Raw genomic sequence first — 97,792 nt, 5'->3', positions numbered from 1 at the left:
CGACAGCGTGATGCTGAAGGTGCCGTCATCGGCAACGGTGCCGGTGCCAAGCACAACGCCATCGACATCGGTGATCTCGACGGTCCCCCCGGCCTCGGCGCTGCCATTGACGGTGCTGCCGTTGGCGGTCTCGCCATCGGTCTCGGACAGAATCGGCGCATCCGGCGCAGTGGTATCAACCGTCAGCGTGAACTCGCCAGACGGCGCGCTCACGTTGCCGGCTTCATCAGTCGCGGTGACGCTGAAGACGTGCTCGCCATCGGCGAATTCAGTGCCTGGTGTGAAGGTCCAGGTGCCATTGCTATCGGCGGTGGACGTGCCGATCACTTCGCCATTATGCGTGACGGTGACGGTGCTACCGATCTCGGCGCTGCCGGTCAGCGTCGGGGTCGCGTCATTGGTGCTGTCACCAGAGGCGAGGGTGTCTGTGACGGCTTCCACGTCGTCGGTGGCAGAGGCGATGGTCGGCGTGTTCGGTGCGGTGACGTCGGCATCTTCCGGCACCAGCAGGGTGTCGGAGGCCGGGCTCTCATTGCCTGCAGCATCAGTGACGGTAGCCGTCAGCTCGGTGCCAGCATCCTGCTTCGGAGACAGCGTGATGCTGAAGGTGCCGTCATCCGCGACGGTGCCAGAGCCCAGTCGATCGCCATCACCGTTGGTGATCTCGACGGTCCCGCCGGCTTCGGCGCTGCCATTGACCGTACTGCCATTGGCGGTTTCACCATCGGTTTCAGTCAGGACCGGTGCCTCCGGCGCGATGGTGTCGATGGTGAGAGTGAAGTCGGCAGACGATGCACTTTCATTGCCCGCGGCATCAGTGGCGGTAACGCTGAAGATGTGTTCGTCATCGGCGAAATCAGTCGCCGGCGTGAAGCTCCAGGTGCCATTGGCATCGGCGGTGACTGTCGCGATTTCCTCACCGTTGTGGGTAATCGTGACGGTGCTGCCGGCTTCGGCGCTGCCGGTCAGGGTCGGGGTGGCGTCGTTGGTGCTGTCGCCATCGGCGAGGGTGCTGGTGCCATCAGGCACGTCGTCGATCGCGGAGGCGATGGTCGGCGTGTTCGGCGCGGTGGCATCGATACCGGTATCCACGACGGTCGGTGCTGAATCACTGCTGATATTGCCCGCGGCATCAGTGGCGGTCGCCGTCAGCGTCCCGCCATCTTCCTGTGCCTGATCCAGGACAATGCTGAAGGAGCCGTCATCCTCGGCAATGCCGCTACCGACGTCCTGACCATCGCTGTTGGTGATGACGACATCGCTGCCAGCCTCGGCCGTGCCGGAGACAGTGGTGCCATCGGACTCGATCAGCGTCGGTGCACCCGGTGCGGTGGTATCGACGGTCAGCGTGAACTCGCTAGACGCCGCACTTTCGTTGCCCGCGGCATCGGTGGCGGTGACGCTGAAGGTCTGATCGCCCTCGGTCAGCGCGGTCGTCGGGGTGTAGGTCCAGCTGCCATTGGTATCTGCCGTGACAGTAGCGATCACTTCACCGTTGTGGGTGATCGTGACGGTGCTGCCGGCTTCGGCGCTGCCGGTCAGGGTTGGCGTCGCATCATTGGTGCTGTCGCCATCGGCGAGGGTGCCGGTTACGGCTTCCACGTCGTCGGTGGCAGAGGCGATGGTCGGCGTGTTCGGTGCGGTGACGTCGGCATCTTCCGGCACCAGCAGGGTGTCGGAGACAGCACTTTCGTTGCCAGCGGCATCGGTAGCAGTGGCGCTCAGTTCGGTGCCTGGCTCCTGCAGCGGATCCAGCTCAACGACAAAGTTGCCATCGGCATCAGCCGTCGCGGTGCCCACGATCTCACCGGATGCATTGATGACTTCGATAGTGGCACCGGGCTCGCTGATGCCGCTGAGGACCATGCCATTGGTGTCGCTCAGAAGAGGAGCATCGGGCGCTGTCGTGTCCGCATCAGAGGAAGCGCTATCGCTAGAAGTGGCTGCGGCAACCCCAACGCCGGCGGCTACTGCAACACCGCCTGCCACCAGTCCGGCAGTACTGATGCCGGCGCCAGCCCCTGCGCCGGTGGCTGCTTCCGCCCCGGCGCCGACAGAGCTTGCTCCCGCAGCCGCTGTGGCGAGGGCAGACTCTGCCGTGGTCAATGTCGCAGTGCTCGTGAAGGGGACTGCGCCACTGGCACCGGCCTCGCCAAGGCCGACCTGGAATATTTCTCCAGCGAATTCATCACCCTGAAGATACAGATGACTGAGTTCGCTGGGGTCGGCGTAGAAACCCTCGATCGTGACCAGATCCCCGTTCTCAAGAGTGACAAGCAGGTTGTCCCCTTGACGGGTCATCATTTCTATGTCACGTGGATGGAGGTCCAGGCTCACATCCGAGGCTTCATTGAGGGTGATGTTATCGACTTCACGCAGGATAGCTTCCTGACTTTCGAGTTGACCCTGCGGAGCGACCTTGGCATTGACTGGCATATTGTTGACCTCAATGGCACTTCTTGTGTGCTTTTACGACTTTCTATTAATTATCAATGATTAACACAGTATTATGTGTGGGTTCATTTTTCTAGGACTGTCGCATGAATGATATGCGTTTATATATCGTTTGATTTGTTTTTATTGTGTTTCTCGATTTCTTGTTCAACACGTCGAATGCTGCCTACGCCACTGATACCTAGGTAGCATGGCGGTATGGAGTGTGTTTTCAAGAACGCTGCAAGGACGTATCTGGATCATTCCCTGGGTATGATTATTCTGGTTTCGTATCGATGCGTACATGGAATGGCGCTAACTGATTAATATCGTGGCGAAAAACCGCATTACTTTAAGATATCCTTATAAGAAGGCGCCCGCTGGTCAGTAATGTCCGTTGCTTAAACGTTTGAAATATGTTTCTGAGCTCACGAAAAAAACGCCACCCTGCCGGGTGGCGTTTTCATGGTTTGAGAGGAAATCGTGTCGTCAGCGTTGGAGAGGGCGAGAATTCTCCCCTCCTTGCCACTCCAGGTAGGCATCGATCTGTGACCGAGAGGCTTCGATCGGTGATTTCATCACAAACCAGGTAACGGGTTCAGAACATGGCGGAGTGGTCAGCGAGCCGGAGTATTGCCAGCCAGCATGCTCGCGTGGCAGTAGCAGGTTGGCCGACAGTCCGCTTGTCAGAGTCTCGGAGAGTCCTCGCTGTGGAAGACGGCTCAACAGACGGCTGAGCGCCAGGTTGTCATGTCCTTCCTCGACCAACACGGCCAGTACTGCCAACTTGCCTTCTGGAGTGGTGTGCACCAGATGGATTTCCATGGCAGCGCGCTTGCCATCGATCGCGTGTTCCGAGGGCACATGCAGATGCACCTGTGACAGAGTGTAGGGGGTGCCATCCAGTGTCATCGTGTTTCCGCTGGCCCCTTCGATCTGCAAGGTGTGCCCCGTGTCCCGAGTGACGAGCAGCGGCGAGTGGTAGTCGAGCTTCGGCCCTGTTTCCTCCAGAGGGCGTGACTGACTGTCGATGTCGATCGGTGATTGCCGGGCACCACTGGCGCATTCCGCGTAGCCGGGGGTGAGGTCTCCCCAGTGTTCCGGTCCATTGGCGCTGTCGCCCGACTCACTCGAGTAGCTCCATTCGGTGACGGATGTTCCCGGGGCTGGTGCCGTTTCATTGTCATTGGCCAAGGCCGGGAGGGATGACGAAGCGGTGGCAAGCAGCACAGCCATGGTGAGTGGGCGCAACAACGCACGAGGCGACGAGGAATTGGCTGGCATTGAGATGTCCTTGCTCAAGAGTCCGGAACATTCCAGCGTTCTGGCCTGCGGTTGGCAGGCCAGAACGCTGACGAATAAAAGCAGTCAGTGTGCCGGACTCAGAGGGAAGGTCAAGATGACGCTGGAGGGTCACTCGGTTGTCGCATTCCAGCGTCAGAGGAGGTGGGGATGCCGGTCAGTAGCGGAAATCACTCAACTCTCCAGCCATAGACACTCCACACTGTCGCCGGGGCTTATCTGTGCGTGGGGAGGGATCACGGCCAATGCCTCAGCGCCGACGCATGAGGAGAGCACGGCTGAGTTCTGGTCCGGGAAGGCGTGAGCCTCAAGCTGGCCATCATCGGCTGGAGTCAGCGTGACACGCAGATGGTCCTGACGGATGGCGGTGTTGGCCGAGAAGGCGGAGCGTACCCGGAGGCTTCTCAGGGTCCGCAGTGCGTCACACTCGAGCATCTCGCCCAGTATGGGGCGAAGAAACAGCCAGCCACCGACCCAGCTCGACACCGGGTTGCCAGGTAGCCCCACCACACGCACCGAGTCGCCTTGCGTGATGAGGATGCGCCCCAGCGCCAGTGGCTTGCCCGGTTTGATGGCCAGGCGCCAGAGATCCAGGCTGCCGAGCGCCTCGATGGCAGGGCGGACGTGATCTTCCTCTCCGACGCTGACCCCGCCACAGGTGACGATCAAGTCGGCCTGTTCTGCCGCTGTCGCAAGAGCATCGCGAGTGGCCTCGAAGGTATCGGCCACATTGAGTGGCGCAAGCACCACGTCAGCCCCGAAGTCGCTGAGCATCTGGCTGAGCATCACGCGATTGGAGTTGTAGATCTGCCCCGGTTCGAGGGGCTGTCCCGGTTCGATCAGCTCATCGCCAGTTGCAAACAGAGCCACTCGTACCTTGCGCCGCACCGAGACCCTGCTCAATCCTTGACCACAGAGCAGGCCCAGCATCGCGGCATCCAGGCGAGTGCCAGCGGCGATCAGCCGAGTGCCACGAGTGACGTCGCGTCCCTGTCGGCGGATATTGTCGCCGGGAATCCGTGGGCCGGGCAGCCAGGCTTCCGTGGTGCCATCTTCGTTCTCACGCAGTGTCACTTCTTCCTGCATGACCACAACGTCGGCGCCTTCGGGGATTTCCGCCCCGGTGAACAGCCGTGCACAACTTGCCGAGGCGAGTGCCGAGGTGGGCTGGCCTGCCGCGATGCGCTGGCTGATTGGCAGCCAGGCGCCATCACCGATATCCGCTACTCTTGCACAGTAGCCATCCATCTGTGAGTTGTCGGCAGGAGGAACGTCCAGTTCGGCGTAGATATCCTCAGCGAGGACACGCCCCGCGGCCTTGCTGACAGGGACTTGCTCTACCGGCATTACCGGACAGCATTCGCGCAATGCGGACAAGGCACTGGAAAGAGGGGCCAGGCCCTTGGCGCCAACCGGCACGCTATCGCAGCCGCAGGCGGTCGTTGCCTGGCCCGCCCGGGATGCCTCTTGTGCAGAAGAGGAGTCAGTGGGCATGGGTTCCGCGCTCCGGGATCACCAGATTGGCGAAGTTGCAGGGACGGTGACGGCTGTCGAGCTGCTCCTTGAGGATGCCGTTCCAGGCTGTCCTGCAGGCCCCGGTGGAGCCGGGTAGGCAGAACACCACGGTACGGTTGGCCAGCCCTCCAAGACAGCGGCTCTGGATCGTGGAGCTGCCGACTTCCTGATGGGAAAGCTGACGGAACAGCTCGCCGAAGCCCTGGATTTCCTTGTCGAGCAGCACGCGGATGGCTTCCGGTGTGGAATCACGTCCGGTGAAGCCTGTGCCGCCGGTGGTCAGGATGACCTGCACGGCCGGGTCCGCGATCCACTCGCTGACCACGGCGCGCAACTGATAGATGTCATCGGGGACGATACGTTTTTCATGCAGGGTATGGCCGGCTGCCGTCAGGCTCTCGACCAGGGCGTCACCGGAGCGATCAGTGTCCTCGGTGCGCGTGTCGGAGACGGTCAATACCGCGATGGTGAGGCCGATCTGTTCGTCATTGCCGCTCATGATCAGTCCTTCTTGCCTTGTTGACGAGCCTCGAGCGCTGCGAGTTGCTCAGGGGTCGCCTTGGCCTGGTGATGTGTCTTCCACTCGGAATAGGGCATGCCGTAGACGTGCTCGCGCGCCGCGTCATAATCGAAGCTCACGCCGCGTTCCTCGCCGGCGGCCATCAGCCACTTGGACAGGCAGTTGCGGCAGAAGTCGGCGAGGATCATCAGATCGATGTTCTGGACATCCTTGTTGTCATCCAGGTGCTTGAGCAGACGGCGGAAAGCGGCCGCTTCCAGCTCGGTGCGGGTCTGCTCGTCCAGCTGGTTCAGGTCCTGGACGGTCTGGGGGGTCGGGTCGCTCATGGAAATCTCCTGAGAAGGTGCGGCATGGCGCAGGCCTTCATGGTAGAGGGGGCCTGGTGAGACCAGGCCAGATACCTGAAACTTTACGCAACTAATGCAGGGCTGTGAACCGGTGCGAGAGGCCGGGCGACGGGCAGGGAGAGGCGATATCAATGCAAAACGCCCGGCAGGCGAACCTGACCGGGCGAATCGTCACTCATCCAGCGGACGTCTGGCCTCGGACTAATTCGGGCGTTGCTGACGCGCCAGGCTGTCGTCAGGTGCCGTGGCGGGGTCTGATGCCGGGTCCGCCGCCTCGGCCTGCTTGACCTCGTCATACCAAAGATTGTGGTGTTGCTTGGCCCAGGTTTCATCGACGTAGCCGGTCTTCATGCCCTCGAAGGCACCTTCCGTGCCGGCGGTACCGATGTAGATGTGGCCGAAGGACACCGCGATCAGCATCAATGAGGCAACGCCGTGGAAGACATTGGCCCACTGCATGTTGTCACGGGTCTGACCGAATATCGGGAAGTCGAGCACTAGGCCGCTGGCAATCACCACCAGACCGACTGTCGCCAGAATCCAGTACCAGGCCTTTTCCCCGCCATTGGCAAAGCCGGCATCCGGATGCTTGCCCTTCATCATGCCGCCACCCTGGCGGAACCACTCAAGGTCATGCTTCTTGGGAAGGTTGAGCTTCAGCCACTTGGCCAGCACCAGAATCAGCATGATCGAGAACAATGGCCCCACATAGTTGTGGATCACCTTGGTCGCCATGATCATGTTGGCCCAGAACACATCCCCGAAGACATTGCGGAACACGAACTTGCCCCACAACAGATTGATGCCGGTGATGGCCAACGTGAGGAACAGTGTGGCCAGTGTCCAATGCATGGCACGTTCCAGTGCCGTCCAGCGCAGCATCAACTTGCCCGAGCGGGGGTGGTCCAGATCGTTGCGCCCCACCAGCAGATAGAAGATCGCCAGCACGGCCAGCATGCCGCCCAGAGCGATCAGGCCACCCGGTGAGATCCAGCGGTTGCGGATCTGTCGCCAGGTCTCGCCGCTCTGGTTGATCAGGCTGTAGTTGGAGTCATGGCGACTGTCGATGGAATTTCCCCCATCTTTCACCTGACGCCAGGTGTCGGCATTCACCGTGCCGACCGCCTGACCGATCTCGCCGTCAGGGTTCGCGGCCAGTGCCTGAGGGGCCAGCCAGAGGCTGGCCAGCATCAGACACAGGAACATGGCGACGACGGTCAACCGTGAAGCTGTGAAGTGCGCGCGCATGTCGCCTCCTTACCCCTTGCGGGCTGCGTCGTAGGCCAGGTGATCCGCCTGCTGAACGCTGCTGGTGGTCAGGTTGGCCGAGGTTTCCGGGTGGCTGGCCTTGTCGACCGGCGACCAGGCACCATCCTCGTGACCGCGATAGACCACGCGCTGACGGAAGATGTCGGAGACGGTCTCGGCGTCACCGGCCAGCAGGGCCTTGGTGGAGCACATCTCGGCACACAGCGGCAGCTTGCCTTCGCTGATGCGGTTGGCACCGTACTTCTCGAACTCTTCTTCCGGGCTCTCGGCCGGGCCGCCGGCACAGAAGGTGCACTTGTCCATCTTGCCGCGCTCGCCGAAGGCACCTTGCTGCGGGAACTGTGGCGCGCCGAACGGGCAGGCATACAGGCAGTACCCGCAACCGATGCAGATATCCTTGTCGTGCAGGACGATGCCGTCATCGGTCTTGTAGAAGCAGTCGGTGGGGCAGACCGCCATGCAGGGCGCGTCGTCACAGTGCATGCAGGCCACCGAGATGGAGACTTCGCTCGGCTTGCCGTCATCCAGGGTCACGACACGGCGACGCTGAATGCCCCATTCTGTCTCGTTGGCGTTCTTGCAGGCCGTCACGCAGCCATTGCACTCGATGCAGCGCTCTGCATCACACAGGAATTTCATCTGGGCCATCTTGCTTCTCCTTCACGGCCCGTCGTCGAGTGGCTCAGGCGACAGGCCGGATATTTCTGATCATCGACATATGATTGGCTCGATGATTCGGCGTTTACGCGATCGACAGTCAGGGTCGGAACGCGCTTCAGGCGAGGCTGACTCGGCACAGCGTGACCTTGGTTTCCTGCATCAGGGTCACGGGGTCATAGCCATAGGTCGTCGCGGTGTTGGCGGACTCACCCAGCACGTAGGGCACCGTGCCTTCCGGGTAGCGTGACTCCAGGGACTCGCCCTCGTAGTGGCCCCCGAAGTGGAAGGGCATGAAGACCACGTCCGGCCCGACTCGCTCGGTGACCAGCGCCTTGACCTTCACGCGGCCGCCTTCAGCACCCTCGACCCATACCATGTCGCCATCCTTGATGCCCTGGTCATTGGCCAGCGCCGGATTGATCTCGACGAACATCTCTTGCTGCAGCTCGGCCAGCCATGGGATGGAGCGTGTCTCTTCGCCCCCCCCTTCGTATTCCACCAGGCGGCCCGAGGTGAGGGTGATCGGGTATTTGGCGCTGACGTCCTTCTCCTGAATGGAGGCGTAGAGCGTCGGCAAGCGATAGATGGACTCCGAATCCGGCCAGGTCGGATAGTCCTTCACCAGGTCACGGCGCGCGGTATACAGCGGCTCGCGGTGCTTGGGGATCGGGTCCGGGAAGGTCCACACCAGGGCACGTGCCTTGGCGTTGCCGTACGGCATGCAGCCATGCTTGATGCACACGCGCTGGATGCCACCGGAAAGATCGGTCTTCCAGTTCTTGCCTTCCGCCGCCTGCTTTTCCTCGGCCGTCAGGTCGTCCCACCAGCCCAGCTGCTTGAGCAGCTTGTCGGTGAACTCCGGATAGCCATCCTCGATCTCGGCGCCCTTGGACCAGGAGCCCTCGGCCAGGATATTGGTGCCGTTGTGTTCCACGCCGTAACGGGCGCGGAAGTTGCCACCGCCTTCGGCCACCGTCTTGGAGGTGTCATACAGGATGGGCGAGCCCGGATGGCCCATCTCCGGCGTTCCCCAGCACGGCCATGGCAGACCATAGAAGTCGCCATTTGCCGGACCACCCCGTGCCTTGAGTGTCTCGAAGTCGAAGGTATGCCAGTTCTTCTGATGAGCCTTCAGGCGTTCGGGACTCTGGGCGGTATAGCCAACGGTCCACATCCCGGCATTGAATTCGCGGGTGATGTCCTCGACCACCGGTACGCTGCCCTCGACCTTGATGTTGCGGAACAGCTCGTCGGCAAAGCCCAGCTTGCGGGACAGCAGGTACATGATCTCGTGATCCGGCTTGGAATCGAACATCGGTTCGATGACCTGATCACGCCACTGCAAGGAGCGACTGGAGTTGGTCACGCTGCCGGTGGTCTCGAACTGGGTCGCGGCCGGCAACAGGTAGACGCCATCGGTGCGGTCGTGCATGACGGCGGCGATGGTCGGGTAGGGGTCGACCACCACCATCATGTCCAGCTTGGCCATGGCCTTCTTCATCTCGGGTCCACGGGTCTGGGAGTTGACGGCATGCCCCCAGTAGAACATCGCCTTGAGCGCGGTGCGCTGGGAGATGCGATCCGGGTCCTCAAGCACGCCATCGACCCAGCGCGAGACGGTGATGCCGTTGGTGTGCATCGGCTTGCCGTCGTGGTATTCGGTCTGGTCGTAGCGGTTCTGGATCCAGTCGAAGTCGACGTTCCATACCTTGGCCCAATGCTTCCACGCCCCTTCGGAGAGGCCGTAGTAACCTGGCAGGGAGTGGGACATCAGGCCCAGATCCGTGGCGCCCTGAACGTTGTCGTGACCCCGGAAGATGTTGGCGCCGCCACCGGACTTGCCGATGTTGCCCAGTGCCAGCTCCAGAATGCAGTAGGCGCGGGTATTGTTGTTGCCGGTGGTGTGCTGCGTGCCACCCATGCACCACACGACACTTCCCGGACGGTTCTGGGACAGTCGACGTGCGACGTCGAGCATGTCGGCTTCACCGACACCGGTGATGCGCTCGACCACGTCCGGCGGGAAGTTGGCGACTTCCGCGCGTACCTCGTCCATGCCGTAGACGCGCTGCTGGATGTAGGCCTCATCTTCCCAGCCGTTCTCGAAGATGTGCCACAGCAGGCCCCAGATGTAGGCAACATCGGTGCCCGGACGCAGGCGAACGTACTTGTTGGCTTTCGCTGCCGTGCGGGTGAAGCGCGGATCGACGACGATGATCTCGGCGTTGGAGCGCTCCTTGGCCAGCAGGATGTGTTGCATCGCCACCGGATGGGCTTCGGAGGGGTTGGAGCCGATGAACAGGATCGAACGACAATTGTGCATGTCGTTGAACGAGTTGGTCATCGCGCCATAGCCCCAGGTGTTGGCGACGCCGGCGACGGTGGTGGAGTGGCAGATACGCGCCTGGTGATCGACATTGTTGGTGCCGAACAGGGCCGCGAACTTGCGCATCAGGTAGGCCTGTTCATTGCTGAACTTGGCCGAACCCAGCCAGTAGATGCTATCGGGGCCGTGCTCCTTGGTGAGCTCGAGCACCTTGTCGCCGACTTCCTCGATGGCCTGCTCCCAGGACAGCTTCTTCCACTTGCCGCCTTCGAGCTTCATCGGATACTTCAGACGACGATCAGAGTGACCATGCTCACGCAGCGAGGCGCCCTTGGCACAATGCGCGCCGCGGTTGAAGGGGTGATCGAAGGCGGGTTCCTGCTTGGTCCAGACGCCTTCCTGGACTTCGGCATAGACGCCACAGCCCACGGAGCAGTGGGAACAGATCGTACGCTTGGTCTCGACAGGTGCCTGTGAGACTTCCGTCTTGGCCTCGGCACGCTTCATCATCGGGGTGGCCATGAAGCTGGCCGCGGCAAGGCCGCCGGTCGCAACACCGCTGCGCTTCAGGAACTGGCGGCGGTTGATGCCGAGTCCCGTACTCTCCGTGCTGGAGGGGGTGGGGGTCAGTCGCATGACATCTTTCTCCTCATCACCCGATACACGACATGCACCGCTTGGGCGGGTCAGGTGGCCGTGTCGGGAGTGGCGGTTCTTCAGGTGGCTCTTCTGGCATTCGCCAGCGAGCCCCTGTGCCGTCTTGTCGCTGTCAATGGCGGCTGGAGTGAACTCCACGCTGCCCTTTGTGTCTCTGATCGGTCACGCCGTCAGGCGAGTCTGTACTCTCCCGGAGGAACTGGCGGTGGCGGCGTTGCCACTGGCAGATTCCCCTGTGGAGACGTAACCGACAGAAGGTCAATCTCGCAGAGTGGCGTAGAACGCCTTCACGTGATCCGTCTCGCGATAGTTGTCGGTCACTCTGTCTGCTGTCTTGCCGTCCTGTGGCGCGGCCTGATCCGGGATGACGGCCCCGGCCAGCGTTCCAGCGGCTGCCGCCCCGACGGTGCTGGCTCCCAGTACCCTCAGGAACTTGCGGCGGCCCTGACGAGCCAGTTCCTGGCCTTGCGTGTTGTCATCAGTCTTCATGCTGATCTCCTGTCTGACATGTCATGTTCAAGGCGAACGTCGCTGAATCCGTTGTCGCTTGAAGGGTGTCTCACGGTCTTGCTTCAGGTCTTGCATCAGGGTCTTGCATCAGCCCCAGCACTGGCCATGGCGTGTGCCGGGGCTGTGGGTGCTGTCCGGCTCGTGTCTGTCGGTCTCACGATTGGGGAAGTTGTATGCCTTGCCAGCCAGTGGTGTCTTGGCTTGCGACGTCCGCCAATGAGGCTGTCGGTTGGGGAGTCTCTCCGAGATTGCGTCGTTCGGCTGCCAGAAATGCCTGGCCAAGATAGCCAACCGCGGCATAGAAAGGACTCTTGCGACGCGCAAGGTCGGCACAGCAACGCTCACCCCAGTTCGCCAGATGCTGACGGAAGAAGTTGACCTGTTCGCCGGGCAGCTCCTCGATCAGCATGGCCATGACCTCGCACAGGGCCCCCAGGTGGTCCTCCGGCTCGCGAACGTCGGCTTCGCGCTCGAAACCGAGGCGCTTGAGGTCATGGCGCAGTGCCACCAGCGGCATTTCCATCAATGAGCCGGTCAGGTACCAGCTGGCATACGGCACCACTTCGCCCTGCACGACCCCGACCAGTGCCTGGAAATACTCGTCCTCCAGTCGTCGAGGGTCACTGACGCGCGCCGAGAGAGACAGCGAGGCCAGCGCCCTGGGCAGTTGCTGCTGATCCGCGCCGGGCATGGTGATGGCCTCAGGCTCCAGCGCCGCCAGGAAGTCGATGAGTGGCTGATCGGGCGCTGCCCGCAGCAGGCGAGCCAGCAGGCGGTAGAGATCGGCCCGCAGTGCCTGTTGCTCGGCACTGTGACTGATCAACGATCCATCATCAGGTGTCATATCAGTGTCATCACTTGAAGGCATGGACTCAGACCTTGAGTTGAGCATCGGGATTGCGGGCCATTTCGTGCCAGATATCCTTCACGCGGCAATCGCTGCACATCTTGAGGCGCAGCGCACCGTCACCCTGGAAATAGGCGTGGGAGGCCAGCTTGGTCTGCATCGCCGTGATGGTGGCGGTGGAGCCGAACGGGGTGCCGCAGCTGATGCAGGGGAACGGCGTGTCCTGCTTGAGCAGGCGCGGTTCACGGCGCACCTCTGGTTGTGCGGAAAAGCCCGGCGTCAGAGTGATGACGCTCTCGGGGCATGACTGCTCGCACAGGCCACATTGCACGCAATCTCCCTCGGTGAAGGACAGTGCCGGAGAGGTGCGGTTGGCGGACAGTGCGCTGGTCGGGCAGACCGCGACACAGGCCTGACACAGGGTGCAGCCGTCGCTTTCGACCTGAATCGCGCCGAAGGGCGCACCGGCAGGTACCTCGACGGCGGTCTGCGCCAGGTCAGCGGCGGCCAGCGTGGCCAGGTGATCCAGTACACGATTCAGGCGCTCACGCTTGCCGGGTCGGGCATCCGGTTGACCCAACAGCCAGTCACGCGCGATCGGCAGGCCCGGCTGGCCGTCCTCTTCGCGATCGGCACCGGGCGCCAGCGCGAGGCAGAGCGGACTGACGAGCGTCATGGGCGAGGCCGGCACGGCGGACTCGGTGATCAGCACGAGACGGGGGGAGCCCTGGGTGTCCGTGGCCAGTTGCATGCTCTCCAGCAACGCATTGCACAGACGCTGTTCCTGCTCGAGTTGCTGGTGCTGACCGGCAGGCAGTGTCCGAGGCAGTTCGACGATGACCTGGGTGGCGCCCAGCGCCAACGCGGCCAGCCACTCGTCGTGCCCGGTGGCGCTGATTTCATCCAGTGCGATGTCCAGGCAGCGTTCCTGATCCTCAGGTGCCAACGGCGAGTGGCGGTCACTGGCAGACTCGAGGCGGTAGCGCAGTATCGGCTGCGTGCCCCCTGCATCCTGATAGCGTTCAAGCAGACGCTGGATCTGTTCGAGACGCTGTTCGAGTGGCGGCTGGGTAAAGCTCAGCGCGCCGGTCGGGCAGGCACTCACGCAACTGGCGGCACCATGGCAGAGGTACGGGTCGATCTCGATATGCGCGTTGCGGCGTCCCGCCACGGAGAAGATGGCGTCGGCGCTGCAGGAGGAAAGACAACGTGTACACCCGATGCTGCCCGCACTTGAATGGGCACAGATGTCGAGATTGACGTTGACGTAATTGGGCTTGTCGAAGCTGCCGACCAGACCGGCGAATTCTGTCGCCCAATGGGTCAGGTTCGCGATCTGATCGCCGCTCTCGACAAGGCTGGCGTCGCTTGCGAGACGATCCAGCTCGCCCAGCACCGTATCATCTGCACGCAGATAGCCCGGCGGCGGAAGTTCCGCCTGATTGAGGGGCTGGTGACCCAGATCGGCGATCAGGTCGAAGGTCTCGACCTGTCGGGCACCTGTGGACAGCAGTGCGCGCGCCAGATTGACCCCGCCAGCCAGCAGCGTGAAATGGCCAAGATGGCCGCTCAGCGAGAGCGCCTCGCGGGTGCTGGCATGGGAGGACAGTGCTTCGCTCGTCGTGATATGCCGCTCGTCGAGGGATACCAGTGCGCTGTTGTCCTGCTCGCTGATCAGCAGAGACAGTGACAGGGAGTGAGTGGCGGGCAGTGCCAGCATCAGGCTGGACAGGGCACGCAGGCGCGCTTCGCTGCCGATCAGCAGCGTGCGGCCCTGGCTGCGATAGCGGATCGGGGCGCTGCCGGCATCACTGGCCAGCAGTGGCAGGCTGGAAGCGGGGGAGGCTCCGAGCACTGCCGCCAGGGCGCGTTGGCGTGCTTGCTGGTTGAGCGCGCGCTGGGCGTTCTCGAGACTTGAACTGAGCATCCTCATCCTTATTTCGGTCGTGGCGGCTCCGCCCCTGGCGCGCCTGTCAGGTGGCGCGGTGGACGGTTCCTGATCGCCGCTGATTCTCGAGGCTCGCGCCCGGTCAGCGGTCGAAGGTCATTCAAGGAAGTGCATGGGCTTCCAGCAACGTCTTGCGCCTGATGTCATCCGGATGATCCGCACGGCGGCGTCATTGCGACTGGCTTCAGCATAGTCAGGGACTGAAGGGCCAGCGATGAGCATCGGGCGTAGACGGTCAGGTATCGGGAGGCAGTGCCGTCCTCTTGCTAGACGATACCTGCCTCTGTTGAGCGGATTCTTGCAGGCAGTGCGCCTCTCGCATGGGAGTGGAAGTCATGTGAGAGGCAAGGGAATGACTCCGCATGCCGAATACGGAGCTCGCGCTGGGTCATAATGTCTCAGTGCCTGCGGGCAGGCGTGTCATTCTGGTGGTAGGGGCGATCTGTGGGTGGGCCCATGTCCGTCAGCCGTGACGTCATTGGTCTGGTCCCATGCGCCTTGCCGTGCATGCGTGTCATGCGCAAGGGCAGCATCAGTATCCGTGTGCTTGTCCTGCGCGTGCTCGCGATGGGTCTGTGGGCCGTGATCCGGTGATGTCTCATCCAGTGAGTCGAGACCTTGCTCATCCGTTGAGGGTGCAGCCTCCGGCGCCTCATCCTGCGGCTGATCTTCCGAGGCGTTGCTGGCGGCTACGCAATCAGCCTCGTCATCTTCCAGCTTCTCGAGTCCCTCTTCGACATCGCGAGTCCAGCGTCTCAGCGTCTCGGCCACACCTGCGGCGAGCGGACGCATCTGGGAGAAATCCTGATCGTAATCGTCCAGGCCATCGCGCAGGGAGTGCTCGCCTCCCATGAAGATGCGGCGCAGGGCGCGTTGTCGCAGCGCCGGGTCCACTCCTGCCTGCATGTAGGCACTGATATCCGCATCCGGCAGCAGGGTGTCGGGGTCTGGCAGCTCCACGACGGGTGGGGGCTCATCTGCCTCCTGTGCAAGGGCCTCGGCGTCGGTCGTCTCACTGCCGCCTTCAGCGGACGTTTCGCCATGCCGCTTGCTGTCATGCCGCTCACTGTGCAGAGCATGGCCCGGCTCGTCCGATGCCTCGCAGGCCTCTGTTTCCGTGGGTGCGGTCTCAGTGGGTACGGTGTCATTGGCCGTGGAGGGCTGTGCGACCGTCGCCAGCCCAGCGGCGGCATCGGGAGAGTCCGTGGTCGTCCGTGAGGCTTCGGCGCGCTGCTTGCGGCGTGACCAGCGGGACAACAGGCCTTGCGAGGCATGGTCGCGGTCGTCGGAGTGACTCATGGCCCTTCCTTGTTGGCAGCATCAGTGTCCGGGTGCACGGTGTCGGTCTGACTGGCGCGCCCCGCCCCCTTGCGCTTCTTCTTCTTGCCTTCATCGATGCGCTCACCATGCCGGGCGAGATAGCCCTCCAGCCAGACCATCAGGGCAGGAGGCATCGGGGTATCCAGTACCAGCTGGTCGCCATCCAGCCAATGCGAGGCCACTTCCTGGCAGGCGGTGACGACCCTTGGCTGCATGCCATCCGCTTCACGCTCTTCACACAAGACGAACAGGCGCGGCTGTTCGCAACGCAGGTTGTAACGATAGTCGGTGCGCTCGGTGAGATGCAGCTGCAGGGGCAGAGTGCGTTGAGGCTCCGGTTGCGCCGCTTGATCAGGCGTCCGGGGCGTGGTCTCGCCGTGATCCGCGGGCGCGATCCGGGAAATCACCCAGGTGTCGAGAGTGAAGCGGCCGAGAGTCTGCTGCGAGGGGGCCAGTGTCACGGTCAGCCAGCGAGTGTCGTCAGGTCGTGATGACTCGCGTGAGGCGTCGAGTGCCGTGTCCATCAACGGGTCGGGTGGCTGGGTCATGGCGTATCACTTGAGGGCGTTCTGGAAGTGGTTCAGGGGGTGACCCGAGTCGTGGTCGGCGGCGTATCGGGTCCAAGGCGAGTCTGTCATCAGCGCCGTGGCTCGTACGTTCACGAACATGCGACGCTCTACCGGTTTTAGCAAGAAGCGTGCCGCATGCGTCGAGAATTGCATGACGCGAGATCGCAATGGCTGCCGGATCAGGACAGCCTCTCGGCCTGACTGGTATTCTTTGAGCGCTGGGTGACGACGCATGCCGCAACCTGCATGGCAGGTTCGCCGTGTGGCGGCACCCTCCGGCATCAATTCGGCTCGAAGAGGGAGACCCCGACGCCATGAAAACCTCCATGCCTCCGGTCATCAGCAATGCTCGATTGCCCACCACGCTGGATATCGTCGTGATGGATGAGCGAGGCCAGCGCCAGACGCAGTCGATCGCCGCCGAGCGCGCGCTGACGATCTACCTCAACAAGCGTGAGATCGTCACTCTGATGACGCTGGGGGCCGAGCCTGAGGCGCTGGTGGCGGGCTATCTGCGCAATCAGGGCCTGTTGGGAGATATCGAAGACCTGGAGGCGCTGCAAGTGGACTGGGAGGTGGAAAGCGCCTCGGTGGTGACGCGCCATCTGCCGGAGGATATCGAGCAGCGACTTAGCAAGCGTACCGTCACCACCGGCTGCGGCCAGGGAACCGTCTTTGGCAATCTGCTGGAGCGTCAGACGCTGGAGGCGCTTGATGATCGCCCCTTTCAGCAGAGTGTGCTGTATCAGCTGCTGGCATCTCTCGCGGCCCACAATGCCACCTACCGCAAGGCGGGGGCGGTACATGGCTGTGCGCTGTGCCGGGATGATGAGGTGCTGGCATTCATCGAGGATGTCGGTCGCCACAATGCCGTCGATACTCTGGCAGGCCTGAACTGGCTCTCGCCCGTGCGCGAGGACGAGACGGATTACCGGGGTGCCAATATCTTCTACACCACGGGGCGTCTGACCTCGGAGATGGTGCTCAAGGTGGCGCAGGCGGGCATTTCGGTGCTGGTCTCACGCTCCGGGGTGACCCAGAAGGGCGTTGAGCTGGCCAGCCGCTTCGGGGTGCTGTTGATCGCACGTGCCAAGGGCAGCCACTTCCAGGTGGTGGACCCTGCCGGTCGGATGATACTGGACGCCATCCCTCCACTGCGTGCCGGTGATCAACTTCGTGAAGCCGGCAAGTCTCGCTCTGGGGGCGAGCAATGAATCAGCCTGTTCCCGGGGATGCGACGATGCATGACAACCCCTTTCTGACGGTCCATGAGGTCGCACGACTGTTGCACCTCAATGAAAAGAAGATCTATCAGCTGGCCAGTGAGGGCACCATGCCGGCCACCAAGGTCACCGGCAAATGGCTTTTCCCGCGGCGCCTGGTCGAGCAATGGATTCTGGAGTCCAGCCATCATGGGGTGCTGGCGGATCGCTTGATGATCACCGGTAGCGATGACCCCTTGCTGGCAGCGCTGACGATGCGACTCAACCAGCAGCACGATGGCAGTGCCTTCTATGGCATGAGTGTCACCGGGACACGTCTGGGGCTGGATCTGTTGAGTCAGGGGCGAGCCGATGTCTGTGCCATCCACTGGGGGCGTGCCGAGGAAGCGTCGCTTCGCCATCCGGCCTTGATCCGCGGGCACGATGGTTATCGTCAGTGGGTATTGGTCCGGCTGGCTCGGCGCACCCAGGGGCTGATCATTCGTCAGGAAGATCGCCACCTGCCGATCAATCCCGGCGGCCTGTTCGGGTCTCAACGGCGCTGGGTAGTGCGTCAGGAGGGGGCCGGTTCGCAGCGCTTCCTGCAGGAGTGGCTGTCCGGCCATCAGATGCGCCCGGAGCAGCTCAATACCCTCGCCATCGCCTACTCGGAGCGAGAGGTCGCATCACTCGTCGCGCGCGGGGAGGTGGATGTCGGGCCGGGGACGTTATCGGCCGCGAATGAATTCGGTCTCGGATTCGTGCCGGTCTGTGAAGAGGCCTTTGATCTGGTCGTGCCACGCAACGTCTATTTCCGCGACCTCTTCCAGGGCCTGCTGGACTATCTGTCCACGCCCAATGGTATCCAGCTGGCACAGTCGTTGGGAGGGTATGACCTGCGTGAATGTGGTCAGCTCATCTGGCGAGGCGACGCCGCCCAACATGACTGAGTCAAGATCGCCTGCTAGCACCAGGCTAAACGGTGATGATGTGGGCGCTTCATCTGCCTCGCCAGGTCATTGTTCTGGCGAGGTAAAGATCTTTCACGTCACATGCTTCTGGAGAACGGTTTAGCGTTGCGCCAGTGGGCGTATCATCAATCGGCGTCGTTGCGCGTGCAGACTGACAGCACTACGGCATCGTCTTCGCTGGTGGAAACCAGAGCATGGCCCATGTCGGAGTCGAAATAGATGCTGTCTCCATCCCCGAGAGGCAAGGGTTCATAGAACTCGGAATACAGCAGAATGCTGCCCTCTAGCACCATCAGGAATTCCTCGCCGTCGTGGCGCACCCAGTCGGGAAACTCCTCGAAGCTGCGAGCGCGCACCCGGGTCTTGAAGGGAATCATGCGCTTCTGAGCCAGCTGCCAGGAAAGCAGCTCATGTTCATAGGTCGGAGTCGGATGGCTCTTGCCTTCACCGAGGCGTGTCAGATCACGTCTGCCCAGCGTGCCGCTCTGTCGCTTGGGAGGACTCAGCAGTTGAGGAAGGTCGATATTGAGACCATTGATCAACTTCTGGACGGCGGTGAAGGTGGGGGAAATCTGTTCATTCTCGATCTTGGACAGCGTAGAGCGTGCAAGCCCGGTACGCTGGCTGACGTCCTCGAGGGTCCAATGATTGGCGAGGCGGATCTGCTTGACCCTCTCTCCAAGCTTGAGGGGCTCAACGAAGGCCTTGCGGCCGGAAGCGATCCGGACCGCGGCATCCTTGTCAGTCGGTGTACTCATGGGAAGCTTCGCTGTGGTCGATGGCGGCGGGAGTTCACAAGTTTACTATTGGAAACTTTTTCGCCAGCTTATCACAGCAAGGAAATCACGGTGTAGCTGAGCAAGGCATCGACGATGCTCCTGGCGACAGGGGATGCGTCTCTTGAAGTTGCATGTCTGGTCACTCAGAACAGCGGATGATCACGCTCATCTGGCCTTGCATGAACTTTGGGTGACGCGTGCTTGGCTGGCGGCGAATGACGCAGGGATATCCCGTCCTCCATCGGCAGACCCGCCAGTGCCTTGACATGGGCCTCAGTGCTGCGTGCCAACGCTTCCAGGCAGTAGCCGCCTTCCAGTACCGAGACGACACGTCCCTGACAATGGCGCCTGGCCACGTCCATCGCCAGGCGCGTGATCCAGTAATAGTCGTCGTCCTCGAGACACAGTTCGGCCATCGGATCCTCGCGATGCGCGTCGAAGCCTGCCGAGATCAGGATCAGCTCCGGCTTGAAATCATCAAGCTTCTTCAGCCATTGCGCTTCGATGGCATGGCGAAAGTCCAGCGAACCACAGCCTTCTGCAAGCGGGGTATTGTGAATGTGCTCCCAGCGGCTCTCGAGGTAGCGCCAGGGGTACATGGCATTCTGGAACGATGAGCAGACCAGCGTGTCGGGGTCATGCTTGAAGATATCTACCGTGCCGTTGCCCTGATGAACATCGAAATCGAGGATGGCGATGCGTCTGACACCGTACTGCTGGCGGGCATGCAGCGCGCCTACTGCCACGTTGTTGTAGAAGCAGAAGCCCATGGCATCCGCGCGTTCGGCATGATGGCCCGGTGGGCGCACGGCACAGAAGACGTTGTCCGCCTGATTGCGCATCACCTGGTCGACCCCGCGCACGACGGCCCCTGCCGCGAGACGTGCCGCCACCAGACTGTCTGCACACATTACGGTGTCCTCGCTGAGCGTCAGCAGCTGACCTGCCTGGGGCGGGCACTTGTCGAGGGCCTGTAGGTGGCGCATCGGATGGACTCTTGCCAGCTGTTCCAGCGTGGCAGGGCGTGCATCGTATTGCTGGACATGCTGAATCACGCCGCTCAATGCCAGCTGACGCTGGATGGCCTGCAGGCGCAATGGGCTCTCGGGATGTGTCGGACCCATGAAATGATTGCCACAGTCGCTATGAGAGATATAAGAGGTGATCATCGGCATGTGCCTGTTTGGCTGGGCGCTAGACTGAGGATAGTTCGAAACCTCACAGTAAGATTCACTGGTAGGCACGGATAGTGGCGGATGGTCTACCTACTCCAGCACCTGCCGGCTGCTGTTCAGGCACTCACTTTCGCGGCATGCTGGTGGCATCGCGCATTGGATGCGCACCGGCTGACAGGACACCTCCATGGGGATGCGATTTCTGCGCAATTTCTTCGAGCCCACCAGTATCGCGGTGATCGGGGCCTCGGAAAAGACACACTCACTGGGCGGCCAGGTGCTGAGAAACCTGCTGGAAGGCGGGTTCAAGGGCACGCTTGTCGTGGTGAATCCCAAGGGCTACGACACGGTGCATGGAGTGCCCTGTGTGCGCCGGATCAGTGAGCTGGACACGATGCCGGACCTCGCCATCCTGTGCTCGCCTGCCGAGACCTTGCCGCGCATCGTCGAGAAGCTGGGGCGTCGCGGCGTGAAGGCTGCGTTGTTGATCTCCGGAGGAGTGGCACCGTCGCCGGCAAGCTCCCTGGCCCGCGTGACGGAAAAAGGGCTCGGAATGCTTGCCCGGCGTGAGCCTGTGGCCCCCGACCACGCGCGACTGCGCATCCATCCGGATCAGGAGAGTCTCAATAGCCGTCTGCTCAAGGCGGCACGTGGCAGTGGTATACGTCTGCTGGGCCCGGAGTGCATGGGGGTCTGCGTGCCCAATCGGAATCTGAATGCCTCCTTCAGTGGTCAGCCTGTCGCCAAGGGCAAGGTCGCCTATCTGGGGCAGTCGGGGATGCTGGGCAATGCCATGATCGACTGGGCGGCGGGGCGCGGTATCGGCTTCTCCCATCTGGTGACGCTGGGAGACAGCGTCGACGTGATGCTGCCTGACCTGATTGATTACCTGAATCAATATGGGCATGCCCAGGCGCTCCTGCTGCATCTCGAGCGCATCCATGACTCGATGCACTTCATGACTGCGCTGCGCGAGGCCTCTCGCAACCGACTGGTATTGGCGATCAAGAGCGGTCGCACGCCCGAGGCCGACCTGTTCGGGACTCACGTCACCCCCGGCATCCCCAATCGCGACCAGATCGTGGACGTCGCGCTGGCGCGTGCTGGGGTGGTACGCGTCAATGACAGCGAGGACATGTTCGATGCCCTCGAGACGCTCAATCGCATGAAACCGCTGCGGGGCGATCGGCTGGCGATCGTCTCCAATGGTCTCGGGCCGGCCCTGCTGGCGATCGATAAGCTGATGGCGGGAGGCGGCAAGCTTGCCGAGCTGAGCAAGGAGAGTCGGGATGCGCTGCTCAAGGATCAGCTGGATGTCAGCCTGCCCGGTCGCAATCCGGTGGATCTGGGGGGCAATGCCACGCCCGAAGACTTCGTTGCCGCAGTCAACATCGTGGCCAATGATCAGGGAGTCGATGCGGTGCTCGTCGTGCACGCGCCGACAAGACTTGCACCATCCAAGGACACGGCCGAGGCCCTGATCACGCATCGCAAGCAGTTCCGGCGCAATCTGCTGACCAGCTGGATGGGGCTCGAGCAGGCGCTGGCGGCACGTCATGCCTGCCACGCTGCGGGTATCCCGACCTATCTCTCACCTGAAAAGGGCGTCAAGGCCTTCCTGCAGATGGTGGATTACCAGCGGGTGCAGTCCCTGTTGCAGCAGACCCCGCCGAGCCTGTCCTTCACCACCAGCGCCGAGATTCGCGCCCGAGCACATGATCTGGTGCACAGCGCTCGGCGTGCCGGTCGTGAATGGCTGACCCATTCTGAAACGGCTCAGGTACTGGAGACCTATGGCATCGCGACAGCTGCCAGTCATTATGTGTCTGACGCCGCCGAAGCCGCGCAGGCCATTGCAGCTCTCAGGCAGGCGGCTGGCAAGGAAGACGCCGAGATGGCAGCGGGGCCCTTCGCCTTGCGGGTGGTCCACGAGCACAACAGCCAGCCCTTCCGTTATCGCCGCTTCCCGCAGCGTCTGTCTTCTGGCGTGGTCCAGGATCTCAATGGCCCGGAAGACATCGCCCTGGCCATGCGTCGCATCATCAGCAAGGTGAGCGAGCGTGATGACGAGCGGGGACGCAGCGGCAGCGAACGCACCCGCATCCATGAGTTCTGCCTGCAGCCGATGCGTCGCGGCAAGCATTCGCTGCAATTGAGTGCGGGCATCACGCGTGACGAGGAGTTCGGGCCGGTGGTGGTCTTCGGGCTGGGGGGCTACAAGGTCAACGTGCTGGTAGACCGCCAGGTTGCCTTGCCGCCTCTCAACATGACGCTGGCACGCGAGCTCATCTCGCGCAGTCATGCCTCGCGTCTGATCGAGGAGCACTCGCCGGACCCCGAGCGGGATATCGCGCGCCTGTGTACCTTGTTGATCAAATTGTCGCAGTTGGCATCGGATTTGCCTGACATTCGGGGGCTGGAGATCAATCCGTTGCTGCTCAATCGTGATGAAGCCGTCGCGGTGGATTTCACGCTGGATCTGGGCAAGCCCGCGCGCTTCGCCATCATGCCGTACCCGGAAGAGCTGCGGGAGTGGGTGCGGCTTGAGGATGGCACCGAGGTGGAAGTGCGGCCGATTCGTGCAGAGGATGCGCCATTGATCACCGCTTTCCATGCCAGATTGTCCGAGGAAAGCATTCGTTTCCGTTATTTCCATCACAAGGCTTCCCTGACGCAACGCGATCTGGCGCTGCTGGCCCAGATCAATTATGACCGCCAGATGGCATTCATCGCCGAGCGTGAAGTCAGTGAACAGGAGGAGGGCGGCTCACGTCGTGAAATGCTGGGAGTGGTGCGGGTCTGGAATGACCCTGACAACATTCGCACGGAGTTCTCGGTGATCATTCGTGATGACCTGCAAGGTGAGGGGATCGGACGACTGTTGATGGAAAAGATGCTGCGCTATTGCCGTTCGTTGGGCACTCTCGAGATGGTAGGCAAGATCATGATGGACAATCACCCGATGCGTGCACTGATGAAGCACCTGGGGTTCACCTGTCGTTACAACATGGAGGAACAGGTCATCGATGCGAGTATCCGACTCAATGAGCCCACCAGTGATTGGCAACGCCTGAGGCTTGAATCCAAGGCCTGATGCGCGCGTGTCAGGGCATGATCGGTGGTATGCCACCTTCGTCGTATAAAGCTGTGTTGTTGTTTGAGTGAATATCAATAACTCTGTATCATTATTTTAAATATAAGAATCCTTTATGGAAATTGGCGCAGGGAATGACGTGGCATTCTGCTCAGTATCAGGCAGTGTCATGACGGGTGCCTCCCGCATGACGGCCTGATTGGCGCTATGCCACCCTCAGCGGCGCAACATCGTGAAAGCGCGTTGCCTGCCGTGTGACTGATCAAGCCTGTTCACGCTTCCCTGTGCACTCACAACAGGAAAGCCAATGACTGACACTCGCGATGCGAAGATCCGGGTGCGCAACCTGAGCAAGGTGTTCGGTAACCAGCCTGACAAGGCGCTCACTCTGCGTGACCAGGGACTCAAACGTCCTGAAATTCTGGAAAAGACCGGCCAGACACTGGGCCTGTCCAATGTCGATTTCGATGTGATGGAAGGTGAGCTGCTGGTCATCATGGGGCTGTCCGGCTCCGGGAAGTCCACCTTGATCCGTTGTCTCAATCGTCTGATCGACCCGACAGAAGGCGAGATCCTGATCGACGGTCAGGACGTGGCCAAGCTGGATGAGAAATCGCTGCTGCGCTGTCGTCGCAAGCACTTCTCGATGGTCTTCCAGAACTTTGCGCTCTTCCCTCATCGTACGGTTCAACAGAATGCCGAGTACGGCCTTGAAGTGCGCGGCGAGGCGAAGGAAGTCTGTTTCCAGCGCGGGCGTGATGCACTCAAGCAGGTAGGACTGGACGGGTGGGAGGATGCCTACCCCGATCAGCTCTCCGGCGGCATGCAGCAGCGTGTCGGGCTCGCACGTGCATTGGCCAATGATTCTACCGTCCTGCTGATGGATGAAGCCTTCTCGGCACTGGATCCGTTGATCCGCAAGGACATGCAGCAGGAGCTGCTGGCGCTGCAGCACAAGATGAAGAAGACCACCATCTTCATCACCCACGATCTGGATGAAGCCCTGTCCATCGGTGATCGCATCATCCTGCTCAAGGATGGTGAAATCGTCCAGATCGGCACTCCCGAGACCATTCTCACCGAGCCCGCTGACGATTATGTCGCGCGCTTCGTCGAAGGCGTGGACATGTCGCGGATTCTGACCGCCCAGTCCGCCATGACGGATGTCCGTGCCACCGCGCGAGACGATGATGGCCCCCGTACGGCATTGCGCAAGATGGGAGAAAACGGCCTGGACAGTCTCTTCGTGGTGCGCCGCGACCGTACCGTTCTGGGAATCGTGACGGCAGAAGATGCCGAGCGTGCCGTGCGTGAGAACCTCACGGATCTCTCCAGTCTGATCCACTCCGATTGCTGTCGGGTCTCGCCTGATGAGCCCTTGCACAACCTGTTCGCGATGTTTGCTGGCCATCACCACCCGCTGGCAGTCGTGGATGAGCAATCGCGCTTGATGGGAGTCGTGGTCAAGGGATCCGTACTGGCTGAGCTGGCCGAAGCAGGGGAGGCGCATGCATGAGTGAATCGACAGGTTTCACCATTCCGAAGATAGAGCTGGGTGACTGGATCGAGGCAGGGCTGGATTACCTGACCAACAATTATTCCAGCGTGACCCGCGCCATTTCCAAGTTCACCGAGACCGGCATCGGTGCGCTCAATGACGCCCTGATGTGGATGCCTCAGTGGGCCTTGATCGCAATGGTCGCGCTGTTGTGCTGGCGGCTGGCGGGAACTCGCCTGGCGATCGGTTCCATCCTGGGCCTCGGCCTAATCTGGAATCTGGATCTGTGGGATCCGATGATCGAATCGCTCACCCTGGTGGTCATCGCGACGCTGGTGGCCGTGGTCATCGCCATCCCCCTGGGCATTCTGGCGGCGCTGTCGGATCGCTTCTATCGGGTCATCATGCCGGTTCTGGATTTCATGCAGACGATGCCGGCCTTCGTCTATCTGATCCCGGCCATTCCCTTCTTCGGTATCGGGTCGGTCTCGGCGATCTTCGCTACGGTCATCTTCTCGATGCCGCCGGCGATCCGTTTCACTACCCTGGGGATTCGTCAGGTGCCCAAGGAGCTGATCGAGGCCGCAGATGCCTTCGGGTCCACCCGTCGCCAGAAGCTCTTCAAGCTGCAGCTGCCCCTGTCGCTGCCGACGGTGATGGCGGGCATCAACCAGACCATCATGCTGGCCCTGTCGATGGTCGTCATCGCGGCCATGATCGGCGCCGATGGTCTGGGCAACGAAGTCTGGAAGGCGATCCAGCGTCTGCGTCCCGGAGATGGGTTCGAAGCGGGTATCGCGGTGGTGATCCTGGCCATGCTGCTTGACCGCCTGACCCAGACCTTGAGCAAGGAAAAGAAGTCACGCTCCTGAGGTGACTCACCTCGACCCACAAGCCGGCACCGCCTGTCGTGCCGGCTTGTCCCATCTCTTCAGGGCGTTTCTTGCCCACATTTCTGCACCGCGACACATTCTCCTGTTCTTTACACGTTGCATGGGGATGCGGCATTCGCGGCAGCCAGTCTTTCTGCTGGTCCTGTATTGATGAAAGGCTGACCTGATCGGCGATCAGGCAATTCTCGCCCTAAGAAATAAGTAGATTCAAATAAAGGGGAAGTTGATGAATAAGCAAGGTACTCCACGTAGCCATCTGACCATCACCGCCAAGGCACTGTTGCTGGGGGCCGCCATGTCATCCTCGGTGGTCGGTGTCAGCGCGGCTCATGCGGCAGGTGACAAGGGAGATGTCACCCTGGCGTATGTCGAGTGGTCCTCTGAGGTCGCCTCCACCAATGTCGTGAAAGCGGTGCTGGAAGCTCAGGGCTACAACGTCGAGCTCAAGGCGCTGTCCGCCGCCGCGATGTTCCAGGCGGTCGCCTTTGGTGATGCTGATGGCATGGTCGGTGCGTGGCTCCCCACGACCCATGAAGACTACATGGCCAAGGTCGGGCCCAAGGTCGAGGATCTGGGAGTCAACCTCGAGGGCACCAAGCTTGGCCTGGTGGTCCCGGCGTACAGCAAGCTCGAGTCCATCGAGGACATCACCTCGCATGCCGACGAGATTGATGAGCGTATCGTCGGTATCGAGCCAGGCGCCGGCCTGACCCGACTCACCGAGCAGGTGCTCGAGGATTACGATCTCGAGGATATCGACCTCACGACCGGTAGCGGCGCGACCATGACCGCAGCGCTGAGCAATGCCATCAAGGGCGAGCGGGATATCGTGGTGACCGGCTGGACCCCCCATTGGATGTTCGCGCGCTGGGACCTCAAGTACCTGGAGGATCCGAAGGGTGTCTATGGCGGTGCCGAGGAGATCCATACCCTGGCACGCAAGGGGCTCAAGGAGGACATGCCGGAGGTCTACGCGATCCTGGACAACTTCGCCTGGACGCCGGCGGACATGGGCGAGGTGATGCTCAACAACCAGGAGGATGATGCAGACCCCTACGAGACGGCCAAGGCGTGGGTGGAAAGCCATCCGGATATCGTCAATGAGTGGCTGCCGGCAACGGCTCAGTAACCTTCATCATGATGGCAGCGGTCTAGTCCACCTCGGCCTGCCATCAATGTAAGTAAGACCAAGACGAGACGCCCCCGCAGGCAAGCCTGCGGGGGCGTCTCGTCTATCAGGGTCGTCTATCTGTCTCACCCTCCGTCTCGCCGATGCGGGACGTCAGCGACGCTCAGAAGGGGCAGGGGCTGCGGACTTGCATGCGCTCGCCGCTGACCGGGTGATCGAAGGCGATCATCTCGGCATGCAGCATCAGGCGCTCGGCCATGAAGAAGGCTTCATCACTGGCATACAGATCGCAGCCCAGGATGGGGTGGCCCAGCTGCTGACTGTGGATGCGCAGCTGGTGGGTGCGCCCGGAGACGGGCGTGAATTCGACCCGGGTACGCCTGGGGGCCTCGAGCCGCTCAAGCACGCGATAGTCACTGATGGCGGTCTTGCCTGTCTCATGGCAGATCTTCTGCAACGGGAACTGATCCACGTCCTTGGCAATCGGCAGCGAGATCCGGCCACTGTCCTGCTCGACGTGTCCCAGCAGCATCGCGCGGTAGGACTTGTCGATGGTCCGAGCCTGGAACTGGCGCGTCAGGTTGCCGTTGGCCGGCTTGTTGAGCGCCACCAGCATGATGCCTGAGGTGCCGAGATCCAGACGGTGCAGCAGCTTGGCGGTCGGGTATTCCTTGACCAGCCGATGGTGCAGCGAGTCCAGATTGAGCGGATGCTTGCCCGACAGGCTCAGCAGACCACTGGGCTTGTGGATCAGCAGGATGTCCTCATCCGCGTAAAGCACCTTGTAGGTCTCATGACAGGGCGGAACGATGAACGGGTCGGCTTGTGGCTGCATGGGGTCTCACAGATGACGATGGGCGGTTCGACGGTGATGGTCGGCAAGGCGGGTGACGAGCTCGCCGTCACTCGTCAGGCAGCGGGGAGGCCAGCAGATCGATGTCTTCCCAGTGATACTCGTATTCTTCCTCCGCGGTGTCGTCGGGAGCTCGCCCGATGAACAGGCTGGCGGTGAAAGCCCGCACGAAGATCACCTCGCTGCCATCCAGTGCCGCAAGGCGCTCGCCTTTCCTGAGCTTCTTGATCTTGCGCTTGCGCGCCGCGACATCCTCACGCGCGGCGCGGGTCGCCTCTCGCCACTGGGCGGCAATCTCACCGGGAGCAGTGGACTGCGCCAGGAGTGCCGGCGGGCATTGCAGCGGAATATCTGGCGTGCCTTCATCCCGGATATGGTATTCCCAGCGGCTGGGGTCACCCTGTCGGGGAGCCTGCATCAGATGTTGGCGAATGAAGGTATGACCATGGGGATGCTCCAGCACGGTGTAGAGCACATTGCCGACCACGGCGTGATCCACCAGCGAGATGCCATGGTGATCGGAAGGTGTGTAGCTTGCCAGCAGGCGATCTACCAGCGTCTGACGAGCCACCTTGGGTGTTGCACTGTCGTCCCAGGCCATGTGGCCTCCCTTCCTGTAAGCATGTGACGGTGTATGCAGAACATGAGCCGTGCAGCTGTCGCCGACCTGAGCATGCCCTGCACCGAAAAGCCGGCCATTGTCTGTTCTGGCACGGCGCAGGGCAAGTCATGCTTGATCTCGCGTGCCGCGTCGATGGGCGCGCATCGCGGGTGCCGCATGGCTGGATGTGAGGGGCTTGGCGTAAGGGGCATGCGTGCTTCGATCAGCACGCAGGCGCCTTCACGCAAAAGGCCCCGCCATGGCGGAGCCTTTGAGAGCGTGTGGCGATCAGGTGCCAATTACGGTGCGAGCATCACCTTGTGCCACTCATTGTCTTCGGTATCCAGACGCTGATAACGGACCCGGTCGTGCAGGCGTGATGGCTGGCCCTGCCAGAATTCGATCATCTCGGGCACCACGCGATAGCCACCCCAGTGCTCAGGGCGCGGGACATCACTGTCGGCATAGACCTTCTCGAAGCGGCCCTGTCTCTCGCTGAGCCAGTCGCGATCCGGAATCTCGACGCTCTGCTGCGAGACCCAGGCCCCCAGCTGGCTTTCCTTGGGACGGGAGGCGAAGTAGTGGTCCGAGGTGGCGTCCGAGACCTTCTCCACGCGACCCTCGATACGGACCTGGCGCTCCATGGCAGGCCACCAGAACGTCAAGGCCGCATGCGGCACATTGGCCAGTTCGCTGCCCTTGTGGCTCTGATAGTTGGTATAGAAGATGAACCCTTGTGCGTCGTATCCCTTGAGCAGCACGATGCGCGCGTGCGGCTTGCCCTGGCTGTCCACGGTGGACAACGTCATCACATTGGCATCGTTGTCATCGGCGGAGAGTGCGCTGGTCAGCCATTCCTGAAACTGCTCGAAGGGTTCGGCCGGGGTGTTGTCAAGATTCAGGCCATCACCGGAGTAGGTTCTGCGCACGTCAGCGATATCGCGATTCATGGTGGGCTCCCTTGATGAATTGCTCATGTAATGTAAGGACTGTGTACCGTCGAGCGCCAGATCGCAAGGGCCTCAGGCCTGTGCCATGGGGCCGAGCTGTACCCACGCCATGTAAAGGCCGGTACCCACGGCGATGGAGAGCAGCGCATTGCGTCGCCAGAGGTGAAGGCCGGCCACGCAGGCGGCGGATATCAGCATGCCGGCACCTTCGGCCTGCATCAGCCAGTCGCGCCAGAGCTCGCTGCGAGCGAGCGTGGAGGGCAGATCACGGGGGGAGTCGCCGGGCAACGACATGGCAGACAGGGACACGATGATCAGCACGACCATCACGATGGCCGGCAGATAGCGACCCATGTGCAGGATCAAGGGATGTGCGGAATGGCGTGAGAGAAACAGGAAGGGGATCACGCGTGTCGCGAAGGTCGCCAGCGCGGCCACGCCGATCAGCAGGAGTGCCTGGGTCGTTGTCATCGTGTCCGGCTCCCGTCGCTCAGAGAGCGCTGTTGATGGAGATAATGGCCGAGCAGAAGAACACTTGCCGCGGCGATGCTGCCGAGCAGCAGTTGGTCATGGGGCAGCACCCATAGCCCCGCCAGGGTGATCACCAGGCCCAGCAGGAAGGGCCAGCGTTCCCGTAGTGCGTACCATTGCTCGATGCCGAGCACGACGAACAGGGCGGTGAGGGCAAATTCGATGCCGCTGCTGTCGAAGGTAAGCTGGCCGGCCGCCAGTCCCAGTGCGGTCCCCAATACCCACCACAGCTGGTTGAGCGCCGTAATGCGCAGCATCAGACGCTGATCATTGCGCCTGGCGGCCTTGTCATCCCGCTCACCGCTGCGCGGCAGGCTGGATAGCAGCGAGTAGGTCTCGTCGGTGAGACCGAAGATGAGATAGAGCTTGGCGATTCCGGCCTCGCGGAAACGCTCCAGCAATGACAGGCCATAGAACAGGTGGCGTGAGTTGAGCAGCAGGGTGGCGACGGCTACCTCCGTGACACCCGCTCCAGCGCCCAGCAGAGCGACCGCCAGGAACTGCCCGGCACCCGCCAGGATGATCACCGACATCAAGAGTCCCAGCCAGGGGCTCAGGGGTAACTGGGTGAACAGCACCCCGAAGGCGGCTCCCAGCGGGATATAGCCGAACATCACCGGTAGCGTCTGACGCAGCGCCTCACGCCATGCGCTGGCCGTGGTGATCGATTCAGGCTCGGCCATCTCCAGGGAGTGCGCACCGTCGTCGAGGGTGCGTGTCACGCCATCGGTGGTGGGTGTCGTAGGCATGAGGCGTACGGGGTTCCTGTCGGCTCAATGGGCATTGGCATCACGCAAGGCTGCGTGACGACCCGATCCCGAAGGGGGTCAGACGCATCAGCATAGCGTGACGATGATGGTGTGGCGATGCGGCCAAGGTGGCACTCTGCAGTGCAATCCTCTGGATTCTAGCGCCAATTGCCCAGCAAGCCACCGTCGAGCGCTGATCTGTCATTGGAATCCTCCGCCCATCTTCAAGGGATAAGCGCTGAGGTCGAGGAGAAAGGGGGAGAGGAAAAAGAGAAGCGGGAAGTTGGAAGCGGAAAGAGACAGGGACAGGGACAGAAATGAGCGAAGGGACAGGAACATCGAATGAATCGCCGGTCGTGCAGACAGAGCGCCAGGCCTGATGACAGATAGCGCCCAGGGGGCGCTATCTGTCAGGTCCTCGTCGGCGGCCTTTTACCCCATGGGGGCGCTGGCCCGCATCACGACTGAGGCTGACGCTTCAGATTGCGCGAGCGAAAGCGAGCATACGCCATGCTGGCGAGGAACAGGCCAAGTGCCGCCAGCGCCTCCAGTATGCCGATCACCCCATGGCCGGGTACGCTGGCCAGCATCACGCCCTGCATGAGATAGAGCAGACTGACGAAGGCCAGCCAGACGTGGCCGCGGGCGCGACGAGTCAGCACGGCGGGCAGGAAAAGGGCAATGGGCAGCAGGCGAATCAACAACGGCACCAGGCCGGTATTGTCACTCTGGGCCATCAACTGGATGCCACCTACCAGCAGGATGACGGCCAGGGCCGCGAAGCTCACGATCACGCCGCGGCGGCTCTTGGCCTCGAGGGTGTCGAGGCCCTGTTCACGTTCCATTCGTTCAAGCCAGGCGCGCATCTATCGGTTCTCCCTGAGGGGTTGCATGGCGAGGGCCAGACGCGCAATGCGCTTGCCTTGTGCGACGGCCAGGCGTCTCTCATGGTCGTTCACGTCATTGTCACCGCGCTTGCCGCTGACATGGGTGGTGCCATAGGGCGTGCCGCCCTGGGTGGTTTCCAGCAATTCAGTGGCACTGTAGGGCACACCCGCATAGACCATGCCGTGGTGAAGAAGAGGCACCAGCATGGTCATCAAGGTGGTTTCCTGACCGCCATGCAGTGAGCTTGAGGCACTGAAGGCGGTGGCGGGCTTGTCGATCAGTGCCCCGTTCATCCACAGCTCGCTGGTGGAGTCGAGGAAGTACTTCAGCGGAGCGGCCATGTTGCCGAAACGGGTCGGGCTGCCAAGTGCCAGGCCTGCACACTGACGCAGGTCATCGAGGGTGGCATACATGGCACCGCTGTCGGGGATTTCCGGCGTGGTCTGCTCGCAGGTCGTCGAGACTTCGGGGACACGGCGCAGGCGGGCCTGGATTCCCGGAATGGACTCGATGCCAGCGACGATCTGCTCCGCCAGGGTCTGGGTCGCACCGTGACGCGAGTAATAAAGCACGAGCACATAGGGTGTCGTATCGGGGGACGTACTGGAATGGGTGTCAGCTGACATGGGCGTCCTCAGGTCACGAAGGGATCAGGCGTCGTCGAGCAGGGCGAGTACATCCTGCGGTGGTCTGCCGATGATGGCGCGCTTTCCGTCATCGAGAATCGGGCGTTGCATCAACCTGGGCGTGGCAGCGATGGCGTCCAGACGTCGTGCATCATCGGGTTCCTCAAGGGCGAGCGCCTTCCAGTCACTCTCGTTCTCTCGCGTCAGGGCTTTCGCCCCGCCTTCGAGTCGAGCGGCCAGCGCACTCAGCTGCTCACGGCTCAACGGGGTGTCCAGGTAACGAATGGTCTCGAATTCGTCGCTTTTCAGGCGTGACTCCAGCAACGCGAGGGTTTCGCGTGACTTGGAGCAGCGCGGGTTGTGATAGAGTTTCAGCATTGGCATGACTGTCTCCGTTTCCGGACAGGCGGTAAGGCGAATGGACTGTGCCGTCAGTGATTCCTGACGGCAGCTTCACATCAGGGATGCATTGTAGAGGGGCGCATGAGAATGCCACAACTGCCACAACTCAAGCGGATGACGCCTGCCATCGGGGTCGTCCTCAAGCTGGTCTCACGTTTCAACTATCACGATGGCAAGAAGACTGCCTCCGCCTTGACCTATACCACCCTGTTCGCGGTGGTGCCTCTGATGACGGTGATCTACTCGATGTTCGCCGTCATCCCGAGCTTTGACGGTGTCGGGCAGCAACTGCAGACCACCGTCTTTGCCCAGTTCCTGCCCTCCACCGGCGAGACGGTGCTTGAGTACCTCAATGAGTTCTCGGGCCAGGCTCGCAATCTGACCTCCGTGGGCCTCATCTTTCTGTTCGTCACCTCGGTGTTGATGATGATCACCATCGAAGGGGCGTTCAATGCCATCTGGCAGGTACCGGAAGGGCGCAAGGGGCTGTCGAGCTTTCTGATGTACTGGGCGGTACTGACACTCGGGCCGCTGATGCTGGGGTCCGGTTTCCTGCTGTCTTCCTATCTGACTTCGCTGTCGTTCTTCGATTCAGCGGCCTCGATGTTGGGCGGCAAGGCGGTATTGCTGCGCCTGTTGCCACCATTGTTGAGCGCGGTGGCCTTCACCTTCATCTACGCCGCGGTACCCAATTGCAAGGTGCGCCTGCGCGATGCGGCCGTGGGAGCGGTGACGACAGCTTTGGCACTGGAACTGGCCAAGGCCGGGTTCTCGTTCTACGTCACGCAGTTCCCGTCCTATCAGGCCATCTATGGTGCCTTTGCGGCAGTGCCACTGTTCCTGCTGTGGGTCTTCCTGTCCTGGTGCATCGTGTTGCTGGGGGCGGAAGTGGCGGCCTGGATGGGGGAGCGCTCCAACGCTGACTGGCATCGCTGGCCACCGTTCTGGCAGACCCTGGGGGCCGTGATGCTGCTCAAGGATGCGCATGAACGGGGCGAGCCGCTCTCGGATGACAGCCTGACCGAGGTATTGGGCAGCCGCTATCGTCGGGTACTCAAGCCCTTGATTGAGGAGAACATCGCCAGCCAGACCCAGGATGGTCAGTGGGTGCTGGGACGTGATCTCAATCACTATACGCTCTGGGAGCTGGCGCGAGCGCTGCCCTGGGATCTGCCGGCAGGCGAGGCCGGCGAAGCGCCGCACCCTCGTCTGGAGCCGTTGCGAGAAGCGTTGGCTCAGGCGCGTCAGGCCGAGAAGGAACGCATGGACTGTGGGCTGGTGGAGGTTCTGCCCAGTGTCGGTGAGGTCGAATCTGGCTCTGCCCACACCGGCGACCCCCTTCCGACGAATCCGTCATCCACCTCCTCCATGGCGACGTGAGTTGTTCCTGGGTGAATGCGAGATGACAGCAGGCCCTCGAGTGGGCAGAATGCGCACCTCACGACCTGCCTGAGGCTGGAGGATGCAAGCTGCCAGGCAATACAAAAGGCCCGACTCCGGTACGGGCCTTTTCATGTTTCGTCGCTCAGGATTTCTTGCCGCGCGCATCGCCATGACGGCATGGACAACGGCTTGCATGACCGCCGTGGCGCAGCGGTAAAGATCCTGAGCTGGACCTTCTGCGTGCAGGTCGCGCAGGAACTGAAGAAGACTCGACAGTGTGGCGCATCATTTCCGGTGCGCCATTTCATGTATCAGGGAGGCGCGCGCGTTTCCCGCTGGAGGTGACCCCCTGCCGATGAATAGCTCTGCTCCTGAGACGACCCCACTGGTCAAGTTGCGCTCCATCACCAAGACGTTTGGCGAGCGCAAGGTGCTCGACAGCCTGGATCTGGATTTGAAGGATGGTGAGTTCGTGACCCTGCTAGGCCCCTCAGGGTGTGGCAAGACGACCGTACTGCGCTTGATCGCAGGCTTCGAGGACCCTGATGCGGGTACCATCACGCTCGAGAACGCGGCATTGCAGCACACGCCTGCGCACCTGCGTCCGGTCAATACCGTCTTCCAGAGTTATGCGCTGTTTCCGCACATGAATCTTTACGACAACGTGGCCTTCGGGTTGCGCATGGAGAAGGTGCCCAAGGCCGAGATCCACGAGCGTGTGCGTGAAGCGCTGGAAATGGTGCAATTGGCGCATCTGTCCGACCGTCGTCCGGACCAGCTCTCCGGTGGCCAGCAGCAACGTGTCGCCATTGCCCGCGCCGTCATCAAGCGCCCGCGTGTCCTGTTGCTGGATGAGCCGCTCTCGGCATTGGACTATAAGCTGCGCAAGCAGATGCAGAATGAACTGAAGCGTCTTCAGCGCCGTCTGGGCATCACCTTCGTCTTCGTCACCCACGATCAGGAGGAAGCGCTCTCCATGTCCGATCGTGTGGTCGTGATGCGGGAAGGGGGGATCGAGCAGATCGGCACGCCGCGTGAAGTCTATGAGTCGCCGAGCACGTTGTTCGTGGCGCGCTTCGTCGGCGAGATCAATCAGCTGGCGGCACGCGTCGAGCGGCCTTCCACAACGCCGGGGCGCATCCACGTCGAGGTGCTGGGAAAGTCGCTGGAGCTGAGCAGCCACGGCCGCGAATACCTGGGTGGCGAGGCAGTGCAGGTGCTGCTGCGCCCGGAGGACATGCGACTCAAGTCCGCCGAGGACAGCGAAGGCTTCGCGGCCCGTGTCATCGAGCGCAACTACAAGGGCATGACGCTGGATACGGTGCTGGAGCTCGACAGTGGTCAGCAGCTGCTGGCCAGCGAGTTCTTCGATGAGGATGATCCGGACTTCGATTATCGTCTCGGTGAGCGCGTCAAGGTCAGCTGGGTGCCGGACTGGGAAATCATCCTGCCGGATGATGCCCCCGTGGAGGCGGGGGCATGAGTGTGGTGCGCAATCCCTTCAAGACGGCCACGCTGACCATCATCTGGGGCTGGCTGATCGTGCTGGTACTGGCGCCCACCTTGCTGGTGGTACTGGTCAGCCTGATGCCCGAGGGCAGTGGGCAGCTACTGAGTGGCGACATCTCGCCTGCCACGCTCTGGCAGGGCTTGCTGACCAATTACGGCCAGATGATCAGTCCGGTCTATCTGGGAGTGTTTGGCCATTCGCTGTGGATCGGACTGGTCACGACCCTGATCTGCCTGGTGCTCGGCTATCCGTTCGCCTGGATGATCTCGCGTGCCAGCCCCCGGATGCAGCCGCTGCTGCTGCTGCTGGTGATCATCCCGTTCTGGACCAACTCGCTGATTCGCATCTATGCCCTGCGCACGCTGATCGCGACCCGTGGGCTGCTCAATGATGTGCTGATGACTCTGGGGCTGATCGATACTCCCCTGCGGCTTCTGTATACCGAGGAGGCGGTGATCATCGGGCTGGTCTACATGCTGTTGCCCTTCATGATTCTTCCGCTCTACGCGGTGTTCGAGCAGCTCAGCCGTCCGACCCTGGAGGCGGCACGCGATCTCGGCGCCAATGGTCTGGCCACCTTCCGTCATGTGGTGTTGCCGCTGACCATGCCTGGCATCATCGCTGGCGTGCTGCTGGTGTTCCTGCCGGCGATGGGCATGTTCTATGTGTCGGATCTGCTGGGTGGCTCGCGTCATCCCTTGATCGGCAACATCATCAAGGGACAGTTCTTGGAAGCCAACAACTGGTCCTTCGGGGCGGCCATCAGCGTGATGCTGACACTGGTGATGGCCTTCCTGCTGCTTGCGTATTACCGCAGCGTGAAGCTCTTCAAGCGGGAGGTGACACTATGAGCCTGAGCCGCCCCCTGCGCGTGTTCAGTCGTTGCTACATGACGCTGATCTTCACACTGCTGTACGTGCCGATCCTGGTGTTGATCGGGATTTCCTTCAATGATTCGCGCAATCCATTCCTCTGGGGTGGCTTCAGTCTGCGCTGGTACGACAAGCTGCTGGGCAACGCCAATCTGATGGATGCTGCGCTCAATACCCTGTGGCTGGGCGTGACGGCGGCGACTCTCGCCACGCTGATCGGCACCCTGACCGCCACGGCGCTGTACCGTTATCGCTTCCGGGGAAAGCCGCTGCTCAACGGCATGCTGTTTACCGTGATGATGATGCCGGACATCGTGATGGCGATCGCGTTCCTGGCGCTGTTCATCGCCTTGGGTATCCAGCTTGGCTACCTCTCGTTGCTGGTCTCTCATGCCACCTTCTGTCTGCCCTTCGTGGTGATCACGGTGTATTCGCGCCTGTCGGGGATCAATCCGCAATTGCTGGAGGCCGCACGTGATCTGGGGGCCAGCGAAGCACGAGCCGTCTGGCATGTGCTGGTGCCAGCGTTGATGCCGGCGATAGCCTCGGGTTGGCTGCTCAGTTTTACCCTGTCATTGGACGATGTCGTGATCTCGACCTTCGTCACCGGTCCGACCTTTGAAGTTCTGCCGCTGCGTATCTATTCCATGGTGCGCCTGGGGCTCAAGCCTGAAGTGAATGCACTGGCAACTCTGCTGCTTGGATTGTCACTCTGTCTGCTGGTGATTTCCCAGTGGTTGATCAAGGAGAAAAAATAACATGCAAGGTTCCCGTTTCCCGCTGCGCGCCGCTGGCCTGATGGCTGCCGTCAGCCTGGCATCCGTGGCGACATCCGCCCCCGTTCTGGCCGCGGATGACAGCGACAAGGTGCTATACGTCTACAACTGGACGGAGTACATGCCCGATGAGGTCATCGAGCGCTTTGAAGAACAGACCGGTATCGATGTCATCTACTCCACCTTCGATTCCAACGAAGCGATGTACGCCAAGCTGAAGCTGCTGGACAGCGACAACAGCTACGATCTCGTCTTCCCGTCGACGTATTACATCGACAAGATGGCGCGCGAGAATCTGCTGCAGAAGCTGGATGTCAGCAAGCTCAGCCATTTCAAGGATCTCGATCCCAACCTGGTCGACCGCGACTTCGACAAGGGCAATCAATATAGCGTGCCCTACATGTGGGGCAGCGCCGGGATCGGTTACAACCCGGACTATGTCGAAGAGGGCGCGCTGACCAGCTGGAACGATCTGTGGGATGACAAGTACCGTGACAAGCTGCTGCTCTCCAATGACATGCGCGAGGTCTTCCATGTCGCGCTGGCAAGCCTGGGCTACAGCGGCAATACCACGGACCCGGACGAGATCAAGGCAGCGTACGAGAAGCTGACCGAGTTGATGCCCAATGTTCGCGCCTTCAACTCCGATGCGGCGCGTGTGCCGTTCATGCAGGGCGAGGTCGATGCCGGTCTGATCTGGAACGGTGAGGTCTACCAGGCCAATGAGGAAGGCGTACCGGTGAATTACGTCTATCCCGAGGAAGGCATCATTCTGTGGATGGACACCATGGCCATCCCGTCCAATGCGCGTCACGTCGATGCGGCCTATCAGTTCATCGATTATCTGATCAGCCCGCAAGTCAGCAAGGAGATCAGCGAATACGTGGGTTACACCACGCCGAGCCTTGCCGCCAAGGAGATGATGGACCCCGAGGTGCGTGACAACCCGGTGGTCTTCCCGACGCAGCAGGATCTCGCACGTGGCGAGTTCCAGACCGATGTCGGCGATGCGCTGTCGATCTATCAGAAGTACTGGGAACAGCTCAAGACGGGTCACTGATCCTGTCATGACGCCAGACGTGTGAACGCACGAATTTGGCATGGACGCTTGAGCTTGGCTGACGCCCCGAGGCATTCTCTGTCTCGGGGCGTCGTCGTTTGCGTCCTCTGCGCCCCCGGGTGGCCAACCATCGCCCCGGGCGCTGGCAGGTCTTGATGACGACCTGCTCCCTGATTGCCACGTCCTGGTGAAGACTGGAGGGTGCCATGTCACGTTTTTCCCCTGCAATGATGTCGGCAGCGCATTCGCGCGAGATCACCCCTGATGAAGCGGATGCGCTGTTCAGTCGTGAGATGCAAGGTGTTGCTCCTCTGACGCGTGGCAAGGATCGCGCGGATGTGGCCACGGGGCCCAAGGCACCGAGCGAAGCACAGCTGGCCCGTCGGGAAGAGGCCCAGAAGGCGCTGGGCAATGAGCTGGATGGGTTGTCAGACAGTTACGTGGAGCATCTGTCGCCGCATGATCCGGTCGAGTATCGGCGTGATGGCATTCAGGTGGGCGTGCTGGACCGTCTGCGTCAGGGCGGCTACCCCCCTGAGGCACAGCTCAATCTGATGCGTCGGCCCTTGATCGAGTGTCGTCGAGAGGTCCATCGCTTCATTCAGGATGCCTGGGGCAGTGAATTGCGCTCGCTGCTGGTGATCCATGGCAAGGGGCGTGATGGCGAATCGCATGCTGCCTTGATTCGCTCCTACCTGGTGCATTGGCTGCAACAGATGCCGGAGGTGCAAGCCTGGAGCAGTGCTCCGCAGCGTCATGGTGGCCTGGGGGCAACGCTGGTGATGTTGCGCAAATCCCGTGCGGCGCGTGACAACAACCGCGAACGTCACCAGAAGCGTCGCGGCTGACGCTTCGCTTCAGGGCTCACCACACAGAACTCACCACACAGAACTCACGTCACCAGGCCTTCAGGTCTTCTGCGAGCAGGCAAGCAAAGGCCCGCCACGATGAGGTGGCGGGCCTTTTTGCATGCATGCGGAGGGGGGACTCGCGCCGGCTGACTCATTGCACGCTGTAGCCGCGTCCGCTGAAGCAGGCACTCAATGCGCGACGATAGGTGTCGGCATTGCCGGCGGTCACCGGGGGGGCGGCGGAATTGGCATCCGCGCCACTTTCCTGATTGGCCCAGCGATGACACTCGTAGCGATCCCTGGCCTGCTGGTCCTGGCTCTGCCCCTTGGAGGGATAGGCGATGACATCCACCGCGGGGGCGGAGAGCGTCGCCGGAGCAGGGGCCTGGACCGGCAGGTACTGTTGCTGGCTGGCCTCCCAGAGGTAATAGGTGCCCGCCGCCAGGTAGTAGAGAGTGGCGCCAACCCAGATGCCGCGAGCGCCTGCCGGCAGTCCATGCCCGTGGCCGGGGCCGCCCGGGGCCCAGCGTACCAGCGGCCCAGGGCCACTATGCCCGATGAAGATATCCGGGCCATCCAGACGTGGGTGCCCCGGACCGGCCATTGCCGATGCGGCCGGCAGGGCAGTCAACAGGGCAAGTGACAGCGCGAGGCCGCGCGTGGATCCTTTTCTGCTCATGCATTCAACTCCTCTGCATCAATCCGTCACGCCGATTATGCGCCTGCCGCGCTCGTTCAGTGTGCAAGCAACCCGCAAAGAAATGATATCTGATGATGTCGTGATACCCCGCAATGGCGTGTCCATGGCGTTGGGCGTGTTGCCATCAAGTGGTATTATCCGCGCCGCCATTGATGACGACTTTTCATTATGGATATGCGCGTTGAGGCAGCCAGGGGACATCAAGTGCCCACGCTGTCTCGCCAATACACCCACTAGGAAATGCCCATGCGTTCAACCCCTGCTGCGGGTGGCGGAGAGCCCGGCAAGGAGTCTCGTTCAGGCCTGTTTGCCAAGGTCAATCCGCCAGTCTTCTTCTGCGCCAACGCCATCATCCTGCTATTGGTGATCTTCACGGCAGTGTTCTCGGACACGGCCATGTCGGTATTTGACTCGGTCCAGCATTGGATCACCAATACCGTCAGCTGGTTCTATATCCTGTGTGTCGCGATCGTTCTCATTTCCGTGATCTATGTCGGTTTCTCGCGCCACGGCGAGATTCGTCTTGGTCCGGATCACTCGCTGCCGGACTACAGCAACGTCACATGGTTCGCGATGTTGTTCTCGGCTGGCATGGGCATCGGACTGATGTTCTTCGGTGTCGCCGAACCGGTGATGCATTTCCTGAATCCGCCGACCGGTACCCCTGAAGAGGTGGAGACCGCGCGCGAAGCGATGAAGCTGACCTTCTTCCACTGGGGACTTCACGCCTGGTCCATCTATGCCATCGTCGCGCTGATTCTGGCCTACTTCAGTTATCGCCATGAACTGCCGCTGACGTTGCGCAGCGCGCTGTATCCGCTGATTGGTGAGCGTATCCATGGGCCGATCGGCCATGCGGTGGACATCTTCGCCATCGTCGGCACTGTCTGCGGGGTTGCCACCACGCTGGGCTACGGCGTGGCACAGGTCAACGCCGGGCTCTCGCACCTGACCGGCATGCCCAACAATGACTGGACCCAGGTGGCGATCATCGTCGTGATCACCGGCCTTGCGACCATCTCGGTGGTGACCGGGCTCGACAAGGGCATCCGCATCCTGTCCGAGGTCAATCTCGGGCTTGCCGTCGTGCTGTTGCTGTTCGTGTTGCTGCTCGGGCCGACCGCCTTCCTGCTCAAGGCCTTCGTGCAGAATTCCGGTTTCTACATGGCCGATATCGTCGGCAAGACCTTCGAACTCTACGCCTATGAGCCCAACGACTGGATCGGTGGCTGGACGCTGCTGTACTGGGGGTGGTGGATGTCCTGGTCTCCGTTCGTCGGCATGTTCATCGCGCGTGTCTCGCGCGGTCGCACCATCCGGGAATTCGTGATCGGCGTGCTGTTCGTGCCGGCCGGCTTCACCCTGCTGTGGATGACCATCTTCGGCAACACGGCCATCTCGATGATCATGGAGCAGAACGTCACGGCGCTGGTCGATACCGTCAACGACAACTATTCGCTGGCCCTGTTCACCTTCCTCGAGCAGCTGCCACTGGCGTCCATCACCTCGGTGATCGCGCTGGTGATGGTCATCGTGTTCTTCGTGACATCCGCGGATTCCGGCTCGATGGTGGTCGACATGCTGGCCTCCGGCGGGCGGGAAGATACTCCGACCTGGCAGCGTATCTACTGGGCCTTCGCGGTGGGCATTCTGGCGATCGTCCTGATGCTGGCCGGTGGGCTGGGCGCACTGCAGACGGCCACCATCGCCACTGCCTTGCCCTTCGGGATGATCCTGCTGGCGTCGATCTTCGGGCTGCTGCGCCAGCTCAATCTCGAGTCCGTCAAGCGGCGTTCACTGTCCGTCAACACGGCAGCGGCGACCCCGATGGGCGAGAAGGGCAACTGGCGCAAGCGTGCCCAGCACCTGATGAGCTTCCCGACGCGCGCCATGGTGCGGGGGTTCCTGCGCGGTACCGTCGCGCAGGGCATGCAGGAGCTGGCGGAAGAGCTGCGTGGTCAGGGGCTGGAGGTGGAAGTCACCATCAGTCGTGATCGCGTCTACTTCAATGCGCGCCATGGCGAGGAAGATGACTTCATCTACGGCGTGCGCATTCGCTCCCACCTGCGTCCGGACCTCAATCTGGATCAGGAAGACGAGGGCGATGAAGAGGATTACTGTCGTGCCGAGGTCTTCCTCAAGGAAGGCGGCCAGTCCTATGATCTGATGGGCTACAGCAAGGATCAGGTGATCAATGATCTGCTCGAACAGTACGAGCGCCATATGCACTACCTGCACCAGCTGCGCCTGACCCAGTCTGCCGGCTGACAGCGAGTCTCTGCGCGAGACCGTCAGACCCCAAGCCCCCGTGAGTTGACTCGCGGGGGCTTTTGTCTGTCTGGATGAGACGGACCGGATGAGCCGGACTGGATAGTGCATCTGTCGAGAGACCGTGACCTGAGGCCTCGCTTTCTCAGCTCAGGCATTAGCTCTGCTTATCCAGACGACGTCGAGATCTTATTTGTATCGCGAGCGGGGGCCCTCTAGCATGGATTCTTCCCACAAAGTCGCATACCGGCGGGGGCCAGATGACATGCCGTGGTGGTGTCTCCTGCCAGGGTTCTCGCCCATGACTGACCGAAGGTGAACGCGATCTGCCCGCAATGTCGCCATGGCGCCTGAGGTTCCCTGAGCCCCAGTATCCGCTGTCATGAACCACGATACCGGTGTCATGAAAAACGATAATAACAACCCGTCACGAGGTAGAAACATGCTGAAAGGAAAGGAACTGGATGCACTGATTGAGCAGCGAGGTGTCCTGAAGGGACTCAACTCGACGCTCGGTATCACCGCGATCACCATGACCGTGTTCTTCATTCTCTATGCGATTCTGTTGGGCAAGACGGCCAGCGATCAGTTTCTGGGCATCAAGTCCTGGATAGAGAGCACCCTGGGCTGGTACTACGTACTGGTCATGTTCTCGACCTTCGTGGTCTGTCTTTACGTGATGTGTTCGCGTGTCGGCAAGATCCGGCTGGGGCGCGACGATGAACGTCCGGAGTTCAGCAATTTTGCCTGGTTCTCGATGCTGTTCGGCTGCGGTACCGGCGCGGGCATGCTGTTCTTCTCGATGTCCGAGCCCATGATCCATTTCGCGAGTGACTGGAGCGGGGGCAATCCGTTTCTGAGTGCTGACATCAAGGCGGCCGTCGCCGTCTTCTTCGAGGCCAAGCAGGCCGCCCTGGCGAGTGGTCTCATGCCGGGGGACGAAGGCTTCCCGGTGCCTGACAGCCGCGTCGCGGAAGCGGCCGCCGGTGGCATCAAGCTCACCGTCTTCCACTGGGGGACGATCGCCTGGGCCATGTATGCCATCGTCGGACTGTCACTGGCCTTTTTCGCCTTTCGCAAGGGCCTGCCGCTCTCGATGCGCTCGGCCCTCTATCCGCTGATCGGCAACCGGATCTACGGGCCCATCGGGCATACCGTCGATATCCTGACCGTGTTCGGTACCATTTTCGGCATCGCCACCACGCTCGGTCTGGGCGTCGAGCAGATCGGCTCCGGCCTGATGTCACTGGGCCTCATCGAAGAGAAGTCGCGCATGGTGACCGTGGTCTCCATCCTGCTGATCAGCGCCATCGCCACTCTGTCAGCGACCAGCGGCGTGGCACGTGGCATCAAGCTGCTTTCCACCTTCAATACCTGGGTATGCCTCGGCATCCTTGCCTACTTCCTGCTGGTGAGCGATGCCAACTATCTGATCGCGAGCTCCATCACCGCGCTCGGGGATTACCTCACCGATGGCGTCTCGATGACACTGTGGACGGCGCGCACGCCGGACGAGCGCATCTGGCAGGGCGGCTGGACCATCTTCTACTGGGGCTGGTGGATCGCCTGGGCCGGATTCGTCGGCATGTTCATTGCCCGCATCTCGCGCGGCCGAACTATCCGTGAATTCATTCTCGGGGTGATGGTGATCCCCTCCATCGTGGCGCTGGTCTGGTTTGGCGTCATCGGCTCGGCGGGCATCTATCAGTCCCTGTACGGGGCCGACATGGGCATCTATACGGCTGCGGTCACCAACTGGGACTACGCCGGAACCCTCTACCACTCGTTCGAGGTGCTCACGCCCGGCATCGCCGCGACCGTAGCCAAGGTGGCGGCGCTGGTCGTGGTGATCATCTTCTTCGTCACGTCTGCGGATTCCGGCACCCTGGTGCTGGGACGCCTGTTGGCCTTCGGTCGTCGTCCTCCGGTTCAGCAACGCATCATCTGGGGCATGATGCTGGGCGCCGTGACCTTGATCCTGCTGTTGCTGGGGGGAGATCAGGCGCTCAAGTCCCTGCAGGCTGCCTCGATCGCCGGCGCCTTGCCGTTCACCTTCGTGTTGATCGCCATGATGATCGGGTTGTTGAAATCGCTGCGCGAGGACGGCGAATCGATGATCGAGAACGAAGAGCATATCCGCAAGATGATCGAGAACGAGGTCCGCGACCTCTCTTGAGTTGCCTGTTCCTGGCTTACGCGCCAGACATATGCGCCTGACGTGTGCGTACGGTGTGCAAGACATGAGGCCTCTGCCCCTTGGGCAGGGGCCTCGTTGTTTCTTGCGTTTAGATGAGAAGGCGAGGTCTCGCTCATCCATGTCAGCGATTTTCCGGCTTTAGGTCAGGGCTGTTTCCTCCCTGGGCTCAGGGCTGTTCCCCTGCTCCAGAGCCAGCCTGCGCATGTCACCAAGGTCGCAAGGTAATATCAAACGTACGTATGTTCCAATGCTGGCAGGTCCATCGATTCCGCCAACGGCGCGCAGCATGGGTTTGCGGCTATGCTGTCGAAAGTGAAGGGCCCACAGGCTGACACCCACCCGACGGAGCCCCAGCAGCGCCTCACCACGATGTCTTACGACGTAGTCGCGCGACGACGTCTTACAACAACAAGGTAGCGGGGGCAGTGACGCCGAGCGCCCCACGTACTATTCAAGGAGCAACGCCATGCATGATCCCCTAGCGGCTCGACCCGATGAGTCAGGCAAGTCCACTAACGACGTGACTACAGATCCTTCCCACGTGGCAGATGCCTCGCCCGACGCTTCGAGAGCACAGCCAACGACAGGCGACATGAGCGGCATGTCGTGCCTGCGCTCCTCGCGGGAAGTGGACTTCACCGGCCTTGATTCCCTGATGGACATGTTCGAGAACGCCTGTCGCACCCACGCCCAGCGGCCGGCCTTCACTTGCATGGACCGCACCATGAGCTTTGAAGAGCTTGAAACTTCCAGTCGCCAGCTGGCGGACTGGTTCCAGCACGAGACCGATCTCAAGCCGGGCGATCGGGTCGCCATCCAGTTGCCCAATACCTTGATGTTCCCGGTGGTGGCCTTCGCCGTCATTCGTGCGGGGCTGGTGCTGGTCAATACCAATCCGCTGTATACCGAGCGCGAGATGGAGCATCAGTTCAATGACTCCGGTGCACGGGCGCTGGTGGTGCTGGCCAACATGGCCGACAAGGTGGAGCGGGTACGCGAGCGTACCGGCCTTGAGTACGTGCTGGTCTGCGAACTGGGCGACATGCATCCACCGCTCAAGCGCCTGTTGATCAATGCCGTGGTCAAGCACGTCAAGAAGCTGGTGCCGAGTTATCGCTTGCCGGATGCCATCCCGCTGCGACAGGCCATCTCGCAGGGCAAGGCCGAGCGTTGGGAGCGGCCGACACTGGCACTCGATGATGTCGCCGTCCTGCAATACACCGGAGGCACCACAGGCGTCGCCAAGGGAGCGATGCTCACGCATCGCAACCTGCTGGCCAACATGCTGCAGGGCAAGATGGCGCTGACCCAGGGGCTCTCGGCCGGGAATGAGACGCTGGTGGCACCTCTGCCGCTCTATCACATCTATGCCTTCACCATTCATCTGGCCTGCATGCTCAGCGAGGGCAATCATTCACTGCTGATTCCCAATCCGCGGGACATTCCGGGCTTCGTGAAGACGCTGCAAAAGCATGACTTCACCATGTTCGTGGGGCTCAACACCTTGTTCGTGGCACTGTGCAACAACCCCGGCTTCCAGGCACTGGATTTCTCTAAGCTCAAGATCACCACCTCGGGAGGCGTGGCGCTGACGCGCAAGGCGGCAGAAGAGTGGAAGCGGGTCACCGGCAGTGATATCTCCGAAGGCTACGGCATGACCGAGACCTCGCCGATCGTGTCGTTCAATCCGTTGGACGCCATCCAGCTGGGCACCATCGGGTGTCCGATGCCCTCGACGGAGGTGCGTCTCTACGATGAAGAGGGCGAGCTTGTCGCGATGGGGGAGCCCGGTGAGCTGTGCGTGAAGGGGCCGCAGGTGATGAAGGGGTATTGGCAGCGTGAGCAGGCGACCAAGGATAGCTTCACTGCCGATGGCTTCCTGCGCACCGGTGACATCGCAGTCTTCCAGGACGATGGCTATATGCGCATCGTCGATCGCAAGAAGGACATGATCATCGTCTCCGGCTTCAACGTCTATCCCAACGAGGTCGAGGACGTGATCGTGCGGCATCCGGATGTCCTGGAGGCCGCTGCGGTATCGGTTCTTGATGAACGTAGCGGGGAAGCCATCAAGCTGTATGTGGTACTCAAGGACGGTGCGGAGCTTGAGGCGGATGCGCTGAGAGAGTGGTCGCGCAAGGAGCTGGCCAGTTACAAGGTGCCACGCCATGTGGTGTTCATCGATGATCTGCCCAAGACCAATGTCGGCAAGGTGCTGCGGCGTGAGCTGCGCGATTCCCCGCCGGAGGCGACAGTCTGAGAGGAAATGGCGAGAGACTCCTGACGAAACAAGAAGCCCCGCTCGATGAGCGGGGCTTCTTCGTGTCAGCCACTGATCGTACGGCTGGGGTGTCTCATGAGTGGCATGTCCTATGTGACATGTCACCTGAGCCATCGGACGAAAGACGTCGCAAGCACTCCTGGTGGCGTCACTGCTTGTGCGGCGCGTTGTAGATCTCCAGATCCAGTTCCTTCTCGGACTTGCCGACGAGGGTGGTGACCATCAGGTCGCCCGCGACGTTGACGGTGGTGCGCGCCATGTCGAGGATGCGGTCGATGCCGGCGATCACGGCGATCGCTTCCAGCGGCAGACCCACCTGGCTGAGCACGATGGAGAGCATGATCAGCCCGGCGCCGGGCACGCCCGCCGTGCCGATGGAGGCCAGGGTACCGGTCAGCACGATCATGCCGTAATCCATCACCGACAGCTCGATTCCGGTCATCTGCGCGATGAACAGCGCCACGACACCCTGATAGATGGCGGTACCGTCCATGTTGATGGTGGCGCCTACCGGCAGCACGAAGCCAGACACGCCTTCCGAGACGCCCAGATTCTTCTGGGCACAGCGAATCGAGATCGGCAGGGTGCCGGAGCTTGAGGCCGAGGAGAACGCCACGACCAGCGCATCGACGATGCCGCGCAGATAGCGCATCGGGTTCAGCTTGCCCAGTGTCGCCAACAGGCCGGAGTAGACCACCAGCACATGCACGATGCTCGCCAGATACGCCACGGCGATGACCTTGGCCAGCGGCAGCAGCACATCCATGCCGTAGTTGCCGGAGACATGCGCCATCAGACCGAAGACCCCGAACGGGGCGAAGGCCATCACGAACTCGGTCAGCTTGTACATCACTTCCGCGAAGCTGTCGAAGACACGCACGACCGGTTCGCCCTTGTCGCCGATCATGATCAGCGAGACGCCGATCCCGATGGCGAAGACGATGATCTGCATGATGTTGCCATTGGCAAGCGCATCAATGGGGTTGCTGGGCACCAGATCCACCAGGATCTGCACCAGAGACGGTGCTTCCTTGGTTTCCATGGCCTTGTCGAAGCTGAATTCGAAACCGGCACCCGGCTGGAAGATGGCAGACGCCAGCATGCCGATGGCAATCGCGAAGGCCGTGGTCAGCAGGTAAAGCGCGATGGTCTTGCCACCGATGCGTCCCATCTTCTGAGGGTCACGCATCGAGGTGATACCGACGACGAGGGTGCTGAATACCAGAGGTACGATCAGCATCTTGATGGCATTGATGAAGATATCGCCCAGCGGCTTGAAGACACTGGCGTTCTCACCTATGAGGGCGCCGGCAAGGATACCCAGCGCCAGGCCACCGAGGATCTTCTGCCATAGCGGCAGGCGGCGCCAGAGATTGGGACGTGAAGTGTCACTCATGTGGTTGTCCTTATTCGAGGTCGCGATCTCGATCGCTCATTGCACACAGGAGAACCCGAGCGCTGCTTGATAGGGGGTGTCGCAAGTTGAGGCACCGTTTTAGTGCGGGAAGATTACCAGTCCACCTGAGTGGTCCCCTTGCATCTTTAGTCGTAATTTTGCGGTCCCATTGCAGGATTCTGCGTTTCCATACCAATCCTGCATAAGCTTATGCCGCGAATCGTTCCACCAAAGATGTAGCGCTCAGGCAGTACTATTCACTGCAATCACCTATCTTTTACGTTAACGTCAACTTTCTAGCGCTGGCTGGACAACCTCGACTACGCTGACAGCAACGAGGCATGACGGAAACCACGTCGCATCGGCGATTGCCGGAGAGCGTATTGCATCGCGAGTCCTCCTCGCAGCGCTTCTCTCTGCATTCCCGGGGTGGCTCAGCCAGACCATCTGCCTGCTCGCTCTCAAAAGGAGCGGGCGGGGGCCTCAGGCACCTGATCGGTAAAGAGGATGATGCGCATGTCCCATACAAGAACCACCGGCTCCTGCAAGGGCGATGGCTCCACCAGTGAGCCCGCCACTCGTGAACAGGCCCTCGCGGCCGCCTCCACATCGTCTGCGAGTGCAGCCAGGGCCTCAGCCTCGGACGCAGTGAAGGCTGACACGATGGCCTCGGGCTCTGAACCGACCGCACATCCCGAGTTGACGTCACTTCCCACTTCCCGGCAGTTGGCACCTGAAACCGCGAATATCCTGCATCGCGTCGCCTTCATGACCGGCGATGAGCTCTGTATCCCTCTCTTCCAGCGTCTGCGCCAGGATGGCTCGCTGCATGAGGGGGGGGAAGAGGTCAGTCTCACGCGCGAGAAAGCGCTCAGGATCTATCACACCATGCTGTTCATCCGGGTATTGGATGAGCGCATGCTGGCTGCCCAGCGTCAGGGGCGTCTGAGCTTCTATATGCAATGCACGGGTGAGGAAGCCACGGTGATCGGCAGTGCGGCCGCGCTGCAGGATGACGACATGATCATGGCCCAGTATCGCGAGCAGGGCGCATTGGCGTGGCGTGGGTTCAGCTGTGATGAATTCATGAACCAGATGTTCGGCAATGAACGCGACTACGGCAAGGGACGCCAGATGCCGATCCACTACGGCTCGCGTGATCTGAACTACATGACCATCTCATCACCGCTGGCGACCCAGATTCCCCAGGCGACCGGCTACGCCTATGGTCAGAAGCTGGCGGGCAAGGGGCAATGCACCATTACCATCTTCGGAGAGGGCGCCGCGTCGGAAGGGGATTTCCACGCGGCCCTCAACATGGCCTCGGTACATCGTGTGCCGTGCATCTTCCTGTGCCGCAACAATGGCTACGCGATTTCCACACCGTCCTGCGAGCAATTCGCCGCAGATGGCATCGCGCCGCGCGCCTTCGGTTATCACATGCAGTGCATCCGCGTGGATGGCAACGATGTGATTGCCGTCTACGAAGCCACCCAGGCGGCGCGCAAGATCGCCGTCGAGACGAATCAGCCGGTATTGATCGAGGCGATGACCTATCGCCTGGCCGCGCATTCCTCCTCTGATGACCCCTCGGGCTATCGCAGCAAGAAGGAAGAGGCCATCTGGCGCGACAAGGACCCCATCCTGCGCATGCGACACTGGCTTGAGGCCCAGGGCTGGTGGAGCGAGGAGGAGGAGAAGGCTACCGGCGATCAACTGCGCCGAGAGGTGCTCGAGTCGATGAAGCGCGCCGAGAAACTGGCTCCGCCTCCGCTGGAGAGCCTGATCACTGATGTCTATGACACGCCGCCCCCCTTGCTGGAAGCGCAGATGGAAGACCTCAAGCAGCATATCCGCAAATACCCGCATGCCTATCCCAAGGGGGCCAGCAGCATGGGGTTCAGTGCCGATGAGATCGAGCAGAGCCGCAAGGCCCATCAGCAGCGCCAGCAGGGAGGCCAGCCGGCATGAGCGATTCGACCCCGACCACTGCCCGTCACGACGTCACTCCCGCATCGGGTGAGACAGCCGGCGCGAGCTCAGGCAAGAAGCAGATGAACATGCTGCAGGCCATCAACAACGCGCTGGACATCGCGATGGCGGCCAATCCACAGGTGGTGCTGTTCGGTGAGGACGTCGGCGTATTCGGCGGTGTCTTTCGTGCCACCAGTCATCTGCAGGACAAGTACGGCCGTGAGCGTTGCTTCAATACGCCCTTGACGGAACAGGGCATCATCGGCTTCGCCAATGGACTGGCGGCGCAGGGCTCGACCCCGGTCGCCGAGATCCAGTTCGCCGACTACATCTTCCCGGCGTTCGACCAGATCGTGAACGAGGCGGCCAAGTTCCGTTACCGCTCCGGGGATCTCTTCAATGTCGGTGGGCTGACCATTCGAACTCCCTATGGCGGGGGCATTGCCGGCGGGCTCTACCACTCCCAGTCACCTGAAGCCTATTTTGCGCATACCCCCGGGCTCAAGATCGTGATCCCGCGTAACCCCCATCAGGCGAAAGGTCTGCTGCTGGCGGCGATCCGTGACCCCAATCCCGTGCTGTTCATGGAACCCAAGCGTCTCTATCGCGCTTCCGTGGGCGAGGTGCCGGAAGCGGATTATGAGCTGCCGCTGGGCGTCGCCGAGGTCATCCGTGAAGGCCGCGACATCACGCTTCTGGGCTGGGGAGCCCAGATGGAGGTCATCGAGAAGGCGGCCGCATTGGCCGAACAGGACGGTATCGACTGCGAGGTGATCGACCTGCGCAGCATTCTGCCCTGGGATTTCGAGACCGTATGTCAATCCGTGCTCAAGACGGGTCGCCTGGTGGTCAGTCATGAAGCACCGCTGACGGGAGGTTTCGCCAGCGAGATAGCGGCAACCGTGCAAGAGCGTTGCTTCCTGTATCTGGAAGCGCCCATACGCCGCGTCACCGGTCTGGACACACCGTTCCCGCTGGTGCTCGAGAAGGAGCACCTGCCGGACGAGCTCAAGATATACGAAGCCATCAAGCAGAGCCTGAATTACTGAGCCCGAATGATGGAGCTCGAATGACTGAGCCTGAATGACTGAGCCTGAATGACTGAGCACGGACCTGGAATTGCTGACGGAGGCTCGATGATGTCGAGACCGCTCATGTCCAGGTGACGGCTTGTGTTTACGTGATGAGTTGCAGGGAGTGACGTGTGCCATGAATGATTTCATCCTGCCCGATATCGGTGAGGGGATCGTCGAGTGCGAGCTGGTCAAGTGGTTGATCAAGGAAGGCGATGTGATCGAGGAAGATCAGGCGGTCGCCGAGGTAATGACGGACAAGGCATTGGTGGAAATTCCCGCGCCCCACGCAGGCACCGTGGTTCGTCTGTATTGTCGGGAGGGCGAGATTGCCCGGGTGCATGCACCGCTGTTTGCGGTGGATGAGGCGGGTGAGTCGGATGGGAAGGGTGGGGCAGGTGAAGCAGGTGGGGCAGATGGACAAGTAGCGCCGTCTGGCGATCACGCCCCGTCCGGAGCGAAGGCGCCGGGCGCCGACAGCGCGGATCAGGCCGCTGGAGAGGCTGTCAGTGAACGACGTTCGCGTGATTTCATCCTCCCGGACATCGGGGAAGGCATCGTCGAATGTGAGGTGGTCACCTGGCATGTGGCCGAGGGTGACAAGGTCGAGGAAGACCAGACGATCGTCGATGTGATGACAGACAAGGCGCTGGTCGAGATCACGGCCTCCGAGCCCGGGCGTATCGTGCGCTTCCATTACGCTCAGGGGGAGAACGCCCGTGTCCATACCCCCTTGTACGCTTATGTGCCTGACAGCGATGACACGGCCGACGAGGCATCTGGCGTGGCGCACGAGGCAGTCACGGAGGCAGGGATGGCGCCGGCTTCAGCACAGCACGCTTCGTCTGCCTGTGCCTCAGGCATGTCCCCGGCCCAGGTGCGCATTCCTGCCACGCCGGCGGTTCGTCGTCTGCTGCGCGAGCATGCGCTGGATATCAGCGCCATTGCGGGCTCTGGTCGCAACGGCAGGGTATTGAAAGAGGATGTGCTCGCCTATCTCGCGCGTGATTCCGCGACAGATCGCCCGACAGCACCTTCTGCAGATCAACGCCATCGGGACGTGGCCCCCGCGGCTGCGGTGTCCCCCGATGTGGCGGTGGCCGAGCCGGTGGCGTGCGAGTCGCACGAGCCACGTGCAGCGCGACTGGAAGCCAGGCAGGTCCCCCTCAAGGGCGTGGCGGCCGTCATGGCCCGACGCATGGTGCAATCCAGCACCCAGATCCCCCATTTCCATTACGGAGATGAGCTCGATGTGACGGAGCTGCTCGCGCTGCGCGCACGTCTCAAGTCACGGGCCGACAAGGAGGGGACTCGCCTGACGCTGATGCCCTTCATCATGAAGGCGACGGCATTGGCGGTGCTCGAAGAGCCGATTCTCAATGCAAGTCTCAGTGACGATGAAAGCCAGGTGCTCTATCACGCAAGCTGCAATATCGGCATGGCTGTCGATGGGGCCGCCGGCCTGATGGTGCCTAACGTCAAGGGCGTCGAACGCCTGAGCATCCTCGAGATCGCGCGCGAGGTGGCCAGACTGACCGAGGCGGCACGCAATGGTCGTGTCCCGCAGGCGGATCTCAAGGGTGGCACGCTGTCGATCTCCAACATCGGTGCTCTGGGCGGCACCTATGCGGCCCCGATCATCAATCAGCCCGAGGTCGCCATCGTGGCCCTTGGCCGTACCCAGCGGCTGCCGCGCTTCGATGTCGATGGCAATGTCTGCGCGCGCGACATCATGACGATCACCTGGGCCGGGGATCACCGCATCATCGATGGCGGTACCATCGCTCGCTTCAGCAATCTGTGGAAGCACTATCTGGAGCATCCGGATGAGATGCTGCTGTCGCTGGCATGACGGGGTTCGATGAGGGAGGCGCTTGTCCATGAGTGACACGCGCGCTCATGAGCGCCTGCAACAGTTCTATATCCCGGAAGAGCAGTCCATCTACCTGCTCTCGCATCATGATGCCAAGAAGCTCAAGGACTGGGTGGCGCTGTGCGTTGCCCAGCTCGAGGGGTTGGGCTATCGCGAAATCCATCTGGTCGGCAAGGGGGCTTATGGCTTCGTGTTTGCCGGGTGGCGCCTGGGCGAAGGCACGGCCATTCGAGAGGAGCACGTCTTCAAGTTCACGCGGGTCACCTTGCCTCAGGCGTTGCAGGACCGTCTGGAGGAAGAGGCCTTCATGCTCGACCAGGTCGCGCATCCGTTGATTCCGCGCCTGATCAGTTACCAGCGCGTTCGCCGCCAGTCGATACTGGTCATGGAGCGCGCGCCGGGCATCAATCTCGAGGAGTACTCGCTCAAGCACGGTCGCATGTCACCGCGTCTGGTGATCAGGGTCGCCAGTCAGCTTGCCGGGATTCTCAAGTCGCTGCGTGGGTCATCCGCAAGCCCCGACACGCCCGCGGTGGTGCACGGGGATATCAAGCCGTCCAACCTGGTCTTCGATGCCGAGCGTGAGCAGCTAGCATTGATCGACTGGGGCAGTGCCGTCTTCGCGCAACTCGACGAGCACATGCAATACCTCACGACCAATGTGATGCAGCTGATGTCGGATGATCTGCAGCAGACCAACGCGCGACTGGGCGATGTCTACTTCATCGGCGAGGAACAGCTCAATGGCGCGCTGTCCTCGCCTCGCTTCGATGAGCAAGGCGTGGCCGCGACACTCTATGCACTGGCGTCAGGGCAGTCGTGTCGCTTCGGCGTGCGGGCCATCCCGGCAACCGCGCTGGGGCTGCCACGGGAGTTCGCGCGCATGCTGGATGGCATGCTGGCGGAAGACCCGATGCTGCGCATGCAGGCGGGTGACTACTTCCTGCGCGAGATGCCGAGAATGGCTCGTCTGGTCATGCCGGAACTGCCGTCATCGCCGATACCCTCTCTGCTTCCCGTCTGGGTGCGGCCTGCCGCCCGCGACATCGACACCGTCGTCTATACCTCGCGCAAATCTTTTCTGCGGGAAGCCTTCGAGATCGATGGCATGGACAGCGCGCAGGCCAACCTCGAAGACGGCGACCACCCCAATGCGCTGGATGCCGTCAACGACGTCCAGCTGGATCGCTATTACAAGAACTTCATGCAGGGCATGGGAGATACGGAGAAAGCCTTTCTGGCCGCGGTGAGCCGGCTGGGGAAGTATCCGATCGTCGGGGGACTGGCGATCCGCTGGGAGCCGCAGGGCATCTTCGTGGACACGGCGCTGCACCTGCATGACCCCTCGCTCAAGGCCGCCTTCGTGGTAGCGGTCAACAACATGGTGGCGCTGGCGCGTGCCATCTATCGACAGGGTGTGTTCAAGGCCTGTCTGTTCAATGCGCGTGATACCTTGCACCTGGAGCGCGACGACCCCGAGGACGCCTTCACGCTGCCGCAAGCCTCCCCTCGGCGTGAGGCACTCCGCTTTCCCTATGAAGTCAGCGCCGTTCCGGAGCTGGAGGATGAATCACGAGTGCACTCCTATTTCGAGGATGGCCCGGATCCCGAGGAGTTTCTGGCCCTGCCGGAACAGATCATGAACGCGCTGTCGGAACTCAATCAGATCCATCACACCGGAATGCTGATCTTCGAGGCATTGCCGCATCATCTCAAGATCCACAGTTATTACCGTCTGCTCGACCCCGGGCGTGAAGCCGATTTCGCGCATCTTCTGGATGTCATCCTGGCCGCCGTGCCACTGATTTCCGGACTGGGGGTGTCGGGCTTCATGAAGATGCCCTACAAGAACACCAAGCACTTTGACCACGTAGAAGCGCAGCCCGAGCGCTTCTACCCGCGTGACCCTCGGGTCAACACGACGACTCGGCAGGATCCAGCAGGGCAGGCCAGATAGCAGCGTGACAGTGGAGAGAAGCGAGAAAAGAGGAAAGAGGAAAGAGAAGCGACTTGTCTTGCCGCTATCCAGCAGAAAAACGCCCCGCTCAGGTTTCAAGCCTGGGCGGGGCGTTTGTCATTTCAGTCTGCGCGTCAGACTACGCCACGGTTTGGCGCAAGGATAACCCGTGATGAGTCATCGGAACGCTACTGCAGCTTCAATCCTTCATCTGGCGCGGCCGTGTCATCGCCTGCGGCGACAGCAGTGCTTCAAGGCGCGCCTCATCCAGCAGGCCTTCCTCGCGCACCAGCTCCAATACGCTGCGACCGCTGACCAGGGCTTCCTTGGCGATGCGGGTCGCGTTGTCATAGCCGATGTAGGGGTTGAGGGCAGTGATCAGGCCGATGGAGTTGTTGACCAGCTCCGCACAACGATCCCGATTGGCCGTGATGCCGATCACGCAGCGATTCTTGAGCATGGTCATGGCTCGGCTCAGCTGGCGGATGGAATCCAGCAGCTTGTAGGCGATCAGCGGCTCCATCACGTTGAGCTGCAACTGGCCGGCTTCCGCCGCCATGGTCAGCGCGGTGTCGTTGCCGATCACGTCAAAGGCGACCTGATTGACGGCTTCCGGAATCACCGGATTGACCTTGCCCGGCATGATCGAGCTGCCCGGCTGCTGAGGCGGCAGGTTGATCTCGTTGAAGCCGGTGCGCGGGCCGGAAGACAGCAGACGCAGGTCATTGCAGATCTTGGACAGCTTGACCGCAAGGCGCTTGAGCATGCCGTGGAACAGCACGAAGGCCCCCATGTCGCTGGTCGCTTCGACCAGGTCCGACGCCGGACGGAAGTCGATGCCGGAACGACGTGCCAATGCCTCGATGGCCAGGGCGCTGTAGCGCGGATCGGCATTGATGCCGGTGCCGATCGCCGTGCCCCCCAGATTGACTTCCTTGAGCAACTCGTTGAGGTTGGCGATGCGCTCGACATCTTCGCGCAGGGTGTTGGCGAAGGCGCGGAATTCCTGGCCCAGCGTCATCGGCACCGCATCCTGAAGCTGGGTGCGCCCCATCTTGACGACATCATCGAATTCCAGTGCCTTACTGGCAAAGGCATTGGCCAGTTCGCTCAGCGCATCCACCAGCATCGAGTGGCTGCGCAGCAGGCCGACACGAATGGCCGTCGGATAGGCGTCATTCGTGGACTGCGCCATGTTGACGTGATTGTTGGGGTGCAGGTGCTGGTAATCCCCTTTCGGATAGCCAAGATATTCCAGCCCGAGGTTGGCGATCACCTCGTTGGCATTCATGTTGGTCGAGGTACCGGCCCCCCCCTGGATCATGTCGACCACGAACTGATCGTGATGATCGCCATTCATCAAGCGTGCACAGGCATGCTGGATGGCATCGTGCTCACGTGTCTCGAGATAGCCCAGCGCGTGATTGGCTTCCGCGGCAGCGGCCTTGACCAATGCCAGGCCTTCCACCAGACGCGGGAAGTGGGACAGCGGCACGCCGGACAGATGGAAGTTGTTGAGTGCACGCTGGGTCTGGACACCGTAATAGGCTTCCGTCGGGACCGGCTCGCGTCCCAGTAGATCCTTCTCGAGGCGGAAACCGTTTGCCAATGCCTCCTGCTCTGCATGGCTGAGGTCGGGCTGTGAGGATGGCATGGCGTTCTGAGCGGTTTCCGAGGCACTGTTCACTTGGGCGGAACTCCTGGCTGAAGTACACTGTTGCGCTTGAAGCGCGGTGAGGTGGACAAGGGTAACCAGCAGGATGCCCCGACGACCAATGCCTATCGCCGCTGCCGTATACGTCAAATGCATACGACGAAGGTAGTGATTCTCCCCCGTGAAGCTCACTGCCAGAGACAAGGCGCTACATGACCGGTTTTCACGCATATTGCCGGCATGATCGATATCGATGGGAGTTCGGGTGAACCTGGAAACAAAATGGCTGGAAGATTTCGTCGCGTTGTCCAATACGCGCAGTTTCTCCACCTCGGCTCGCCTCAGACATGTGACCCAACCAGCCTTCAGCCGTCGAATTCGCGCGTTGGAGCAGGCCGTGGGCACCACGCTGGTGGATCGTTCGACCACGCCTGTCAGCCTGACGCCGGAAGGGCAGTTGTTCCTGGTGACCGCGCGCAACCTGACCGAGCAGCTGTCCGAATGTCTGGCCCATCTACGCGGGCTTGGGATGGCCAACGAGACGCTGGACATCGCGGCGGCACACTCGCTGGCGCTGGCGTTCTTCCCCAAGTGGATCTCGCGCCTTCAGCAAGGGCTGGGGGAGTTGCCGACGCGGCTCTCCGCCATGAATGTCGGCGATGCCATCCATGCCCTGCGTGAGGGCAACTGCGATCTGATGCTGGCATATTATGACCCTTACGCCAGCATGCAGCTGGATGCAGAGGCATTCCCCTCCTTCTCGGTGGCCAAGGTCAACATGCTGCCGGTCTGCGTGCCGCTGGAGAACGGCGAACCACGCTTCCCGCTGACCGGCCAGAGCGAAACCAGTCAGGACGCGATTCCCTTGCTCTCCTATACACAGGGAGCGTTCCTGGGGCGCAGCGTGAAGATGTTGCTCAAGAATGATCCATTGCGGCTTCGTCTGCGCACCGTCTATGAAATGGCGATGGCGGAGGGTCTCAAGGGCATGGCGTTGCAGGGAGTGGGCATGGCGTGGATTCCGGACTTCTGCATCCGGGATGAGCTGGAAAGTGGCAAGCTGGTGAGAGCCGGCAATGACGCCTGGGATATTCCGCTGGAGATTCGTCTCTATCGTTGCTCACTGGTTCACAAGCCGGGGATCGACAAGCTGTGGAAGCAGCTGATGAATCTGCCGCGAGATTTCCTTCAGGCCTGACAGGCCACACCCAGACACGACAACGGCAGGCCAATGGCCTGCCGTTGTCGTGTCTGGCAAAGCTGTCTCTATCGGCGAGTCAGAAACTGCTTTGCCCCGCATGCAAGCCCAGAAAGTTCTGGATGATGAAGAAGTGGTCTTCGAACAAGGTGTCAGGCTCCAGATCCGCCAGTGCCACCCAGCGAGCCTGCTCTTCGCTGTCCTTGCCACTGCTGCGCAGTTTCGGTAGCTGCTGCTCCGGGCGCAGTGCGAAATAGAAGGCCTCTGCCAGCGTGCGACCGCGCCAGCTGCGATGAGGCTCATCGAACAGACGCTGCCCACGCAGTGAGCCGCGCAGGACAGGTTCTGGCACCTTGAGCCGCACGCGCTCTCTCAATTCGCGCAGGCAGGCGTCCAGCAGGCGCTCCTGCGACTGGACGAAGCCCCCGGGCAGGGCGTAAAGCCCCTTGCCAGGCGCCGCGCGTCGGGTGGTCAGCAGGATATGCCCTGATTGCACGACGACCGCATTGACCGTGATGAACAGGGGAGGATAGGGCGCGTCACTCCATGCCGCGCGATACTGCTCGAGCAGTCGCCGCTCCTCGACCAGACCTTGCCATGCCGTTTCCTCCAGAAAGCCGCGCAGATGTTGCGCGACGCTGCCGGGCAGCAACTCCAGTCCCTCGTTGTCCAGCCAGTCCTCGACTCTGGCCCGTTCGCTGAAGATCACATCGCGGATATGACTCGCCACCATGCCCTCGTGGTAAGGCCCTGCCACGGATTCCCACTGCGGGAACAGACTCAGATAATAGCTGGAACGTGCATTGTCATTGCCATGCGTGGCCCCGATCAAGGCGATGCGGGGCATGCGATTGGCCTGCGGGCGTGCGATGTCACGCACCTTGCGCTGCACATCCCGCACCCAGACATCGTCGTTGTAGAGAGCATCCAGCAGCGGCACGATTTCCAGTCGGGCATTGGCATCCTCCCCGAAACAGCTGCGAATCATGCGGGTGCGTTCATCGAAGGTGAAAGGGTTGCGCAAGGAACGCGCCTGCCAGGCAGACCCCACCAGGACGATGACCTGGCGTGCACGACGCAGGGCCTCCTCCATGATCGCGACATGACCATGGTGAACGGGTTGGAAGCGGCCGATGAAGACGAGACAGTCATACTGACAGGCGTTGTCTGCCGAGCCCTCGGAGCAGAGCTGAGACGGTGCACGCATGGCGGGCATGAGAGACGATGAGGGCATGAAACGCTCCATGGAATTCTGAAGACTGCGTCTGGGTGGCAGGTCGTGCGTCCCTGATAGCCTATCAGATAACGCGCATACGCTGAGCATGGCAGTGAGCGATCTGTCTGCCTCTGCAAGCATCTTTATATTATACCGTTACCTTGTGTCTCCGCACAGATATCAATCCTACCCACAACACTGTCATCGGCGAGGTGGGAGAGGCGAAAGACAAAAGACGAGAGAGGCAGGAGAAACGGGAGAAACGGGAGAAACGGGAGAAACGGGAGAAACGGGAGAAACGGGAGAAACGGGAGAAACGGGAGAGGCGGGGAGAACACAATGCTGGCTGATCGCGCCTTGCCTGACGGCTGAACAGCACTGGATGCAAGGAAAGGTGACGGCAGAAAACGGAGAGAAGGCGAGGCATCACGCAGACTGGCCCCCCGCAAGGCATGCCTTGCGGGGGGCAGCCGGTATCGTCATGACCCGCGGTGCGTCACGTGATATCGGGAGTACAGGCTCAGGAAGCCTTGGCGGTCAGCACGTCGGTGATCCACTCGACGACCTGCTCACCGTTGGCATTGACGCAGACGTCGACCAACGGCGTCTGGGACCATTGATTGCCGAGGAACTCGCGTCCTTGCGGCGCGAACAGGGTCTGGCCTTCCGCCAGCCCTTCGACTTCGACGCTCAGGTGGCCACGCTCGACGGTGAACATTTCCGGCTTCATCAGCCAGGCCAGGGCACAGCTGTCGTGCGGACAGCAGCCATCGATGCCACGAGCTTCCTGGTAGAAGGCCTTGTAGAACTGATAGCTGCCGGACAGCACCTCGCCCAGGGCACCTTGCGCGACACGGATGCGCTCGACATGTGCCGGGGACAGCACGCAGCGGTGAGTGGCATCCAGGCCGACCATGGTCAGCGGCCAGCCTGCCGTGAGCACCTTGGAGGCGGCATGCGGGTCGTTGAAGATATTGGCTTCCGCGACCGGAGAGACGTTGCCGCCTTCACGGATGGAGCCACCCATCACGACCACCTGCTTGACCTTGGTGATGATGCTCGGGTCCAGTTGCAGGGCGGTTGCCAGGTTGCCCAGCGGGCCTACCGCGACGAGGGTGATCTCGCCCGGACGCGCATTGACCTGCTCGACGATGAACTGCGGTGCACTGATGGGCAACGCCTTGCCCTTGGGCTCCGGGATATCCATGTTGCCAAGGCCGTTGGCGCCGTGGATGTGCGCCGGTGCGGGGAACTTGTCCTTGACCAGCGGTTGGGCAGCACCCTGTGCGACCGGGATATTCTGGCCCGCCAGCTCTCCCAGCAACAACGCATTGGACGTGGCGGTCTCGATGGTGACGTTGCCAAAGGTGGTCGTCATGCCGAGGAATTCGATGTCCGGATGTGCCAGGCAGATGGCGATGGCCTGGGCGTCATCAACGCCCGGGTCGGTATCAAAGATGATGGGAGTCTTCATGATGTCCTCTTGCCGATAAAGCCATGAACCGGTGCCACCGGCACCTCAATCAGCGTGCCGTGGGCTGAGCCTCACCCTCAGGAAAGGCTCAGACCTGTCCGGTTCAAGGGGGGGGTCGTTCAGTTGCTCAATGCGTCCAGGGGGGGCCACTCCGCCAGGGCGTCAGCGACATCGCTGCTGCCCGGAATGCTGGGAGCGGCGCCTTCACGACTGACACAGAGTGCGGAGGCCGTGCTGGCGCGACGCAGACTGTCTTCGATGTTCATGCCATCGATCTGGCTGGCCAGGTAATAGCCGATGAAGGTATCGCCGGCAGCGGTGGTATCCACCGCCTTCACGCGATGGGCAGGCAGCTGGATGCGCTGCTCGCCCAGCTGATAGCAGACGCCTTCGCTGCCCAGAGTCAGCACGACCTCGGTGGCGGGCAGGCGCTCATGCAGGGCATTGAGCAGCGTGTCGACCGGTGCGCTTTCTTCCAGCTCGACCAGTTGCGCCGCTTCGCCACGGTTCAAGAACAGCACCTGGCAATGCTCCAGCGGGAGATCCAGCACTTCAGCACCCATCGGCGCCGGGTTGAAGGCGATCTTCATGCCCTTGGCATGCGCCATCTCGATGACCTTGCCAAGCGCATTGCACTCGTTCTGAAGCAGCAGCCAATCGCCCTGGGTGACTCCGGAGAACAGCTCGGAGAGGTGTTCGTCGGTGAAGCCATGATTGGCACCAGGGTAAAGGATGATGCTGTTCTCGGCGTGATCATCCACCTGAATGATGGCGTGACCGCTGGCGCTGGCACTCAGTTCGACCTGAGACGTGATGACACCGGCGCTCTCCAATGGCTCAAGTGCCCAGCGGTCGGCATTGCCGAGACGTCCCCAGTGGGTGACATCTCCGCCTGCGCGTGCTAGAGCGAGGGACTGGTTGGCCCCCTTGCCGCCCAATACCTGACGGAAGGAGTGACTCGCCAGAGTTTCACCGGGGCGAACCAGATGAGGGACCCGGTAGACGTGATCGATATTGATGGAACCGTAGTTGTAAAGCATGCAGCCTCCTTGGGGGCGAGCATCCTAGCAAAGCCTTGGCCGCCTGTCCGCAGTCCTGACACCAAGGTCTGACCTTTTGGACATGTTTGAGCGTTGAAGCGCGAAGTCCACCTATAGGCAAGAGAAGGCGCATACTCGATTCACTTATGGAGGAATCAGGAAATCCGCCAATGCCGGGAATTCAACGTACCCCCATCACCATCAAGAAATGGGTCTGGCGCGCGCTGTTTACCAGTACCATGATCCCGTTGCTGCTGGTAGAGACGGCGCTGGTAGCGGTGTACTTCCTGTCCAACGACGAGATACGTGATGCCAACCTGAATTACCTTCAGGCGCAGTCGAGCAGTGAGTTGAATCTGGCCATGCTGCGCGAGGCCAAGAGCCTCAATCGTCAGCTGGAACATATACAGGATCTCTCCACCGGCATGGCGGCACAGGCCCGCATGATTCGACTCGACAGTGCTTCTCCCGTCAGTGCGGAGCAAGCGGCTCGGCATGGATTCGAGCGCAGTGGCGCCTGGGCCAGCCAGAGGGATGAAGGGGATCAGGCCAGTGGCTTCCATGCCGTGCTGCCTGATATCGAGATCGATGTGCCACTGGCATTGCGAATGACGGCCGTGGACCCCCTGATGCGCAATATCGTCTCGACCCATCCCGCGGTCATCCAGACCTTCGTGACGCTGGCGAACTGCTATGTGCGAATCTATCCCTATGTGGATCTCGTCGAGTTGTTGCCCCCCGATCACGATTGCCGAGACTTCTCCTTCTTCTACCTGGCCGCACCGGCCATGAATCCCGAGCGCCACACCGTCTGGACGGATCTCTATCAGGACCCCGCCGCCAATGGCTGGATGACGTCTGCCGTCACGCCTTTTTACGACGGTGACGAATTTCTCGGTGTGGTAGGCATCGACATGACCCTGGATGTCATCGTCAACCAGATTCTGGCCATGGAACTGCCCTGGAGCGGCTTCGCGATGCTCTACGATGCCAAGGGGCGCTCACTGGCGGTGCCGTCGCGGGGCGAATCATTGCTGTCTCTGGCACCGGTCGAGCAGCCGGACGTCAGCATTATCCAGGAGGAGGACGTGCTGCGGCCGGCGCAGATGGAGCTGTCCAGGCATCCCGTCTTCGCCACCCTGTCCGAGCAGATCCTCGGGCAGCGTCGGGGCTCTGCAAGCGTCTCGGTGGATGGCGAGCCCTTCAAGGTGGCCTGGGAGCGTCTGAGCAGCAATGACTGGATCATGTTGAGCATGGTGGAGGAGTCGGCCGTTTTCTCGCGTACCGCCGAGATCGGGCGCAATTTTCAACTGGTCGGCATGGCGCTGGTGGGCGGCCTGATTCTCTTCTATCTGAGCTTCTTCCTGCTGATGAGCTGGCGCACCCACCACATCAGTCGCCATCTGTCCGTGCCGCTGGCAGAGCTCAGGGATCGCCTGCATCGTATCGGCATGGGGGCGGAGATCGAGTCTCCTGGGCAATGCGGTATCGTCGAGCTAGATGATGCCCATAATACAGCGGAAGAGATGTACCGACGTCTGCGCCAGACCCAGCAGGAACTCCAGGCCAGTGAGCGGCGCTTGCTCGACTCCCTGGAGGCCAGTGGCGACAGTCTGTGGGAGATGGATATTCCCGGGCGCATCATCCACATTCACCCCAATCTGTGGCGGATGCTGGGAGCGACAGGGCGTGAGCCGCTGGTGATGCGCGAGCTGGACTTTGATCGGCTGATCCATCCTGACGACCTGGAAGCCGTGCATGTCCTGCGTCACCGCGTGTTCACCACCTTCGGCGATACCTTCGAATGTCAGTACCGCATGCGCGCCCCGGGAGAGGAGGATCTGCGGCACATCGAAAGCATGGGCTGCAATGCGCATCCTGATCTGACGGTTGAACCGGGCATCGAGCCGCAAGGCGGCGAGGGCCATGCGGCATCGTCGGCGAGTCGGCATGACGAGGATCAGGCGGCGGATGCCATTGATTGGGTATTGCTCATCTCGCGCGGGCGGGTAGTGACGTGGGATGCCGAAGGCCACCCCGTCAAGGCCGCCGGCATGCATATTCGTATCGACAGATCCTCATTCGCCAGCCACCTGCGCTGAGCGAATTCAAGAGTGATCTCAGGCTAGTTGCCATCGATGTCGCGTCATTCCTCTTGAATGACGCGGCAATTCCGACACAAGAAGGGGCCAGATACCTTGTGCATCTGGCCCCTTCTTGTGTCTATCCATGCCTCTGTCAGCGGGCGGGCATCGGAGTGCAGCCCCCTCGTCCATGTCTCAGACGTTTTCGCCGAGATAGGCCTCGATATTGGCAAGACTCAGATCGAGTATGTTCTGACGCGCTTCACGACTGATCCAGGCATTGTGGGGCGTGACGATGAGGTTCCATCCGGCCTCAGACGCCGTGCGGCCGTCAGCCAGCGCTGTCAGCAGGGCATGGCCTTCCCGGGGCGGTTCCTCCGGCAGGCTGTCGACGGCCAGTCCACCGAGGTGCCCACGCTTCAAGGCGGCAAGTGCAGCCTCTTCATCGATGATGCCACCGCGTGCACAGTTGATGAGCAGGGCACCGGGCTTCAGCAACGCCAGGGCCTGCTCGTCGATCAGATGGTGTGTCTCAGGCGTCAGTGGGCAGTGCAGGCTGATGACGTCCGCTTCAGGCAGGAGGTGTTTCAGGCTCGGTCGTTGAGACGTCGACTCACTGCCCGGGCGCGCGGCGAAGGTGACGCGCATGTCGAACGCCTCTGCCAACCTGCCCACGGCAGTCCCCAGCTCTCCCTTGCCGACGATCACCAGATGCTTGCCGGCCAGTTGCAGGGTGGGGCGGCCCATCAGGCAGAAGGTATTGCTGCGCTGCCATTCACCGCTCGCGACATCTCCCTGGTAGCCAGGCAGTTGTCCGGCCAGTGCCAGCATCAACATCCAGGTGTGCTGTGCGACAGAGGCGGTGCCATAGGCCGCGACGTTCATGACGCGTATGCCTTGCGCCCTTGCCGCTTCCATGTCGATGTTGTTGGTGCCGGTGGCCATGACGGCGATCAGCTTCAATGTCGGCAGGGCCTCCAGATGCTGCGCCTCCAGGCGTACCTTGTTGACCAGCACGATTTCGGCACCCTCCAGACGCTCCACGACCTGCTCGGGCAACGTGGCATCATGGCAGACAAGCCCATTGACCCGGTCCTTCAGGCGGCTGAAGTCAAGACCGTCGCCAAGTGATGCCATGTCGAGCATCACGGCCTGCGGGCCAGAACCAGCGGCAGCAGTAGGGGGAGTTGCAGATGCGAGTTGGGGATCAGACATCGGTGTCCTCATGACGTGAGACGGCCGGGCGGCAGTGAATGAGGCCTGACCCTGGCCGGGCATGACGGCGCATTGCCGGGAATCTATCGAGGTGTTGCCCCGCAAGGGGCCGAGCACGCTATAATGTGGCCCTTTCGCTTTGACTTGAAAGACGTTCAACTGGCCTTATTGTACGCGTTCCGAAGCTGTGCTTGAGATGTCACTCATATTGATGTCTCCGGCACGTCTGATGCAAGGGCGCCGCAAGGCATAACATTGTCATGGTCCGCGATTCGCATTCATGCGCTCGGGACCAGTATCGTCAGGAAAAAACCATGCCGATCTATGAATACCACTGCAAGGCCTGTGGCCATCGGATGGACAAGTTGCAGAAGATCAGCGCCGCGCCGCTGACGGAATGTCCGGAATGCAAGACGGACCAGCTGGAAAAGCTGGTATCCGCCGCCGGTTTCCGTCTGGCGGGCAGTGGCTGGTACGAAACGGATTTCAAGTCCGGCAGCAAGAAGAATCTGGCCGGAGGTGGCGATAGCTCGTCCTGATGTCTCCCGTCATCAGGCCAGCTGTCATGCCTGCCATCCATGTGCAAGGTCATGCATGAGTGGCAGGCATCTCCAGCGTCAGGCCCTCTGAGACAGACGCGCACCAGTGCGTCGATCACGAATTTGAGCAACAAGGAATCAACATGCGCAGCCACTATTGCGGCAAACTGAACGAGACCCTGATCGATCAGGATGTCACTCTGTGCGGGTGGGTGCACCGCCGTCGCGACCACGGTGGCGTCATCTTCCTCGACATGCGCGACCGTGACGGTATCGCCCAGATCGTCGTCGATCCGGACACCGTCGATGCCTTCGCCACTGCCGACAAGGCGCGCAGCGAGTACGTCCTGCGCATCAAGGGCCGTATTCGCATGCGCCCGGAAGGCACCCAGAACCCGAACATGCCGACAGGCATGATCGAAGTGCTGGCCAAGGATGTCGAAGTGCTCAACACCGCACAGACGCCGCCGTTCCAGCTGGACGACCACAACAAGGTCGGTGAGGAAGTTCGCCTCAAGTATCGTTATGTCGACCTGCGTCGTCCGGACATGATCGACAAGCTGCGCCTGCGTTCACGCATCACCCACAGCGTGCGTGCCCAGCTGGAAGCCCTGGGCTTCCTCGACATCGAAACCCCGATTCTCACGCGTGCCACGCCGGAAGGGGCACGTGACTATCTGGTGCCGAGCCGCACCTATGCCGGCAGCTTCTTCGCGCTGCCGCAGTCTCCGCAGCTGTTCAAGCAGCTGTTGATGGTCGCCGGTGTCGATCGTTACTACCAGATCGCCAAGTGCTTCCGTGACGAGGATCTGCGCGCCGATCGTCAGCCGGAATTCACCCAGATCGACCTCGAGGCCAGCTTCGTCGACGAGAAGGACATCATGGGCATGACCGAGACCATGATCCGTGGTCTCTACAAGGAAGTGCTGGATGTCGAGCTGGGCGACTTCCCGACCATGCCGTATTCCGAAGCCATGCAGCGCTTCGGTTCCGACAAGCCGGACCTGCGCATCCCGCTGGAGCTGGTCGATGTCGATGACCTGATGAGCGGCGTGGACTTCAAGGTCTTCTCCGGCCCGGCCAAGGATGACAAGGGCCGTGTCGCCGCGCTGCGTGTGCCGGGCGGTGCCAGCCTGTCACGCAAGGAAATCGACGCCTACACCAAGTTCGTCGGCATCTACGGTGCCAAGGGCCTGGCGTGGATCAAGGTCAACGAGCGTGCCAAGGGCATCGAGGGTCTGCAGTCGCCGATCGTCAAGTTCATGGAAGACGTCGTGGATGACGTGCTGGACCGCTGTGGCGCCGTCGATGGCGACATCGTGTTCTTCGGTGCCGACAAGGCCAACATCGTGGCCGAGGCCATCGGTGCGCTGCGCGTCAAGCTGGGCGAAGACCTCAACCTCTACACCCGCGAATGGGCACCGCTGTGGGTCGTCGACTTCCCGATGTTCGAAGCCGATGCCAATGGCCGCCTGAGCGCGCTGCACCACCCGTTCACCGCGCCGTCCTGCACCCCGGAAGAACTCAAGGCCGATCCGGAAGCGGCACTGTCTCGCGCCTATGACATGGTCATCAACGGCACTGAGCTGGGTGGCGGTTCCATCCGTATCCACGACCAGGCCATGCAGCGTACCGTGTTCGAAGTGCTGGGCATCGGCGAAGAGGAAGCGGAAGAGAAGTTCGGCTTCCTGCTCGACGCGCTCAAGTTCGGCGCGCCGCCCCATGGTGGTCTGGCCTTCGGTCTCGACCGTCTGGTCATGCTGATGACCGGCGCCAAGACCATTCGTGAAGTCATCGCCTTCCCGAAGACCCAGAGCGCTGGCTGCATGATGACCGACGCCCCGGGGGAAGTCAGCGGCGAGCAGCTCAAGGAGCTGAACATCCGTCTGCGTCAGAAGGTCAAGGTCGAAGAAGAAGGCGGTCAGGCCTGATCCAGGCGAATGACCCCGGGGTGATCAACCTCTCCTGACAGGCGCCATCAGCGCCCGGGAGAGGGGTAGTCCCGCGCAAGCGGGCAAGTGACCCCCGGCAAGGCGGTGTGAGACTGTTACCTGCAGATGATGCAGGCAATGACAGTGTCGCACCGCCTTTTTTGTGGCATTGTGGCTGGTTATATACACAGTAAGCTGGAAAGACGACAGGGGTGGAGCGGCAATGAGTGTGAGACGTGAGGCGGTGGCATGATCATTCTTGGCATTGATCCGGGATCACGCCTGACCGGTTACGGCGTACTGGACGTCTCGGCGGCTCAGCCCCGCTATGTGGACAGTGGCTGCATCCGCATGTCCCAGGTCAGCCTCGACCAGCGGTTGGCGCAGATCTACGCCGGTATCAGTGAAGTGATTGCCATGCATCGCCCGGCGGAGTTCGCCATCGAGCAGGTCTTCATGTCCAAGAATGCCGACTCCGCGCTCAAGCTCGGTCAGGCTCGTGGGGCAGCCATCGTGTGTGCGGCGAACCACGGCCTGCCGGTATCAGAGTATGGGCCGCGACAGATCAAGCAGGCTGTCACGGGGTCCGGTGCAGCAGACAAGACGCAGGTCCAGCATATGGTGACCCATACGCTCAAGCTGTCTGCAACGCCTCAGGCGGATGCCGCGGATGCTCTGGCCATCGCGCTGACACATTGCTTTGCACGCATGCGACTGACCCCGAGCAGCGCGCAGCTGGAGGCGTTGGGCCTGGGGGCGGGTGCAGGGCGCAAGAGTACCCGCGCACGACGCAGCAGTAGCTGGCGTGACTTTGAGCCGGGCAAATGAGGTGTCTGCCGGTCACGTAGGGTCTGAAGAGTGTCTGGTCAGGGGCTGAAGAGAGTGGGGAGCAGACTCCGGCGTGTGCCGAAGACGGCCTCTACAGGCGAGAAGTGACAAGCCCGCTTGCGCCAGATACGCTATCGTTATCAATAAATTCCAATTTTTCAGTCACTTGTGGGCTTGTTTTCACGATGTCAGGCAGCATCTTGCGTTCTGCTGGCATCCGCATGCTGCCTGCATCTGGTCTCATGGCGACAAGTGACTGTCAGATTCATGCGACAAAATCGTCGTGACACTCGGACATGCCGCCTGCACGTTATCTTTGGTAGGCTTGCCCGCAACGCAACAACCCGTGCCGCCTGACACCTGATGTCATGAGCAGGCGGCACTGAAGACTCAAGGACAGCCCGAAACATGATTGGACGTCTGACCGGGCGTTTGCTCGAAAAGCAGCCGCCTCATCTGGTACTCGATGTACAGGGTGTGGGCTATGAACTTGAAGCCTCCATGAATACCTTGCTGGGTCTGCCGGCTGTCGGGGAGGACTGTCAGCTGTTCACCCATCTGGTCGTGCGTGAAGACGCCCAGTTGCTCTATGGCTTCGGCAAGGAGCCGGAGCGTCGTCTGTTCCGGGAATTGATCAAGATTTCCGGGGTCGGGCCGCGCCTGGCGCTGGCGATTCTTTCGGGAATGGAGCAGGCCGATTTCATTCGCTGCGTGCACGACGAAGACAGTCGGGCACTGACTCGCTTGCCCGGCGTCGGCAAGAAGACGGCGGACCGCCTGATCATCGAGATGCGCGACCGGCTCAAGCATTGGACGATTCCGCAGGACGATGGTCTGTCGGAAATGGCGCGCGCTTCGCAGCCACAGCCGCCGGTTACCCATCCCCTGGCCGACGCCGAAGCCGCTCTGGTCGCGCTGGGCTACAAGCCGGTCGAGGCGGCCAAGATGCTCTCGGGACTCGAGACAGGTGCCTCCACGGAAGCCCTCATCAAGGCGGCGTTGGCCCGCAAGATGGCCAGCTAGCGCACGTGTCTCGTGCCTGATAGCGTGAATGACAGAATAGGCACGACCTGATTGGATTTATTGACTAGGGAATGGCCGGCGACTGGGGTAGAAAGTGCGCGCTTGATTGCATTGGCGCAAGATCATTTCACTGCCTCGGTCAGACCACCTCTCGCCACATGATTCATGTCTGCAGCATGAGTCATCAGGAGTTGAGCAAGCATCATGATGGAGTCGGATCGACTGATCTCCGCGGCCACGCATGATCCGGAAGAACGGATCGATCGCGCCAATCGGCCGCGAACGCTGAATGAGTATATCGGTCAGCCGATCGTGCGCGAGCAGATGGAAATCTTCATCAGTGCCGCTCGCGGTCGTGGCGATAGCCTGGATCACACCCTGGTATTCGGGCCCCCGGGACTTGGCAAGACCACTCTGGCACACATCATTGCCAGTGAGATGAGCGTGGACATCAAGTCGACGTCCGGACCGGTTCTGGAGCGGGCAGGTGACCTGGCCGCCATGCTGACGAATCTCCAGGAAGGCGATGTACTGTTCATCGACGAGATCCATCGCCTGTCACCGGCGGTCGAGGAAGTGCTGTATCCGGCGATGGAGGATTATCAGCTGGATATCATGATCGGTGAGGGCCCGGCTGCCCGCTCGATCAAGCTGGAACTGCCACGATTCACTCTGGTGGGGGCGACGACCCGGGCTGGTCTGTTGACCGCGCCCCTGCGAGATCGCTTCGGCATCGTTCAGCGCCTCGAGTTCTACGATATCGAGTCGCTGACCGGTATCGTCTCGCGCAGTGCGAAGCTGTCAGGCATGGAAGTGGAGATGGATGGCGCGCGCGAGATCGCACGACGCTCGCGAGGGACGCCGCGTATCGCCAATCGGCTCTTGCGGCGGGTGCGTGACTTTACCGAGGTGCGCGGCGATGGCCGTCTGACGCTGGATGTCGCGGACAAGGCGCTCAACATGCTCAATGTGGATAGCCACGGGCTGGATCATATGGATCGCCGGTTGCTGCTGTCGATGATCGAGAAGTTCGATGGCGGGCCCGTCGGAGTGGATTCGCTGGCGGCCGCCATCGGCGAGGAGCGCGATACCATCGAGGATGTGCTGGAGCCCTATCTGATTCAGCAGGGGTTCATGATGCGAACGGCGCGCGGGCGCGTCGTGACCAGTTCCGCCTATCAGCATTTCGGCATCACGCCGCGTGAGACCCAGGCGCGTCTGACGCCGGGTGGGAAGGAGGACGCATGATGTCGTCTCTGCAGACATCTAGACCCGGCGAGGAAACGTTGACTGAGCAGACGGGCGATTTTCATCATGCGGTGCGGGTCTATATCGAGGATACCGATGCGGGTGGCATCGTCTATTACGTCAATTACCTGCGCTTCATGGAACGCGCACGCAGTGAATGGCTGCGCGCACGTGGCTATTCCCAGCAGACACTTCTGGAGCGCGGTATCCAGCTTGTCGTGCACAGTGTGGCCAGTCGCTATCATCGTCCTGCGAGACTGGATGATCTGCTTCAGGTCACGGCAACGGCAGGTGAATTGCGGGGCGCGCGCCTTGTCTTTCATCAACAGGTGATGAAGGACGGGGTGATGTTGAGTGATGCCGAGGTGGTGATTGCCTGTGTCGATGCCAGCACATTGCGTCCGCGTCGATGGCCAGTGGAATTGCTGAACGCTCTTGAGGTCTGAGTCACCGATACCAGATTGACCGAGAGTCGCCGTGGTCAAGGCGTGAACGAGTGAGACGCCGTTGCAGCCATCCTTCTGGTCGGATGTCAGGCGACGGAGTCGGACGAATGTTAAGGGTGTCGCCTCACCGGCGGCACTGACTGAACCAAGTAAAAGAGGGATTTCCGTGGAAGATTCGATGTCGATCATTTCGCTGTTCGCGAATGCCAGCCTGGTGGTGCAATCCGTCATGTTGCTGCTGTTGGCGGCTTCCATCGCCTCCTGGGTAGTGATCTTCCAGCGGGGGATGGCATTGTCACGAGCGAAACAGGCGTATACCGCCTTTGAAAAGCGTTTCTGGTCCGGAGTGGATCTCAATCACCTCTACCGTGAATTGCCCAGTGAAGAAGAGGCGACGCCGGGTGCTGCAGGCGTCTTCCGTGCAGGCTTTCGTGAGTACAGTCGTCTCAAGCCCAAGTCCAGCAATGCCGATGCGGTGATGGACGGCGTTCAGCGCAGCATGCGTGTCACGCTGTCACGCGAGGAAGAACGTCTCAATATCCATCTTCCGTTCCTGGCCACCGTCAGCTCCGTAAGCCCCTATGTGGGTCTGTTCGGGACGGTGTGGGGCATCATGGGCTCTTTCCAGGCACTGGGGACTGCACAGCAGGCCACTCTGACCACTGTCGCTCCCTGGATTGCAGAAGCGCTGGTCGCCACCGCCATGGGGCTTTTTGCCGCGATTCCGGCAGTCATCTTCTATAACCGTCTGGCCAGCCGTGCCGATCAGCTGCTGGGCCGTTATGAAGACTTCGCCGAAGAGCTTCACTCCATTCTGCATCGCAATCTGCACGGCCGTGGCAGCAACGACGCCTGAAAGGAGAGTCGAGCATGAAAGGACCTTACAGCCGGGGGCACAAGCGCAAGCTGTCCTCTGAAATCAATGTGGTGCCCTTCATCGATGTCATGCTGGTGCTGCTGGTCATCTTCATGATCACCGCGCCGATGATGACCCAGGGGGTACAGGTCGAACTGCCCAAGGTCACCTCCAAGCCCATCGACAATCCTGATGACGTGACACCGCTGATCGTCTCGCTGGATGACAGCGGCAACTACTACATCGATCTGGGCTCTGATCAGGACAAGCGGACTCCCGTCGCCCTGGATGACCTGGGCAGCAAGGTGGCCGCCATCGTGTCGGAAAAGCCCAAGACACCCGTGCTGGTCAAAGGTGCCAAGACAGCGCCATATGGTGATGTGATGGGGCTGATGAGCACTCTGCAGGGGGCGGGCGTTCCCAATGTCGGGCTGATTTCAGAACCGCCGAACGAGGGCTGATGGATGAGTCAGCCGGAAATCGAAAAGCGTGCAGGCTATGGATTACCCGTCGTGCTGGCCGTGGGTCTGCATGTGGTCATCCTGGTACTGACCCTGGTGAGCTGGCCTGAGTCCGAGCCGGATCAGAGCAGCACGACCATCGTCAACGCGACGCTGGTCAGCACCGAAACGACGACCAATCAGCCCCAACAGGCCAAGGCCAGCAAGGCGCGGGACGCCGCCGAAGAGGCCGATGAGCGTCAGAGTGCCAAGGAGGAGGCCTCCCGGGAAGCGGAGCGCGCTGCAGAACAGCAGAAAAGTGCTGCGCGCGAGAAAGCCGCGCAGCTCAAGGCAGAGCAGGCCAAGGCTGCCGAGCAGGAGAAGGCGGCACAGGCCAAGGCGGCTGAGCAGTTGAAGGCGGAACAGCAAGCGGCTGCCGAGGCGGCAGACAAGGCCAAGGCAGATGCAGCGCGTCGGGCGGAAGAAGCCAAGGCGATTGCGCTTGAGCGCAAGAAGGCTGAAGCTGAAAAACAGGCCAAGGCAGACGCCTTGAAGAAGGCGGAAGCCGAAAAGGCGGCCAAGGCCAAGGCGGAAGCGGAGAAGGCCGCCAAGGAAAAGGCAGCCGAGGAAGCGCGCAAGAAAGCCGAGGCGGAAAAAGCCGCGAAGGCCAAGGCAGAGGCTGAAAAGGCGGCCAAGGCCAAGGCGCAGGCTGAAAAGGAAAAGGCAGCCAAGGCAGCCGCCGAGAAAGCGGCGAAGGAAAAGGCGGCCAAGGAAAAGGCAGCGGAAGAGGCTCGCAAGAAGGCAGCCGCGGAGGCCGCGCGCCAGAAGGCGCTTGCCGAGAAGGCGGCACAGGCATCAGCCGGGTCACTGGATAGTCTGATCGACAGCGAAAGTGACGCCATCAGTGGCGCCAAGCAGGCCGCACAGGCGGCCAATGGCTTTGAGAGTCTGCTCAAGAAGTATGTCGGGCAGAACTGGAATCGGCCTTCAGGTACCGTACCCGGCATGACGGTGACGCTGCGCGTCTCATTGCTGCCGACAGGAGAACTTGTTTCGGCTGCGGTCAGCAAGAGCAGTGGCAATGCCGCCTTTGATCGTTCCGCGATTCAGGCGATACAGAAAGCAGCACCGTTTACCGAGATGCAGGACCTGCCGGCTTCAGCCAAGAGCCAGTTCCGCAACTTCAATCTGTACTTCAATCCAGAGGACCTGGGCCGATGAGACGAGTGACTACATGGATGATGGCAGCCGCCATGCTGGTCGTGACCAGCATGGCGCGAGCGGACCTGACCATCGAGATCACCAAGGGCAATGACAGCGCGACGCCGATCGCCGTGGTGCCGTTCGAGAACCTGACGGGGGGAAGTCTCCCTCAGGATCTGGCCCGTATCATCTCGGATGATCTGGCGCGCAGCGGCCAATTCGAGCCGATCAAGCGTGACAACCTGATCGCGCTGCCGGGGACTACCCAGGATGTCTTCGTCAATGACTGGAAGCGTCTCGGCGCCAGCTATCTGGTGGTCGGGCAGGTCAAGAATGCGAGCAGCGGTGGCTACAGCATTCAATACGAGCTGATGGATGTGCTCGGGAACAAGCGCATGCTGGGAGAAGTCATCACGGGCAGTGATGGCCAGTTGCGTTCGCGCGCCCATTACATGAGTGATGAAATATTTGAGGAAATCACTGGAATTCGCGGTGCTTTCTCGACAAAAATCGCCTACATTACCGCCAATGGCGTGGGTGACAACATTCGTTTCGCACTGTATGTTGCCGACTCGGATGGCCATGGTAGTCAGGAGATTCTTGCATCCGATGAACCGATCATGTCTCCTGCATGGTCGCCGGATGGAAAGAAACTGGCGTACGTGAGTTTCGAATCAGAACGGCCTGCGATTTATGTTCAGGAGCTGGGAAGTGGTCGTCGTGCCAAACTGACCGGTTTCCGTGGCATCAATGGTGCTCCGGCCTGGTCTCCGGATGGCCGCAAGTTGGCGATGGCATTGTCAAAGGATGGTCAGCCCGAGATTTATGTGATGGATATCGCGTCACGCAAATTCCAACGTCTGACCAACAATCCTGCGATCGATACCGAGCCGGACTGGCTGCCGGATGGCAGTGGCATGGTCTTCACGTCTGATCGTGCCGGCTCGCCGCAGATCTATCGTCTTGATCTTTCCGGGGGTACTGAACGCGTGACGTTTACCGGAAACTACAATTCCCGTGGGCGTGTGTCGCCCGATGGGGAAACCCTGTTCATGATCAATCGCTCGGGCAACGGTTATCAGGTTGCCAAGCAGGATCTGAAGAGTGGTCGAGTGACATCCCTCACGGATACTCAGTGGGATGAATCTCCAAGTGTTGCACCGAATGGCACTATGGTGATATATGCCACTCAGCAAGGAACCCGTGGGGTCCTGGGCGAGGTCTCGGCAGACGGAAGAGCACAATTTTCCCTGCCGTCACCACAAGGCGAAGTGCGTGAACCTGCGTGGTCGCCGTTCCTGAACTAAACCACTAGAATGCATCCGAGTCACAAAGAAAGGCTTGGCATTCGTTTTCATTAGAGCAAGGAGTTTTACAATGCAGTTCACCCCGTATGCAAAAGGTCTGTTGGTTGCCCTGTCCCTGAGCGTCATGGCCGGTTGTTCCAGCAGCGGTGGCGCCCAGGACGGCGACATGGATTCAGCCAACAGCGGTGCCAACACTGCCGGCATGAACTCTGGTGCCAACACCAACGGCAACCAGATGAGCAACGCTTCCATGCCTGACGTGCGTACCATCTACTTCGCATTCGACAAGGACACCATCCGTCCTGAATTCGAAAGCGTCCTGATGGGCCACGCCCAGTACCTGAAGGCCAACACCAGCGCCAACGTTGTTCTGGAAGGCCACGCTGATGAGCGCGGTACTCGTGAATACAACCTGGGTCTGGGCGAGCGTCGTGCCAAGTCTGTCGCACGCTTCCTGACTGTTCAGGGTGTGTCTCCGTCCCAGATCGAGATCGTCTCCTACGGTGAAGAGCGTCCGGCCGTTCAAGGTCACGGCGAATCTTCCTATGCCAAGAACCGTCGTGTGGTCTTCGACTACTGAGTTCGGCAATCTCTCTGAGGTCCCTGCGGGATAACAGAGACGCTTGAAACTTGTGTTGAGCAGGCCTGAGTCCCAAGGGCAACCTTGAGGCTCGGGCCTTCTCGCACGGCAACATGATGATTCGGCGGAGCCGACAGCATGAAAGACAGCCTGAAATGGTTGTGCGGTGTGGGAGCCCTGGCGCTTCCGTTGTCAGTTGCAGCCGCACCCGCAGTGGAAGACCTTACCGTACAGTCCAACTCGCTTTATCAGCAGGCCAACACTCGCTTGAGTGGTGGCGGCACCCTGACCCTTCTCAACCAGCTTGATGAGCAGGCCCAGGAAATTGCGCGGCTGCGCGGGCGTGTCGATGAACTGGAATATCAGTTCAAGCGACTCACCGAGATGTCGCAGCAACGTTACCTGGACCTGGAGCAACGTGTTTCGGGAACAAGTCCAGCCGGTGAGAACGGTCAGGAGGTCGATGCGCAGACCGCAGCCGCGGTCAGTGGTGGTGCGGGCAGCAATGCCAGCAGCGCCAATGCCTCCAGTGGAGGGGATGCCCAGAAGGATTACGAGAACGCCTTTGCCAAGGTGCAGTCGCGTGATTTCGACGGAGCGATCGATGCCTTTGAATCCTTTGTGGTGGATCACGGGGATTCCAATCTCGCGGCCAATGCCCATTATTGGTTGGGGGAATTGTATTCCGCGAAGAATCAACTGGATGCTTCTGCCCAGGCCTTTGATACTGTCATCAGTGAGTTCTCGCAATCCAGCAAGGTGCCGGATGCGATGTACAAGCTGGGACTCGTCAAGGCGCGGCAGGGCAAGGCGCAGGAAAGTCGCAAGTTGCTCGAGGAACTGGTTCGCCAGTACCCCGACAGCAAGGCCGGCGGAATGGCCAAGGATTTCCTCGCCTCTGGCGCATGACGCCAGATGATGATGACAAAGCCCGCACTTGTTGACTGACAAGGCGGGCTTTGTGCGTTCTGACATGCGCCCGCATGTCATCGATACACCTCAGGCCTTGCCCTTCGGGTCAGCCTCTCGGCAAGGCCAGCGTTCAGGACGGGATATCCTCATGGCGGAATGCAAGATCGATTATCAGGCACCAGCGGATCTGCTGAAAGGGCGAATCATTCTCGTGACTGGTGCAGGCTCGGGCATCGGTCGTGAAGCAGCCATTGACTATGCCAGGCATGGCGCGACCGTCATCTTGCTGGGGCGCACCATTGCCAAGCTCGAGGAAGTCTATGACGAGATCGAAGCATTGGGGGCTCCTCAGCCAGCGATCTACCCGCTGAACTTCGAAGGGGCCACGCTCAAGGATTACCAGCAGATGGCGGAAACGCTCGACAAGGAATTCGGGCGACTCGATGGAGTGCTGCACAATGCCAGTCTGCTGGGCAAGATCACCCCGTTCGAGCAGTATGATCCGGCGTTGTGGGAGCAGGTCATGCAGGTCAATATCAATGGGCCTATCTGGATGTTGCAGGCGCTGCTGCCACTGCTGAAAGCGTCTCGGGATGCGTCCGTGGTGCTGACGAGTTCCAGTGTCGGCCGCAAGGGGCGTGCTTTCTGGGGGGCCTACAGTGTCTCGAAGTTCGCCACCGAAGGCTTTTCACAGCTCTTGGCACAGGAACTCGAGAATACCAGTCAGGTCCGCGTGAATACCCTCAATCCCGGTGGGACTCGAACGTCGATGCGCAAGTCGGCCTTCCCGGCGGAAGACCCGGATACCCTGCGTACACCAGCCGACATCATGCCAAGCTACCTGTGGCTGATCGGTCCGGAGAGTCGTGGCCGCACCGGCGAGATGTTCGATGCCCAGCCGCCCAGGACGTGAGATGTCCGAGCGGGTGACAGTGACGAGCACTTGATGGTGAGAAGTTGTCACTGACAGAATTGCCTGCAATGAAAACGCCGACGGCCATGGCCGTCGGCGTTTTCATTGGCAGGGCGTCAGGGTATCGCGCGCCGCGTCAGCGCAGTTCCGCTGCGCGCAAAGCGGCATTGATGACTTCTTCCGAGGTGTCGAACCACACATCGGCAGGCCAGGCGTCCACATCATCCCCGTCGCGGACGTAGCCATAGCGCACGGCGACCGCCAGCATGCCCGCCGCGCGCGCCGCCTGCATGTCGCGATCATGATCCCCGAGATACCAGCATCGTGACGGTTCGACGCCGAGGAGGCGGGCCGCCTCCCACAATGGCTCAGGATGGGGCTTCTTGACGGGCAGGTCATCAGCGCACAGCAGACAGCCCGGAGTGAGCGCCAGGGACTCGATCAGCGGCTCGGCGAACTGACGCGGCTTGTTGGTCACGATCCCCCAGGGCAGGCCGTTGCGCTGACAGATCTCGATCAGGGCGTCATAGCCCGGGAACAGCTCGCTGTGGGCCGCGACATCACGGGCATAGAAGTCCAGCAGGCGTGTACGCTCCTCGGCATGCGAGGGATGATCGATGTCGTGACCCAGCGCCAGTCTCACCAGGGCGCTTCCGCCATGCGAGACCTCGGCGCGAATCACCTCATAGCTCAGTTCCGGCAAGGCATGATGGCTACGCAGCTCGTTGGTCGCACGCGCCAGGTCCGGCGCAGTGTCCACCAGGGTGCCATCGAGATCGAAGATCAGCGCAGCGGGACGGGGCAGTGCGGCCGGCAGACTCATGCGAGTTCGTCTTCCGTCGGGCGGCGCGTATGCATCAGATAGTTGACGCTGAGGTCGGCGGTGTTGAGGCGATATTTACGGGTCAGCGGGTTGTAGGTCATGCCGGTGGAACCCTCCATCTTGAGGCCCGCTTCACGCGTCCAGCGGCCAAGCTCAGCCGGGCGGATGAACTTGCGGTACTCATGCGTGCCGCGTGGCAGCATCTGCAGCAGGTATTCGGCACCGATGATCGCGAAGGCGTACGCCTTGGGATTGCGATTGATGGTCGAGAAGAACACCTTGCCTCCCGGCTTGACCAGTCGCGCGCAGGCGTTGATCACCGAGGAAGGGTCAGGAACATGCTCGAGCATCTCGAGACAGGTCACGACATCGAACTGTCCCGCCATTTCCTCGGCGGCAGCTTCCGCGGTGGTCTGGCGATAATCGACTTCCACACCGGATTCCAGCTGATGCAGGCGTGCCACTGACAGCGGGGCTTCGCCCATGTCGATCCCGGTCACGGTGGCGCCACGGTGAGCCATGGCCTCGGACAGGATGCCGCCGCCACAACCGACATCGATGACTCGCTTGCCCGCGAGTCCGGCATGGGTGTCGATGTAATCGACGCGCAGCGGGTTGATGTCGTGGAGTGGCTTGAACTCGCTGTCGCGGTCCCACCAGCGGCTGGCGAGCGCGGAGAATTTGGCGATTTCGCTGGCATCGACGTTGCCCAGATGATCCGGGGCAGTGGAATCTTGCTTGGCGTCGCTATGGCTCATGATCGGATCCTTACCGTTACGGAAGTGCATCGCAAGCATGCACGCCCCTGTACAGACGCGTCACCCTCGGGCACGATTCCTCCATTCTAATCCGCCTGTCGTCGCGGGTCAGCGGTAACTGCAAAAAACTCGTCATGACGGGAACTTGCAGATGGCCTCAGCCATTATCGCGCCGCGGTGTTCTCCAGTGCGAACCCCTTTGTCCGTGAGCCTACAGGGAAGTGTCATGAGCCTGATTCCAATTCGCTGGCTGACCCAGTCATACAATGCCACCGGTAGCGACGAAGATGCCTTGCCGCGACTGGCACTGCTGGATCAACGTCTGCTGCCGGGCGAGACCCGAGAGATCGAACTGCGGGATGCAGACGGCGTGGCTCGCGCCATTGCCGACATGGTAGTGCGTGGTGCACCGGCCATCGGCATCGCGGCCGCCTATGGTGTGGCACTGGAGGCGGTTCGCGCCGCACATGAGGGCGGGGCATGGGGGGCGCGTCTGGAAGCGGCCTGCGAGGTTCTGGCGGCTTCTCGGCCGACGGCGGTCAATCTGTTCTGGGCGCTGGATCGCATGCGTACGGTGATCGCTGCGCACGCCACGCGTGAGCTTGCCCCCCACGAGGCACTGTTGCGGGAAGCCGTGCGCATTCATGAGCAGGATCTCGAGGACAATCTGCGCATGGCGGAATTCGGTGCGCAGGTGATTGCCGCGTCCCTGTCGACCGACACCCCCCACTGTGAGGTGATGACGCACTGCAATACCGGTGCGCTGGCGACTGGGGGGCACGGTACCGCTCTGGGCGTGATTCGCACGGCGTACGCTCAGGGGCTGATCAGCCGCGTCCATGTCAATGAGACGCGCCCCTGGTGGCAGGGAGCTCGACTGACCGCCTGGGAACTGGTGCAAGAAAAGATTCCCGCCCGACTGGCCGTGGAGGGGGCCGCCTCGCTGATCATGCAATCCAGGGACGGCGATGGCGATGTGCGCTGGTTGATCGTCGGTGCGGACCGCATCGCGGCCAATGGCGACACGGCCAACAAGATCGGCACCTTCTCCCTGGCGGTCCAGGCGCGTGCCCACGGCGTCAAGGTGATGGTGGTGGCGCCCCTTGCCACCTTCGATGCCAGTCTGGACAGTGGGGCCGCCATCCCCATCGAGACTCGCGATGCCGATGAGCTGCGTCAGGCAGGAAATCGCAGGATCGCTCCCGATGAGATCGAGGTCTTCAATCCGGTCTTCGATGTCACACCGCATGAGTATATTGATGCCATCGTCACCGAGCATGGTGTGGTAGAGTCGCCCGATAGCGACAGTGTGGGTGCCCTGCTGGGGCGTGCCCAGCGTCGCTGAGAAGGCACCCTGTCCGCGGAGCGAAGGCTTCGCGTGGACTGGCCCGTCATGGACGTCTCAGACAGCCGATCTGATGGGCCAGTGTGGAAAATCTGCGGTCAATTCGCACTTTTTTGCCAAACTGGCATAATCCCTGCCTAGATTTCAGGACGGTCGCCATCTCGTCCGGGCGGCAGTAACTCGGTAGAGTCGTCACGATCTGCCACGACATAGACACAAGGAAGACGCTTCATGATACGCAAGGCTGTATTGCCTGTTGCAGGTCTCGGAACTCGTTGCCTGCCGGCCTCCAAGGCCATCCCCAAGGAAATGATCACCATCGTCGACAAGCCGGTGATCCAGTATGTGGTGGAAGAAGCGGTTGCGGCGGGTATCAAGGAAATCGTCCTGGTCACCCATTCCAGCAAGAATGCCATCGAGAACCACTTCGACAAGCACTTCGAGCTCGAGACGACTCTGGAAGCCAAGGGCAAGTTCGAGCTGCTCGAGGAACTTCGTCACATCATTCCGGATGACGTCAAGATCATCAGCGTGCGTCAGCCGGAACCGCTGGGTCTGGGCCATGCGGTGCTGTGTGCCAAGCCAATCGTCGGAGACGAGCCTTTCCTGGTGATGTTGCCGGACGTGCTGGTCGACGGCGAAGGTCTCGAGAAGAATGACCTGGCGCGGATGATGGAGGCCTATGAAGCCACCAATGCCGCCCAGATCATGGTCGAGAACGTGCCCCAGGAGATGGCCTACAAGTACGGTATCGTCGCCATCGATGGCGAGACGCCGGAAGCGGGCAAGTCCGCGATGATCAGCGGGATGGTCGAGAAGCCGGCACCGGGCACCGAACCCTCCACTCTGGCGGTGATCGGTCGTTACCTGCTGCCGGGTCGCATCTTCGAGTTGCTCGAGAATACCCCGCCGGGTGCCGGTGGCGAGATCCAGCTGACCGATGCCATCGATACCCTGCGCGATGACAAGGCGGTCGCCGCCTATCGCATGGCCGGTGATACCTATGACTGCGGCCATCAGCTGGGCTATCTGGAAGCCACCATTTCCTTCGCCAAGCGTCACCCGAAATTCGGGGAAGGCTTCCGCGAGCTGATGACCCGCTATCAGGAGAAATGAGCCATGCAGGTGCTGGTGCACGGAAGCGAACTGGCGGCTGCCACGGCCAGTGCCGCCTTGGCGAGTGTCGGCCACAATGTCTGGTGGTGGCCGCATGAAGACATGGACTGGGAGTCACTGGACCGGGTCGACTGGCTGAACAGTGAGCCTGGCCTGCGAGAGCGGCTGGACCGCCACGTCGAACGTGGCGATCTGACGCTGGTGAAGGGGCTTGGTTCACTGCGTCGCATCGATGTGCACTGGGTGGCCGTCTCGCCGGATCAACGTGAGGGTGCTCTGGCGCGTATCGAGCAGGTCGTCGCGGCACTCGCGGAGCCGACGGTGCTGGTCAACAATTCGACCTTTCCTGTCGGGACCACCGAGCGTTTCGAGGCGCTGCTGTCGCGGGATGATCAATATGCGGTGGCCTTGCCGGACATGCTGGAAGAGGGGCGCTCACTGGCGACCTTCGAGCGCCCCGCGCGCTGGTTGCTGGGCAGCGAGTCCGAGGTCGCGACACGTCGCGTCCAGGAGCTTCTGCGCGCCTTCAATCGTCGGGAAGATGTGTTCCAGATCATGCCGCGCCGCGCCGCCGAGCTGACCAAGCTGGCCATCAATGGCATGTTGGCGACCCGGATCAGTTACATGAACGAAGTCGCCGGGCTTGCGGATTCCCTCGAGGTGGACGTCGAGTACGTGCGCCAGGGCATGGGCGCCGACCCGCGCATCGGCTTCGGCTATCTGTATCCGGGCTGTGGCTTCGGTGGTCCCAACTTCTCGCGCGACCTGATGCGTCTGGCCGATGTCCAGCATGAGACCGGACGTGAATCGCTGCTGCTCGAGCATGTTCTCGACATCAACGAGGCCAAGAAGGAGACGCTGTTCCGTAAGCTGTGGCAGCACTTCGATGGCGAGCTGCGCGGTCGCACCATCGCCATCTGGGGGGCGGCGTTCAAACCGGGCACGGCGCGTATCGACCATGCGCCGGTGTTGACGCTGCTCGAGGCGTTGTGGGCTCAGGGCGTGCGCGTTCGTGTTCATGATCCGGCGGCGCTGTCCGCGTTGGGCGAGGCCTGTGGCGCGCACCCCTTGCTGGAGTTGGTCGATGGCAACATGTACGACGCCCTCGAAGGGGCGGACGCCCTGATGCTGGTCACCGAATGGAAGTGTTACTGGAATCCGGACTGGCAGCGTCTCAAGCGTGAGCTGGGCGCGAAGCTGGTGCTGGACGGTCGCAATATCTATGACCCCAGCTACGTGGCCAGCCAGGGGCTGACCTACCGAGGCATCGGGCGTCGCGCGACGCCGTGACACCGTCTCGGCACCTGACGAATGTGCATGACATTCGCCTGGCATGAACAAGGCCCCATCCGGCAACGGATGGGGCCTTTTCCTTGGTCACTCCTGTGGCTCATCAGGCCCAGGGCTCAAGCACGAACTTGCCGACATGGGTCTTCTCGAGGAAGGCCTTCTGGGCCTTGGCGATATCCTTCAGCGGGAAGCTCGCCGCGATCAAGGGGCGAATCTCTCCGCGCTCCACGTAGCGCACGAGATTGGGGAAGGTCGCCTTGCACCAGGCGGTGGTGCCCAGCAGGCGGAGATTCTTGAGGTACAGATCACGCAGGTCCAGGGTGACCATGGGCCCGGCGATGGCACCGGTGGTCACCAGCCGCCCACCACGTGACAACAGCTTGAGCATCACCGGGAAGGTATCGCCGGCGACATTGTCGACCACCAGATCGACGGATTCCTGCCCGAGTTCGGCGACCAGGTCCGCATGGCGATCAAACAGTCTGTCGACCCCCAGCGTGCGCAGGGCCTCATGCTTGGAAGCGCCTGCCACTGCATAGACGATGGCGCCACGTCGCTTGGCCAGTTGCAGGGTGGCGGAGCCCACGCCGCCCGACGCGCCGGTGACCAGTACGCGTTCGCCGGATGTGAGCTCGGCCTGTTCCAGCATGTTCTCCGCTGTGCCATAGGCGCAGGGCAGTGAGCCCAGTTCCACGTCGCTCCAGTCACATTCAATCGGGAAGACGTCACTGGCCCGGATACTGACGAATTGCGCGAAGGCGCCATCGAAGTCAGAGCCCATCCATTCGTTTTCCAGTGACTCCCAGCCTGCACTGCGCATGCAGGCCCGCACCAGTACGCGCTTGCCGAGCAGCGCTGTGTCGGCACCTTCGCCGAGCGCGACCACTTCACCGCAGCAGTCGGTTCCCTGGATCAGGGGGAAGGGCGTCTCGCCTTTCCAGCCACCTTCAGGCGGGACCGGCTTGTCGATTGTCGTCTCGCCAGGCGAGGTGTCGTGCTGGCTGCTGGCCTGGTTCGTGGCCGTGGTGATGCTGGAGGAATACCAGCCAAGGCGCGTATTGATCTCGGTATTGTTCATGCCAGCCGCCAGTACCTTGATCAGCACTTCCCCTTTGTCTGGCACAGGGACAGGCCGTTCTTGCGCCTCGAGGCGTTCATAGCCGCCGTGGCCGGTGGTCACGATGGCGAGCATGGTGTCGGGTAACGAGGACGTGGTATCGGATAGCATGACGTTCCCTCTGGGGATGACGGAAGAGTAGAGTGAATGTTCTACCTTGCAGGCTAGCAAATGGCGAGGCGGCATGTCATCTGCAAGCGCGCTTCGTAAAGGATCATCAGGCGATAGGGGAGCCAGAAACCAAAAGACCCCGCCGATTGGCGGGGTCTTTCCTTGCACCATCCTCTCACTCGAACGTCACTGTCAGGTCATATCATCCATGACGTCTGATGTGAGAGTGAAGTGAAGGTGCCATCACTCATGCCGGGTGTCTCAGGCTGCGAAGTTCTGTGCAGCGAAGTCCCAGTTGATGATGTTCCAGATGCTTTCCAGATACTTCGGACGCGCGTTGCGGTAGTCGACGTAGTAGGCGTGTTCCCAGACGTCGACGGTCAGCAGCGGGGTCTGGCCTGCCTTGGCGATCGGGGTGTCTGCGTCGTCAGTGTTGACGATTTCCAGCTCGCCCTGAGCGTTCTTGACCAGCCAGGTCCAACCGGAACCGAAGTTGCCGGCAGCGGAAGTGTTGAAGGCTTCCTTGAAGTCAGCGACGGAGCCCCACTTGGCCACGATGGCATCTGCCAGCGGGCCTGTCGGCTCGCCACCACCGTTCGGAGACAGGCAGTGCCAGTAGAAGGTGTGGTTCCACACCTGAGCTGCCTGGTTGAACAGGCCGCCCTGAGCGCTTTGGATGATGTCTTCCAGAGACTTCTCTGCGTCCGCAGTGCCTTCGACCATGCTGTTGAGCTTGGTGACGTAGGCCTGGTGATGCTTGCCGTAATGGTACTCAAGGGTCTCGGCGGAGATGGTCGGCTCGAGTGCGTTCTTTTCGTACGGCAGTGCCGGGAGTTCAAATGCCATGGGGGATAAGCTCCTTTTCCTCACCAATAGAATCTTGCTCTGACTTCGTTGGGGCAGGCATGAAGGCTTTCAAGCCTCCTTCAGTGTTCTCTTCGACGTCAGGCGACGAGGAGACAATCGCCAGGAATCCATTAAGCCAGCACATGATGGAAAATGTGCAATTAGCGTGAAAAACCTTGTGAATCCAGATAGCTACGAAGCCAGAGGCTGCGAGAGTCGCAGTGCTTTGCACTATAGCACTCGTGTTCCTGCAGGCCAACGCCGCCGGGACCTGCTGGCGGGAAAGCACCGAAGGATGTCGGTGAGCGATGTCAGGTATCGCGGGCGACGTCGCCGTCTGGCGGGAAGGTACAGTGCGGTTACATGAGAGGGACCGCGGGCCGTGCTGCCGGGGAACCTGATGAGATGGCCGGGGTCTGCTGTTAGACTCGGCAGAGCCGGCAACCGAAAACCGGCCAGTCAATCAGCGGGATACGGGCGTTTTCCCTCCAGGTGTCGCATGAGGCTCGAGCCTTGCCGCGGATGATGCCGACGCCTGTCGCTGGAACCTTGAGTCGATGTGCCAGTCATGGAGCCAGTATGCGGCAGGACACTACGGAACCTTCGATGGACAATTCCCGGGAGGAATCACTGATAGCACGGCGTGATGAAGCGCTGGCTCGTCATCCTGATGCAGCCCCGCCCCCGCGTCGTTGGCCGCTGTGGGTGTGCGTGCTGGCACTGGGAGGGGTGGTCGTCTGGCAGCAATGGCAATTGCAGCAGCTTCAGGACATGCGAGGCCAGCAGAGTGATCAGCTGAGTCGTCAGGTCTCGGGACTCAAGGGCGATGTCGAGAACGACGCCCAGCTGCTGGGGGATGTGGATGAGCGGCTTGCCCAGCTCACCACGCGGGTGGACGAGTCGCTGAGTGCGCGCATCGACGGCCTCACGCAGACCGATGAATCCCTTGCCGACAGCCTCGCTGAACAGCAGGCCGCCTGGCAGGAGCGTCTTGCCGCGCTCTCGGACACGCTGACGGCATCGCAGGACGCGCAGGCGAGTCGTCTCGCAGCGCTTGTCGAGTCCACCGAGGCCCAGCTCGAGGTACTACGCCAGGCGGGTGACAACCGCACCACCTTGCTGAGTGCCTTGCAGGGCTCCGTCAGTGCCCTTGAGTCCTTGAGCCGGGATGGGCGTGCGACGCTCAAGGCACGCCTCGACGCACAGGCTGACACCCTGGCCCATCTCGAGACCGAGCTCAAGGCAGTCGAGCAAGCGCAGCAGCAGTCGCTGCCCCCACTCGAGCAACGCCTGAGCGATCAGTCCAGCCGCCTGGATCAGCAGGCCGCGCAGCTTGAGCGTCTCGCCTCGCAGTGGGACGCCCTCAGGCAGGCGCAGGATGAGGCGACGACAGAGGATCGCCAGGCAAGCTCGCAGGCGCTGACGGCCTTCAAGCAGTCCCAGCAGGAGGCGTTGGACGCGTTGCGTCGCAAGCTCGAGCAGCAGCAGGCGTCCCTGACGGGGTTGGTGGACTCCCGGCTCGCGCCGTTGAGCAAGACCCAGACGTCGCTGTCTTCCCAGCTGGGGGAGCTGCGACGCCAGCAGACAGCGCTCAGCGCCGGGCTGGAAGCCCTGGGTGAGGCATCCCCGCAGGACGAGCAGCTACGCTCCCTGGATGCCAGCCGTCGGCAGTTGAGTGGCCGTGTGGCGTCCATGTTGAGTCAGCTGTCCCGGTTGGAGCAGCGAGTCGCGCGCCTGGAGCGCTGAGCAGTGATGGAATCCTGGAGGGTCACGTACCCGTGAAGGACACGAACCTCCCCGAACCGGCCTGCGGCAGATGACATATGGTCAGTAACAGTGATGGACAGTACTCGCATGAGTACCTAACAAGGGACGTGCAATGAGTGGCGACAAGAATGGGAGAGCGGGTTCGCTCGAGCCTCGAGGCAAGATGTTGAGCAACGACGCTGCACGCCGCTATCTGCGCTGGAGCAAGCCGCTGGTCCTGTGCACCGGCCTACTGCTGGCACCACAGGCATTGGCGCTGGATGCCGCGGTGAAAGGGCTGAAAGGTGCCGCTGCCACCAACGTGGTCAATTATCTGGCGGGGCTGACGTTGGAGGAGGATGTCCCGGCCGAGCGCTACGAGGACGAGATCATCCGGCGCATCCAGGAAGCGCTGCAGGCCTTCGGTTACTACGATGCCCAGATCACTCTCCGCTATCCCGAGAAGGGGTTGCTGGGGGGCGATGATGTGGTGGTGACGGTGGATGCCGGTGAGCCGGTTACCATCGAGACACTGGAGCTGCGACTCGAGGGCGACGCCGCGCGCGACAAGGTCATGAAGAAGGCGCTGGCCGATGCCAATCTCGAGGAAGGCGATGTGCTGCGTCACTCTCGCTACGACAGCCTCAAGTCGACTCTGGCGTCGCTCAGTCTCGAGCGCGGCTATTTCGATACCTCCTTCTCCCAGCAGCGCATCGAGGTGCGCCCCTGGTTGCACTCGGCACGCATCTATCTGGTCATGCAGAGCGGTCAGCGTTACCGCTTCGGCGATATCACCTATCTCAACAGCCAGATAGAGCTGGATCGCGTCAAGGCCATGCAGCCGTTCCAGACGGGGGATTATTACGAAGCCGGCAAGCTGACCCAGTTCAACCAGCGGCTGAGTGAGGCAGGCTGGTTCCGCTCGGCCGCCATCAAGCCACAGCTCAATCCGGGCGCCGAACTCAAGACCACCAGTCCTGACAGCAAGATCAAGACGCGCAACGTCAAGACAGCCTATGCCGAGGCACAGGGGTATGAGGGGTCATGGCTTGCCGATGTCGAGCGGACTGACGTCGAGCAAGACAGTCAAAAAGGCAGTGAGAAAGACCGTGACACAGAGACGAATCGTCGTGCTGGCGCGTCCTCACGATCAGCCTCGTCGGTGCCTCCCGGGCAGGCGACCTTGGCCGCCGGCGGTGCTGCGAGTGAAGCGGGTACTGATCAAGCCTCCGGCAGCGACACGCCGGTACTGACTGGCGATGCGCTGGAGGCGGCGGTCAAGACGGCCAACGGTCCCATCATTCCCGTGGATATCAGCCTGATTCCCGCCGACCGCCACAAGTTCGAGACGGGCATCGGTTACGCCACGGATGTCGGGCCACGCCTGCAGTTCAGCTGGGAGGTGCCGTGGGTCAATCGCTATGGCCATAGCATGACCAACAGCCTGTTCCTCTCCTCACCGGAGCAGACCTTCGAGGGTGAATACCGCATGCCATTGGCTGACCCGCTCAAGGACAGCTATGTGCTGGAGTACGGGGTGGCCATCGTCGACGACGATGATGAGACCAGCAATGAAACGACAGTGCGTTTCGGGCGTGAGTGGAAATTCGACAATGGCTGGCAGCAGAAGATTTACCTAGGCGCGAGCTATGACGACTTCACCATCGCCTCAGATACTGGTCAGGTGTTTCTGCTGTATCCGGGGGTCAGCTGGACGCGGACACGAACTCGTCCCAAGGCCTTCCCCATGTGGGGGGATCGTCAGAAGCTGACGGTAGAGTACGGCAATCAGATCTGGGGGTCTGATGAAAACTTCGTGTGGACCCAGTTCGATACCAACTGGATCCGCTCCATCGGCAACAATCACCGTTTCGTGGCGCGTGCCGGTATCGGTAACCTCGATACCGATAACTTCCACGGCATGCCCAACTCCAAGCGCTTTTATGCTGGCGGCGACAGCAGTGTTCGCGGTTACTCCTACGAGAGCCTCTCGCCGGAAGATGATGACGGGGATGATGAAGGCGGGAGTTCCCTGCTGACCAGCAGTCTGGAATATGACTACCGCCTGACCGGTGACTGGTGGGGCGCGGCCTTCTATGACGCTGGTAACGCCTTCGATGGCTGGGATGCCCTGGAGCTCAAGACGGCGGCGGGCATGGGGATTCGCTGGATCTCCCCGGTGGGCCCGATTCGCCTCGATATCGCCCATCCCTTCGATGATGATGACAACGATTATCGCATTCACTTCTCGATCGGGCCCGAGTTCTGATCAGCAGGCCTGATCCGCAGGTCTGATCGGGGGGCGAGACGGAGTGCCTCCTGAAGCCGGGAAGTGTGATCGCTGTATGGACGCGTGATCGGCTCTCAAGCGCAGCAAGCGCCTGCTCAGCTCAATCAGCTGGGTGGGTGAGCTGATAAAAGATATGGAGATGTTGGAATTGTCTAATCCCTATGTACGTCGGGGCGGCCTGGTCATCCGGTTGCTGATATGGCTGCTCGTGTTCCTGATCGGGCTAACGATGCTGCTGGTCGGGGGCGTGTTGTCCCCGTGGGGCACAGGGCTCGTGCTCGATCAGGCACGCTCACGTGGCTTCATCGATTATTCGCAGGCCTCAGGCTCACCGCTGGAAGCGCTGTCGCTCAAGGACGTCTCGCTGGACCTGCCGGGGCTGGCCGTCAATGCCGACTCCCTGTCGCTGGCCTGGGGCGAGGACTGTCTGCTCCAGGGCAAGCTGTGTCTCGAGTCGCTTGAGTCCAGCGGGCTCGCTATCACCCTGAGTGATAGCGGTGCCAGCGAGGAGCCTGAGCCAGATAGCGGTGAGAGTCTCAACGTGCCCATCGTGGTGCCGATTCCCATCGAGGTGCGCAAGGTCGCCATTGATGACTTCGCCCTGGCGCTGGCGGATGGCAGTCGCGTCACCTTCGATCACTTCCATACCTCGGCCGCGCTGTCGGTGAGTACGCTGACGCTGGGCGAGACACGCCTGATCACCAGTCGTTTCATTCCGGCTGATGCCGTCGCGGCTCAAGCGACGTCTGACACTGTGAGTCTCGAGGGGGTGAGCCTCACGCCTGAGGCGCAGCAAGCGGCGAGCGCAGTGGTCAACGCTCAGAGGATGGCGCCTCAAGCCGAGACCGCCGCCAGGGCCATCTCGAACAAGGCCATCACGGATGATGCCGCAGAGCCGGCTGGCAAGACTGCAGACAAGACCTCAGATGAGACAGCGCAGGCCGGGCGCATCGCCTTGCCGGAGGTCTATATTCCGCTGACCATCGAGGTCCCTGATCTGGCCATTGAAGACTTTGCGCTCAAAGGGCCGAGCCCGTATGAGGTCAGCCGTCTGTCGCTGGCGCTCAAGGCGGAAGGGCATGACATCACGCTCTCGCGTCTCGAGGTCGACTCGCGTGACGTGAATGCCGATCTCGTGGCGCAGGTCACGCTCAAGGACGAGTATCCCCTGAGCGCCACGCTCAATGCCGAGACCCTGATCGACCCCGTGCGTCATGAAAGGCTCCGCCTGTCGCTTGAGGGCTCGCTGGCGGATCTTGAGGCCTCTCTCAAGGCCGATGGCCCGCTGGCCGCCGAGCTTGTTGCCAGCGCGGATGTGCTGGACAGTGATCTGCCCTTCGAGGCGCGTCTGAGCGCCAAACGGATCACCTGGCCCCTTGCCGCCGCCAATGACGCAGCGGGTGATGCTGCTCTCGCGCCTCAGAAAGAGGCCCAGACTGCGGTTCAGGACAACGCAGCCAAGCACATCGCCAAGAGCCAGTCTGCCTCCTTCACGCCTGACTATATTGTCGAGAATCTGGCACTGGTCGCCAAGGGCTCACTGTCAGGCTATACGACCACGCTGGATGCCATCATCGAGGGCCGTGACATTCCGCGTGCCACCGTGTCATTGGCAGGCGACGGCGATCTCGAGCATTACCGTTGGCAGCCGCTCAAGATCGCGCTCAAGCGTGGCTCCGCGACGACCCGCGGTGAGATCCAGTGGAAGGAAGGACTCCGGGTCGTGGCCCAGCTGGCGCTCGACAAGCTGCATCCCGAGGATCTGCTGCCGGCCCCGACCGGTGGAGGGCAGAAAGCCGTGCGCGGTGAGCTGAGCGGCAATCTCGCGGCCAGCTTCCATCAGCCACTGCAAGGCCCGTGGGCCGTCGATGTCAGCAAGCTGGATATCCATGGCACCTTGCTCGAGCGGCCGCTCACGCTGACCGGCAAGCTTTCAGGCAATGCCGACATGCAGTGGAACGTCGACGCGCTGGAGCTGCGCCAGGGGCAGAACCGCCTGAGCGCCAACGGCAAGATTGCCAAGACCATCACGCTTGCCGCCAATATCGATTTCCCGGCGCTCTCGACCCTGATGCCGGATGTCGCGGGTGAGCTCAAGGGCAAGATCGATGCCACGGGCACCCTCGACAAGCCGCGACTGGCGAGCAACTTCACGGGACGACGCCTGCAGATCGGGGAGAATCGTATCTCCGACATGGCGCTGTCCGCCGGGGTCGATGCCCGCAAGCGTGGTGTGGATGACCCGGCACTGGATATCGCCCTCAACGCCGACGGCGTTCGGGCTGGCGGTCAGCAGATCGCGACGGTCGCGCTGACGCTGGGGGGCTTCCTGAGCGATCACACCTTGCAGTTCGATACCGAGATGGCCGGCGAGATGCCATTGTCACGTCTGGGACTGACCCTCAAGGGCGGGCTCGACAAGGCGCGTGAGCATTATCGTGGGGCGCTGTCTCCGCTGACGGCGAATACCGACTTCGGGGACTTCAACTTCGACACGCCGGCACGCTTCGATGCCAATCTCGCCAAGGGCAGCGTGCTGGTGCAGCCGTTCTGTCTGAGTCGGGAACAGGGGGGGCAGATCTGTGTCGCTGAGCCCTTGAGTGCGGGCAATGACGGCCAGGCCGTGGTGACGCTCGAGGGGATTCCCTTGGACATGGCCCAGAGTGCCATGCCGGAGAGCTGGACCATCGGTGGTGCCACGGGCGGCAAGATCACGGCAAGCTGGAAGCAGGGTGGCCAACGCTGGAATGCGGACGCGGAGCTGGCAGGCAAGTTGACACTGGCCGGGGAAGACGCCGATGGCAATGCCTGGTCGCTGCCGGAAACCACCTTGCAACTGGCGTTGGAGGCCACGCCCGAGAAGGCTGATCTCGATACCCAGATTCGCCTCGACAGTGCTGGCGGCATCGGGCTCACCGTGTCGGTCCTCGACCCGGCGGGCGCAGGTCAGCTGGATGGCTCGCTGGCCATCCGCGACATCGATCTCTCTCCGTATCGTCCGCTGGTGGCGGGCATGACTCAGCTGGAGGGCAAGCTGGCGGGTGACGTCAAGGTCGGCGGCAATCTGAGCCTGCCGTCGTTGACCGGCCCGATCGCGCTGACCGGCGTCAAGGTACAGGGTGAGGGGCTGCCGGTGTCGCTTTCGGATGCCCAGTTCACCGTCGACTTCGATGGCAACAGTGCCGATATCGAGGGGTATCTGGTGGGCAATGATGCGCGCTGGGGTATTGATGGCGAGGCGGCCTGGCCGACCCTGGATGACTGGACGGCGGCAGTGAATCTCGACGGTGCGAAGAATCCGCTCGAGCTCAATATCGCCGGGATCGGGAGCATGCGTGTCGCACCGGATCTGCAGATCGATGCCAGCCCCACGCTGCTCAAACTGCGAGGTGACGTCAATGTGCCGTGGACACGCATCGAAGTGGACCAGGTGCCGCCGTCTGCCGTGTCACCCTCCAGTGACACCATCATCATCGAGCGTCCCAGTGATGAGGACACCTCCAACCCGGCTGAGCTGGCGGATGGCAGCGATACCGCCAAGGCGCTCAATGAGGCCGGCATGGCGCTGGATGTGAGGATCGGCATCCATATCGGGCCAGATGCTCGCCTGGAGGCGATGGGGCTCAAGACCAGGCTCAGAGGGGATCTCGATGTGCGCCAGTCCAAGGGCGGTGTGCAGGTCTTCGGTGAGGTCAATCTCGTCGACGGGACCTACAAGAGCTTCGGGCAGGACCTGCAGATCAGCAAGGGGCAGGTATTGCTGGCCGGTCCGCCCTCGAGTCCGCGTCTGAATATCGAGGCGATCCGTGATCCTGACAACACCGAGGACGACGTGACCGCAGGGGTGCGTGTGACGGGGCTTGCCTCCTCACCCAGCATCGAGATCTTCTCGGACCCCTCGATGGATGAGTCATCGGCACTGAGCTATCTGCTGCGCGGCGAAGGCCTGGACAGCGATACCAGCAGTGACAGTGCGGTCACGTCCGCCTTGATCGGCATGTCGCTGGCGCAAAGTGGCCAGGTGGTCGGACAGATCGGGGAAACCTTCGGCGTGAGGGATCTGAGTCTGGACAGTTCCGGCAGCGGGGATGACAGCCAGGTGGTGGTCAGCGGCTATATCGCCCCGGATCTGAAGCTCAGTTACGGCGTCGGGCTGTTCTCGCCGATCGCGGAGCTGACGCTGCGCTACAAGCTGTTCCGCAATCTGTATGCCGAAGCGGTGTCCGGTACGGCGCAGGCCGTGGATCTGCTCTACAGCTTCTCATTGGGTCGCAGTGAGCTGGCGCCCAGAGTCGGCAAGGACAGATGACACGCCAGGCCAATTGATTGCCACAGATTCAGCCCCCATCGATAGCGTCGGTGGGGGCTGTTTCGTTTTGCAGGGCGTTTTTCAGGATTGTTTTGCAGGGCGCGTCTTGCAGGGCTTGCAGGGCTTATGCCCGAGATCGTGATCGTGCGCGTCAGCACCAGGCGCTGACGGTCAGCGTCATGCCGTGCAGCAACGCTTGATCTTCTTGCCGCTGCCACAGGGACACAGGCTGTTGCGCCCTGGCGTCAAAGTCTGCCACTCGGCATCACCGTCGACATAACGCCAGTGATGGCCATCATGATGAAATCGGCTAAGTTCCTGCAATCGTTGGAACTTTCCCTGCTCGAAGAAGGTGGCGTGAAAGCGTACCATGCCGGTATCGGCATCTTGTCCGCTGTCCAGAATCTCCAACGCCAGCCATTGCGGGCCAGCACCTTCCAGGTCGGCGCGTGCTGGGCAATGTGCCGCGTCCCAGCTGTCGATGAGGAAGTCGCTCAGCGAGAGGCAGAAGGCACTATAGCGGGCGCGCATCAATTGCTCAGGGCGTTCGGCGAGGGTGATGTCCGCATGAATCGGCTGACAGCAATCGACGTAGCGTCGTGCCTCAGCGGTGTTGGGCTGGCAGGGGCAGATCTTGGGGGGCAGAGATGACATCATTGAACCTATACACGATTGCACGACGCGACACAGGAGAGAGTCCGCCATGTGGAAGACGCAAGACAAGCAGGCCATTCCCTCGGCAGAAGATGCCTTGCCGGGGCGCGAACAGCCGCTGCAGATAATGGGTACCCATCACGTCAATGGGCGCTCGATTGTACCTCCCTATCCCCAGGGATGTGAGGAGATCGTGCTGGGACTGGGATGTTTCTGGGGCGCGGAGCGTCTGTTCTGGCAGCTGCCGGGCGTCGTGGTGACGGCCGTCGGGTATGCTGGCGGCCATACGCCGAACCCGACCTACGAGGAGACCTGTACCGGCAAGACCGGACACACCGAAGTGGTACGTGTGGTGTTCGATCCGACGGTCATCGGTCTGCCGGAAATCCTGCGTGCCAGCTTCGAAGCGCACGACCCGACGCAAGGCATGCGTCAGGGCAATGACATCGGTAGCCAGTATCGCAGTGCGATCTACTACGTCGATGACGCGCAGCGTGAGATCGTCGAGAAGAGCCTGGCGGATTATCAGCAGGCGCTCAATCAGTCCGGTCTGGGACGGATCACCACCGAGATCGCTCCGCTCGAGACATTCTATTACGCGGAAGATTTCCATCAGCAGTATCTTGCCAAGAATCCGGGCGGCTATTGTGGCCTGAAGGGCACGGGGATCAGCTGCCCGATCGGCTAGCTGGCGGGCGGCGAGCGCATGGACGGTCTGCCCTGATTGCGCTGACCTGAAGAAACGCGAAAGCCTCATGGTGACCGTCAGCACGACGCCAGCCATGAGGCTTTCTGGTTGCTGGGCCCGCCTGCTGGGCGACGGCCGATCGCCCGGTCTCAGTCCGTCGTGGGGGAGGCCTCATCCTGGCTGCGTGAGCGACTCACCAACAGCCATGCCAGTGCCACGAGCGGCAAGGCGCCACCGATCGCCATGATGCCATTCCAGCCGAGATGGGCGTAGATCAGACTGGTCAGCGCCGAGCCGATCGCACCGCCGACGAAGATGCTGGTCATGTAGATGGCATTCAGGCGGCCACGGCTCTCGGGGTCGAGGGAATAGATGGCGCGCTGGCCGAGGACCATGTTGGTCTGTACCGCGAAATCGAGCAGCAATCCCGTCACGGCCAGTGCAACGACCTGTAGAGTCATCGGCATCAGCCCCGTTGCGAAGCTGGCACTGGCGAGTACCAGGGCGCCTACGGTGGCAATCGAGGTGTGGCCTGCATCTGCCAGGCGTCCGCTGATCGGGGCGGCGACAGCTCCCAACACCCCCACCAGGGCAAACAGCGCGACCTGCGTCTGCGAAAAGCCGTGTTCGTTGACCAGCTCGAGCGGTACGGCACTCCAGTAGAGACTGAATGCCGCGAACATCAGCCCCTGGTAGAGGGAGCGACGACGCAGTACCGGTTCATCACGCAGCAACTTGCCGAGGGTCTTGAGCAGCGCGGGATAGCTTGAGGTATGGCGTGGCTGGCGGCTGGGGACCACCCGCCATACCACGCCCCCGACCAGCAGCATCAAGGCGGCACCGACGAAGAAGATGCAGCGCCAGCCGAAGTGATCCGCCAGCAGGCTGGAGGCGGGCCGTGCCAGCAGGATGCCCAGCAGCAATCCGCTCATGATGTTGCCGACCACGCGGCCACGGCTCTGTTCCGCAGACAGGTGAGCCGCCAGCGGGATCAGGATCTGCACCGAGACCGAGCTGACACCGATCAGCAATGACCAGAGCAGAAACGAGGAGGGAGCATCCGCCAGCCCCGCCAGTACCAGACTCGCCGCCGAGATCAGGATCGTGGTGATCAACAGCCGGCGGTTTTCCAGCAGATCGCCCAGCGGTACCAGAAACAGCAGGCCAAGCGCATATCCTCCCTGGGTCAGCGCCACGATGAGACTGGCGCTGCTTTCTGACAGTCCGATGTCGCCCGCGATCATGTTGATGATCGGCTGCGAGTAATAGACATTGGCGACGATCGCGCCGCAGCAGAAGGCAAACAGCATCACCAGGGCGCTGCTGATGCCGTCGCTGGGGGTCGAGGAAGAGGTATCGGAGGGAGTCATGCGTGATTGCCCCGTGTCATGAATGAAATCCATCATCGTCACGGGGAAGGTGAATCCCCATGGCCGCGTGGAAAGAACAGCTCTGACATGCGGTCAAGGGGACGCGACCATAAGGGCTGGATGGCGCAACTCTGGATTCCAGTCGGTCATGGCGTCAGCCAGCACCGATGTCACCGGGCAGGCGGCCTGACCTTCTGCTTGAGGCGATGCCGCCTGTCGTCTCGGCTTCAGCGATACCGCTGGCGATCCTGTTCGGCTTCGGCGAAGCGATCGATCCACTGTACCAGCGCACCGTCACCCGCCACATTGCAGGCGGTGCCGAAGCTGTCCTGCGCCAGATAGAGCGCCATCATCAGGCCGACGGCGGCAGCATCGAACCCCAGCAGACTCTGGAGCACTCCGACCGATGTCATCGCGGCGCCGCCAGGCGAGCCCGGCGCGGCGATGATGGTAACCCCGAGTGCGGCAATGAACGGCAACAACGACATCAGGTCGGGCTGCGGCAATGCCGGCGTCACCAGGATGACACCGATGGCGCAGATGGTTAGCGTGATGGCGCTGCCACACATGTGGATCGTGGCAAGCAGCGGAATGGCAAAGCTCGAGACCGAGGGCGAGATATGATTCAGACGCGTCTGGCGCACGGTCACGGGGATCGTCGCGGCGGATGACATGGTGCCGGCGGCAGTGAAGTAGGCCGGCAACATGTTGCGTAGCGCCACCAGCGGTGCACGGCCGGTACTCATGCCACTGGCGAGGTAGAGAAGACTCAGCCACAGCCAGTGCAGGGTCAGAGCGAGAATCAGGATCATGCCGAAGCTTTTCAGCGTGTTGGCCACCGTGCCGGCGATGGTCATCTCGCAGAAGAGTCCGGCGATATAGAAGGGCAGTGCCGGTATCAGTGCCTTGGCGATGAAGCGCTCGACGATGTCACGACCACCGTCGGCAAAATTGCGCAGGCCATCATGGCCGGTGGCGGAGATACCGATCCCGAACAGGAAAGCCGTGACCAGTGCGGTGCTGATATCGGTCAAGGGGGGGATGTCCAGCGCGAAATAAGGTTGGAGCACCATCGGGTGACTGGCGGGCATCTGGGTGTGGCTCACGATATGTGGCACCAGTTCGAGACCCACCACCGCCGACATCAATCCGGCCAGCGTGGTAGAGGCATATGCCAGCACCATGGTCAGTGCCAGCAGCCGCCCGGAGGAGCGCTCGAGACGTGCGATGCCGCTCATGATGAAGAACAGGATGATCAACGGGATGGCATACTCCAGCAGCTCGCCGAACAGCACCTTGAAGGTGAGCAGGCTTCGCACGAGGATGTCCGGGGCCCATTGACCCAGCAGTACACCGGCGACGATGCCGAGTACCAGACGAAAAATGAGGTTCATTATCAGACCAATAGCCTAGGTATCAGGCGCGCAGTCTACCATCCTCGTGGCATCGCGACAGTGCAATCCTTCTTCTCTCTATATACCGTTATCTTGTCATTGTTTCCTTTCAAAGTAATGACGGCGTCTTCGGGCCGGAAGACGTCTGTGAATCTGACCCGCGAAGGTCTCCGTGTGCTCGTCCCACGATACAGGACGTCAGTCACGCGGCAGGTGCTCGAACGAGGCGGCAGGCAACGTCAGTTACAGCGTTTCCTGCTGAACACTGTGACGCTGACGGGAGTGTGACAATGCTGACCAATCCGTGAGCTGGCGCGTGATTCTGCGCGCCAGCCAGGACGACAGACGACCGCGCCGCCACTCGATGAAGCCGACATGCCCGCCGCGTTCGCTCAACTCGATCCGCACCGCTTCAGAGGGCTGCGGGAAGCGCGAGAACAGATCACGAGGCATGAAGGGATCGTCCAGCGACTGCAATATCAGGGTCGGTAGCTCGATGTCTCGCAACAGCCGGCCGGCCGAGGCGCGGGAGTAGTAGTCACTGGCCGAGGAAAACCCATGCAAGGGCGCCGTGACTTCGTTGTCATAGGCCCAGAAGCTGTTCAACTGCGTCAGCTGGTGTGCACCGATGGAGATGGGCAGCGGCCCGTTGGCCAGCTTGGCGGCCACCTTGGCTTTCATGCTCTTGAGCAGATGTCGCTGATAGAGTCGCGAGCTGCCCTGATTCAGCACGTCGGAGCTTGCCGCGAGATCCAGTGGTGCGCTGATCGCGATCGCCCCGGCGAGGTCCAGCCCATCTCCGCCTTGTTCCGCCACCAGCTTGAGCAGCATGTTGGCTCCGAGAGATACGCCACAGGCCACCTTGAGGGCATGAGGGTAACGCCTGCCCATCTCCCCCAGAACCCAGTAGGCATCCGCCGTGTCACCACTGTGGTAGGCCCGCGGCAGTCGGTTGGGCGATTGCCCGCACCCCCGGAAATGCATCAGCACGGGCCGCCACCCCAGACGCGCTGCCGCATTGAGCAGATCCCGAGCGTAGGGCGACTCCAGATTGCCTTCCAGGCCATGGAACAGCACGAACAGCGGGGCGTCA

At 61.4% G+C, this 97,792-nt stretch carries 79 protein-coding genes (1 of these 79 cut by a window edge); 41 read left to right on the top strand and 38 right to left on the bottom strand.

Translation table 11 applies throughout. The features are described from left to right. From PJK54_RS07470 to PJK54_RS07410, 13 genes are all read right to left on the bottom strand, one after another. On the bottom strand, nucleotides 1-2,436 hold a 2,436-nt coding region (locus PJK54_RS07470; protein WP_271302596.1), incomplete at its 3' end, for an Ig-like domain-containing protein. Between the two features lie 486 nt (nucleotides 2,437-2,922). Then, nucleotides 2,923-3,717 (bottom strand): carbonic anhydrase, encoded by a 795-nt coding sequence (locus PJK54_RS07465; RefSeq protein ID WP_084208731.1) that lies wholly within the window; start codon nucleotides 3,715-3,717, stop codon nucleotides 2,923-2,925. Between the two features lie 192 nt (nucleotides 3,718-3,909). After that, the gene (locus PJK54_RS07460; protein ID WP_271302595.1) at nucleotides 3,910-5,229 is read right to left on the bottom strand and encodes a molybdopterin molybdotransferase MoeA; all 1,320 of its coding nucleotides are present in this window, start codon (nucleotides 5,227-5,229) and stop codon (nucleotides 3,910-3,912) included. Continuing rightward, on the bottom strand, nucleotides 5,219-5,749 hold the full coding sequence (gene moaB, locus PJK54_RS07455; RefSeq protein ID WP_136937849.1) for a molybdenum cofactor biosynthesis protein B: 531 nt from the start codon (nucleotides 5,747-5,749) through the stop codon (nucleotides 5,219-5,221). The genes PJK54_RS07460 and moaB overlap by 11 nt, the downstream gene beginning before the upstream one ends. A gap of 2 nt (nucleotides 5,750-5,751) precedes the next feature. Beyond that, a complete protein-coding gene (locus tag PJK54_RS07450; protein ID WP_077376629.1) occupies nucleotides 5,752-6,096 on the bottom strand; it encodes a DUF1244 domain-containing protein in 345 nt (114 codons plus the stop codon). Nucleotides 6,097-6,318: 222 nt separating this feature from the next. Next, the gene (locus PJK54_RS07445) at nucleotides 6,319-7,365 is read right to left on the bottom strand and encodes a formate dehydrogenase subunit gamma (protein ID WP_191236981.1); all 1,047 of its coding nucleotides are present in this window, start codon (nucleotides 7,363-7,365) and stop codon (nucleotides 6,319-6,321) included. Between the two features lie 9 nt (nucleotides 7,366-7,374). Continuing rightward, nucleotides 7,375-8,034 carry a formate dehydrogenase FDH3 subunit beta gene (gene fdh3B / locus PJK54_RS07440; RefSeq protein WP_084208727.1) on the bottom strand — a complete coding sequence of 220 codons (660 nt, stop codon included), beginning with the start codon at nucleotides 8,032-8,034 and terminating at the stop codon, nucleotides 7,375-7,377. A gap of 127 nt (nucleotides 8,035-8,161) precedes the next feature. Further along, a complete protein-coding gene (locus PJK54_RS07435; RefSeq protein WP_271302594.1) occupies nucleotides 8,162-11,008 on the bottom strand; it encodes a molybdopterin-dependent oxidoreductase in 2,847 nt (948 codons plus the stop codon). A 279-nt stretch (nucleotides 11,009-11,287) separates the two neighbouring features. Continuing rightward, nucleotides 11,288-11,518 (bottom strand): hypothetical protein, encoded by a 231-nt coding sequence (locus PJK54_RS07430; protein ID WP_077376618.1) that lies wholly within the window; start codon nucleotides 11,516-11,518, stop codon nucleotides 11,288-11,290. A 175-nt stretch (nucleotides 11,519-11,693) separates the two neighbouring features. Beyond that, nucleotides 11,694-12,383 (bottom strand): TorD/DmsD family molecular chaperone, encoded by a 690-nt coding sequence (locus PJK54_RS07425; protein ID WP_271302593.1) that lies wholly within the window; start codon nucleotides 12,381-12,383, stop codon nucleotides 11,694-11,696. 28 nt (nucleotides 12,384-12,411) lie between these two features. Next, nucleotides 12,412-14,313 (bottom strand): 4Fe-4S dicluster domain-containing protein, encoded by a 1,902-nt coding sequence (locus PJK54_RS07420; protein WP_271302592.1) that lies wholly within the window; start codon nucleotides 14,311-14,313, stop codon nucleotides 12,412-12,414. A gap of 441 nt (nucleotides 14,314-14,754) precedes the next feature. Then, nucleotides 14,755-15,633: a DUF3306 domain-containing protein gene (locus tag PJK54_RS07415; protein ID WP_271302591.1), complete on the bottom strand. Its 879-nt coding sequence runs from the start codon at nucleotides 15,631-15,633 to the stop codon at nucleotides 14,755-14,757. Then, on the bottom strand, nucleotides 15,630-16,202 hold the full coding sequence (locus PJK54_RS07410) for a DUF3305 domain-containing protein (protein ID WP_271302590.1): 573 nt from the start codon (nucleotides 16,200-16,202) through the stop codon (nucleotides 15,630-15,632). Before PJK54_RS07410 ends, PJK54_RS07415 begins: the two co-directional genes overlap by 4 nt. Nucleotides 16,203-16,537: 335 nt before the next feature. Here PJK54_RS07410 and PJK54_RS07405 point away from each other — a divergent pair, with 335 nt between their 5' ends. Both PJK54_RS07405 and PJK54_RS07400 read left to right on the top strand, forming a co-directional pair. After that, the gene (locus PJK54_RS07405; RefSeq protein ID WP_442870671.1) at nucleotides 16,538-17,437 is read left to right on the top strand and encodes a formate dehydrogenase accessory sulfurtransferase FdhD; all 900 of its coding nucleotides are present in this window, start codon (nucleotides 16,538-16,540) and stop codon (nucleotides 17,435-17,437) included. A gap of 26 nt (nucleotides 17,438-17,463) precedes the next feature. Further along, a complete protein-coding gene (locus tag PJK54_RS07400) occupies nucleotides 17,464-18,375 on the top strand; it encodes a helix-turn-helix transcriptional regulator (protein WP_077377390.1) in 912 nt (303 codons plus the stop codon). 146 nt (nucleotides 18,376-18,521) lie between these two features. Here PJK54_RS07400 and PJK54_RS07395 read toward each other — a convergent pair whose 3' ends face one another. Both PJK54_RS07395 and PJK54_RS07390 read right to left on the bottom strand, forming a co-directional pair. After that, the gene (locus PJK54_RS07395) at nucleotides 18,522-19,154 is read right to left on the bottom strand and encodes a helix-turn-helix domain-containing protein (RefSeq protein WP_077376603.1); all 633 of its coding nucleotides are present in this window, start codon (nucleotides 19,152-19,154) and stop codon (nucleotides 18,522-18,524) included. Between the two features lie 164 nt (nucleotides 19,155-19,318). Continuing rightward, complete coding sequence (locus PJK54_RS07390) at nucleotides 19,319-20,344, bottom strand: histone deacetylase family protein (RefSeq protein ID WP_271302589.1); 1,026 nt, start codon at nucleotides 20,342-20,344, stop codon at nucleotides 19,319-19,321. A gap of 193 nt (nucleotides 20,345-20,537) precedes the next feature. On the opposite strand from PJK54_RS07390, the gene PJK54_RS07385 reads away from it, so the two are divergent. From PJK54_RS07385 to PJK54_RS07370, 4 genes are all read left to right on the top strand, one after another. Continuing rightward, entirely contained in the window at nucleotides 20,538-23,444 is a 2,907-nt protein-coding gene (locus tag PJK54_RS07385) for a bifunctional acetate--CoA ligase family protein/GNAT family N-acetyltransferase (RefSeq protein WP_271302588.1), read from the top strand. A 307-nt stretch (nucleotides 23,445-23,751) separates the two neighbouring features. Further along, a complete protein-coding gene (locus tag PJK54_RS07380; protein WP_077376594.1) occupies nucleotides 23,752-24,960 on the top strand; it encodes a quaternary amine ABC transporter ATP-binding protein in 1,209 nt (402 codons plus the stop codon). After that, the gene (locus PJK54_RS07375) at nucleotides 24,957-25,814 is read left to right on the top strand and encodes an ABC transporter permease (protein WP_077376591.1); all 858 of its coding nucleotides are present in this window, start codon (nucleotides 24,957-24,959) and stop codon (nucleotides 25,812-25,814) included. The genes PJK54_RS07380 and PJK54_RS07375 overlap by 4 nt, the downstream gene beginning before the upstream one ends. 247 nt (nucleotides 25,815-26,061) lie before the next feature. Further along, complete coding sequence (locus PJK54_RS07370; protein ID WP_271302587.1) at nucleotides 26,062-26,964, top strand: glycine betaine ABC transporter substrate-binding protein; 903 nt, start codon at nucleotides 26,062-26,064, stop codon at nucleotides 26,962-26,964. A gap of 163 nt (nucleotides 26,965-27,127) precedes the next feature. On the opposite strand, the gene PJK54_RS07365 is transcribed toward PJK54_RS07370, so the two are convergent. The 8 genes from PJK54_RS07365 to PJK54_RS07330 form a co-directional block, all read right to left on the bottom strand. Beyond that, nucleotides 27,128-27,799, bottom strand: coding sequence for an RluA family pseudouridine synthase (locus PJK54_RS07365; protein WP_077376585.1), 672 nt, complete (start codon nucleotides 27,797-27,799; stop codon nucleotides 27,128-27,130). A 67-nt stretch (nucleotides 27,800-27,866) separates the two neighbouring features. Beyond that, a complete protein-coding gene (locus PJK54_RS07360; RefSeq protein WP_271302586.1) occupies nucleotides 27,867-28,418 on the bottom strand; it encodes a hypothetical protein in 552 nt (183 codons plus the stop codon). 299 nt (nucleotides 28,419-28,717) lie between these two features. Then, nucleotides 28,718-29,368: a pyridoxamine 5'-phosphate oxidase gene (gene pdxH, locus PJK54_RS07355; RefSeq protein WP_077376576.1), complete on the bottom strand. Its 651-nt coding sequence runs from the start codon at nucleotides 29,366-29,368 to the stop codon at nucleotides 28,718-28,720. 72 nt (nucleotides 29,369-29,440) lie between these two features. Continuing rightward, a complete protein-coding gene (locus tag PJK54_RS07350; protein WP_271302585.1) occupies nucleotides 29,441-29,839 on the bottom strand; it encodes a branched-chain amino acid transporter permease in 399 nt (132 codons plus the stop codon). Next, nucleotides 29,836-30,648 carry an AzlC family ABC transporter permease gene (locus tag PJK54_RS07345; RefSeq protein ID WP_271302584.1) on the bottom strand — a complete coding sequence of 271 codons (813 nt, stop codon included), beginning with the start codon at nucleotides 30,646-30,648 and terminating at the stop codon, nucleotides 29,836-29,838. The genes PJK54_RS07350 and PJK54_RS07345 overlap by 4 nt, the downstream gene beginning before the upstream one ends. Before the next feature lie 458 nt (nucleotides 30,649-31,106). Next, nucleotides 31,107-31,514 carry a DUF2069 domain-containing protein gene (locus PJK54_RS07340; protein ID WP_084208714.1) on the bottom strand — a complete coding sequence of 136 codons (408 nt, stop codon included), beginning with the start codon at nucleotides 31,512-31,514 and terminating at the stop codon, nucleotides 31,107-31,109. Next, nucleotides 31,515-32,162, bottom strand: a complete 648-nt coding sequence (gene wrbA / locus PJK54_RS07335; protein ID WP_077376567.1) for an NAD(P)H:quinone oxidoreductase — start codon at nucleotides 32,160-32,162, stop codon at nucleotides 31,515-31,517. It abuts the gene before it with no gap. A 24-nt stretch (nucleotides 32,163-32,186) separates the two neighbouring features. After that, complete coding sequence (locus tag PJK54_RS07330; RefSeq protein ID WP_084208713.1) at nucleotides 32,187-32,546, bottom strand: ArsC/Spx/MgsR family protein; 360 nt, start codon at nucleotides 32,544-32,546, stop codon at nucleotides 32,187-32,189. Between the two features lie 99 nt (nucleotides 32,547-32,645). Between PJK54_RS07330 and PJK54_RS07325 the strand changes: the two genes are divergently transcribed. From PJK54_RS07325 to smrA, 6 genes are all read left to right on the top strand, one after another. Next, nucleotides 32,646-33,944, top strand: coding sequence for a YihY family inner membrane protein (locus tag PJK54_RS07325; RefSeq protein ID WP_077376561.1), 1,299 nt, complete (start codon nucleotides 32,646-32,648; stop codon nucleotides 33,942-33,944). 358 nt (nucleotides 33,945-34,302) lie between these two features. Then, the gene (gene potA / locus PJK54_RS07320) at nucleotides 34,303-35,430 is read left to right on the top strand and encodes a spermidine/putrescine ABC transporter ATP-binding protein PotA (protein WP_077376558.1); all 1,128 of its coding nucleotides are present in this window, start codon (nucleotides 34,303-34,305) and stop codon (nucleotides 35,428-35,430) included. Next, the gene (gene potB, locus PJK54_RS07315; RefSeq protein ID WP_077376555.1) at nucleotides 35,427-36,308 is read left to right on the top strand and encodes a spermidine/putrescine ABC transporter permease PotB; all 882 of its coding nucleotides are present in this window, start codon (nucleotides 35,427-35,429) and stop codon (nucleotides 36,306-36,308) included. The genes potA and potB overlap by 4 nt, the downstream gene beginning before the upstream one ends. After that, nucleotides 36,305-37,087: a spermidine/putrescine ABC transporter permease PotC gene (gene potC, locus PJK54_RS07310; RefSeq protein WP_077376552.1), complete on the top strand. Its 783-nt coding sequence runs from the start codon at nucleotides 36,305-36,307 to the stop codon at nucleotides 37,085-37,087. Before potB ends, potC begins: the two co-directional genes overlap by 4 nt. A 1-nt stretch (nucleotide 37,088) precedes the next feature. Next, nucleotides 37,089-38,165, top strand: a complete 1,077-nt coding sequence (locus tag PJK54_RS07305) for an ABC transporter substrate-binding protein (protein WP_205632690.1) — start codon at nucleotides 37,089-37,091, stop codon at nucleotides 38,163-38,165. Nucleotides 38,166-38,371: 206 nt separating this feature from the next. Beyond that, entirely contained in the window at nucleotides 38,372-39,013 is a 642-nt protein-coding gene (smrA, locus tag PJK54_RS07300; protein WP_333781911.1) for a DNA endonuclease SmrA, read from the top strand. 154 nt (nucleotides 39,014-39,167) lie between these two features. On the opposite strand, the gene PJK54_RS07295 is transcribed toward smrA, so the two are convergent. Continuing rightward, a complete protein-coding gene (locus PJK54_RS07295) occupies nucleotides 39,168-39,695 on the bottom strand; it encodes a hypothetical protein (protein ID WP_271302583.1) in 528 nt (175 codons plus the stop codon). 267 nt (nucleotides 39,696-39,962) lie between these two features. On the opposite strand from PJK54_RS07295, the gene PJK54_RS07290 reads away from it, so the two are divergent. The 3 genes from PJK54_RS07290 (at nucleotide 39,963) to PJK54_RS07280 (ending at nucleotide 46,441) form a co-directional block, all read left to right on the top strand. Next, nucleotides 39,963-41,984 (top strand): BCCT family transporter, encoded by a 2,022-nt coding sequence (locus PJK54_RS07290; RefSeq protein ID WP_077376546.1) that lies wholly within the window; start codon nucleotides 39,963-39,965, stop codon nucleotides 41,982-41,984. Nucleotides 41,985-42,426: 442 nt separating this feature from the next. Next, on the top strand, nucleotides 42,427-44,160 hold the full coding sequence (locus tag PJK54_RS07285; RefSeq protein WP_271302582.1) for a BCCT family transporter: 1,734 nt from the start codon (nucleotides 42,427-42,429) through the stop codon (nucleotides 44,158-44,160). A 613-nt stretch (nucleotides 44,161-44,773) separates the two neighbouring features. Further along, nucleotides 44,774-46,441: an AMP-binding protein gene (locus tag PJK54_RS07280; protein ID WP_077376544.1), complete on the top strand. Its 1,668-nt coding sequence runs from the start codon at nucleotides 44,774-44,776 to the stop codon at nucleotides 46,439-46,441. 169 nt (nucleotides 46,442-46,610) lie between these two features. Here PJK54_RS07280 and PJK54_RS07275 read toward each other — a convergent pair whose 3' ends face one another. After that, nucleotides 46,611-47,858 (bottom strand): dicarboxylate/amino acid:cation symporter, encoded by a 1,248-nt coding sequence (locus PJK54_RS07275; RefSeq protein WP_271302581.1) that lies wholly within the window; start codon nucleotides 47,856-47,858, stop codon nucleotides 46,611-46,613. A gap of 768 nt (nucleotides 47,859-48,626) precedes the next feature. Between PJK54_RS07275 and PJK54_RS07270 the strand changes: the two genes are divergently transcribed. From PJK54_RS07270 to PJK54_RS07255, 4 genes are all read left to right on the top strand, one after another. After that, nucleotides 48,627-49,829, top strand: a complete 1,203-nt coding sequence (locus PJK54_RS07270; RefSeq protein WP_176494037.1) for a thiamine pyrophosphate-dependent dehydrogenase E1 component subunit alpha — start codon at nucleotides 48,627-48,629, stop codon at nucleotides 49,827-49,829. Between the two features lie 83 nt (nucleotides 49,830-49,912). Next, complete coding sequence (locus PJK54_RS07265) at nucleotides 49,913-50,881, top strand: alpha-ketoacid dehydrogenase subunit beta (RefSeq protein WP_084209720.1); 969 nt, start codon at nucleotides 49,913-49,915, stop codon at nucleotides 50,879-50,881. Nucleotides 50,882-51,041: 160 nt separating this feature from the next. Further along, entirely contained in the window at nucleotides 51,042-52,757 is a 1,716-nt protein-coding gene (locus PJK54_RS07260) for a dihydrolipoyllysine-residue acetyltransferase (RefSeq protein ID WP_271302580.1), read from the top strand. A 28-nt stretch (nucleotides 52,758-52,785) separates the two neighbouring features. After that, complete coding sequence (locus tag PJK54_RS07255) at nucleotides 52,786-54,735, top strand: serine/threonine protein kinase (protein ID WP_271302579.1); 1,950 nt, start codon at nucleotides 52,786-52,788, stop codon at nucleotides 54,733-54,735. Nucleotides 54,736-54,934: 199 nt separating this feature from the next. Here the strand turns inward: PJK54_RS07255 and PJK54_RS07250 are convergent, their stop codons facing one another. Further along, nucleotides 54,935-56,389 carry an aspartate ammonia-lyase gene (locus tag PJK54_RS07250; protein ID WP_077377375.1) on the bottom strand — a complete coding sequence of 485 codons (1,455 nt, stop codon included), beginning with the start codon at nucleotides 56,387-56,389 and terminating at the stop codon, nucleotides 54,935-54,937. Nucleotides 56,390-56,654: 265 nt separating this feature from the next. Here PJK54_RS07250 and PJK54_RS07245 point away from each other — a divergent pair, with 265 nt between their 5' ends. After that, nucleotides 56,655-57,587 (top strand): LysR substrate-binding domain-containing protein, encoded by a 933-nt coding sequence (locus tag PJK54_RS07245; protein WP_077377372.1) that lies wholly within the window; start codon nucleotides 56,655-56,657, stop codon nucleotides 57,585-57,587. Nucleotides 57,588-57,666: 79 nt separating this feature from the next. On the opposite strand, the gene PJK54_RS07240 is transcribed toward PJK54_RS07245, so the two are convergent. The 3 genes from PJK54_RS07240 to PJK54_RS07230 form a co-directional block, all read right to left on the bottom strand. Next, nucleotides 57,667-58,794, bottom strand: coding sequence for a bifunctional nicotinamide-nucleotide adenylyltransferase/Nudix hydroxylase (locus PJK54_RS07240; RefSeq protein WP_258038301.1), 1,128 nt, complete (start codon nucleotides 58,792-58,794; stop codon nucleotides 57,667-57,669). A 529-nt stretch (nucleotides 58,795-59,323) separates the two neighbouring features. Next, the gene (locus tag PJK54_RS07235; RefSeq protein ID WP_077376524.1) at nucleotides 59,324-60,277 is read right to left on the bottom strand and encodes a nucleoside hydrolase; all 954 of its coding nucleotides are present in this window, start codon (nucleotides 60,275-60,277) and stop codon (nucleotides 59,324-59,326) included. Between the two features lie 119 nt (nucleotides 60,278-60,396). Further along, nucleotides 60,397-61,317, bottom strand: a complete 921-nt coding sequence (locus PJK54_RS07230; RefSeq protein ID WP_084208701.1) for a ribokinase — start codon at nucleotides 61,315-61,317, stop codon at nucleotides 60,397-60,399. 170 nt (nucleotides 61,318-61,487) lie between these two features. Between PJK54_RS07230 and PJK54_RS07225 the strand changes: the two genes are divergently transcribed. Beyond that, on the top strand, nucleotides 61,488-63,419 hold the full coding sequence (locus PJK54_RS07225; RefSeq protein ID WP_271302578.1) for a PDC sensor domain-containing protein: 1,932 nt from the start codon (nucleotides 61,488-61,490) through the stop codon (nucleotides 63,417-63,419). Nucleotides 63,420-63,596: 177 nt separating this feature from the next. Here the strand turns inward: PJK54_RS07225 and PJK54_RS07220 are convergent, their stop codons facing one another. Next, nucleotides 63,597-64,616, bottom strand: a complete 1,020-nt coding sequence (locus PJK54_RS07220) for a D-2-hydroxyacid dehydrogenase (RefSeq protein ID WP_084208699.1) — start codon at nucleotides 64,614-64,616, stop codon at nucleotides 63,597-63,599. A gap of 314 nt (nucleotides 64,617-64,930) precedes the next feature. Between PJK54_RS07220 and PJK54_RS07215 the strand changes: the two genes are divergently transcribed. The 13 genes from PJK54_RS07215 to PJK54_RS07155 all read left to right on the top strand — a co-directional run bounded on the left by PJK54_RS07215 (nucleotide 64,931) and on the right by PJK54_RS07155 (nucleotide 76,842). After that, complete coding sequence (locus tag PJK54_RS07215; RefSeq protein ID WP_136937831.1) at nucleotides 64,931-65,155, top strand: FmdB family zinc ribbon protein; 225 nt, start codon at nucleotides 64,931-64,933, stop codon at nucleotides 65,153-65,155. Nucleotides 65,156-65,298: 143 nt separating this feature from the next. Continuing rightward, a complete protein-coding gene (aspS, locus tag PJK54_RS07210) occupies nucleotides 65,299-67,086 on the top strand; it encodes an aspartate--tRNA ligase (RefSeq protein ID WP_191236994.1) in 1,788 nt (595 codons plus the stop codon). Between the two features lie 249 nt (nucleotides 67,087-67,335). Continuing rightward, nucleotides 67,336-67,914, top strand: coding sequence for a crossover junction endodeoxyribonuclease RuvC (gene ruvC / locus PJK54_RS07205; RefSeq protein ID WP_271302577.1), 579 nt, complete (start codon nucleotides 67,336-67,338; stop codon nucleotides 67,912-67,914). A gap of 408 nt (nucleotides 67,915-68,322) precedes the next feature. After that, nucleotides 68,323-68,937 (top strand): Holliday junction branch migration protein RuvA, encoded by a 615-nt coding sequence (ruvA, locus tag PJK54_RS07200; RefSeq protein ID WP_077376504.1) that lies wholly within the window; start codon nucleotides 68,323-68,325, stop codon nucleotides 68,935-68,937. A gap of 204 nt (nucleotides 68,938-69,141) precedes the next feature. After that, nucleotides 69,142-70,185, top strand: coding sequence for a Holliday junction branch migration DNA helicase RuvB (gene ruvB / locus PJK54_RS07195; RefSeq protein ID WP_136937829.1), 1,044 nt, complete (start codon nucleotides 69,142-69,144; stop codon nucleotides 70,183-70,185). Beyond that, entirely contained in the window at nucleotides 70,185-70,631 is a 447-nt protein-coding gene (gene ybgC / locus PJK54_RS07190) for a tol-pal system-associated acyl-CoA thioesterase (protein WP_191237980.1), read from the top strand. The genes ruvB and ybgC overlap by 1 nt, the downstream gene beginning before the upstream one ends. Nucleotides 70,632-70,809: 178 nt before the next feature. Then, complete coding sequence (gene tolQ, locus PJK54_RS07185) at nucleotides 70,810-71,487, top strand: protein TolQ (RefSeq protein ID WP_077377369.1); 678 nt, start codon at nucleotides 70,810-70,812, stop codon at nucleotides 71,485-71,487. 14 nt (nucleotides 71,488-71,501) lie between these two features. Continuing rightward, complete coding sequence (gene tolR, locus PJK54_RS07180) at nucleotides 71,502-71,948, top strand: protein TolR (RefSeq protein ID WP_077376494.1); 447 nt, start codon at nucleotides 71,502-71,504, stop codon at nucleotides 71,946-71,948. Nucleotides 71,949-71,951: 3 nt separating this feature from the next. Further along, entirely contained in the window at nucleotides 71,952-73,148 is a 1,197-nt protein-coding gene (gene tolA, locus PJK54_RS07175) for a cell envelope integrity protein TolA (RefSeq protein ID WP_271302576.1), read from the top strand. Then, nucleotides 73,145-74,437 carry a Tol-Pal system beta propeller repeat protein TolB gene (gene tolB / locus PJK54_RS07170; protein WP_077376488.1) on the top strand — a complete coding sequence of 431 codons (1,293 nt, stop codon included), beginning with the start codon at nucleotides 73,145-73,147 and terminating at the stop codon, nucleotides 74,435-74,437. Before tolA ends, tolB begins: the two co-directional genes overlap by 4 nt. A gap of 70 nt (nucleotides 74,438-74,507) precedes the next feature. Beyond that, nucleotides 74,508-75,017: a peptidoglycan-associated lipoprotein Pal gene (pal, locus tag PJK54_RS07165; RefSeq protein ID WP_065392600.1), complete on the top strand. Its 510-nt coding sequence runs from the start codon at nucleotides 74,508-74,510 to the stop codon at nucleotides 75,015-75,017. A gap of 138 nt (nucleotides 75,018-75,155) precedes the next feature. Beyond that, complete coding sequence (gene ybgF, locus PJK54_RS07160; RefSeq protein ID WP_077376485.1) at nucleotides 75,156-75,926, top strand: tol-pal system protein YbgF; 771 nt, start codon at nucleotides 75,156-75,158, stop codon at nucleotides 75,924-75,926. Between the two features lie 151 nt (nucleotides 75,927-76,077). Continuing rightward, complete coding sequence (locus tag PJK54_RS07155) at nucleotides 76,078-76,842, top strand: YciK family oxidoreductase (RefSeq protein ID WP_077376482.1); 765 nt, start codon at nucleotides 76,078-76,080, stop codon at nucleotides 76,840-76,842. Between the two features lie 136 nt (nucleotides 76,843-76,978). On the opposite strand, the gene PJK54_RS07150 is transcribed toward PJK54_RS07155, so the two are convergent. Together PJK54_RS07150 and ubiG are read right to left on the bottom strand one after the other, a co-directional pair. Continuing rightward, on the bottom strand, nucleotides 76,979-77,665 hold the full coding sequence (locus tag PJK54_RS07150; RefSeq protein WP_084208694.1) for an HAD-IA family hydrolase: 687 nt from the start codon (nucleotides 77,663-77,665) through the stop codon (nucleotides 76,979-76,981). Further along, on the bottom strand, nucleotides 77,662-78,423 hold the full coding sequence (gene ubiG / locus PJK54_RS07145) for a bifunctional 2-polyprenyl-6-hydroxyphenol methylase/3-demethylubiquinol 3-O-methyltransferase UbiG (protein ID WP_077376476.1): 762 nt from the start codon (nucleotides 78,421-78,423) through the stop codon (nucleotides 77,662-77,664). Before ubiG ends, PJK54_RS07150 begins: the two co-directional genes overlap by 4 nt. A gap of 226 nt (nucleotides 78,424-78,649) precedes the next feature. Between ubiG and mtnA the strand changes: the two genes are divergently transcribed. From mtnA to PJK54_RS07130, 3 genes are all read left to right on the top strand, one after another. Next, nucleotides 78,650-79,768: an S-methyl-5-thioribose-1-phosphate isomerase gene (mtnA, locus tag PJK54_RS07140; RefSeq protein ID WP_271302575.1), complete on the top strand. Its 1,119-nt coding sequence runs from the start codon at nucleotides 78,650-78,652 to the stop codon at nucleotides 79,766-79,768. A gap of 231 nt (nucleotides 79,769-79,999) precedes the next feature. Then, the gene (gene galU, locus PJK54_RS07135) at nucleotides 80,000-80,884 is read left to right on the top strand and encodes a UTP--glucose-1-phosphate uridylyltransferase GalU (RefSeq protein WP_077376470.1); all 885 of its coding nucleotides are present in this window, start codon (nucleotides 80,000-80,002) and stop codon (nucleotides 80,882-80,884) included. A gap of 3 nt (nucleotides 80,885-80,887) precedes the next feature. Continuing rightward, nucleotides 80,888-82,174, top strand: a complete 1,287-nt coding sequence (locus PJK54_RS07130; protein WP_176493901.1) for a nucleotide sugar dehydrogenase — start codon at nucleotides 80,888-80,890, stop codon at nucleotides 82,172-82,174. A gap of 103 nt (nucleotides 82,175-82,277) precedes the next feature. On the opposite strand, the gene PJK54_RS07125 is transcribed toward PJK54_RS07130, so the two are convergent. Together PJK54_RS07125 and PJK54_RS07120 are read right to left on the bottom strand one after the other, a co-directional pair. After that, entirely contained in the window at nucleotides 82,278-83,402 is a 1,125-nt protein-coding gene (locus tag PJK54_RS07125; RefSeq protein ID WP_271302574.1) for an alcohol dehydrogenase family protein, read from the bottom strand. Nucleotides 83,403-83,663: 261 nt separating this feature from the next. Continuing rightward, nucleotides 83,664-84,248, bottom strand: a complete 585-nt coding sequence (locus tag PJK54_RS07120) for a superoxide dismutase (protein WP_065392414.1) — start codon at nucleotides 84,246-84,248, stop codon at nucleotides 83,664-83,666. Nucleotides 84,249-84,854: 606 nt separating this feature from the next. Here PJK54_RS07120 and PJK54_RS07115 point away from each other — a divergent pair. From PJK54_RS07115 to tamB, 3 genes are all read left to right on the top strand, one after another. Then, entirely contained in the window at nucleotides 84,855-85,994 is a 1,140-nt protein-coding gene (locus tag PJK54_RS07115; RefSeq protein WP_271302573.1) for a hypothetical protein, read from the top strand. A gap of 184 nt (nucleotides 85,995-86,178) precedes the next feature. After that, nucleotides 86,179-88,263 (top strand): autotransporter assembly complex protein TamA, encoded by a 2,085-nt coding sequence (gene tamA, locus PJK54_RS07110; RefSeq protein WP_271302572.1) that lies wholly within the window; start codon nucleotides 86,179-86,181, stop codon nucleotides 88,261-88,263. Between the two features lie 160 nt (nucleotides 88,264-88,423). After that, the gene (tamB, locus tag PJK54_RS07105) at nucleotides 88,424-92,593 is read left to right on the top strand and encodes an autotransporter assembly complex protein TamB (RefSeq protein WP_271302571.1); all 4,170 of its coding nucleotides are present in this window, start codon (nucleotides 88,424-88,426) and stop codon (nucleotides 92,591-92,593) included. A 177-nt stretch (nucleotides 92,594-92,770) separates the two neighbouring features. Here the strand turns inward: tamB and PJK54_RS07100 are convergent, their stop codons facing one another. After that, complete coding sequence (locus tag PJK54_RS07100) at nucleotides 92,771-93,247, bottom strand: YchJ family protein (protein ID WP_176503295.1); 477 nt, start codon at nucleotides 93,245-93,247, stop codon at nucleotides 92,771-92,773. A 49-nt stretch (nucleotides 93,248-93,296) separates the two neighbouring features. Here PJK54_RS07100 and msrA point away from each other — a divergent pair, with 49 nt between their 5' ends. After that, nucleotides 93,297-93,935, top strand: coding sequence for a peptide-methionine (S)-S-oxide reductase MsrA (gene msrA, locus PJK54_RS07095; protein WP_084208689.1), 639 nt, complete (start codon nucleotides 93,297-93,299; stop codon nucleotides 93,933-93,935). A gap of 149 nt (nucleotides 93,936-94,084) precedes the next feature. Here msrA and PJK54_RS07090 read toward each other — a convergent pair whose 3' ends face one another. The 3 genes from PJK54_RS07090 to PJK54_RS07080 form a co-directional block, all read right to left on the bottom strand. After that, the gene (locus PJK54_RS07090) at nucleotides 94,085-95,305 is read right to left on the bottom strand and encodes an MFS transporter (RefSeq protein WP_271302570.1); all 1,221 of its coding nucleotides are present in this window, start codon (nucleotides 95,303-95,305) and stop codon (nucleotides 94,085-94,087) included. A 227-nt stretch (nucleotides 95,306-95,532) separates the two neighbouring features. Further along, nucleotides 95,533-96,699 carry a dicarboxylate/amino acid:cation symporter gene (locus PJK54_RS07085; protein ID WP_077376451.1) on the bottom strand — a complete coding sequence of 389 codons (1,167 nt, stop codon included), beginning with the start codon at nucleotides 96,697-96,699 and terminating at the stop codon, nucleotides 95,533-95,535. Nucleotides 96,700-96,942: 243 nt separating this feature from the next. Beyond that, a protein-coding gene (locus PJK54_RS07080; RefSeq protein ID WP_077376448.1) for a hydrolase crosses the window boundary here: on the bottom strand, nucleotides 96,943-97,792 show its 3' portion. It continues 209 nt past the right edge of the window; only the last 850 of its 1,059 coding nucleotides appear in the window; its start codon lies off the right edge, out of view; it ends in the stop codon at nucleotides 96,943-96,945.

The organism is Cobetia sp. MMG027, assembly GCF_027947415.1.
Classification (GTDB): Bacteria; Pseudomonadota; Gammaproteobacteria; order Pseudomonadales; family Halomonadaceae; genus Cobetia; species Cobetia marina.
The sequence above is the reverse complement of the archived record's forward strand: the minus strand, read 5'-3'. Positions and strand labels throughout refer to the sequence as shown.

What these genes read in the sequence shown, in the direction of transcription:
- PJK54_RS07465 (WP_084208731.1), bottom strand. Translation starts at nt 3,717, where the DNA reads ATGCCAGCCAATTCCTCGTCGCCTCGTGCGTTGTTGCGCCCACTCACC.
- PJK54_RS07460 (WP_271302595.1), bottom strand. Translation starts at nt 5,229, where the DNA reads ATGCCCACTGACTCCTCTTCTGCACAAGAGGCATCCCGGGCGGGCCAG.
- moaB (WP_136937849.1), bottom strand. Translation starts at nt 5,749, where the DNA reads ATGAGCGGCAATGACGAACAGATCGGCCTCACCATCGCGGTATTGACC.
- PJK54_RS07450 (WP_077376629.1), bottom strand. Translation starts at nt 6,096, where the DNA reads ATGAGCGACCCGACCCCCCAGACCGTCCAGGACCTGAACCAGCTGGAC.
- PJK54_RS07445 (WP_191236981.1), bottom strand. Translation starts at nt 7,365, where the DNA reads ATGCGCGCGCACTTCACAGCTTCACGGTTGACCGTCGTCGCCATGTTC.
- fdh3B (WP_084208727.1), bottom strand. Translation starts at nt 8,034, where the DNA reads ATGGCCCAGATGAAATTCCTGTGTGATGCAGAGCGCTGCATCGAGTGC.
- PJK54_RS07435 (WP_271302594.1), bottom strand. Translation starts at nt 11,008, where the DNA reads ATGCGACTGACCCCCACCCCCTCCAGCACGGAGAGTACGGGACTCGGC.
- PJK54_RS07430 (WP_077376618.1), bottom strand. Translation starts at nt 11,518, where the DNA reads ATGAAGACTGATGACAACACGCAAGGCCAGGAACTGGCTCGTCAGGGC.
- PJK54_RS07425 (WP_271302593.1), bottom strand. Translation starts at nt 12,383, where the DNA reads ATGACACCTGATGATGGATCGTTGATCAGTCACAGTGCCGAGCAACAG.
- PJK54_RS07420 (WP_271302592.1), bottom strand. Translation starts at nt 14,313, where the DNA reads ATGCTCAGTTCAAGTCTCGAGAACGCCCAGCGCGCGCTCAACCAGCAA.
- PJK54_RS07415 (WP_271302591.1), bottom strand. Translation starts at nt 15,633, where the DNA reads ATGAGTCACTCCGACGACCGCGACCATGCCTCGCAAGGCCTGTTGTCC.
- PJK54_RS07410 (WP_271302590.1), bottom strand. Translation starts at nt 16,202, where the DNA reads ATGACCCAGCCACCCGACCCGTTGATGGACACGGCACTCGACGCCTCA.
- PJK54_RS07405 (WP_442870671.1), top strand. Translation starts at nt 16,538, where the DNA reads ATGAAAACCTCCATGCCTCCGGTCATCAGCAATGCTCGATTGCCCACC.
- PJK54_RS07400 (WP_077377390.1), top strand. Translation starts at nt 17,464, where the DNA reads ATGCATGACAACCCCTTTCTGACGGTCCATGAGGTCGCACGACTGTTG.
- PJK54_RS07395 (WP_077376603.1), bottom strand. Translation starts at nt 19,154, where the DNA reads ATGAGTACACCGACTGACAAGGATGCCGCGGTCCGGATCGCTTCCGGC.
- PJK54_RS07390 (WP_271302589.1), bottom strand. Translation starts at nt 20,344, where the DNA reads ATGATCACCTCTTATATCTCTCATAGCGACTGTGGCAATCATTTCATG.
- PJK54_RS07385 (WP_271302588.1), top strand. Translation starts at nt 20,538, where the DNA reads ATGGGGATGCGATTTCTGCGCAATTTCTTCGAGCCCACCAGTATCGCG.
- PJK54_RS07380 (WP_077376594.1), top strand. Translation starts at nt 23,752, where the DNA reads ATGACTGACACTCGCGATGCGAAGATCCGGGTGCGCAACCTGAGCAAG.
- PJK54_RS07375 (WP_077376591.1), top strand. Translation starts at nt 24,957, where the DNA reads ATGAGTGAATCGACAGGTTTCACCATTCCGAAGATAGAGCTGGGTGAC.
- PJK54_RS07370 (WP_271302587.1), top strand. Translation starts at nt 26,062, where the DNA reads ATGAATAAGCAAGGTACTCCACGTAGCCATCTGACCATCACCGCCAAG.
- PJK54_RS07365 (WP_077376585.1), bottom strand. Translation starts at nt 27,799, where the DNA reads ATGCAGCCACAAGCCGACCCGTTCATCGTTCCGCCCTGTCATGAGACC.
- PJK54_RS07360 (WP_271302586.1), bottom strand. Translation starts at nt 28,418, where the DNA reads ATGGCCTGGGACGACAGTGCAACACCCAAGGTGGCTCGTCAGACGCTG.
- pdxH (WP_077376576.1), bottom strand. Translation starts at nt 29,368, where the DNA reads ATGAATCGCGATATCGCTGACGTGCGCAGAACCTACTCCGGTGATGGC.
- PJK54_RS07350 (WP_271302585.1), bottom strand. Translation starts at nt 29,839, where the DNA reads ATGACAACGACCCAGGCACTCCTGCTGATCGGCGTGGCCGCGCTGGCG.
- PJK54_RS07345 (WP_271302584.1), bottom strand. Translation starts at nt 30,648, where the DNA reads ATGCCTACGACACCCACCACCGATGGCGTGACACGCACCCTCGACGAC.
- PJK54_RS07340 (WP_084208714.1), bottom strand. Translation starts at nt 31,514, where the DNA reads ATGCGCGCCTGGCTTGAACGAATGGAACGTGAACAGGGCCTCGACACC.
- wrbA (WP_077376567.1), bottom strand. Translation starts at nt 32,162, where the DNA reads ATGTCAGCTGACACCCATTCCAGTACGTCCCCCGATACGACACCCTAT.
- PJK54_RS07330 (WP_084208713.1), bottom strand. Translation starts at nt 32,546, where the DNA reads ATGCCAATGCTGAAACTCTATCACAACCCGCGCTGCTCCAAGTCACGC.
- PJK54_RS07325 (WP_077376561.1), top strand. Translation starts at nt 32,646, where the DNA reads ATGAGAATGCCACAACTGCCACAACTCAAGCGGATGACGCCTGCCATC.
- potA (WP_077376558.1), top strand. Translation starts at nt 34,303, where the DNA reads ATGAATAGCTCTGCTCCTGAGACGACCCCACTGGTCAAGTTGCGCTCC.
- potB (WP_077376555.1), top strand. Translation starts at nt 35,427, where the DNA reads ATGAGTGTGGTGCGCAATCCCTTCAAGACGGCCACGCTGACCATCATC.
- potC (WP_077376552.1), top strand. Translation starts at nt 36,305, where the DNA reads ATGAGCCTGAGCCGCCCCCTGCGCGTGTTCAGTCGTTGCTACATGACG.
- PJK54_RS07305 (WP_205632690.1), top strand. Translation starts at nt 37,089, where the DNA reads ATGCAAGGTTCCCGTTTCCCGCTGCGCGCCGCTGGCCTGATGGCTGCC.
- smrA (WP_333781911.1), top strand. Translation starts at nt 38,372, where the DNA reads ATGTCACGTTTTTCCCCTGCAATGATGTCGGCAGCGCATTCGCGCGAG.
- PJK54_RS07295 (WP_271302583.1), bottom strand. Translation starts at nt 39,695, where the DNA reads ATGAGCAGAAAAGGATCCACGCGCGGCCTCGCGCTGTCACTTGCCCTG.
- PJK54_RS07290 (WP_077376546.1), top strand. Translation starts at nt 39,963, where the DNA reads ATGCGTTCAACCCCTGCTGCGGGTGGCGGAGAGCCCGGCAAGGAGTCT.
- PJK54_RS07285 (WP_271302582.1), top strand. Translation starts at nt 42,427, where the DNA reads ATGCTGAAAGGAAAGGAACTGGATGCACTGATTGAGCAGCGAGGTGTC.
- PJK54_RS07280 (WP_077376544.1), top strand. Translation starts at nt 44,774, where the DNA reads ATGAGCGGCATGTCGTGCCTGCGCTCCTCGCGGGAAGTGGACTTCACC.
- PJK54_RS07275 (WP_271302581.1), bottom strand. Translation starts at nt 47,858, where the DNA reads ATGAGTGACACTTCACGTCCCAATCTCTGGCGCCGCCTGCCGCTATGG.
- PJK54_RS07270 (WP_176494037.1), top strand. Translation starts at nt 48,627, where the DNA reads ATGACCGGCGATGAGCTCTGTATCCCTCTCTTCCAGCGTCTGCGCCAG.
- PJK54_RS07265 (WP_084209720.1), top strand. Translation starts at nt 49,913, where the DNA reads ATGAACATGCTGCAGGCCATCAACAACGCGCTGGACATCGCGATGGCG.
- PJK54_RS07260 (WP_271302580.1), top strand. Translation starts at nt 51,042, where the DNA reads ATGAATGATTTCATCCTGCCCGATATCGGTGAGGGGATCGTCGAGTGC.
- PJK54_RS07255 (WP_271302579.1), top strand. Translation starts at nt 52,786, where the DNA reads ATGAGTGACACGCGCGCTCATGAGCGCCTGCAACAGTTCTATATCCCG.
- PJK54_RS07250 (WP_077377375.1), bottom strand. Translation starts at nt 56,389, where the DNA reads ATGCCATCCTCACAGCCCGACCTCAGCCATGCAGAGCAGGAGGCATTG.
- PJK54_RS07240 (WP_258038301.1), bottom strand. Translation starts at nt 58,794, where the DNA reads ATGCGTGCACCGTCTCAGCTCTGCTCCGAGGGCTCGGCAGACAACGCC.
- PJK54_RS07235 (WP_077376524.1), bottom strand. Translation starts at nt 60,277, where the DNA reads ATGAAGACTCCCATCATCTTTGATACCGACCCGGGCGTTGATGACGCC.
- PJK54_RS07230 (WP_084208701.1), bottom strand. Translation starts at nt 61,317, where the DNA reads ATGCTTTACAACTACGGTTCCATCAATATCGATCACGTCTACCGGGTC.
- PJK54_RS07225 (WP_271302578.1), top strand. Translation starts at nt 61,488, where the DNA reads ATGCCGGGAATTCAACGTACCCCCATCACCATCAAGAAATGGGTCTGG.
- PJK54_RS07220 (WP_084208699.1), bottom strand. Translation starts at nt 64,616, where the DNA reads ATGTCTGATCCCCAACTCGCATCTGCAACTCCCCCTACTGCTGCCGCT.
- PJK54_RS07215 (WP_136937831.1), top strand. Translation starts at nt 64,931, where the DNA reads ATGCCGATCTATGAATACCACTGCAAGGCCTGTGGCCATCGGATGGAC.
- aspS (WP_191236994.1), top strand. Translation starts at nt 65,299, where the DNA reads ATGCGCAGCCACTATTGCGGCAAACTGAACGAGACCCTGATCGATCAG.
- ruvC (WP_271302577.1), top strand. Translation starts at nt 67,336, where the DNA reads ATGATCATTCTTGGCATTGATCCGGGATCACGCCTGACCGGTTACGGC.
- ruvA (WP_077376504.1), top strand. Translation starts at nt 68,323, where the DNA reads ATGATTGGACGTCTGACCGGGCGTTTGCTCGAAAAGCAGCCGCCTCAT.
- ruvB (WP_136937829.1), top strand. Translation starts at nt 69,142, where the DNA reads ATGATGGAGTCGGATCGACTGATCTCCGCGGCCACGCATGATCCGGAA.
- ybgC (WP_191237980.1), top strand. Translation starts at nt 70,185, where the DNA reads ATGTCGTCTCTGCAGACATCTAGACCCGGCGAGGAAACGTTGACTGAG.
- tolQ (WP_077377369.1), top strand. Translation starts at nt 70,810, where the DNA reads ATGTCGATCATTTCGCTGTTCGCGAATGCCAGCCTGGTGGTGCAATCC.
- tolR (WP_077376494.1), top strand. Translation starts at nt 71,502, where the DNA reads ATGAAAGGACCTTACAGCCGGGGGCACAAGCGCAAGCTGTCCTCTGAA.
- tolA (WP_271302576.1), top strand. Translation starts at nt 71,952, where the DNA reads ATGAGTCAGCCGGAAATCGAAAAGCGTGCAGGCTATGGATTACCCGTC.
- tolB (WP_077376488.1), top strand. Translation starts at nt 73,145, where the DNA reads ATGAGACGAGTGACTACATGGATGATGGCAGCCGCCATGCTGGTCGTG.
- pal (WP_065392600.1), top strand. Translation starts at nt 74,508, where the DNA reads ATGCAGTTCACCCCGTATGCAAAAGGTCTGTTGGTTGCCCTGTCCCTG.
- ybgF (WP_077376485.1), top strand. Translation starts at nt 75,156, where the DNA reads ATGAAAGACAGCCTGAAATGGTTGTGCGGTGTGGGAGCCCTGGCGCTT.
- PJK54_RS07155 (WP_077376482.1), top strand. Translation starts at nt 76,078, where the DNA reads ATGGCGGAATGCAAGATCGATTATCAGGCACCAGCGGATCTGCTGAAA.
- PJK54_RS07150 (WP_084208694.1), bottom strand. Translation starts at nt 77,665, where the DNA reads ATGAGTCTGCCGGCCGCACTGCCCCGTCCCGCTGCGCTGATCTTCGAT.
- ubiG (WP_077376476.1), bottom strand. Translation starts at nt 78,423, where the DNA reads ATGAGCCATAGCGACGCCAAGCAAGATTCCACTGCCCCGGATCATCTG.
- mtnA (WP_271302575.1), top strand. Translation starts at nt 78,650, where the DNA reads ATGAGCCTGATTCCAATTCGCTGGCTGACCCAGTCATACAATGCCACC.
- galU (WP_077376470.1), top strand. Translation starts at nt 80,000, where the DNA reads ATGATACGCAAGGCTGTATTGCCTGTTGCAGGTCTCGGAACTCGTTGC.
- PJK54_RS07130 (WP_176493901.1), top strand. Translation starts at nt 80,888, where the DNA reads ATGCAGGTGCTGGTGCACGGAAGCGAACTGGCGGCTGCCACGGCCAGT.
- PJK54_RS07125 (WP_271302574.1), bottom strand. Translation starts at nt 83,402, where the DNA reads ATGCTATCCGATACCACGTCCTCGTTACCCGACACCATGCTCGCCATC.
- PJK54_RS07120 (WP_065392414.1), bottom strand. Translation starts at nt 84,248, where the DNA reads ATGGCATTTGAACTCCCGGCACTGCCGTACGAAAAGAACGCACTCGAG.
- PJK54_RS07115 (WP_271302573.1), top strand. Translation starts at nt 84,855, where the DNA reads ATGGACAATTCCCGGGAGGAATCACTGATAGCACGGCGTGATGAAGCG.
- tamA (WP_271302572.1), top strand. Translation starts at nt 86,179, where the DNA reads ATGTTGAGCAACGACGCTGCACGCCGCTATCTGCGCTGGAGCAAGCCG.
- tamB (WP_271302571.1), top strand. Translation starts at nt 88,424, where the DNA reads ATGTTGGAATTGTCTAATCCCTATGTACGTCGGGGCGGCCTGGTCATC.
- PJK54_RS07100 (WP_176503295.1), bottom strand. Translation starts at nt 93,247, where the DNA reads ATGTCATCTCTGCCCCCCAAGATCTGCCCCTGCCAGCCCAACACCGCT.
- msrA (WP_084208689.1), top strand. Translation starts at nt 93,297, where the DNA reads ATGTGGAAGACGCAAGACAAGCAGGCCATTCCCTCGGCAGAAGATGCC.
- PJK54_RS07090 (WP_271302570.1), bottom strand. Translation starts at nt 95,305, where the DNA reads ATGACTCCCTCCGATACCTCTTCCTCGACCCCCAGCGACGGCATCAGC.
- PJK54_RS07085 (WP_077376451.1), bottom strand. Translation starts at nt 96,699, where the DNA reads ATGAACCTCATTTTTCGTCTGGTACTCGGCATCGTCGCCGGTGTACTG.